The following is a 99361-nucleotide window of genomic DNA, read 5'->3' on the forward strand; positions in this document are numbered from 1 at the left end:
CGCTCCAGCACCGCGCGGATCACCGTCGCGCCCAGCTCGGGCGCCGCAATCTTCGCAAGCGAGCCGCCGAATTTGCCAACCGCGGTCCGCGCGGCCGATACGATCACTACGTCCGTCATGTTCAGTTCCTGCATCGAAATCAAGTTGTCGTTCTGGCGCCGGCACGGGCCGGCTGCAATTGGCGATGGCGCACGTCGGGCCGTTCGGCGCGATAAAGGTTGCACGCCGCCGCGCCACGAGCAGCGTCCGGTCGCACCGGCGGCACACCGGCACGGCCCGCACCTGCATCGGCGCCTTGCGGCAAACCGGAGGGCCGCCGGACACCGCGCAACACACGCGGTGCGCGGCGCCATCCGACGCCGATCAATCGCGTCGCGCCTGCGCGCGACACGCGCTCACGCCCGCGGTTACAGCCGCGGTTGCGTCGTTACGCGGCCGATTCGCGCGCAGCCGCTGCCGCGTCCTTGCGTGCGGCGGCAGCCGTCTGCTTGGCGCCACGCGTGGCCGTTTCGCTGACCGCATCGAAGCCGCTCTGTGCGGCTTCGATCGCCTGACCCGTCGCTGCGCGCACGGAGTCGGCCGCTGCCGTCGCCGCGGACAGCGCCGAATTCAGCGCGGCCACCACCGGCGCCGAGCCGGCCGGCGCATGCTTCGACAGTTCACCGATCACGTCCTTCAGGCGCTTGTCGTTCTGTTCGTATTGCGCCTGCGCGACCTTCGCCCATTCCGATTGCGTCGACACCGCGATGTCGAACAGATGGCGGCCGTACGACACGACCTTGCCGGCCGCTTCCTGCGGTACGGCTGCCTGCTGCGCGAAACCCGCGGCCGGATTGCTGCTGTTGAAGGCGTTCTTCAGCTTGTCTTCGTATTCCTCGAGCGCCGTCCGGGCCGCTTGCAGGTTGAGTTCGACGACAGCCTCGAAACCCTTGATCGCCGGACGGGCGATCGCGAACCATGCGGCGATACCGGATTGATAATCGGCGGCGAATTTTTCGGGGGCAAATACGGACATCGGGCACGCTCCTGTTGGAAATGCGAGAGACGACGTAAAGAAAAATAGAAGCCAGATCGAAAGCCGGCTTGCTTATTGACAACTCCCCACTCATTTGAGCACGAGAAGTTGGAGGAAGCCATTCTAGATCGATTAATTGTCAATAAAATGGCATTAATGATAAGTGTAAACCCTCATTTCATTTCGAGCGACTGCCTGAGCCCGCGACGTGCCGGCATCGCAGAGAAAAAAATACCGCGGCACTCTGTCCCGTATTGCCTTTTTACAGCATAGCGCATCATGACGCTGCACAACATTTACCAATTCACTATTCCGTTTATTAGAAAACCGGCGCTCATTGAAAATGAAGCAGTCACTTATGTAATCGATTTTTCGGGATTTATTATGAAATCGTTTCCGGGATTATTAATGACAAAATCAATGATCGGATGAATTGCGGGTCGCAATGGAAAAACCTGGCGCGGCCGTATGAAACGGCCGCGGCCGGCGCCGGCGTGCGGGCGATCAGCCGGCCAGTTCGCGATGCAGTGCGCGGAATTCCTGTGCGAGCTTATGCCCGGGTTCGAGATGGATCACCGGCTTGGACTGCTGATGCGACTCGCGGATCTTCACCGACGCCGACAGCCTCGACGCGAGCACCGGCAGCCCTTCGTCGACGAGTTCGTCGACCAGCCGTTGCGGCAGGCTCGCGCGCGGCTGGAACTGGTTGATGACGATTCCTTCCACCTCGAGCGCCGCGTTGTGGTCCTGCTGGATTTCCTTCACGTTCTCGAGCAGCGTGTACAGCGCGCGGCGCGAGAAGTCGTCGCAGTCGAACGGGATCAGGCAGCGCTCGACCGCGATCAGCGCCGAGCGCGTATAGAAATTCAGCGCGGGCGGCGTGTCGATGTACACGGCGTCGTAGGTGTCGAGTTCGTTCAGCGCGTCGCGCAGCTTGTAGATCTTGTAGCGCGATTCGAGCTTGCCGTGCAGCGCGTCGAGGTCCGGATGCGCGGGCATCACGTCGAGCCCTTCGAACGGGGTCGGATGAATGAACGACGCGACGTCGACCGGACGGAAGTTGAAGGTCAGCGCGGTTTCGAAGAATCCGGCCACACCCGGTTGCACGTCGGCCGCGGCGTCGCCGAGCAGGTAGCGCGTGGAGTTCGCCTGCGCATCGAGATCGATGACGAGCGTGCGCAGCCCTTCGCTCGCGCTGATCGCCGCCAGGTTGCAGACGATCGTCGATTTGCCCACGCCGCCCTTCTGGTTGAATACGACCCGCCGCATGGTGTCTCCTCGATCGAAACGTCGAAAGGATCAGCTTAGCCGGTCAATAATGGCGGCTGCGTGACGCAGATCGAATTACGTGCGATTGTGCGCGGCACGCATCAGGTGCGCGGCAGCGCCCCCGATACATGGCGATTGCCGGGCACGCTCCATCGCCACGGGAAATCCTTGCCGACGCGAATGCCGATGCGCGGCCCGCCCGCCAGATCGGTGGGCGGCGCCATGCCGTCGTCCACGACCGCGAACCCTTCGCGCGCGCCGACCAGATCGACGCCATCCTGGGCGCCGCCGATCCCCATCGCCTGGGTCAGCCGCGCCGGCCCGCGGCACAGGTCGCGATCGCGCGTCAGCGGCGGCCGTGCCGCATGCATCTGTTCGAGCCCGTGCAGCGGTTCCAGCGCACGGATCAGCACGCCTGTTCCCATGCCGTCCGGGCCGCACACGCAATTGCAGCACCAGTGCATGCCGTACGTGAAATAGACGTACAGGTGCCCGGGCGGCCCGAACATCGTCGCATTGCGCGGCGTCTTGCCACGATAGGTATGCGCCGCCGGGTCGATCGCGCCGGCATAGGCCTCCACTTCGACGATGCGGCCGGCCCGGCCGTCGGCTGCCGCGAGGATCTTGTTGAGCAGTTGCGGCGCGACGTCGGTGGCCGTGCGATCGAAGAACGCCCGCGGCAACACGGTGCCCGGCCATGGGGATGCCGTCTTACTGCGTCGCATCCGGCTGCTCCTCCGGCTGACGACCGGAAGCGGTCCTCGCGTGCAGATAAAGCTGACGGTACGCATCGACCAGATCGTCGAGGCCGAACGCAAGATTTCTCCCGCTGGGATTGGGCAGCACCCAGACGCTCGCGTGCTGCAAGCGCGCCGGCTGCAATCCCCACGCGACCTCGCGTTGCCCCGAAAGCGCCGAGTACGCCGCCTTGCCGAGAAAGGCGACAAAGCGCGGCCCATAACGCGCTACCTTCTGCTCGAACTCCGCCGCCGCGGCGATGAATTCCGCGCGCGAAAGCTGATCGGCACTCGCGGTCGGCCGCTTCACCACCGCCGTCAGGCCGCAGCCGTACCGGAGTATCGCGCGATCGTCCTGCGGAGGAATTTCCGTTGGCGTGAAACCCGCGAGATGAATCACGCGCCAGAAGCGATTGCTTCTCCCCGCGAAGTGATGCCCGGTTGCGGCGGCGATCATGCCGGGGTTGATCCCGCAGAACAACACGTCGAGATGCGCAGCGATGAGGTCGGGGAGTTCGTCAGCCACGGTTCGCCTGGAATGCGACGTACAAGGACGTAAACGAAGCAAGGCCCGAAGACCCGGGCCAAGCAACCGGCTTGACTCGGACATTCGGGCCCATCGTGATGCGGGATGCCGACTTGCCGATCAGAACGGGATATCGTCGTCCATCTCGTCGAAGCCGCCGCCTGCCGGTGCGCTCGGACGGCTCTGCGCGCCGCCGCCAGCACCGCCACGCGCCGCACCGCCGGCACGACCGCCGCCACCACCGGCGCGTTCCGTCTGCTCGCCGCGGCCGCCACCACCGCCACCGTAGCCACCGCCGTAACCGCCTTCGTCACCGCCGCCGCCGCCACCGCCCGCACCGCCGCGGCCACCGAGCATCTGCATCTGGTCCGCGACGATTTCGGTCGAATAACGATCCTGGCCGTCCTGGCCTTGCCACTTGCGCGTGCGGATGCGGCCCTCGATATAGACCGACGAACCCTTCTTCAGGTATTCGCTGACGATTTCCGCCAGACGGCCGAAGAACGCGACGCGATGCCACTCGGTCATTTCCTTGAAATCGCCGCTTGCCTTGTCCTTGTAGCGGTCGGTCGTCGCGAGACGGATGTTCGCAACCGCGTCGCCGCTCGGCAGGTAACGGACTTCAGGATCGGCGCCGAGATTGCCGACGAGGATGACCTTGTTGACGGATGCCATGTGTTTCTCCAGTAAATTCGATGCCGGGCCGCCCGCGCATGCGTCGGAGCGGCTCGCCGGGCAAGCCGGCGAACGCCGCCGGTGCCTGCCCGAAAATTGGGTTCAGGCCTTGCGCGGCGGCGCTTTCATGCTGGCCGCGATTATAAGCCACGCGGCAACGAGCCCCGAACACGCGTAGAACACGGTGTTCGCGCCGCCGTGCTTCAGCAGCCAGCCGCCCATGATGCCGCCGAGCGCGAGCCCGATCGACTGCGTGGTGTTGTACACGCCCGTGGCCGCGCCCTTGCGCGAACCCGGCGCGAGCTTCGACACGAGCGACGGCTGCGACGCTTCCAGGATGTTGAACCCCAGGAAGTAGACGAACAGGATCGCCGCCACAATCAGGATGGTATGCGGCGCGCTGCCCAGCAGCAATTGGCCGATCAGGATAGCCAGAATGCCGCCGAGCAGCACCGGCTTCATCTTGCCCCGCTTTTCCGCGACGATGATCGCCGGGACCATCATCACGAACGCGAGCCCCATCACCGGCAGGTAGACCTTCCAGTGCGCGGCGACCGGCAGCCCGCCGTCGACGAGCAGACGCGGCACGACGAGAAACAGCGCCGTCTGCGTCGCGTGCAGCACCAGCACGCCGAAGTTCAGGCGCAGCAGCTCGACGTTGTGCAGCACCTCGGCGAACGGCGCGGGCACGTGCACGGGCTTCGCCGCGTCGGGCACGATCCACAGCACGACGCCGATCGCGAGGATCGACAGCACGCCGACGATCGTGAACAGCCCGCTCATCCCGACCCAGTGGAACACGATCGGCGCGCCGACGATCGCGACCGCGAACGACACGCCGATCGAGCCGCCGACCATCGCCATCGCCTTGGTACGGTTCTGCTCGGAAGTCAGGTCGGCGATGAACGCGAGCACCGCGGACGATACGGCGCCCATCCCCTGGATCACGCGGCCGACGATGATCCACGTGATGTCGTGCGCGAACGCGGCGACGAAGCTGCCGAGCGCGAAGATCACGAGGCCCGCGGCGATCACCGGCTTGCGGCCGAACTTGTCGGACGCCCAGCCGTAGAAAATGTAGAACAGCGACTGCGTGACGCCGTAGGCCCCGAGCGCGATGCCGACGAGCAGCACGTTGTCGCCGCCCGGGATGGTTTTCGCGTAGACCGAGAACACCGGCATGATCATGAACAGGCCGAGCATGCGCAGCGCGAAGATCGCCGCGAGCGACGTGGTCGCGCGCAATTCGGGCGCAGTCATGCGGGAAGACGTGGCGGACGGATTGGACATCGGGAATGAATTTCGAATGATCGGAATGTCCGCCCGGTAGCGGGCGGCGGAAGATCAGGACCGGCGGCCCGGGAGGCCTGACGGGCGACACGTCGGGGCAGGATGCTGGCAGCCCGCAGGCCGCCGGAACCGCACGGCGCGACCGCTTTCCCCGGCGCAGGCGCCGCCTTGCTGCCACCTGCTGTAAAGGCTGGGGACCCCAAACGACGGTCTCGAAAAGCCGTTATAGTAGCAGGTTTGGTTCCCTCCATTTTCGCCAGGTTCATGGAACAGATCCGTATCCGTGGGGCACGAACCCACAACCTGAAAAACGTCAATCTCGACCTGCCGCGCCACAAGCTGATCGTGATTACCGGGTTGTCAGGGTCGGGCAAGTCGTCGCTTGCGTTCGACACCCTTTATGCCGAGGGCCAGCGCCGCTACGTCGAAAGCCTGTCCGCCTATGCCCGCCAGTTCCTGCAGTTGATGGAGAAACCGGACGTCGACCTGATCGAGGGCCTGTCGCCCGCGATCTCGATCGAGCAGAAGGCGACGTCCCACAACCCGCGTTCGACCGTCGGCACGGTCACGGAAATCCACGACTACCTGCGACTTTTGTACGCACGTGTCGGCACGCCGTACTGCCCCGACCACGACATCCCGCTCGAGGCGCAGAGCGTGTCGCAGATGGTCGACGCCGCGCTCGCGCTGCCCGAGGAAACCAAGCTGATGATCCTCGCGCCCGTCGTCGCGAACCGCAAGGGCGAGCACGTCGAGCTGTTCGAGGAGATGCAGGCGCAGGGCTTCGTGCGCTTTCGCGTGCGCTCGGGCGGCGGCACCGCGAACGAAGGCGTCGCGAAGATCTACGAGGTCGAGTCGCTGCCGAAGCTCAAGAAGAACGACAAGCACACGATCGACGTCGTCGTCGATCGCCTGAAGGTGCGCCCGGACATGAAGCAGCGCCTCGCCGAATCGTTCGAGACGGCGCTGCGCCTCGCCGACGGCCGCGCGATCGCGCTCGAGATGGATACCGACCACGAGCACCTGTTCAGCTCGAAGTTCGCGTGCCCGATCTGCTCGTACTCGCTGCAGGAGCTGGAGCCGCGCCTGTTCTCGTTCAACAACCCGATGGGCGCGTGCCCGGAGTGCGACGGCCTCGGCCAGATCACGTTCTTCGACCCGAAGCGGGTCGTCGCGCACCCGTCGCTGTCGCTCGCCGCGGGCGCCGTGAAGGGCTGGGACCGCCGCAACCAGTTCTACTTCCAGATGCTGCAGAGCCTCGCGGCGTTCTACGAATTCGACATCGACGCCGCGTTCGAGGATCTGCCGGAAAAGATCAGGAAGGTGCTGCTGTTCGGCTCGGGCAAGCAGACGATCCCGTTCTCGTACATCAACGAGCGCGGCCGCACGACGATCCGCGAGCACGTGTTCGAAGGGATCATCCCGAACCTCGAGCGCCGCTACCGCGAAACCGATTCGGTCGCGGTGCGCGAAGAACTGTCGAAGTACCAGAACAACCAGCCGTGCCCGTCGTGCGAAGGCACGCGCCTGCGTCGCGAGGCGCGCCACGTGCGGATCGGCACGGGCGACTACGCGCGCGGCATCTATGAAATCAGCGGCTGGCCGCTGCGCGATGCGCTCGGCTATTTCGACGGGCTGACGCTCGAAGGCGCGAAGCGCGAGATCGCCGACAAGGTGATCAAGGAAATCGTCGCGCGCCTGACGTTCCTGAACAACGTCGGCCTCGACTACCTGTCGCTCGAGCGCAGCGCCGAGACGCTGTCGGGCGGTGAGGCGCAGCGGATCCGGCTCGCGTCGCAGATCGGCTCGGGCCTCACGGGCGTGATGTACGTGCTCGACGAGCCGTCGATCGGCCTGCACCAGCGCGACAACGACCGCCTGATCGGCACGCTCAAGCACCTGCGCGACCTCGGCAACTCGGTGATCGTCGTCGAGCACGACGAGGACATGATCCGCACGGCCGACTACGTCGTCGACATGGGCCCCGGCGCGGGCGAACACGGCGGCGTGGTGGTGGCCGAAGGCACGCCGAAGCAGGTGCAGTCGAACCCGCAGTCGCTGACGGGCCAGTACCTGCTCGGCAAGCGCACGATCGAGTATCCGGACGAGCGGATCGCACCCGACGCCGAGCGGATGCTGCGCATCGTCGACGCGCACGGCAACAACCTGAAGCACGTCGATCTCGAGCTGCCGGTCGGCCTGCTGACCTGCATCACCGGCGTGTCGGGCTCCGGCAAGTCGACGCTGATCAACGACACGCTGTACCACGCGGTCGCGCGCCATCTGTACGGCTCGTCGGCCGAGCCGGCGCCGCACGAGGCGATCGAGGGCCTCGAGCACTTCGACAAGGTGATCAACGTCGACCAGTCGCCGATCGGCCGCACGCCGCGCTCGAACCCGGCCACGTATACGGGCCTGTTCACGCCGATCCGCGAGCTGTTCTCGGGCGTGCCGACCTCGAAGGAGCGCGGCTACGATCCGGGCCGCTTCTCGTTCAACGTGAAGGGCGGCCGCTGCGAATCGTGTCAGGGCGACGGCGTGCTGAAGGTCGAGATGCACTTCCTGCCGGACGTCTACGTGCCGTGCGACGTGTGCCACGGCAAGCGCTACAACCGCGAAACGCTCGAAGTGCAGTACAAGGGCAAGAACATCAGCGAAGTGCTCGACATGACGGTCGAGCATGCGTACGAGTTCTTCAGCGCGGTGCCGGTCATCGCGCGCAAGCTGAAGACGCTGCTCGACGTCGGCCTCGGCTACATCCGCCTCGGCCAGTCGGCCACGACGCTGTCGGGCGGCGAGGCGCAGCGCGTGAAGCTGTCGCTGGAGCTGTCGAAGCGCGACACGGGCCGCACGCTGTACATCCTCGACGAGCCGACCACCGGCCTGCACTTCCACGACATCGCGCTGCTGCTCGAGGTGATCCACCGGCTGCGCGACCAGGGCAACACGGTCGTGATCATCGAGCACAACCTCGACGTGATCAAGACGGCCGACTGGGTAATCGATCTCGGCCCCGAAGGCGGCGCCGGCGGCGGCCAGATCATCGCGCAGGGCACGCCCGAACAGGTCGCGAAGACGAAGGCGAGCTTCACCGGCAAGTACCTCGCGCCGCTGCTCAAGCGTCCGACCCGCAAAGTCGCGGCCGGCTGACGCTCTTTCGGCCCTCCCGGCCCTTCCCGCGCGCGGCCGCCCGGCCGCGCGCGTCCTTCCGCGGCGCGCAGCTCCCCTCGTTTTCCCTTCTGCGTTTACACCACGCGCCAAACGGCCCGTTTGCGGACCATAATGGCAGCTATACTTTACGGTCGTAAGGTTCGCCTTCCGCACCAATCCGGTGCGACGCCGGCCGAACCCGGCTCTGCCGCGCGCTGTGCGGCATGACACACGAACGACAGGAATCCACGATGGAGAAGCAACAAGAGTCGCGCGATGCGCAGAGCCGCGAGCCGCACCTGCGCAGCGTGCGGCTGACGAGCGACTTCAGCCTGCCGAAGCTGTCGGCACTCGAGATCGGCAGCTATTTCCTCACGATCGTCATGATGTGGCTCGTTCTCGAGCTCAAGCTGCTCGGCGGGCTGCTGGCCGGCCTGCTCGTCTACCAGCTGATCCACACGATCGCGCCCGTGATCGAACGCCACACGACGAGCATGCGCGCGCGCTGGGTCGCCGTCGTGCTGCTGGCGATCGTGATCGTCGGCGGGCTCACGGGCCTGACGATCGGCATCATCGAGCATTTCGAGCACACGGTGCCGAACCTGCAGAGCCTGCTCGGCCAGTTGATGCAGATCGTCGAGCAAACCCGCGCGCGAACGCCCGCGTGGATCGCGAACCTGCTGCCGGTCGACGTCGAGCAGATGAAGACCAAGGCGGCCTTGCTGATGCACTCGCACATGGACCAGCTCCAGCAGAGCGGCAAAAGTGTCGCGCGCGGCTTCGGCCACGTGCTGTTCGGGATGATCATCGGCGCGATGATCGCGATCGGCGTCGAGCACGGCAAGGTGCGCCGGCCGCTGTCGACCGCGCTCGTCACGCGCGTGTCGCGCTTCTCCGACGCGTTCCGCCGGATCGTGTTCGCGCAGATCAAGATCTCGGCGATCAACGCGACGTTCACGGGCATCTACCTGCTCGTCGCGCTGCCGATCTTCCACGAGCGGCTGCCGCTGTCGAAGACGCTCGTGCTCGTCACGTTCATCGTCGGCCTGCTGCCGGTGATCGGCAACCTGATCTCGAACACGCTGATCGTCGCCGTATCGCTATCGGTCAGCATGGGCACCGCGATCGCGTCGCTCGTGTTCCTCGTCGTCATCCACAAGCTCGAATACTTCCTGAACGCGAAGATCATCGGCGGCCAGATCGAGTCGCGCGCGTGGGAGCTGCTGCTCGCGATGCTGATCATGGAGGCCGCGTTCGGGCTGCCGGGCGTGATCGCCGCGCCGATCTTCTATGCGTACCTGAAACGCGAGCTGTACCTGCTGCGGCTGATCTGAAACCCGCGTCTCAGGCGACAAAAAAACGCCGCGCCCCGTAAAGGAGGCGCGGCGTTTTTGTTTCCGGGGGCTGCCGATCGGCGGCCGGCGCTCCGGCGGCCGGCCAACCGGGGGCGGCCGATTCAGATCAGCGGAACACGACCGTCTTCGTCCCGTTCAGCACGATCCGGTGCTCGACGTGCCACTTCACCGCGCGCGCGAGCGTCACGCACTCGACGTCGCGGCCGATCGCGGTCAACTGGTCGGGCGTCATGCTGTGGTCGACGCGCTCGACTTCCTGCTCGATGATCGGGCCTTCGTCGAGATCGGTCGTCACGTAGTGCGCGGTCGCGCCGATCAGCTTCACGCCGCGGTCGAACGCCTGGTAGTACGGCTTCGCGCCCTTGAAGCTCGGCAGGAACGAGTGGTGGATGTTGATCGCGCGCCCGGCGAGCTGCTGGCACATGTTCGGCGACAGGATCTGCATGTAGCGCGCAAGCACGACGAGATCGGCCTGGTGCTCGTCGATCACTTCCAGCACGCGCGCTTCCTGCGCGGCCTTCGCCGCATCGGACGAACCGCCGATCAGCGGGAAGTGATGGAACGGGATGTTGTAGCTCGCGGCGAGCTGGTAGAACTCCTTGTGGTTCGACACGATCGCCGGGATCTCGATCGGCAGCTGGCCGGTGCGATAGCGGAACAGCAGGTCGTTCAGGCAGTGGCCGATCTTCGATACCATGATCACGACGCGCGGCTTCACGGCCGCATCGTGCAGTTCCCAGCGCATCGAGAACTGCTCGGCGAGCGGCGCGAACTCCTTGCGAAGCGTGTCGAGCGCCGACGCGGCATCCGTGCCGTTGCCGTCCTGCTCGAAGTGCACGCGCATGAAGAATTCGCTGGTGCGGCTGTCGCCGAACTGCGCCGAATCGAGGATGTTGTTGCTGCGCTCGAACAGGAAGCCCGAGACCGCGTGGACGATGCCGTGCCGGTCGGGGCACGACAGTTTCAAGATAAAGCTGTGATCGGTCGGCATGACCGCTACTCCCTTTGTTTCCGTATTCGTCAAATTGCCCGTTCGCGCCGCCGGACTGCGCGTCGCGGCGCGCGTCACGCGGCCGGTGCGAACAGCGCGTCGATGCCTGCCGCCTCTTGCGCCGTCAGCCAGCGATGGCGCAGCAGCGTGTCGAGCGTCGCGAGGCTCGCGTCCATCGTCGCGCGGCCTTCGCGCAGCCAGCCGATCACCTCGGGTACGCCGGCCAGCAGATGCTCGGCCACTTCGCCGTCCTGGTTGCGCGGCGCGAAGTCGTGCGGCAGCGGCAGGTCGTACACGAAGATCAGTTCGGACTGCGTGCCTTCCGGCAACGAGCACAGCACCTGCACCGCGCGGCCCGCGATCGCGCGCGCCGCGAGTTCGGCCGGAATGCCGGCTTCTTCCCAGCACTCTTTCGCAAGCGTCTCGTGAACGCCCAGGCCCCAGCCGATGCCGCCCGCGACGACGTTGTCGAGCATGCCGGGGTCGGTTGCCTTGGTCGCGCTGCGGCGGCCGAGCCACATCTGCGGCACGGCCGCGGCTGGCGCAGCCGCATATTCTACGATGCCGTTCAGATGCACCGCATAAGTCTGCGTCCCGAAAAACCGCGACGCGGCGCGCTCGATATACGCCAGCGGCGCATCGTCGAAGCGATTGCGGATCGCGTAGATCTCGTCGCGCCAGCCGGGAATCGCGCCTTCGGCCGCGAGCGCGCCGATCGCGCTCGCCAGCGCCATGCTGCGCGCGTCGACCGAGTCGTAGCGCGCCGACAGCACGACGCGCTCGCCGGTCAGTTCGAACACGTCGGGCCAGCGCGCAAGCTTCGCGACATCCTGGCGGCGCACCCAGCCGACCGCCTGGCCGGCGATCTCGAAGCGCAGGTGCGCGGCCGGATCGAAGCGGCGCGCGGCCGCGATGCACGGAAACGTCATTGCCGTCAGTCCTTCAGCGCGACGCGGATGCCGATCGCGATGAACGTCGCGCCGGCGATCCGGTCGAGCCACACGCCGGCCTTCGGGCGGCGCTTCAGCCATGCGCCGATCATCCCGGCGCCGACGCCGAACAGCGAGAAGATCGCGGCCGTCTGCAGCATGAACAGCGCGCCGAGCTCGAACATCTGCAGCGTCACGCCCTGCGCGCCGTGCGGATCGACGAACTGCGGCAGGAACACGACGAAGAACAGCGTGACCTTCGGGTTCATCAGGTTGCCGATCACGCTCTGCCGGAAGATCGTGCCGAGCGGCTGCGGCGGGCGCGCGTGCGCGTTCGCGAGGCCCTGGCTGCGCAGCGCCTTGATGCCGATCCACACGAGGTACGCGGCGCCCGCGAGCTTCAGGATCTCGAACGCGACCGGCGACGAACGCAGCACGGCCGCGACGCCGAGCGCCGCGAGCGTCGTGTGGAACAGGATCCCGGCCGTGAAGCCGAGCGCGGCGACGAAGCCGGCCGCGCGGCCCTGCGAGATGCCGCGCGCGAGCACCTGCAGGTTGTCGGGCCCCGGCGCGAACGTGATCGCGATCGACGTGGCGAGAAACAGCATGAAGTTGGGCATCGTGACCTCGCGGTGTAAGCCGGCGTTCAGTGGCCGGCGAATTCGGTAACGGTATAGACGGGCAGTCCCGCGTTGCGCAGCAGCGCCGAGCCGCCGAGATCGGGCAGGTCGATGATCGCCGCGCCCTCGACGACCACCGCGCCGAGCCGCTGCAGCAGGTTGCGCCCCGCCATCATCGTGCCGCCGGTCGCGATCAGGTCGTCCATGATGATCACGCGGTCGCCGGGGCGGCACGCATCCTCGTGGATCTCGACCGTCGCGCTGCCGTATTCGAGGTCGTACGATTCCGAGCGCGTCTTGTACGGCAGCTTGCCGACCTTGCGGATCGGCACGAAGCCGACGCTCAGCTCGTACGCGACGATCGGCGCGATGATGAAGCCGCGCGCATCGAGGCCCGCGACGTAGTCGAGCTTCGCATCGACATAGCGCTCGACGAACAGGTCGACGAGGATGCGCAGCGCCTTCGGGCTCTGCAGCAGCGTCGTGATGTCGCGGAACATCACGCCCGGCTGCGGCCAGTCGGGCACCGTGCGGATCTGGCTGTGGATGAAGGCGACCGGATCGAGCGGCGCGCCCGACGACGAATGCGGCATGAAACTCTCCGAAAAAAACGGTGCGCGAAGATCGGGCACCGTTTCGAAAAATACGGGTCAGGTTATTGAAGCGGCGCTCACGCGGCCGCGGCCGGCGGATCGCGCCGATGGCGCGACAGCCGCTCCTCCGCGAGCGCGAGCGCCTCGGGCAGCCCGCGCAGCACGACGATGTCGCTCGCGCGCAGCTTGGTCTGCGGATCGGGTTCGACGCCGCGGATGCCGTGCCGGCGGATCGCCGTGACTTCCAGCCCGAGCGCATACAGCCCGAGTTCCTCCAGCGAGCGCCCGACCGCGTCCGCGCGCGCATCGACCGGCACCGATTGTAGCCGCACCTGCTCGTGGTCGTCGTCGTCCGCGTCGTCCGCGCCGCGGAAATAGCCGCGCAGCAGGCTGTAGCGCTCGTCGCGCATTTCCTCGACGCGCCGCACGACCTTGCGCATCGGCACGCCGACCAGCACCAGCGTATGCGACGCGAGCATCAGGCTGCCCTCGACGATCTCCGGAATCACCTCGGTCGCGCCGGCCGCGAGCAGCTTCTCGAGATCGGCATCGTCGACGGTGCGCACGATCGCGGGCAGCGTCGGCTCGAGCTCGTGCACGTGGTGCAGCACGCGCAGCGCGGACGGCGTGTTCGCATAGGTGATCGCCACCGCCGCCGCTCGGTGGATACCGGCCGCGAGCAGCGACTCGCGGCGCGCCGCGTCGCCGAACACGACCGATTCGCCGGCTGCCGCGGCCGCGCTCACGCGATCCGGATCGAGGTCGAGCGCGACATACGAAATGCCTTCCTGTTCGAGCATGCGCGCCAGGTTCTGGCCCGCGCGGCCGTAGCCGCAGATGATCACGTGGCCGCGCTGCTTCAGGCTTTGCGTCGCGATCCGCGTCATCTGCAGCGACTGCTGCATCCATTCGGTCGACGACAGCCGCATCACGATCCGGTCGGCGTTCTGGATCAGGAACGGCGCGGCGAGCATCGACAGCAGCATCGACGCAAGGATCGCCTGCAGCAGCGTCGAATCGACCAGATGCCGGTCGAGGATCAGGTTCAGCAGCACGAAGCCGAATTCGCCGGCCTGCGCGAGGCCGATGCCCGTGCGCATCGCGACGCCGGGCGTCGCGCCGAACAACCGCGCAAGCCCGGCGATCATCGTCCCCTTGAACAGGATCTGCCCGACGAAGAAGCCGAGCACGAGCAACGGATGCTCCCAGATCACGCGCGGATCGAGCAGCATCCCGGTCGTCACGAAGAACAGGCCGAGCAGCACGTCGCGGAACGGCTTGATGTCCTCCTCCACCTGATGGCGGAACGGCGTCTCGGAGATCAGCATCCCCGCGATGAACGCGCCCAGCGCGAGCGACAGGCCGAACTTGTCGGTGATGAACGCGGCGCCGAGCGTGACGAGCAGCAGGTTCAGCACGAACAGCTCCTGCGAGCGGCGCCGCGCGACGACGTTGAGCCAGCGCGTCATGAAGCGCTGGCCGATGACCAGCAGCAGCGTGAGCGCGATCACGATCTTGACCGCCGCGAAGCCGAGCGTCAGCGCGAGATCCTTCGACGATTCGGCGCCGAACGCGGCGATCACGATCAGCAGCGGCACGACCGCAAGATCCTGGAACAGCAGCACGCCGAAGATGTTGCGGCCGTGCTCGGTCTCGATCTCGAGACGTTCGGCAAGCATCTTCGACACGATCGCCGTCGACGACATCGCGAGCGCGCCGCCGAGCGCGACGGCGCCCTGCCACGTGATGTGCACCCAGCGCTCGAACAGCGCGCCGAGCAGCAGCGCGAGCAAAAGCGTCGCGACGACCTGCAGCAGCCCGAGGCCGAACACGAGCCGCTGCATCGACCTCAGTTTCGCGAGCGAGAATTCGAGGCCGATCGAGAACATCAGGAACACCACGCCGAATTCCGCGAGATGCTCGGCGCGCTCGAGATCCGCCGCGATCCCGAGCGCGTGCGGGCCAACCAGGATGCCGACGGTCAGGTAGCCGAGCATCGGCGGGAGGTTCAGCGAGCGGAATACGACGACGCCCACCACCGAAGCCAGCAGCAGCATGAGCGTCATTTCGAGCGGGGAAATCACGGGCGAAGCGTCCTCGTTCGTCGGGGCCACCGCGAAGCGGGCGCGATGGCGTAGCGTGGGATAGGCGACATCGGACGAGTCCGAAGGCCCGGCGCGGCGAACAAACGCCTTTGCTATACTCCGCGCATGATAGCGAAAATCAATGATGATCGGGCGCTCGCGCTCGCCCGCGACGTGCTCGACATCGAGGCGGACGCCGTGCGCGCGCTGCGCGACCAGCTCGACGGCGACTTCGTCCAGGCCGTCGCGCTGCTGCTCGGCTGCCGCGGCCGCGTGGTGGTGTCCGGTATCGGCAAATCGGGGCATATTGCCCGCAAGATCGCGGCAACGCTGGCCAGCACCGGCACGCCGGCCTTCTTCGTCCATCCTGCCGAGGCCAGCCACGGCGACCTCGGGATGGTCACCTCCGACGACGTCTTCATCGGCATCTCCTATTCCGGCGAATCGGAAGAACTCGTCGCGATCCTGCCGCTCGTCAAGCGGATCGGCGCGAAGCTGATCGCGATCACGGGCCGCGCGGAGTCGAGCCTCGGCACGCTCGCCGACGTGAACCTGAACGCCGCGGTCTCGAAGGAAGCATGCCCGCTGAACCTCGCGCCCACCGCGAGCACGACCGCCGCGCTCGCGCTCGGCGACGCGCTCGCCGTCGCGGTGCTCGACGCGCGCGGCTTCGGTTCGGAAGATTTCGCGCGCTCGCACCCGGGCGGCGCGCTCGGCCGGCGCCTGCTCACCTACGTGCGCGACGTGATGCGCTCGGGCGACGACGTCCCGTCCGTCGGGCTCGACGCGACGCTGTCGGACGCGCTGTTCCAGATCACCGCGAAGCGCCTGGGCATGACGGCCGTGGTCGACGCCGACGGCAAGGTCGCGGGCATCTTCACGGACGGCGACCTGCGCCGCGTGCTCGCGCGCGACGGCGACTTCCGCACGCTGCCGATCACCGACGTGATGACGCGCAACCCGCGCACGATCGGGCCGGATCACCTGGCGGTCGAGGCCGTGGAACTGATGGAGCGCCACCGGATCAACCAGATGCTGGTGGTCGATGCCGACGGCGCGCTGATCGGCGCGCTGAACATGCACGACCTGTTTTCGAAGAAGGTGATCTGATGAGCGCAGCGCTGACTGCGGCCGAACGCGCGAGCCGCGTGAAGCTGATGATTTTCGACGTCGACGGCGTGCTGACCGACGGCGGCCTGCTGTTTACCGCGGCCGGCGACGCGATGAAGTCGTTCAACTCGCTCGACGGCCACGGCGTGAAGCTGCTCGGCGAAGCCGGCATCGCGACCGCGATCATCACGGGCCGCCGCTCGGAGATCGTCGCGGCGCGCGCGAAGGAAATGAAGATCGCGCACCTGTTCCAGGGCGTCGAGAACAAGCTCGCGGTGTTCGCCGACCTGATCGCATCGCTCGGCCTCACCGCCGACGCGTGCGGCTACATGGGCGACGACTGGCCCGACCTGCCGGTGATGCTGCGCTGCGGCTTCGCGACCGCGCCCGCGAACGCGCACCCCGACGTGATCGCCCGCGCGCACTGGGTGGCCGAGGCCCGCGGCGGCCACGGCGCCGTGCGCGAAGTCTGCGACGCGATCCTGCGCGCTCAGCGCCGCTATGACGCGCTGCTCGCAGCCGCCTGCGGAGCCTGACGGATGAATACGCATTTCCGCTGGACCCAGCTGCTGCCGCTCGCCGCGGTCGCCGCGCTCGCAGGCATCACGTGGTGGCTGCTGCAGGCGACGCTGCCGCCGCCCGGCGAGGGCACCGCGCAGCCGAAGCGCCATACGCCCGACTATTTCGCGGACAACTTCTCGGTCACCGAGCTCGACCAGTCCGGCACGACGCAGTACCGGCTGACGGCCGCGAAGCTGGTCCATTACGAAGACACCGAAAACAGCGACCTGGCCGATCCGGCCATGCGCGCATTCCAGCCCGGCAAGCCGGTCGTGACGACCACCGCGAAGCGCGGCACCGTCAACGGCGACGTGTCGATCGTCGATTTGTACGACGACGCGCGCATCCTGCGCGCGGCCGGCGGCGGCGATCCGCAAATGCAGGCCGATTCCCAGCATTTCCGGATCTTCGTCAATGACGATGTGATCCAGACCGAAAAGCCGGTTAAACTTCAGCGCGGCCTGTCGCTCGTCAACGCGACCGACGGCATGAAGTACAACAACGTCACCCGGGTCATCGAGCTTTACGGCAACGTGCGCGGCACGATCGCCGCGGCGGACACGTCCGGCGGCTCGAAAGGTCAACCCAAGTGACGCTTCCCTCACGTGACTGCATGAACGAACCGTTCCCTCGACAGATTTCCGGCGGCGCTGCGCGCGCCGTCCGCGCCGCGCTCGCCGCGACGCTCGTGGCGCTCCCGTTGATCGGGCTGGCGCCGCTCGCCCATGCCGAGAAGGCCGACCAGAACAAACCGATCAACGTCGAGGCCGACAACCTGACCTATGACGACCTGAAGCAGGTCACGGTCGCGACCGGCAACGTCGTGATCACGAAGGGCACGATCATCATCAAGGGCGATCGCGTCGAAGTGCGCCAGGATCCGGAAGGCTATCAGTACGCGACGTCGTTCGGCAGCGGCAAGAAGCACGCGACGTTCCGCCAGAAGCGCGAAGGCCTCGACGAATACATCGACGGCGACGCCGAGCGCATCGACTACGACGGCAAACAGGACCTGACCACGCTGACGACCGCCGCGACCGTACGCCGCCTGCAGGGCACGTCGACCGTCGCGGACACCGTGCACGGCAGCGTGATCACGTACGACGGCCAGCGCGACTTCTACACCGCGAAGGGCGGCAAGGACGTCGCCGCGCCCGGCAACCCGAACGGCCGCGTGCGCGCGATGCTGTCGCCGAAGAACGGCGGCCCCGCGCCGCTGACCGGCGCGCCGGCGAAGCTGTCGCCGTCGACCACGATCCAGGGAGCGCCGGGCCAATGAACGCGCTACCGAACCGCCAGCCGGCCGGCACCACGAGTTCGCTCGTCGTCCGCAACCTGAAGAAGCGCTACGGCTCGCGCACGGTCGTCAAGGACGTGTCGCTCGACGTGAAGAGCGGCGAAGTCGTCGGCCTGCTCGGCCCGAACGGCGCCGGCAAGACCACGTCGTTCTACATGATCGTCGGCCTCGTGCCGCTCGACGCTGGCGAGATCTCGCTGAACGGCAGCTCGATCAGCCTGCTGCCGATCCACAAGCGCGCGTCGCTCGGCCTGTCGTACCTGCCGCAGGAAGCGTCCGTGTTCCGCAAGCTGACCGTCGAGGAAAACATCCGCGCGGTGCTCGAGCTGCAATACGGCGAAGACGGCAAGCGGCTGTCGAAGGACGCGATCTCGTCGCGCAGCGAAGCACTGCTCGACGAGCTGCAGATCGGCCACCTGCGCGAGAACCCGGCGCTGTCGCTGTCGGGCGGCGAACGACGCCGGGTCGAAATCGCGCGCGCGCTCGCGACCAACCCGAACTTCATCCTGCTCGACGAACCGTTCGCCGGCGTCGACCCGATCGCGGTGCTCGAGATCCAGAAGATCGTCAAGTTCCTGAAGCAGCGCAACATCGGCGTGCTGATTACCGATCACAACGTCCGCGAAACGCTCGGCATCTGCGACCACGCCTATATCATCAGCGACGGCTCGGTGCTCGCCGCCGGCGCGCCGAGCGACATCATCGAAAACGAAAGCGTGCGCCGCGTGTATCTCGGCGAACACTTCCGCATGTAACTTCCTCCTCGTGGCTGGCTGCACCCCGCCCGGCATCGCCGCGCGGGGCCGCGCCCCGCTTCGCGGCCATGCCCGCGGCCGGGCGGCGCGCCGCGCGTAATCGCGGATGGCTCAACGCGCCTGGGTCGTGGCAAACTGCCGGTATGACTCCCTCCTTGCCATGAAAGCCAGCCTTCAACTCCGCCTGTCGCAACATCTGGCGCTGACGCCGCAGCTACAGCAGTCGATCCGGCTCCTGCAGTTGTCGACGCTCGAATTGCAGCAGGAAGTCGCGATGGCAGTCGCGCAGAATCCGTTGCTCGAGAACGACGACGACTGGATCGTGAGTCCGCTGCGCGTCGCGGCGGACGGATCGCTGATCGCGCAGACACCTTCCGGCCAGAACACCGAGCCGGCCCCGGCAAACAGCAGCAGCAGCACGTCGGGCGATCGCGCGGAGCGCGACGAACCGGCCGGCGCGGACGAATACGACGGCTACGCGTCCGGTGACGGCAACGACGGCCCGCAATGGAATCTCGACGAATTCGGCCGCTCGAGCGGCGCGTCCGACGACGACGACCTCCCGCCGCTGCAGGTGCAGGAAGCCGCGACGTCGCTGCGCGACCACCTGTCCGCACAGTTGCGCGTCACGCAGGCCGGCCCGCGCGATCGCGCGCTCGTGATGTTCCTGATCGAGTCGCTCGACGACGACGGCTACCTGACCGCCACGCTCGACGAAGTGCTCGCCGACCTGCCGCCCGAGCTGGAGATCGACTGCGACGAACTGAACGCGGCGCTCGCGCTGCTGCACAGCTTCGACCCGGCCGGGGTCGGCGCCCGCTCGGCATCCGAATGCCTGAAGCTGCAGCTGCTGCGCCTCGATCCGTCCCCGACGCGCACCCTCGCGCTCGAGATCGTGTCGCAGCATCTGGAGCTGCTCGCCGCACGCGACTTCACGCGATTGCGCAAGCACCTGAAGGCGAGCGACGACGCGCTGCGCGACGCGCACGCACTGATCCGCTCGCTCGAGCCGTTCCCCGGCGCCGCGTACGGCAAGGCCGAGGCCGACTACGTCGTGCCCGACATCATCGTGAAGAAGGCCGGCCAGGGATGGCTCGCGGAGCTCAATCCGGAGGTCGTGCCGCGCCTGCGGATCAACAACCTCTACGCGAACATCCTGCGCAACAGCCGCGGCGATCCGTCGACCGGTTCGCTGAAACAGCAGCTTCAGGAAGCACGCTGGCTGATCAAAAACATCCAGCAGCGTTTCGACACGATCCTGCGTGTCGCACAGGCTATTGTCGAGCGTCAGAAGAATTTCTTTGCGCACGGTGAAATTGCCATGCGCCCCTTGGTTTTGCGGGAAATAGCTGATACGCTGGGCCTACACGAGTCGACTGTCAGCCGTGTGACAACCGGGAAGTACATGCTGACCCCGTTCGGGACGCTTGAATTTAAGTACTTCTTCGGATCTCACGTTTCGACCGACACCGGTGGCGCCGCCTCGTCGACAGCCATCCGAGCCCTCATCAAGCAACTGATAGGAGCTGAAGACCCAAAATCGCCACTTTCGGACAGCCGCATTGCCGAGCTGCTGGCAGAACAGGGTTTCGTGGTCGCGCGCCGCACGGTTGCCAAATATCGCGAAGCCCTCAAGATCCCGGCAGTGAATCTGCGCAAGTCTCTTTAGGCCTGCTGCCTGCCCGGCGGCAGGCGTGTTCCGGCCACCGCGCACACGGGGAACAGGCCGGGCGACCTGTCCGCGATAGACCGCCTCCGTGCGGCACGGGCAAGTCGGCCGGAGCGCCGCCTCGATGCGGCCGGGTGGTCACTCGCTTGGAGAAGCACTATGAACCTGAAGATCAGTGGACATCATCTCGAAGTCACGCCTGCAATTCGCGAATACGTGATCACCAAGCTGGACAGGGTGCTACGGCATAGCGATCAGGTGATCGATGGCACTGTGATCCTCTCGGTCGACAACCACAAGGAAAAGGACAAGCAGCAGCGCGCGGAAATCAATCTGCACCTGAAGGGCAAGGACATCTTCGTCGAAAGCGCGAACGGCAACCTGTACGCCGCGATCGATCTGCTGATCGACAAGCTGGATCGCCAGGTCGTCAAGCACATGGAGCGCCTGCAAACGCACGCGCACGACCCGATCAAGCTTCAACCGTCGATCGACCAGATCGAACTGCCGCCGCAATAACCGTCACCGCAACACGCACGCCGCCCGGTTCGCCGGGCGTTTTTTTTGCGACTCCGCGCCCGTGGTGCGACCGGTCCGTCCATGCTGCGCCACGCACGCGGCTGTGCTCTATAATGTCCCGGTTATCGCCGGGGGGCGTTGGGTGCGGTAGCTGCGTTGCAGGTTGCCGATACCAGATGCCTTGATATCGCCGAACATGGAAAATCAGTCTGCCGCCGCAAGGAGACCCCAGGCCGCCCAATCGCCTGCCAACATGAATCGCCTAGCCAAAATCCTGCCCATAGAGAACGTCGTCATCGACCTCTCGGTCACCAGCAAGAAACGCGTGTTCGAACAAGCCGGGCTGATGTTCGAGAATCAGAACGGCATCGCCCGCAGCACCGTCACGGACAACCTGTTCGCGCGCGAGCGCCTCGGCTCGACCGGGCTCGGCGAAGGCGTCGCGATTCCGCACGGGCGCATCAAGGGTCTCAAGCACCCGCTCGCCGCGTTCGTCCGGCTCGCCGATGCGATCCCGTTCGAAGCGCCCGACGGCCAGCCGGTCGGCCTCCTGATTTTCCTGCTCGTCCCCGAGCAAGCCACCCAGCAGCATCTCGAAATCCTGTCGGAAATCGCGCAACTGCTGTCCGATCGCGACGCGCGTGAGCGTCTGCACAACGAAACGGATATCGCCGAGTTGCATCGCCTGCTCACTCAGTGGCAACCTTGAGTTGATCCGGGCGGAATATTTTCCCGTACGAGGCGGCACGCGCCGCCGTCCAGGGCCGCCCGGCGCCGGCCCGGCATGGCGACGTCCGTCGCCGCGCGCATGCACCGGCCCATTGGAGTGACGAGAGTCATGGATACGTCCAGCATCAACGCCCAGAGCATCTTCGACGACAACGCGGCCACGCTGAAACTGAGCTGGCTGACGGGGCATGAAGGCTGGGAACGCGGCTTTTCGGCCGACACGGTCGGCAACGCGACGTCGAGCGCCGACCTCGTCGGCCACCTGAACCTGATCCACCCGAACCGGATCCAGGTGCTGGGCGAAGCCGAAATCGACTATTACCAGCGCCAGACCGACGAAGACCGCTCGCGCCACATGGCCGAGCTGATCGCGCTCGAACCGCCGTTCCTCGTCGTCGCCGGCGGCGCCGCGGCGCCGCCCGAACTCGTGCTGCGCTGCACGCGCTCGTCGACCCCGCTGTTCACGACGCCGATGTCGGCCGCCGCGGTGATCGACAGCCTGCGGCTCTACATGTCCCGCATCCTCGCGCCGCGCGCGACGCTGCACGGCGTATTCCTCGACATCCTCGGGATGGGCGTGCTGCTGACCGGCGATTCGGGCCTCGGCAAAAGCGAGCTCGGCCTCGAACTGATCAGCCGCGGCCACGGCCTCGTCGCCGACGACGCGGTCGACTTCGTCCGTCTTGGCCCCGATTTCGTCGAAGGGCGCTGCCCGCCGCTGCTGCAAAACCTGCTCGAAGTGCGCGGCCTCGGCCTGCTCGACATCAAGACGATCTTCGGCGAAACCGCCGTGCGGCGGAAAATGAAGCTGAAGCTGATCGTCCAGCTCGTGCGGCGCCCCGACGGCGAATTCCAGCGCCTGCCGCTCGAAAGCCAGACCGTCGACGTGCTCGGTTTGCCGATCAGCAAGGTCACGATCCAGGTTGCGGCCGGCCGCAACCTTGCGGTGCTCGTCGAGGCCGCCGTCCGGAACACGATCCTGCAGTTGCGCGGAATCGACACGTTGCGCGATTTCATGGATCGGCAACGACTCGCGATGCAAGATCCCGACAGTCAGTTCCCCGGCAAACTGGTGTAACCCGCACGCGCCGGCTGCGCAACGCCGACGCGTCGAGCCAGTGCTATGATGAAACGTCAGGATTCTCTGCTTCCCATGCGCATCGTCCTTATCACCGGCATCTCCGGCTCAGGCAAATCCGTCGCGCTGAACGCGCTCGAAGACGCAGGCTATTACTGCGTCGACAACCTGCCGCCGCATGTGCTCCCCGAACTCGCCCGCTACCTCGCCCAGGACGGCCAGCGCCGGCTCGCGGTTGCGATCGACGCGCGCTCGAGCGCATCGCTCGACGAAATGCCCGGCCTGATCCGCGAGCTGTCGCGCGATCACGACGTGCGCGTGCTGTTCCTCAACGCAAGCACCCAGGCGCTGATCCAGCGCTTCTCCGAAACGCGCCGCCGCCATCCGCTCTCCGGCTCGCTGTCGCACGATGCAGACGTCGGCCTGCTGTCGTCGCTCGAGGAAGCGATCGAGCGCGAACGCGACCTCGTCGCGCCGCTCGCCGAGTTCGGCCACCAGATCGATACGAGCACGCTGCGCGCGAACGTGCTGCGCACGTGGGTCAAGCGCTTCATCGAGCAGAAGAACAACGACCTGATGGTGATGTTCGAGTCGTTCGGCTTCAAGCGCGGCGTACCGCTCGACGCCGACCTGATGTTCGACGTGCGCGCGCTGCCGAATCCGTACTACGACCACGAGTTGCGCCCGCTCACCGGGCTCGACCAGCCGGTCATCGCCTTTCTCGACGCACTGCCGATCGTCCACCAGATGATCGACGACATCCATGCGTTCCTGTTGAAATGGCTGCCGCACTTCCGCGATGACAACCGCAGCTACCTGACCGTCGCCATCGGCTGCACCGGCGGCCAGCATCGCTCGGTGTTCATCGCGGAAACGCTCGCCGCGCGCCTCGCGCACGAGGCGAACGTGATCGTGCGGCATCGTGACGCGCCAGTGGATGTCGACGCGTCGTCGCGGCTCGTCTCCGAGGTCGACCGACCCTAGCGACACCCGCCCCAACGCCCGCGCGCCATGTCCTCCCTATCGACCACCCTGATCGACCTGCCGCTGTTTCCGCTGCACACGGTGCTGTTTCCGGGAGGCTTGCTCCCGCTCAAGGTGTTCGAGGCACGCTACCTCGACATGTCCCGCGCGTGCCTGCGCGACGACGCACCGTTCGGCGTGTGCCTGCTGAAGAGCGGGCCCGAAGTCGCACAGGACGGCGCCGTGTCGGTGCCCGAAACCATCGGCTGCATGGCGCGCATCACCGAGTGCGATACCGGCGAATTCGGGATGCTGTATCTGCAGGCGGTCGGCACGCAGCGTTTCGAACTGCTGTCGTATCGCGTCGAAGGCAACGGGCTGCTGGTCGGCATCGCGGAGCCGCTGCCCGACGACATCCCGCTCGAAGGCGAGCAGGCGCTCGCGCAGTTCGGCTCGTGCGCCGAGGTGCTGGAGCGCATCATCGATGCGCTGAAGAAATCCGAGCCGGGCAAGCTGCCGTTCGGCGAACCGTTCCGCCTCGACGATCCGAGCTGGGTGTCGAACCGCCTCGCGGAACTGCTGCCGCTCGACCTGCGCGCGCGGCAAAAGCTGATGGAATTTCCGGACGTCGGCGCACGCATCGACGCCGTGCACCACGTGCTCGACCGGCACGGCTGGCTGTAGGCGCCTCCGGACGGGACTTCCTTCGGTGCGGAAAACCCGGGGCGGCCCGGCGTTTTCTCGAGCGCGCGGCCCGCGCCCGTTCCCCTTCGTTACAGCAGCGGCCCGCTCAGTGCATCGAGCAGCTTGCGCACGGGCGCCGGCACGCCGTACGCATCGAGCCGGCTCAGCGGCACCCACGCGGTCTCCGCGTCCCGTGCCTGCGACGGCAGGCCGCGGCCGTCGGCCATGTCGCTCAGCCGCGGCTCGATCTCGAGCCGGAAATGCGTGAACGTATGCGTGAACGGCGCAAGCGGCACCGGGCCGCCGCCGCCGAAGCCCTGCGCAAGTTCCGCGAGCGCCGCATCGCCGTCGGCTTGCGGCAGGCTCCACAAGCCGCCCCAGATGCCGGCCGGCGGCCGCCGCTCGAGCAGCACGGCGTCGCCGTCGCGCAGCACGAGCATCCAGGTCTTGCGCGTCGGCACGGCCTTCTTCGGCCGCGCGGCCGGCAGTTCGCGCTGCCGGCCCGTCGATTGCGCGACGCAGTCGCCCGCGAACGGGCAACGCGCGCAATCGGGCTTGCCGCGCACGCACAGCGTCGCGCCGAGATCCATCAGCCCCTGCGTATAGGCGCTTACGTCCGCCGCGTTCGCGGCGTCGGGCAACAACGATTCGGCGAGCGCCCACATGTCGTTCTCGACGCGCTTCTCGCCCGGAAAACCCTCGACGCCGAATACCCGCGCGAGCACGCGCTTCACGTTGCCGTCGAGGATCGTCGCGCGCGCGCCGTACGCGAACGACGCGATCGCCGCGGCCGTCGAGCGGCCGATGCCCGGCAGTTCGGCCAGCGCGTCGGGCGTCGCCGGAAACGCGCCGCCGTGCTCGGCGACGACGGCCTGCGCGCAGCGGTGCAGGTTGCGCGCGCGCGAGTAGTAGCCGAGCCCCGCCCACAGCGCCATCACGTCGTCGACCGGCGCGGCCGCGAGCGCGGCGACGTCGGGGCAGCGTTCGAGAAAGCGCGCGTAATACGGGATGACGGTCGACACCTGGGTCTGCTGCAGCATGATTTCCGACAGCCAGATTCGGTACGGATCGCGGGTGTTCTGCCACGGCAGGTCGTGGCGGCCATGCTCGCGCTGCCACGCGATCAGGCGCGTGGCGAACGTGCGGTGCAGCGGTGTGACGGGGAACGGAGCGGGGGCGATGCGGGGCGGCTTCAAGTTATCTAATCGCGGAAAAAGGTTTCAACGCTGGCAGGTCGCACAGAAATAGGTCGACCGCTGGCCCTGCACGATCTGGCGGATCGGCGTGCCGCATACGCGGCAAGGCTGGCCGGCACGGTCGTAGACGAAGCAGTCGAGCTGGAAATAGCCGCTTTCGCCGTTGCTGCCGACAAAATCGCGCAGCGTACTGCCGCCGCGCTCGATCGCATCGGCGAGCGTCGCACGCACCGCGTCGGCCAGCCGCTCGTAGCGCGGCAGCGACACCTTGCCGGCGGCCGTCGTCGGCCGGATGCCGGCGCGAAACAGGCTCTCCGACGCATAGATGTTGCCGACGCCGACGACCATGTCGCCCGCGAGCAGCGCCTGCTTGACCGACACCGTGCGGCCGCGCGTGCGCGCATGCAGCAGCGCGCCGGTGAACGCCGGCGAGAACGGCTCGACGCCGAGGCTCGCGAGAAGCGGATGCGCGTGCACGTCGCCCGCTTCGCGCGGGTGCCACAGCACGGCGCCGAAGCGGCGCGGATCGCGGAACCGCAGTACGAATTCGTCGAAGATCCAGTCGATGTGGTCGTGCTTCGCGGCAACGGGCACGCCGGCCGCGGGCAGCACGCGCAGCGTGCCCGTCATGCCGAGATGGACGATGAACCAGCCCGCGTCGACCTCGAACAGCAGGTATTTGCCGCGACGTTCGACCGCGAGCACCTCGCGCGCGCGCAACTGCTCGGCGAGCCCCGCCGGCACGGGCCAGCGCAGCATCGCGGTACGGACGTCGACACGCTCGACGCGGCGGCCCGCGACAAAGGGCTCGATGCCCCGGCGCGTGACTTCGACTTCTGGCAACTCTGGCATGTTATACGGGTCTGAGGCTGGATTCACGATCGTGCGTGTATTGTAGCGAGCGCGTTACAATCGGTTGAAACATCGAACGGATTTCCATGACTCTGCCCTCGAAGCTGCTTCAGAAGCGCCCCGCCGCCGCGCGCGGCGCGCGCGCCTTCCCGGTCCGTCGTGCACTCGGCGCCGCGCTGTTTGCCGCCTGGACCCTCACCGCCTTCCCGGCTCACGCGCAGGATCCGGCATCGGACGACGCGGAGCCGCAGGGCGCGTTCGAGCATGTGATGCCGGATGAGCAGAAGAATCTCCCCGGTGTCCCGCTGACGAGCCAGATCGTCTACCAGGTGCTCGCCGCCGAAGTCGCGCTCCAGCGCAACCAGCCGGCGCCGGCGTACCAGACCTACCTCGCGCTCGCCCGCGACACGCGCGATCCGCGCATGGCGCAGCGTGCGACCGAGATCGCGCTCGGTGCACAGAGCCCGGCCGACGCGCTGTCCGCCGCGAACCTGTGGCGCCAGTACGCACCGGATTCGAATCGGGCGTCGCAGGTCGACGCCGCGCTGCTGGTGCTCGCCGGCAAGCCGGCCGACGCGCAGCCGATGCTCGCGCGCGAGCTGGCCCGCGCAACCGGCGAGACGCGCGGGCCCGCGATCCTCGCGCTGCAGGCGCTGCTCGTGCGCGGCTCCGATCGCGTCGGCGGCCTCGCGGTGCTGAAGGACATGCTGAAGAACGACATGAACCGGCCCGAGGCGCAGCTCGCGATCGCGCGGCAGCAGCTCGCCGTCGACGACAAGGACGGCGCCGCGCAATCGCTGAAGCGGGCGCTGCAGCTCCGCCCCGACTACCTGCCGGCGGCCCTGATGCTGTCGCAGATGGGGCCGGCGGAACGCGCGGCGGGCATCGCGTCGTTCGAGAAATATGTTCAGCAGAATCCGAAGTCGCGCGACGCGCGGCTTGCGCTGTCGCAGCTCTATCTCGCCGACGATCGCCTCGACGACGCGCAGAAGCAGTTCGAGACGATGCGCAAGCTCGACTCGAAGGATCCGACGCCGCTGATGGCGCTCGCGCTGATCAAGATTCAGCAGAAGAAACTCGACGAAGCGACCGCCTACCTGAAGCAGTACGTGCAGCTCGGCGACAAGCAGTCGAACCTCGACGTCGGCCAGGGCTACATCTACCTCGCGCAGATCGCGATCGACCAGAACAACGATGCGCAGGCGTCGCAATGGCTCGACAAGGTCGACCAGACGAGCCAGCACTATCTCCCCGCGCAGATCACGCGCGCGCAGCTGCTGCAGAAACAGGGCAAGACCGACGAGGCGCGCAAGGTGCTCGACGACCTGCCGATCACGGATCCGCGCGACGCGGCCGTGGTCGCGCGCACCGACGCGTCGATCCTGTTCACCGCGAAGCGCTATCCGGAAGCCGAGGCACGGCTCGGGCAGGCGGTCCAGGACTTCCCGGACGATCCCGACCTGCGCTACGACTACGCGATGGCGGCCGAAAAGACCGGCCACTACGCGACGATGGAAAAGCAACTGCGCGAGCTGATCCGCACGCAGCCCGACAACCCGCAGGCGTACAACGCGCTCGGCTATTCGCTTGCCGACCGCAACCAGCGCCTGCCCGAAGCCAGCAAGCTGATCGACAAGGCGATGACGCTCGCGCCGAACGATGCCTACATCATGGACAGCCTCGGCTGGGTGAAGTATCGGATGGGCGACACGGCCGGCGCTACGAAGGTCCTGCGGCATGCGTACGAACTGCAGCCGAACGCCGAAATCGGCGCGCACCTCGGCGAAGTGCTGTGGAAGAGCGGCGCGCAGGACGACGCGCGTTCCGCGTGGCGTGCCGCGCAGAAGCTCGAGCCCGACAACGAAACGCTCGTGCAGACGCTGAAGCGCCTGCAGATCAACGGCCTCTGATGCAGATGTTCCCGATGCTTTCCCTGTCCTCCCGCGCGCAGCGTACGTTGGCCGCAGCCGGCGCGGCGCTCGCGCTCGCCGGCTGCGCGAGCACGCCGCCGTCGGCAAGCGCGCCGACGGGCGCGGCGCTGCAGACCGCCGCGACGCACGCTTACCATGGCCGCTTCGCCGTGCAGTACGACGACCGTCTCGGCAAGCAGCAGAACGTGTACGGCAACTTCGACTGGCAGGAGCACGGCAACGACGTGTCGCTCGAGCTGCGCAGCCCGCTCGGCCAGACGCTCGCGGTCGTGAAATCGACGCCGCAGGCGGCGTCGCTCGAGCTGCCGAACCGTCCGACGCAATATGCGGCCGACGTCGGCGACCTGATGCAGCGAACGCTCGGCTTCGCGCTGCCGCTCGCGGGCCTGCGCTACTGGCTGCTGCCGACGCCCGCGCCCGCGACGCCGGCGGAGACGGTACGCGATCCGGCCGACGACTCGCACGTCAAGCAGATCCGCCAGGACGGCTGGACGATCGACTACCTTGCCTACGCGGACGCCCCGGCCACGGGCGTCAAACGCGTCAACCTCGTGCGCGCGACGCCGCCGCTCGACATCAAGCTCGTGCTCGATCAGTGAGTACGCGCGCCTAGCCCAACAAACGCATGACCGATTCGACCCGCTCGCTGCGCAACTGCCTTGCGCCCGCGAAACTCAACCTGTTCCTGCACATCACCGGCCGCCGCCCGAACGGCTATCACGATCTGCAGAGCGTGTTCCAGCTGCTGAACTGGGGCGACACGCTGCACTTCACGCTGCGCGACGACGGCCGCGTCGCGCGTGTCACCGACGTGCCCGGCGTGCCCGAGGAAAGCGATCTCGTCGTGCGCGCAGCCAACCTGCTGAAGGCGCACACCGGCACCGCGTCAGGCGTCGACATCGAGATCGACAAGTGCCTGCCGATGGGTGCCGGCCTCGGCGGCGGCAGCTCCGACGCGGCGACGACGCTGCTGGCGCTGAACCGCCTGTGGCAACTCGACCTGCCGCGCACGGAGCTTCAGTCGCTCGCGGTGAAACTCGGCGCAGACGTCCCGTTTTTTATTTTTGGAAAAAATGCGTTCGCAGAGGGTATCGGAGAAGAATTAGCTGAGGTAGAATTGCCGACTCGCTGGTTCTTGGTTGTGACGCCACGCGTTCATGTCCCGACCGCTGAAATATTTTCAGATGAGTTGTTGACAAGAGATTCGAAGCCCGTCACAATTGCTGACTTTCTTGCACAGCAAAACAGCGATGCGGGATGGCCAGACAGCTTCGGCCGGAACGATATGCAGCAAGTTGTGACAAGTAAGTACGCGGAAGTTGCGCAGGTGGTCAAATGGTTGTATGATGTGACCCCCGCGAGGATGACCGGCTCCGGAGCAAGCGTGTTTGCAGCGTTTCGCAGCAAACACGAGGCAGAAGCGGCGAAAGCCAAGCTGCCCGCCAGTTGGAACGGCGCAGTTGCCGAGAGCCTGAACGAGCATCCGCTCTTCGCTTTCGCGTCATGAAGTTTTACTTTGCCGGATGGCCTACACGAGTCCGGTGAAGTTATCAGTTAAGTGTAGGGGAGTCGCCAAGTTGGTCAAGGCACCGGATTTTGATTCCGGCATGCGAGGGTTCGAGTCCTTCCTCCCCTGCCAAAAATTTTCCCGCATTTCCCGCCTAAGCCTGAAGCAGGTGCACGATGAGCAGCCATGACGGCCTGATGGTTTTTACTGGCAACGCGAATCCCGCGCTCGCCCAGGAAGTCGTCAACATTCTTGGAATTCCCCTCGGCAAAGCAATGGTCAGCCGTTTCTCCGACGGCGAGATCCAGGTCGAGATCCAGGAAAACGTGCGTGGCAAGGACGTCTTCGTCCTGCAATCCACGTGCGCGCCGGCGAACGACAACCTGATGGAACTGATGATCATGGTCGACGCGCTCAAGCGCGCATCGGCCGGCCGGATCACCGCAGCCATCCCCTACTTCGGCTACGCCCGTCAGGATCGCCGCCCGCGTTCGGCGCGCGTCGCGATCTCGGCGAAGGTCGTCGCGAACATGCTGGAAATCGCCGGCGTCGAGCGGATCATCACGATGGATCTGCACGCCGACCAGATTCAAGGCTTCTTCGACATCCCGGTCGACAACATCTACGCAACGCCGATCCTGCTGGGCGACCTGCGCAAGCAGAACTACTCGGATCTGCTCGTCGTGTCGCCGGACGTCGGCGGCGTGGTGCGTGCCCGGGCACTCGCGAAGCAGCTCAACTGCGATCTCGCGATCATCGACAAGCGTCGTCCGAAGGCGAACGTCGCCGAAGTGATGAACATCATCGGTGAAGTCGAAGGCCGCACCTGCGTGATCATGGACGACATGGTCGATACGGCCGGCACGCTCTGCAAGGCCGCGCAAGTGCTGAAGGACCGCGGTGCGAAGCAGGTGTTCGCGTACGCGACGCACCCCGTGCTGTCGGGCGGCGCCGCCGACCGCATCGCCGCATCGGCACTCGACGAGCTGGTCGTCACCGATACGATCCCGCTGTCGGCCGAATCGCTGGCATGCTCGAAGATCCGCTCGCTGACGAGCGCGAGCCTGCTGGCCGAGACGTTCTCTCGGATCCGCCGCGGCGATTCGGTGATGTCGCTGTTCGCGGAATCCTGATCGCGAGTCGACACAACAAAGCATGCGCAGAAAGCGAAGCGGCAACGCTTCGCTTTTTGCACAATCGGACGGGATAGACGAAACCCCGCCGTTTCATCGGGGGCCGCCGTTTGACGGCCCCGTTTTACTGCCTGGTCGCGGGCAGCCATTGGAGAATCACATGAAAGTCGTCGCTTTCGAGCGCCAACAGCAAGGTACGGGTGCGAGCCGCCGCCTGCGCAACGCCGGTAAGACCACGGGTATCGTTTACGGTGGCGAAGCAGCCCCGCAAAAGATCGAACTCGATCACAACGCCCTGTGGCACGCCCTGAAGAAGGAAGCCTTCCACTCGTCGATCCTCGACCTCGAAGTGGCCGGCCAGTCGCAGCAGGTTCTGCTGCGCGACGTGCAATACCACCCGTTCAAGCAACTGGTGCTGCACGTGGACTTCCAGCGCGTTGACGCGAAGAAGAAGCTGCACACGAAGGTGCCGCTGCACTTCCTGAACGCCGAAGTCAGCCCGGCCGTGAAGCTGTCGAGCGCGGTCGTTTCGCACGTCGCGACGGAAATCGAAGTCGAGTGCCTGCCGGCTGCCCTGCCGGAGTTCCTCGAAGTCGACCTGTCGAAGATCGAAGCCGGTCAGTCGCTGCACGCGAAGGACATCGCGCTGCCGAAGGGCGTCGCGCTGGTCGCGCACATCGATGCGGAAAACCCGGTTGTCGCATCGGCGACGGTCCCGGCTGGTGCCGTGTCGGACGCAGCAGGCGAAGGCGAAACGCCGGCTGCCTAAGCGGCTGCCTACGCGCCCGATCGATCCGTTTCACGAAACGGTCGACGCAACCCGCCGCGGCTTGCCCGGCGGGTTTTTCTTTTTCTGCGCCCTAGCGGCAGCCGCCGCCTTCGAAACGTCATGATCAAACTGATCGTCGGCCTCGGCAATCCCGGGGCGGAATACACCGCGACGCGCCACAACGCCGGCTTCTGGCTGATCGACCAGCTCGCCCGCGAGACAGGCACGACGCTGCGCGACGAGCGCCGCTTCCACGGCTTCTACGCGAAAGCGCGCCTGCACGGCGAGGAAGTGCACCTGCTCGAGCCGCAGACCTACATGAACCGCTCTGGCCAGTCGGTCGTCGCGCTCGCGCAATTCTTCAAGATCCTGCCCGACCAGATTCTCGTCGCGCACGACGAGCTCGACCTGCCGCCCGGCACCGTGAAGCTGAAGCTCGGCGGCGGCAGCGGCGGCCACAACGGCCTCAAGGACATCTCCGCGCACCTGTCGACGCAGCATTACTGGCGGCTGCGGATCGGCATCGGCCATCCGCGCGACCTGATTCCGGAAAGCGCGCGCGCCGGCGCGAAGCCCGACGTCGCGAACTTCGTGCTGAAGCCGCCGCGCCGCGAGGAACAGGATGTGATCGACGCGTCGATCGAACGCGCGCTCGCCGTGATGCCGATGGTCGTCAAGGGCGAACTCGACCGCGCGACGATGCAGCTGCATCGCAACTGACCGCGCATCGCACCGGCCCGGTGCATCGGGCTGTCCGGCATCGCCGGGCGGCACCGCCCTCCCCACCTTGACGCGCACATGCGGTAATCTCGTCGTTTTGCCCGACAGGAGCCAAGCGGTGAGCCGTTACTGGAGCGACGTCGTTCAGCAACTCGTGCCTTATGTGCCGGGCGAACAGCCCGCGCTCGCGCACCCCGTCAAGCTGAACACCAACGAGAATCCCTATCCGCCGTCGCCGCGCGTCGTCGCGGCGATCGCACGCGAACTCGGCGAGACCGGCGACACGCTGCGCCGCTATCCGGATCCGGTCGCGCGTGCGCTGCGCGAGACGGTCGCGGCCCATCATCGCATCAAGCCCGAACAGGTGTTCGTCGGCAACGGCTCCGACGAGGTGCTCGCGCACACGTTCCAGGCGCTGCTGAAGCACGACCGGCCGCTGCGGTTTCCCGACATCACGTACAGCTTCTATCCGACCTACGCTCGCCTGTACGGCGTACAGACCACGATCGTGCCGCTCGCGGACGACTTCTCGATCCGCGTCGACGACTATATCGACGACGCCGGCGGCGTGCTGTTTCCGAACCCGAATGCGCCGACCGGGCGCGCGCTGCCGCTCGCGGATGTCGAGCGGATCGCGGCCGCGAATCCGTCGTCGGTCGTCGTGATCGACGAGGCCTATGTCGATTTCGGCGCGCAGTCCGCGATTACGCTGATCGACCGCCATCCGAACCTGCTTGTCGTGCACACGACGTCGAAGGCGCGCTCGCTCGCGGGCATGCGCGTCGGCTTCGCGTTCGGCGACGCGGCACTGATCGACGCGCTGAACCGCGTGAAGGACAGCTTCAACTCCTATCCGCTCGACCGGCTCGCGCAGGTTGCCGCGCAGGCCGCGTACGAGGACACCGACTATTTCGACGCGACCTGCCGGCGCGTGATCGACAGCCGGACGCGGCTCACACACGCGCTCGACGCGCTCGGCTTCGACGTCGTGCCGTCGGCCGCGAACTTCGTGTTCGCGCGCCATCCCGCGCACGATGCGGGCGCGATCGCGGCAAAGCTGAAGGAACGGGAAATTTTCGTGCGGCACTTCCGGCTGCCGCGAATCGACCAGCATCTGCGCATCACCGTCGGCACCGACGCCGAATGCGATGCGCTCGTCGCGGCGCTGCGCGAGCTGCTTGCCTAAGGAAGAACCGGCGCCGGACGGCGCCGCTCGGGATGCGTGACGCGTGCGCCGATAAACCAAAGCGCGCGCGTCACCGCAGGGTCACGACGCGTCGTCTCCCTTCCCGGCGATCAACGCGTGATACTTCTCCATCAATTGCGCGTGCGATTCGTCATGCTGCGGATCGCGCGGAATGCATTCGACCGGACACACCTGCTGGCACTGCGGTTCGTCGAAATGGCCGACGCACTCGGTGCACTTGTTCGGGTCGATCACGTAGATATCCGGGCCCATCGAAATCGCGCCGTTCGGGCACTCGGGCTCGCACACGTCGCAATTGATGCACTCGTCGGTAATCATCAAAGCCATACTGATCTCACTTCTTCAGGCCGGCGGTCGGATTCGCAACGAAACCGGCCGGCGCCGCGTTACGCGGCAGGGCCTCCCATCGCGGCGACTTTCTCGGTCAGCCACTTCTCGACGGACGGAAACACGAACTTGCTGACATCGCCGCCCAACTGCGCGATTTCGCGCACGATCGTTCCCGAGATGAACTGGTACTGATCGGACGGCGTCATGAACATCGTCTCGACGTCGGGCAGCAGATAGCGGTTCATCCCCGCCATCTGGAACTCATATTCGAAATCGGACACGGCGCGCAGGCCGCGCACGATCACGCGCGCGTTGTTGGTGCGGACAAAGTCCTTCAGGAGACCGGTGAAACTCATCACCTTCACGTTCGGATAATGGCCGAGCACCTCGTTCGCAATCGTCAGACGTTCTTCGAGCGAGAAGAACGGCTTTTTCGCGCGACTGTCGGCGACACCAACCACCAGCGTATCAAAAATGCTCGACGCACGCCGCACGAGGTCTTCGTGCCCGCGCGTCAGCGGATCGAACGTACCGGGATACACGGCGACTACCATGTCGCTCCTCCTGTCATCACGCAAACGGGATGGCAGCGGTGCGATGCGCACGCCACTGCCGAGATGGGCATGCGTCGCCTTTGCGGCGCGCCGCCTCGTATCGAACGCGCATTATTCATCATTTTCGCGCCGCAGCAAATGATAGTGAACCGCACCGGCCTTGCCGTGCTTCACGACCTGCCAGCCCGCGAGCACGTCGTGCGCGGCCGGATCGAGTTCCGCCCCCGTCTCGACGTACAGCGCACCGTCCGCCGCGACAAGCGGCGCCGACAGCGCGATCGCGCGCTCGAGCACAGCGGAATCGCCGAACGGCGGATCGAGAAACACGACGTCGAACGCACCCGGCGCGAGCCCGGCCGCGAGCCGCAGCGCATCGGCTTCGGCGACTTCGACCGTGCGGGCGCCGAGCTTGTCCTTGATCGCACGCAGTTGCTGCGCGGCGCGCGGATGGCGTTCGACCATCACGACGCTCGCCGCGCCGCGCGACGCGGCCTCGAAGCCGAGCGCGCCGGTGCCCGCGAACAGGTCGAGGCAGCGCCGGCCTTCGAGATCCTGACCGAGCCAGTTGAACAGCGTCTCGCGCACGCGATCGGGCGTCGGCCGCAGGCCGTCGAGATCGAGCACCGCGAGCGGGGTACGTTTCCAGTCGCCGCCTATGATGCGGATCGTGTGCGGCTTGCCGCGGCCAGGAGGGGCCGCCGGGCGGCCGGGAGAGGAACGGGACATACGGAATATAGGCAACGGAGGGACCGGGCGCGCGCCAAGGCGCACCGCCAAACAGGCGCACGTTACCACAGCGGCGTCGCGCACTGACGCGAGCGCCACGCCGCACTGATAAAATGCACGGTTTCGGCCGCCGTGCGCCGCGCCCGCGCGAACGCAGAACGGCCCGTCCGGCGCCCCGCTCCTGGCGGCGGCCCCCCTCTTCCCGACGTCAGACCATGTTCAGCTTCTTCAAACGATTCAAGAAAACGCAGGAGCCCGATCCCGCGGAATCGCAATCGGCCGACGCGCAGCAAACGGACGAGCCGTCCGATGCGCCCGCGCTCGAGGCTCCGCCCGCGGCCGACGTGCCGCAGGCGCCCGTGCAACCGGCCGCGCCGGCCGTCGTGATGACGGTCACGCCGACCAACGACGGCCGCGACGAAGTCGTCGAGACGGTCGAGATCGTCCCGCCGCCGCTGCAGGACGCATCCGCGAAGCAATCGTGGCTTGCGCGCCTGAAAACGGGGCTCGCGAAAACGGGCAACAGCATCACCGGCGTATTCGTCAACACGAAGATCGACGAGGATCTGTACGAGGAACTCGAAACCGCGCTGCTGATGTCCGACGCGGGCGTCGACGCGACCGAGTACCTGCTCGACGCGCTGCGCGAAAAGGTGCGCACCGGCCGGCTGACCGACCCGCAGCAGGTGAAGAGTGCGCTGCACGACCTGCTCGTCGAGCTGCTGAAGCCGCTCGAGAAATCGCTGATGCTCGGCCGCGCACAGCCGCTCGTGATGATGATCACCGGCGTGAACGGCGCGGGCAAGACCACCAGCATCGGCAAGCTCGCGAAGCATCTGCAGAGCTTCGACCAGTCGGTGCTGCTGGCCGCGGGCGACACGTTCCGCGCGGCGGCGCGCGAACAGCTGGCGGTCTGGGGCGAGCGCAACAACGTGACGGTCGTGCAGCAGGAAAGCGGCGATCCGGCCGCGGTGATCTTCGACGCGGTCAGCGCCGCGCGCGCACGCAAGATCGACGTGATGATGGCCGACACGGCCGGCCGCCTGCCGACGCAGCTCCACCTGATGGAAGAGCTGAAGAAGGTGAAGCGCGTGATCTCGAAGGCGCACGACGGCTCGCCGCACGAAGTGCTGCTGGTGATCGACGCGAACACCGGCCAGAACGCGCTCACGCAAGTGAAGGCATTCGACGACGCGCTCGGCCTCACGGGACTCATCGTCACGAAGCTCGACGGCACTGCGAAGGGCGGGATTCTCGCCGCGATCGCGCGGCAGCGCCCGGTGCCCGTCTACTTCATCGGCGTCGGCGAGAAGGTCGAGGACCTGCAGCCGTTCAGCGCCGTGGAATTCGCGGACGCGCTGCTCGGCTGAACGCCGCCGGCCCGCATCGCCCAGGGCGCCTTCGGGCGCCCTTTTTCATGCGCGCCCGAGGGGCGCCGCGCTCATTCGGCGTCGGGTTGCGCGCCGGGCTCGGCGGCCTTGAACGCGTCGAGCGTCGATGCATGGTCGACGATCCGTTGAATCGTCGGATAACGCGTCGTGTCGATCGAGAAGCGGTTCGCGTTGAACACCTGCGGCACGAGGCACAGGTCGGCGAGCGTCGGCGTGTCGCCGAAGCACAGCTTGCCGGTGCGCGGATCGTTCGCGAGGCGCGTCTCGAGCGTTTCGAAGCCCGCCTCGATCCAGTGCCGGTACCACGCGTTCTTCGCCTCCTCGGGTACCTGCAGCGTGTGCTTCAGGTACTTCAGCACGCGCAGGTTGTTGAGCGGATGGATTTCGCACGCGATCTGCAGCGCGACCGCGCGCACGTACGCGCGGTCGACCGGCTGCTTCGGCAGCAACGCGGGCTCCGGATGGGTTTCTTCGAGATATTCGATGATCGCGAGCGACTGCTGCAGCGTCGCGTCGCCGTCGGTCAGCGTCGGCACGACCGCGTCCGGATTCAGTGCACGGTACTCGTCCTTCAGTTGCTCGCCACCGTTGCGCAGCATGTGCACGGGGACATAGTCGAACGGCAGCTGCTTCAGGTTCAGGGCGATCCGCACGCGGTACGACGCAGAACTGCGGAAATAGCTGTAGAGCTTCATGGGATGTCTCTCGTAGTCGTATTCGGCCGGCAACGGCACAGGCGCGGCGCAGCCGGCGCGCCCACCGCCGGTAACCAGAGTGTAGCGCGGCGCGATGCGCGGCCGCGCTTGCGCCGGCCGCACCCGTGCGATACTCGGGGCATTCCTTACGCTCACCTCGCGGCCCGATGCCGGCCGCCCGCCCCACGTCCCGATGACCGCTTCCCACGATCCCGCCGCCGTTCCGTTCCGTTGCGCCCGCTTCATCAAGGAGATCGGCCGCGGCCCGCACGGCGCGCGCGCACTGTCCGCCGAGGACACGTTCGAGCTCTATCGCGCGATGCTCGACGCGCGTGTGTCGGACGTCGAACTCGGCGCGATCCTGATCGCCTATCGGCTGAAGGGCGAAACGTCCGACGAGCTGGCTGCGATGCTCGCCGCCGCGCAGGCGTCGTTCGAGCCCGTGCACGTGCAGGACGCCGCGTTCCGCCCCGTGTCGATCCCGAGCTACAACGGCGCGCGCAAGCAGCCGAACCTCGTGCCGCTGCTCGCGCTGCTGCTCGCGCGCGAAGGCGTGCCGGTGCTCGTGCACGGCGTCGAGCGCGACCCGGGCCGCGTGACGAGCGCGGAGATTTTCTCGGCGCTGTCGCTCGCGCCGTCGACGTCGCACGATGCGATCGAGGACATGCTCGCCGAGCGCCGCGTCGCGTTCGCGCCGATCGAAGCGCTGGCGCCGCGCATCGCGCACCTGCTGTCGATGCGCAGCGTGCTCGGCGTGCGCAACTCGACGCATACGCTCGTGAAGATCCTGCAGCCGTTCGCGCCGGCCGGCCTGCGGCTCGTCAACTACACGCATCCGCCGTACCGCGACAGCCTCGCGCAATTGTTCCGCGACCATCCGGACGCCGCGCTCGGCGGCGCGCTGCTCGCGCGCGGCACCGAGGGCGAGGCCGTCGCCGATACGCGGCGCCAGGTGCAGGTCGACTGGCTGCATGACGGCGTATGCGACACGCTGATCGAGGCCGAACGTTCGTCGACCGATACGCCGCCCGTCGCGCTGCCCGAATCGCGCGATGCGGCGACGACGGCCGCGTGGACGGACGCCGTGTTGCGCGGCGAGGTGCCGGTGCCCGACACGGTCGCGCGGCAGGTCGCGACGATCGTGCAGATCACCCGCATCGCGCGCTGACGGCGCGGCAACGACCCGCCCCGCGCCCCCGACCATTTGACACGCGAGCGCATCCTGGCATAGAGTTGCCGTCATGCGTTCCTTTCCGAACACCCTCCGAATTACCTCCGGCCGCCTAGCGCGGCCGCTATCGCTACGACTAGCCTAAGGCTGTCGTAGCGCCGTGTGCTGTCCGCACGGTCCCTCCCAGCAGTTCCTCGCCGTACCCCTCTCGCAGTTTTTACAACCCGAAGTCGTCAGCATTCGTCCGTCTATCCGTCGGTCGATTCGCGAAGATCATCCGCATCCGCAGCGCGATCGCGCGCCGCGGTGCGAGGCAGCGCCAACCGTCGCCCCTGCCGCCCGTCTTCGCTCGCGACTTGAGACCCGAGGTCCAGAAGATGAAGCGCAATCCGCAAGACAAGTACCGTCCGTTCGAGCCCGTCCGCATCAATGGCCGCCGCTGGCCGACCCGCACCATCGAGCGCGCGCCCGTCTGGATGAGCACCGACCTGCGCGACGGCAACCAGTCGCTGATCGAGCCGATGAGCATCGAGCAGAAGCTCGAGTTCTTCGAGATGCTGGTCGCGATCGGTTTCAAGGAGATCGAAGTCGGTTTTCCGTCGGCGTCGCAAACCGACTTCGATTTCGTCCGCAAGCTGATCGACGACAAGCGGATTCCCGACGACGTGACGATCGAGGTGCTCGTGCAGTCGCGCGAAGACCTGATCGCCCGCACGTTCGACGCGCTCGAAGGCGTGCCGCGCGCGATCGTGCACCTGTACAACGCGGTCTGTCCGTCGTTCCGCCGCATCGTGTTCGGGATGTCGAAGAACGACGTGAAGGCGCTCGCGGTCGACGGCACGCGCATCATCAAGGAACACGCCGCCGCGCGCCCCGACACGCACTGGACCTTCCAGTACTCGCCGGAAACCTTCAGCATGACCGAGCTGACGTTCGCGCGCGAGATCTGCGACGCGGTCGCGCAAACCTGGCGGCCGACCCGCGACCACAAGATGATCGTCAACCTGCCGGCCACCGTCGAGGCCGCGAGCCCGAACGTGTTCGCCGACCAGATCGAATGGATGGACCGCAACCTCGCATATCGCGACAGCATCGTGCTGTCCGTGCATCCGCACAACGATCGCGGCACCGCGGTCGCGGCGGCCGAACTCGCGCTGCTCGCGGGCGCCGACCGCATCGAGGGCTGCCTGTTCGGCAACGGCGAGCGCACCGGCAACGTCGATCTCGTCACGCTCGCACTGAACCTCTACACGCAAGGCATCGACCCGGGCCTCGACTTCTCCGACATCGACGCGGTGCGCCGCGTCGTCGAACGCTGCAACCAGATTCCCGTGCATCCGCGCCATCCGTACGCGGGCGACCTCGTGTTCACCGCGTTCTCGGGCTCGCACCAGGACGCGATCCGCAAGGGTTTCGCGCAGCAGCGCCCCGACGCGGTCTGGGAAGTGCCGTACCTGCCGATCGACCCGGCCGACCTCGGCCGCAGCTACGACGCGGTGATCCGCGTGAACAGCCAGTCCGGCAAGGGTGGCGCGACGTTCCTGCTCGAACGCGGGATGGGCTTCACACCGACGCGCCGCGTGCAGATCGAATTCAGCCATGCGGTGCAGACGCTCGCCGACGCGTCCGGCGAGGAAGTGACGGGCGACGCGATCTGCGCGCTGTTCGCCCGCGAATTCTTCGAGACCGACGGCCCGGCCGCGCGGCATGGCAGCGGTGCGCGCTGGCAGAGCCGCGAGATCGCGGCAGCGCCGGCAGCGGCCGACGCGACACCCGAAGACGCCGTGCGACATTTCGCCGCGGCATTCGCGGCGGCCGCCGGCGCTGCGATCGACATCGCGTCGTACGAACATGCGCGCACGACGGACGGCCGGATCGCGGTATCGGTCGGCTGCCGGGTCGGCGATGCGCCGCTGCGGCACGGGGTCGGCCTGCACGCCGATGCGGCAAGCGCCGCGCTCGATGCAATCGTCAGCGCAATCAACCGTTCGGCATGGCATTGCACGGATCGCCGCGCGGCGGCCTGACGCTCAGGGTTCGACAGTCAGCGAGCAGGGCGTGACCGCCCGTGCGCCGCGCGATCCGCGCCGCACGGGCCAGCAAAAAGCGGCCCATAAGGCCGCTTCGGTGGGGACATGAAAAGGAGCGCCACGCGCGCTCATGTCTCGGTCGCGCACCGCGTCGCCTGCCATGCGAGCAGGCACCAGCGGCCCTGCTCCTCGGTGTGGACGGACGTATAGGCAATCGGGAAGACCAGGCCGCCGTTGTTCGTTTCCATCTCGATCAAAGCGCGCCCGGTGACGACGCAGGTTTCGCCGCCGACGGGCAACACGTCCTGCGACTGGATTTCGATCTGACGATAGCGGCGGCGGCCGGCGACGATGGCGTCGATGAACTGCTGCTTGGTTTCACGTTTGCCGTTGGTGTGCACGAAGAACACCTTGTCCGACAGCAGCGCGTCGAGCGCCTCGCCGTCCCCGTCCACCATCGCCCGGAACCGATCGCGCTCGAGCGCGCGGATCGCATCGACCACCTTCGCCATCGCCTGACTCCTCGGCAACGCGCACGCCGTGCGCGGGCATGCGGATCAGAAGTTGTACTGCACGTAGAACTGGTGGAAATTTATACCAGGATTCGGCTCTTTGATACCCGCGTTAGACACATGTTGAAAACGGTAACCGACCTGATACTGTTGCCGTTCTCCGAACTGTGCGCCGACGCCGACGACATCCACGAACTGGAACGACGTCGCGAGCGAAAGATTGTTGGAGATCGTCGGGGAAGTCAGGAACCGGATACCGGCGCCGGCCTCGACGAACGGGCGCACCTGGCCCGCACTCTTGATGAAGCGGAACATCGGCGTCCCGCCGAATTCGCCGATGCTGCCGTGGACATTGCCGCCCGTGTGCCAGTAGCCGACGTGGCCTTCCATCACGAACGCGAAGTGCCAGCCGCCGATTTCCCACCAGTTCCAGCCCGGATCCCACACCACGCCGAGATCGGCCTTGTCGATCCCGTGACGATCCGAAAACCCGCCGCCCGCCTGGATACCCCATCGATCCGCGAACGCCGCACCCGATCCGCCCAGAAGTGACGCCGCCAGCATCGCATGCAGCGCAAGCCGGCTGCGGGGCCGGCGATTCTTCTTATTGTTCATCTGACACTCCAACTTTGTGGGTTGAATGGAGCCTGCCGCGACGGCCTGGCCCGAGCGAACTGAATGGTATGGTAAAGGACTTTTCGGATCGGCATCACGAAGCGAAATGGCTTCCTTCCAAAACGACAAAAATCGAAATCGTCTACTGATTCCTATCAGAAACAAGGGTTTACGGAACTTCGATCGGCCGCCTCGGTCGCAATTTAGACTATCGCCTCGACTATCTCGATAGAAAAATCGGGAACTCAGATGCCCACGCCCTCTCTAAGGAATTAGCACTCGGTTTGCGGGAGTGCTAAGATTGGCCCCGGAATCTCATCCGAGACCCGGGGTTTGTCCCTGATTCCAAAGGAGTTTTTAGTGAGCAACGCCCTGACCCTTCCGAATATCCTGAGCCCGACGCCGGCCAAGGCCGAATCGGCAGGCTCGCTGGCGCTCGCAGCTCAATCGATGTTGCCGGGCCAGCTTGGCAACATCGACGCGTATATCCAGGCCGTCAATCGCATTCCTCTGCTGACGGCCGAAGAGGAACGCCAGTACGCAACCGAATTCCGCGAAAACAACAACCTCGACTCGGCGCGCCGCCTCGTGCTGTCGCACCTGCGTCTCGTCGTGTCGATCGCGCGCAACTATCTCGGCTACGGCCTGCCGCACGGCGACCTGATCCAGGAAGGCAACATCGGCCTGATGAAGGCCGTGAAGCGCTTCGATCCGGCCCAGAACGTGCGCCTCGTGTCGTACGCGATCCACTGGATCAAGGCCGAGATCCACGAGTACATCCTGCGCAACTGGCGCATGGTGAAGGTCGCGACGACGAAGGCGCAGCGCAAGCTGTTCTTCAACCTGCGCAGCCACAAGAAGAGCATGCAGGCGATGACGCCCGAGGAAATCGACGGCCTCGCGCAGGAGCTCAACGTCAAGCGCGAAGACGTGACCGAGATGGAAACGCGCCTGTCGGGCGGCGACATCGCACTCGAAGGGCAGGTGGAAGACGGCGAGGAGTCGTACGCGCCGATCGCCTACCTGGCCGACTCGCACAACGAGCCGACCGCCGTGCTTGCAGCGCGTCAGCGCGACACGCTGCAGACGGACGGCATCGCGCAGGCGCTCGACGCGCTCGACGCGCGCAGCCGTCGCATCATCGAGGCGCGCTGGCTGCACGTCGACGACGACGGCTCGGGCGGCTCGACGCTGCACGATCTCGCCGCCGAGTTCGGCGTGTCCGCGGAACGCATCCGCCAGATCGAAGCGAGCGCAATGAAAAAGATGCGCACCGCCCTCGCCGAATACGCATAAATCCGGCGATTCAGAGCGCTTCATCGAAAACCGCTGCCCGACCGGCAGCGGTTTTTTTTCGTCTGCTTTTTCCTGCTGCTTTTCCGCTTTTCCCGCTGCGTTTCATCCGCTTTACCGCCCGTTTCTTCGCCGATCAATTGACCTGATTCATCAGGCATTAGGCCGTTTTCGGGTCCCTTCCGCACAACCTTGATCTGCCTCAAGTTTCAGCCCGCAGTTAGCGACGGTCTGCCGCAGCGCAGCACTCGGCATCGGAAAGCCGCCATCTTAAAATTGGCATGTCAGGCGCAAAAGGATTAAAACAGCTTTCACGGCCGTCATAAATCCGACGTAAAGTCGCCCCCAATCCGACCTAAATCGATTCAGGATAATCGCCTTGATCTCGATCAATAAAGAGCCTGCGCCGCCTCCCCAGCGGCCGGCCGGCACGATCGGCTGGCGTGCGCGCATCGCCGCGTGGGCTCGCGGACCGACCCTCACCCGCGACATCACCCTGGTGCTGATCGTCAAGCTGATCCTCCTGATGTCGCTCAAATACGCATTCTTCAATCATCCGCAGGCCGAGCACATGTCGCTTCCGCCTGCCGCCGTCGCCGAGAAGCTGCTCTCGGTACCGGCGCCTGCACCCACCGAGGGAGACCACCATGATAAGTAGTGAAGTCGTCGATCTATCACGCCTGCAGTTCGGCATCACGGCGCTCTACCACTTCCTGTTCGTGCCGCTGACGCTCGGCCTGTCCTGGCTGCTCGTCATCATGGAGGCCGTCTACGTGATGACCGGCAAGCAGGTCTACAAGGACATGACCCAGTTCTGGGGCAAGCTGTTCGGCATCAACTTCGCGATGGGCGTGACGACCGGCATCACGCTCGAATTCCAGTTCGGCACGAACTGGTCGTACTACTCGCACTATGTCGGCGACATCTTCGGCGTGCCGCTCGCGGTCGAAGGCCTGATGGCGTTCTTCCTCGAATCGACGTTCGTCGGCCTGTTCTTCTTCGGCTGGAACCGCCTGTCGAAGGTCAAGCACCTGATGGTCACGTTCCTTGTCGCGCTGGGCTCGAACCTGTCCGCACTGTGGATCCTCGTCGCGAACGGCTGGATGAACAACCCGGTCGGCGCCGAGTTCAACTACCAGACGATGCGGATGGAGATGACGAACCTGTTCGACGTGCTGTTCAACCCGGTCGCGCAGGTGAAGTTCGTGCACACGGTGTCGGCCGGCTACGTGTCGGCCGCGATGTTCGTGCTCGGCGTGTCGTCGTGGTACCTGCTGAAGAAGCGCGACATCGACTTCGCGCTGCGCTCGTTCGCGGTCGCGGCCGGCTTCGGCCTCGCGGCGACGCTCTGCGTGATCGTGCTCGGCGACGAATCGGGCTATACGACCGGCGAAGTGCAGAAGATGAAGCTCGCCGCGATCGAATCCGAATGGGAAACGCAGCCGGCGCCCGCATCGTTCACGCTGATCGGCATTCCGAACCAGGAAGAACAGCGTACCGACTACGCGATCAAGATCCCGTATGCGCTCGGCCTGATCGCGACGCGCTCGATCGACGAACCGGTGATCGGCCTGCGCGATCTCGCGAAGCGCAGCGAGGAGCACATCCACAGCGGGATGATCGCGTACGGCGCGCTGCAGAAGATCAAGCAGGGCGATACGAGCGCCGCGACGCGCGAACTGTTCGACCAGCACAAGCAGTATCTCGGCTACGGGCTGATGCTCAAGCAGTTCACGCCGAACGTGACCGACGCGACGCCCGAGCAGATCAAGGCCGCCGCGAAGAAGACGATCCCGCCAGTCGCGCCCGTGTTCTTCTCGTTCCGGATCATGGTGGCCCTCGGCTTCCTGTTCGTCGCGACATTCGTTGCCGCGTTCTGGTTCTGCGCGCGCCGCGAACTGCTGCAGGACAACCGCCGCTGGTTCCTGCGCTATGCGGTGTGGGCGATCCCGCTGCCGTGGATCGCGATCGAATTCGGCTGGATCGTCGCCGAGCTCGGCCGCCAGCCGTGGACGATCGCGGGCGTGCTGCCGACGCACCTGTCCGCGTCGAGCCTGACACCGACCGACCTGTACCTGAGTCTCGCGGGCTTCATCCTGTTCTACACCGCGCTGTTCGTCATCGAGATCAAGCTGATGTTCAAGTACGCGCGCCTCGGCCCGTCGTCGCTGCATACCGGCCGCTATCACCACGAACTCGCGGCCGCCAGCGAGCGCGCCCCGGCCTGAGCACGCACCCGAAACGGAACAAGGAATCGCTATGGACTATGCAACTCTCAAGCTGATCTGGTGGCTGCTCGTCGGCGTGCTGCTGATCGGCTTCGCCGTCACCGACGGCTTCGACATGGGCGCGACCGCGCTGCTGCCGTTCCTCGGCAAGACCGACGAGGAGCGCCGCATCATCGTCAACACGGTCGGCGCGACGTGGGAAGGCAACCAGGTGTGGCTGATCACGGCCGGCGGCGCGATGTTCGCGGCCTGGCCGCTCGTCTATGCCGCGTCGTTCTCCGGCTTCTACTTCGCGATGCTGCTCGTGCTGTTCGCGCTGTTCTTCCGGCCGGTGGGCTTCGACTACCGCAGCAAGCGGCCGGACCCGCGCTGGCGCGCGGGCTGGGACTGGGGCCTGTTCGCCGGCGGCTTCGTGCCGGCGCTCGTGTTCGGCGTCGCGTTCGGCAACCTGCTGCAGGGCGTGCCGTTCAAGTTCGACAGCGACCTGCGCGTGACCTATTACGGCAGCTTCTGGGCGCTGCTGAACCCGTTCGCGCTGCTGTGCGGGCTCGTCAGCCTCACGATGCTCGTCGCGCACGGCGCCGCGTTCATCAAGATGAAGACCGACGGCGTGATCGCGCGCCGCGCATCGATCGCGCTGCGTGTGGCGTCGTTCCTCGCGGTCGTGCTGTTCGTGCTGGCCGGCGTGCTGATCGCGTCGTATATCGGCGGCTTCCACATCACGAACGCCGCGCCGACCGACACGGTCGCGAACCCGCTGCTCAAGGACGTCGCCGCCGGCTCGGGCCTGTGGCTCGCGAACTACGGCGAGTATCCGTGGATGATCGCGGCGCCGGTCGTCGGGATCGCGGGCGGCCTGCTGGCGCTGCTGCTCGCCGGCTCGAAGCAGGAGAAGACGGCGTTCTTCTGCACGGGCCTGATGATCGTCGGCGTGATCCTGACCGCCGGCTTCTCGATGTTCCCGTTCATCATGCCGTCGTCGCTCGATCCGCGCAGCAGCCTGACCGTGTGGGATTCGACGTCGAGCCACAAGACGCTGCAGGTGATGCTGTTCGCGGTGATCGTGTTCCTGCCGATCGTCCTGATCTACACGGGCTGGGTGTATCGCGTGATGCGCGGCAAGGTCACGCGCCAGACGCTCGAAGAGAACAATCACTCGATGTATTGAACCGGGCCGGGGCGCGCAGGCGCCCCCGTCCACCGTTTCGCAAGGAGTCGGATCATGTGGTATTTCAGCTGGATTCTCGGTATCGGCGTCGCGCTGTCGTTCGGCATCGTCAATGCGATGTGGCTCGAAGCACGGCAGAAGACGCAGGAAGCGCCCGCGCGCGTGCGCCGCGACTGACGCGTGACATGCTGCGCGGCGGATCGCGCCGCCGCCGTCCGGAACGAACCTCGCTTCGCGCGAGGTTTTTTTTCGTCTCTGCCGTCCGGACAGGCACCGCACGCCGATGCCAATTTAGCGCCAGATTGATACCACTTGAATACCAATAAAAGGTTTCATAAGATCGTTGGACACGGCCGCTGACAAGCCGAATCCTTCTGGGTGGGGGAGACATGCGAATCCCGTTTATGGCGCGCGCCTGCGCGTCGTGTCGCCGGGCGGCGGCCGGTTGCCGTTCGGCGGCGCCTGTCGTCGCCAGCGTGCGCGGCCGGACGAACATAGCCGACCGCGGCCGCTTCGCCATTGCGGCCGTTGCCGCGCGCCGCCGATGAACGCGCGTACGCCGCCCCGCCGATCCGATCGGCACGCCTGCCCGCGTCCCGTTCCGTAACGCACGCCCCCGCGTGCCGAATGCGCGCGGTGCGGCCTCATCGTCCCGCGCGCTGGCATCTCCCGCAGCTCCACTGAAAGACCCGATCGCAGCGACGTCACCCCACGACGCCGCTACGCCCCCTTTTTTCTCAGGAGTTCGAATGAAGCACACCTTGTCGTCCCTCTTTGCCGGCGCGCTGATCGCAGCGCTGTCGCCGGCCGCGATCGGCGCCCAGCCGGCGTCGACCGCGGCCGGCGCAACCGCAGGCATCGCGCAGCCCACCGCGCAAGCGGCCAGTCTCGCGACGCTGCTGTCGAACGGCCTCGCGTTGCGCGTCGCCGTCGACAACAACCACGCAGCCGCGGCCGGCGTGCCGTGCGCCGATCTCGGCGCCGACGGCGCGGCCTGCGCGACGGGCCGCCTGATCCTGCAGAACCGCGGCCACCAGGCGATCGCCGACGGCGGCTGGAAGCTCTACCTGCACAGCATCCGCCGCCTGCTGCGGATCGATCGTCCGGGCTTCGCGCTGCGGCGGCTCACGGGCGACCTGTACGAGCTGACGCCGCAGCCGGGCTCGGTGCGGCTTGCGCCGGGCGAGCGCATCGAGCTGCCGTTCGTCGCCGAATACTGGCTGCTGCGCTACAGCGACGTGATTCCGCGCCCGTACGTCGTCGTCGACGGCGCGCCGCCCGCCGTGCTGCGCTACAACGACACCGACGACGAGCTACGCTACGTCGAATCGCTGCCGGCCGACGCGCAGAACAACTCGACCGGCAATGCGCCGCCGGTAGCCGCCCGGCCCGACGCGAGCCGGGCGCTGCCGAGCGTGAAGCGCGAGCAGCCGCTGCCCGGCACGCTCGACCTGCGCGGCGTCGAGTTCGCGTTGCCGAACCTGCCGGACGCGCAGGTCGCGGCGCTGCGCGAGCGCGCGACGACGCTCGGCCTCGACGGCGCACGCGTGCCCGTGTGGGGTGCCGTCGCGCCGCGCCGGCTGCCGGCCGACATCGCGACGCCGGGCGGCTACCGGCTCGCGATCGGGCCGCGCGGCGTGTTCATCGAAGCCTACGATCGCGCGGGCCTCTACTACGGCGTGCAGACGCTCTTCTCGCTCGCGCCGGCCGGCGGCGGCCCGATCCCGGCGATGCTCGTCGAGGATGCGCCGCGCTTCACGCATCGCGGGATGCACGTCGACCTCGCGCGCAACTTCAAGCACCCGGCGACGCTGCGCCGCCTGATCGACCAGATGAGCGCATACAAGCTCAACCGCCTGCACCTGCATCTGTCCGACGACGAAGGCTGGCGCATCGAGATCCCCGGCCTGCCCGAGCTGACCGAGATCGGCTCGCGCCGCTGCCACGACCCGAGCGAGACGCGCTGCCTGCTGCCGCAGCTCGGCTCCGGCCCGGACAACCGCTCGGGCGGCGGCTACCTGACGCGCGACGACTACGTGGCGCTCGTGCGCTACGCGGCCGCGCGTTTCGTCGAGATCATTCCGGAGATCGACATGCCCGCGCACGCGCGCGCGGCCGTCGTGACGATGGAGGCGCGCTACCGCCGGCTGCATGCGGCCGGCCGCGAGCAGGAAGCGAACGCATACCGGCTGCTCGATCCGCAGGACACGTCGAACCTGCTGACGGTGCAGTTCTACGACCGCCGCAGCGACCTGAACCCGTGCGTGCCGGGCGCGCTCAATTTCGCGTCGAAGGTGATCCGCGAGATCGCGGCGATGCATGCGGACGCGCAGGCGCCGCTGCACACCTGGCACTATGGCGGCGACGAGGCGAAGAACATCCTGCTCGGCGCGGGCTTCCAGCCGCTGAACGGCACCGACCCGAACAAGGGCCGCATCGATCTCGCCGCGCAGGACAAGCCGTGGGCGCGTTCGCCCGCATGCACGGCGCTGCTCCAGCGCGGCGAGATCAAGTCGATCGACGAACTGCCGACGCGTTTCGCGCAACAGGTGAGCGCGGCCGTCAACGCGAACGGGATCGACACGATGGCCGCGTGGCAGGACGGCATCAAGCATGCGAACGGGCCGCAGGACTTCGGCACGCGCCACGTGATGGTGTCGCTGTGGGACACGATCTTCTGGGGCGCGTCGGACAGCGCGCGCGACCTGAGCGGCAAGGGCTACCTGACGGTGCTGGCGCTGCCCGACTACCTGTACTTCGACTTCCCGTACACGCTCAACCCGCGCGAGCGCGGCTACTACTGGGGCTCGCACGCGACGGACGAGTACAAGGTGTTCTCGCTCGCGCCGGAGAACCTGCCGCAGAACGCCGAGGTGATGGGCGACCGTGGCGGCAACGCGTTCGAGGTAACGGGCTCGGGCCCCGCGCCGCGTGTCGAAGGCATGCAGGGGCAGGCGTGGGGCGAGGTGATGCGCAACGACACCTTCCTCGAATACATGGCCTACCCGCGGCTGCTCGCGCTCGCCGAGCGCGCGTGGCACCGGGCCGACTGGGAGCTGCCGTACGCGGCCGGCGTGCGCTACAAGCGCGGCGATACGCATCACGTCGACACGGCCGCGCTGCAGCGCGACTGGGCCGGCTTCGCGACGCTGCTCACGCAACGCGAATTGCCGAAGCTCGACCGCGCGGGCATCGGCTACCGGAAGCCGACCTTCACGCTGACGAATCCGTGAACGGTTGAGCGGTTGAGCGATTCGGACGAACGCATCGCTCAATCGCCCCACCAAAGCAAAACGGCTTGCGACGCATCGCAAGCCGTTTTCGTTTCTGCCGACCGGCCCGAACCCGCAGCGCGGGTCCTGCCGGCCTTATTGCGTCATGCCGGTTGCGCTGCCGCCCCGCCTGCCGCCGGCGGCAGGCGGGCGCCGAGCTGTTCGGCATAGCGTGCCGCCGCGTTGCCGCAGACGATGTGGAACGTGTCGAGCGACACCCACGCGACGTCGAGCGCGCCGAGACGATCGCGATCGACCGCCGACGGATCGCGCACGACGACGCGCAGGCGCGTGGTCGCGACCGCGTCGAGCGACGCGACGTTGGTCGCCCCGCCGAATACCGCGAGCCAGCGTGCCGGCTCCGGATCGAGCGGGCCGGCGGCCGCGCCCGTGACGGGCTGCGCCGCGGCGGCCGTCGCCGTCGACGCCGCGCCGGTCGCACCGCTGCCGATCGCGGTACGCATCTCGTCGGCAATGAGGTCGGCCTCGGGCCCGATGATCACCTGCACGCTGTTGCCGCCGCGCTTGAGCACGCCGCGCGCGCCGATCGACTTCAGTTCCGGCTCCGATACCTGCTCCGGATCGACGACGGTCAGGCGCAGGCGCGTCGTGCATGCGTCGACGACCGTCAGGTTGCCCGCCCCGCCGAGCGCGGCGATGTAGCGCTGCGCGCGCGGTGCAGCCGATGCGGCGCCCGCGGCCGGCGCGACGAAGCCGCCCGATGCGTACGATTCCGCCGCCGCGTCGGCCGATGCCGGCTCACGGCCCGGCGTCGCCATGCTGAACTTGCGGATGAAGAAGCGGAACAGCCCGTAGTACGCGGCGCCGTATGCGATGCCGAGCGGAATCGCGATCCAGCCCTTCGTCGACAGCCCGTAGTTCAGCACGTAGTCGATCGCACCGGCCGAGAACGTGAAGCCGAGCTTCACGCCGAGGATCTGGCAGATCGCGAGCGACAGCCCCGTCAGCACCGCGTGGATCACGTACAGCACCGGCGCGAGGAACATGAAGCTGAACTCGATCGGCTCGGTCACGCCGGTCAGGAACGACGTCAGCGCCATCGAGAACAGCAGGCCGCCGACCATCGCGCGGCGCTCCTTGGGCGCTTCGTGCAGCATGGCCAGACACGCAGCCGGCAGGCCGAACATCATGATCGGGAAGAAGCCGGCCATGAAGGTGCCCGCGGTCGGGTCGCCCGCGAAGAAGCGGTGCAGGTCGCCGTGCACGATGTCGCCGCCGGCGGGCGGCGTGAAGTTGCCGAACACGAACCACGCGAGCGAGTTGATGATGTGGTGCAGGCCCGTGACGAGCAGCAGGCGGTTCAGGAAGCCGAACACGAACGCACCGATCGCGCCCGCCGTCGTCAGCCACTGGCCGGCCGCGTCGATCGCATGCTGGACCGGCTGCCACACGTACCCGAACACGATGCCGAGTATCACGCAGACCAGCCCCGTGATGATCGGCACGAACCGTTTGCCGCCGAAGAACGCGAGGTAGTCCGGCAGCTTGATGTCCTTGAAGCGGTTGTACAGCAAGCCCGCGACCACACCCGCGATGATCCCGGACAGCACGCCCATGTTCAGCTTGGGATCGATGTCCTTCATGATCGCGGTTTCGATCAGGTAGCCGATCGCACCCGCAAGCGCAGCGACGCCGTTGTTGTCCTTCGCAAAGCCGACCGCCACGCCGATCGCGAACAGCAGCGGCAGGTTGTCGAAGATCGCACCGCCGGCGTCGGCGATCATCTTGATGTTGAACACGTCCGGCTGGCCGAGCCGCAGCAGGATGCCGGCGACCGGCAATACCGCGATCGGCAGCATCAGCGCCCGGCCCAGGCCCTGTATTTTCAGAAACGGATTCCCGTTCATTCAGTCCTCCAATCCTTGTCTCGTCATGAATCGTCGTTGACCTAATTGCTTTCGTAGTGAAACGGGTCGCGAGCCTGCCTTCGACGTTCAGTCGAGCGGCCAGACCTCGCGGCTTGCTGCCCTTACCGCCTGTGCCGAATCGAGCGCGAGCAGATCCTGCGCGCGCTGACGGCACAACTGGTAATCGAGACGGCGCACACACGCCTTGATGCCCGGCACCGCTACCGGGTCGACCGACAGTTCGGTCACGCCGAGGCCGACCAGAATCGGCACCGCGAGCGGATCGCCGCCGAGCGCGCCGCACACGCCGACCCACTTGCCGTGCTTCGCGGCGCCGCGCACCGCGATGTCGATCAGGCGCAGCACGGCCGGATGCAGGCCGTCGGACTGCGCGGCCAGATCGGCCTGGCAGCGGTCCATCGCGAGCGTGTACTGCGTCAGGTCGTTGGTGCCGATCGACAGGAAATCCGCGTGTTGCGCGAGCTGGTCGGCCAGCAGTGCGGCCGACGGCACCTCGATCATCACGCCGACCTCGATCGGCTCGGTGCGGCCCTGCGCGCGCGCGAACTCGTCGATGCGCTTTCTGAGCCGCACGATCTCGCCCGCGTCGGTGACCATCGGCAGCAGGATGCGCACCGCGCCGAACGGCTTCACCGCGAGCAGGCCCTGCAACTGATCGTCGAGCAGATCCGGGCGCACCTGCGCGAGGCGGATGCCGCGCAGGCCGAGCGCCGGGTTCGGCTCGGGCGGCAGCGTCAGGTAGTCGACTTCCTTGTCGGCGCCGACGTCGAGCGTGCGGATGATCGCCGTGCGGCCCTGCAGTGCGTCGACGATCGACTGGTAGCTCTGCTGGTGTTCGACGACCGTCGGCGCGGCCTGGCGATGGATGAACATCAGTTCGGTGCGCAGCAGGCCGACCGCGTCCGCGCCGTTGTCGACCGCGGTGTTCGCGTCGTCGAGCGTCGCGATGTTCGCGGCCACCTCGATCGCGCGGCCGTCGGCCGTCACGGCGGCAACGCCTGCCAGCTGCCGGTTCGCTTCGCGCACGCCGTCCAGGCGCTGGCGCTCGTGCCGCGCGCGTTCGACGTCGAGCGCGGTCGGCGCGTGTTCGAGACGGCCCGCGCTCGCATCGACGACGACCTGCGTGCCGTCCGGAATCGCATACAGCGCATCGCCGACCGCGACCAGCGCCGGGATGCCGAGCTGCCGCGCGATGATCGCCGCGTGCGACGTCGCACCGCCGCGCGCCATCACGAGCGCGGTCACGCGCTGGCGATCGAGCGACGACAGGTCCGACGGCGTGAATTCCTCGGCCGCGAGCACGGCCTCGTCGGGCAGCGCACGCGCCGCGCCGTTCGTGTGGCCGAGCGCGCGCAGCACGCGCTTCTCGATGTCGCGCAGGTCGGCTGCGCGTTCGGCGAGCAGCGCGTCGTCGAGCTTCGACAGCGTGTCGATCTGCGTGCGGATCGTCGCGCGCCATGCGAAGCCCGCGCCCTTGCCGAGGCTGATCAGGTCGCGTGCCGCGTCGATCAGCGTCGGATCCTCCAGCAGCACGCGATGCACCGCGAAGATGCCCGCTTCGCCGACCGCGCCGCGCGCCGATGCGCTGCGCACCGTTTCGTCGAGTTCGGCATCGACTGCCTTCAGTGCCTGGTCGAGCTGGCGGCTTTCCGTGGCCGGCGTGCCGGCTGCCTGCTCGGGCGGCACGATTTCCGCATCGTCGAGACGCACCAGCGTGCCGACCGCGATGCCGGGGGCCGCACACACGCCCGCGAGCGAGTTCGGGTCAATCGGCGCGCCGACGTTGCGCGCGACCGTCTGCGGCGCGGGCGACCTCAGCCGTGCCGGCTTTTCCTCGACCTCGCCGTGCGCTTCGCGCAGCAGTTCGTGCTCGACCGCATCAACGGCCTGCTGTGCGTGCGCGCCGCGGCCGACCAGTTCGACCGTCGCGCCTTCGCCGGCGCCGAGGCCGAGCAGGCCGACGACGCTCGCGATCGAAGCCTTGCGGCCGTCGAACAGCACGTCGACGGTCGCGTCGAGCCCGCGCACGGCTTCACGCGCACGCGCGGCCGGCCGCGCATGCAGGCCGCCCGGCTGCGCCAGCACGATTTCGCGGCGCACTTCGTTGTGCGCCGCCGCGCCGGCCTGCGCCGCCTGCGCGGCGGCTTCGCCCTTGCCGCGCAGCGTGAGCAGCGGCGTCTCGCCGGCCGTCGCGAAACCGCTCGCACGGTCGACGACCTCGAACGCGTCGGAGTTCGCGATCGCGATCACCGACACGAGCGAATGCGCGCTGCGCGCGACCGCGTCCTGGTCGAACTCGATCAGCAGATCGCCCGCCTCGACGCGCGCGCCGGCCTCGACGTGCGCGGCGAAGCCCTGCCCGTTCAGCTCGACGGTGTCGATGCCGATGTGCAGCAGCACTTCCGCGCCTTGCGGCGTCGTGATCGTCACCGCGTGGCCCGTGCGCGCGAGATGCGACACGATGCCCGCGCACGGCGCGACGAGCCTGCCCGCGAGCGGGTCGATGCCGATGCCGTCGCCGAACATCCCGCCGGAGAACACCGGATCGGGCACGTCGGCCAGCGGAACGATCGGCCCCGTCAGCGGGGCAAGCAGGACGATCTGATCGTGGGTGGGACTCTTCAACTGGGACTCCTCGGCGCGTCTCATCGGCGGTCTCGGCTATCAGTGCGTTTCGGTGACTTTGTTCAGGTGGCGCGGCGTGTCGGGATTGCGGCCGCGCGCGACGGCAAGATCCGCCGCCATCACGTAGAACGAAAGAATGGCGGCGATCGGGTCGAGCGCCGGATGGGCGGATTGCGCGAGCGGCAGCACCGTGCCCGATACGCCGGGCGTGCCGGCGGGCGCCGCGAGCAGCACGGCGGCACCGCGTGCACGCATGTCTTGCGCGAGCTGCAGCAGGCCGGCCTGTTCGGGCCCCGGCGGCGCGAACACGAGCAGCGGATAGTCGCGGTCGATCAGCTCCATCGGGCCGTGACGGACTTCGGCGCTCGAGAACGCCTCGGCCTGGATGCCGGACGTTTCCTTCAGCTTCAGCGCGGCTTCCTGCGCGATCGCGAGACCGAGGCCGCGGCCGATGACGATCATCCGCTCGACGCCCGCGAGCGCGGCAACGGCCTGCGACCAGTCGAGCCGGCCGGCCTGCGCGAGCACGTCGGGCAGGCCGCGCAGCGCGGTCATCAGCGCGGCGTCGCGCTGCCAGTAAGCGACGATCTGCGCGGACAGCGACAGCATCGCGATATAGCTCTTCGTCGCGGCGACCGACAATTCGGGGCCGGCGAGCAGCGGCAATTGATGCTCGCACGCATCGGCGAGCGGCGACGGCAGCACGTTCACGGCGGCGACGGTGCGCGCGCCGGCTTCGCGCAGCGCGGCCATCGTGTTGACGAGGTCGGGGCTCTTGCCCGACTGGGAGAATGCGATCGCGAGTTGATCCTGCACCTTCAGCGGCGCCTGCTGCAGCGTCGCGACCGACATCGGCAGCGACGCGACCGGCACGCCGAGGCGGCTCATCGTCAGGCTCGCGAAATAGCTCGCGGCGTGATCCGAGCTGCCGCGCGCGACCGTCAGCGCGACGGCCGGCGGGTGATCGAGCAATTGGCCGGCGAGCGCTTCGACGCGCGTGGTGTCGGCGATTTGCGCGGCGACGACCTGGGCGGACTCGCGCGCTTCCTTAAGCATATTCGACAATCGATTCTCCTTCGACATAGGTCGCGGTGAGGTTCAGGTCTCGATCGAACACCGCGAGGTCGGCCCATGCGCCGCGCTCGAGGCGGCCGCGATCGGCGACGCCGAGGTAGTCGGCCGCATAGCGCGACATCCGGTTCGACACGTCGGCGATCGGCAGGCCGAGCGACACGAGGTTGCGCAGCGCCTGGTCCATCGTCAGCGTGCTGCCGGCGAGCGTGCCGTCGGCGAGCCGCACGCCGCCGAGGCACTTCGTCACGTGCTGGCTGCCGAGCCGGTATTCGCCGTCGGGCATGCCGGTTGCGGACGTGCTGTCGGTCACGACGTACAGGCGCGGGATCGCGCGCAGCGCAGCACGAATCGCGCCCGGGTGCACGTGCAGCAGGTCGGGAATGATTTCCGCGTATTCGGCATGCGCAAGCGCCGCGCCCACCAGGCCCGGGTTGCGGTGATGCAGCGGCGACATCGCGTTGAACAGGTGCGTGAAGCCGCATGCGCCGTGCTTGAGCGCGGCGACGGCATCGTCGTAGGTCGCGAGCGAGTGGCCGAGCTGCACGCGCACGCCGCGCGCGGCCATCTCGCCGATGATCTCGATGTGGCCGGCGATTTCCGGCGCGAGCGTGACGACGCGGATCGGCGCGATCGACAGGTACTTCAGCACTTCGTCGAGCACGGCCGACACGGCCGCGTCGGGCTGCGCGCCGAGCTTGCCGGGGTTGATGTACGGCCCTTCGAGGTGCACGCCGAGCACGCGCGCGCCGCCCGGCGTGCGGGTGCGCGCGACGCTGCCGAGATTGCCGACGACCTTCATCAGTTCGTCGCGCGGCGCGGTCATCGTCGTCGCGAGCAGGCTCGTCGTGCCGAATTGCGCGTGCGTGCGGGCGATCGTCTCGATCGCGTCGCCGCCTTCCATCACGTCGGCGCCGCCGCCGCCGTGCACGTGCAGGTCGATGAAGCCGGGCAGGATGTACGGCGCGTCGTTCTTCGCGGGATCGGCGGGCGTGCCGTCGAGCGTGGTGATGCGGCCGTTCTCGCTATCGAGCGAACCGTGAATCCAGCCGGCGGGGGTGAGGATGTTTCCAGTCAGCATGACGTTCTCTTGATGATCTGGTGACGCGGGCATCCGCGTCGTGATTTGCAAATCCGTGTCGTTGCTTCGCGCATGTCGCGTGCGGGCAATCTCGCGCGTCAGCGTTTCAGTTCGGCGACGAAGTCGTAGTAGTCGTCGCGGCAATACGATTCGGTCACTTCGATCGCGCGCTGGTCGGCACCGTAGCCGATGCGCGTGATCACGAGCAGCGCCGCGCCCGGCTTCACCGCCATCCATTTCGCGATCTCGCGCGTCGCGTTCACCGCGCGAAAGTGCTGCAGTGCGCGCACGACGACCATGCCGCGCGCTTCGAGGTATTCGTACAGCGACGCGCCGAGCGCCTGCGGATCGGGCACCACCGCGGCCGGCAGCGTCGAATGCTCGACGGCCATCACGATGCCGTCCGCGCGGCGCAGCCGTTCGAGCCGAGCAACCGTCGCGCCCGGCGCGAGGCCGAGATGCACGATCTCGTCGCGGCTCGCGGCGCGCAGCCTGCGCGACAGCCACACCGAATCGGGCATGAAGCCGCGCTGCTGCATCTTCGCGGTGAAGCCGACGAGACGCGACAGCGGATCGGCGACGCGCGGCGTGATGAAGCTGCCCGCACCGCGCGCCCGCGTGATCAGCCCCTGTTCGACCAGCAGCGCGAGTGCGCGGCGGGCCGTGATCCGCGATACGCCGACCGACACCGACAGCAGCCGCTCCGACGGCAGCGCCTCGCCGGCCCGCCACGCGCCGCCGTGAATCGCGCTCGCCAGGTTGCGGGCGAGCTGCAGGTAGAGCGGCGTGTCGCTGAGGGGATCGGGCGCCAGTTCGGACCAGCCGGTTTCCATGTGCCTCCGGGTGTCGGACGACAGCCTCGGGCCGTCGAAAGTGAACGCATTATATAACCACCATAATACCAGTCAACGAACTGGTATTAGCGGCGTGAAAATCGCCGAAAGCCTTGCCGCGCAAGCGTTTTAGTGCCGGGAAAGCCTTTGTTTACAACGCTATACGGGATAGGGATTTACCCGATGTGGTATGCAAGGGGACAGTTCCAGCGCCCGGTTCAGCCAGGTTTCGGGTGCGAATATGAGACCGGGATAGAACCAGTTGAGCCGACTGGTATGCATCGTGGGGCGAAGCGCCGCGCAGGCCGGCGGCACGCGTCGGGGGAGTCAGTGGAATTCGCGGCTCGACGTGCGCAGGCCGCCGAGCAGCGGCGTCAGATCCTCGAAATGCTGCGCGACGAGGTGCCTCACGTCGCTCACGACCTGCCACACGCCGGACGCTGCGAGCAGCCGCGAATCGAGGGTTTCGCGGCGCTGCCGCGCGAGCAGTTCGGGCCGGACGATCACGTTCACGCAACCCGTTTCGTCCTCGAGCGTCATGAACATCACGCCTTTCGCGGTGCCTGGCATCTGCCGCGCGGTCACGAGCCCGCACGCGCGTGCGAGCCGGCCGTCGGGGCGGTCGCGCAGTTCGGCCGCGGACGACAGCCGCTGCGCGCGCAGCGCGGGCCGCAGCAGCGCGACCGGATGGCGGTTCAGCGTGAGGCCGGTGGTGTGATAGTCGGCGAGGATGTCGTCGGCCTCCGACGGCGCGCCGAGCACGGGCTTCTCCGCTTCGTCGATCGGCGCGGCGGCGAGCAGGTCGCGCTCCGGCGCCGCGGCGACGGCCTGCCACAGTGCATCGCGGCGATGGCCGGCGAGCGTCGCGAGCGCGTTCGCGGCGGCGAGCGCTTCGAGGTCGCGGCGTTCGAGCTGCGCGCGACGCGCAAGGGTGTCGACGTTCTCGAACGGACCCGCCGCGCGTGCGGCTTCGATGCGGCGCGCGGTGGCTTCGCCGAGGCCGCGCACGAGCGACAGGCCGAGCCGCACGGCAGGCTGGCCGTGCGGCGGCGGCGGCTGGCCGGGCAGCGCTTCGAGCGATGCTTCCCAGTCGCTTTGCGTGACATCGACCGGCAGGACCTGCACGCCGTGGCGCTTCGCGTCCTGCACGAGTTGCGACGGCGGGTAGAAACCCATTGGCTGGCTGTTCAGCAATGCGGCGAGAAAGATCGCCGGTTCGTGGCATTTGAGCCAGCTACTGGCGTAGGCGAGCTTCGCGAAGCTCGCCGCGTGGCTTTCGGGGAAACCGTAATCGCCGAAGCCCTTGATCTGCTCGAAGATCTGTTCGGCGAATTCGGGCGGATAGTCGCGCTCGCGCATCCCGTCGACGATCTTGCGGTGATATTGCTCCAGATTGCCCTTGCGCTTCCACGCGGCCATCGCGCGACGCAACTGGTCGGCTTCGCCGGGCGTGAAGCCGGCCGCGATCATCGCGACCTGCATCACCTGCTCCTGGAAGATCGGCACACCCTGCGTGCGTTCGAGCGCGGGCTTCAGATCTTCCTTCGGGTAACTGACCTTTTCGATGCCCTGCCGCCGCTTCAGATAGGGATGCACCGCTCCGCCCTGAATCGGCCCCGGCCGCACGATCGCCACCTCGATCACCAGATCGTAATAATTGCGCGGCCGCAGGCGCGGCAGCATCGACATCTGCGCGCGCGATTCGATCTGGAACACGCCGACCGTGTCGGCGCGGCAGATCATGTCGTAGGTCGCTTCATCATCCTGCGGAATGTGTTTCAGCGTGAATGGCTCGCCGCCCGGCTCCGGCGGCCCGCGCCACGCGGTGCGCATGTCGAATGCGCGATGCAGCGCCGACAGCATGCCGAGTGCCAGCACGTCGACCTTCATCAGTCCGAGCGCCTCGAGATCGTCTTTATCCCACTGGATCACGCGCCGCCCGTCCATCGCCGCGTTCTCGACCGGCACGAGCCGCGTGAGCTTGCCGCGGCTGATCACGAAGCCGCCGGAGTGCTGCGACAGGTGGCGCGGGAAATTGAGCAATCGCCCCGCCAGTTCGGCCCATGCGCGAATCAGCGGCGTTTCGGGATCGAGCCCGGTCGTCGCGAACTTCTGCAGCAGATCGCGGCTGCCGTCGAACCAGCGGTGCCCTTTCGCAACGCGATCGACCAGCATCGGATCGACGCCGAGCGCCTTGCCGGTTTCGCGCAGCACGCCGCGCGGGCGATACGTCGATACGGCGGCGGCGAGCGCGGCGCGATCGTGTCCGTATTTTTCGTAGATATGCTGGATCACTTCTTCCCGACGCTGATGCTCGAAGTCGACGTCGATGTCGGGCGGCTCGCCGCGTTCCTCGCTGATGAAACGCTCGAACAGCATCGTGCTCTGATCGGGATTCACTTCGGTGATGCCGAGGCAGTAACAGACGACCGAGTTCGCGGCCGAGCCCCGGCCCTGGCACAGGATGTTCTGGCTGCGCGCGTATTTGACGATGTCGTAGACGGTCAGGAAGAACGGTTCGTAGTTCAGCTTCGCGATCAGGTCGAGTTCATACCGGATCTGCTTCGCCACTTTCTCCGGAATACCCTGCGGATAGCGCCCGGCCGCCCCTGCCCTGGTTTCCTGCTCCAGATAGCTCGTCGGCGTGAGCCCCTTCGGCACGATCTCGTCGGGATACTCGTAGCGCAGCGAATCGAGTTCGAAATGACACGCATCGAGAATCGCGCACGTCTGCGCGATCTCGTCCGGCGAGAACAGTTCTGCGATTCGCTGTCGCCTGCGCAGATGCTGCTCCGCGTTCGGCGCGAGCGCATAGCCGCATTCCGAGACCGGCATCCCGATCCGGATCGCCGTCATCACGTCCTGCAGCGGCTTGCATGACCGCCGGTGCATCGTCACGTCGCCAAGCGCAACGATGCGCACCCCACGCCGCGCGCCGGCCGCACGAATCTCCTCGCGTTGCGCACCGTCCAGCGCGCGCTGCAACTGCACGAGCCCCAGCCGCGCACGCTCGCCGAATGTCGCGCGAAACCATGCGACCTGCGCATCGAGTACGTCCGCACGCACCGGATACGCGGGCACGAGAATCGCGAAGCAGTCGGGCATTCCGCGCAAGTGCGCAAACGCCTCGGGCGGCACCGACAGCATCCTCGACGTCAGTCGATACGTGCCCTTCGGCGATGCCATCCGCCGCCACGAAATCAGCTCGGACAGGTTGCCGTAACCCTCGCGGTTCTGCGCGAGCAGCACGAGTCCGAACGCGCCGGGGCCCGGATCGTGGCCAGGTGCGACTTCATCCGGTGTGACTTCGAAATACGAACCGATGACGAGCGGCAGCCCTTTCGCCTTCGCCTCGACATGCATGCGCGGCGCGCCTGCGAGCGAGCATTCGTCGGTGATCGCGATCCCGCGATAACCGAGCTCGAACGCACGCTCGACCAGTTCCTCCGCATGCGACGCGCCATGCAGGAACGAAAAGTTCGAGCGGCAGAACAACTCCGCGTAGTCGGGAAGAAACTGGTATTGCGCAGCCATCACCGCTCACCCGAACAGGCCGTGCAGAAACCAGTGCGGAGCCGACCGACTGCTCGTCCGCTCCCTGAATACCCAGTAGCACGCCCCCTCTTCGCCCTGCGCAACGTAGTAATCGCGCGCGGCCAATTGACCATCGAACCACCCGGCCTCGATCCGTTCCGCCGACGACATCATCCTGAGCGGCGTATGAAATACCGGCCGCTCCCCGCGCATCAGCAACGGCAGCGGCTCGGCCAGCAGCCACGCGGGACGCGGCGGCACGGCCGGCGGACCAGCGGCCGGCTTGCCGGCCTGCGCATCGAGCGGCAGCCAGCGGTTCGCGGCTTCGGGCCGGTGATCGGCGACGGGCGCCGCGCGCAGCACGTTCTCCGCGCCGAGCCGCGCGACCAGCAACTCGAACAGCCGCGCGCGCGTCTCGCGCGTGCCGCCCGGCTCGGGAAACAGATCGTCGGCCGGCGGCGCGACCGATTCGACGCGCGTGGCCTTCAGGCGCACCGCGATCACCGCGGCCGGCAACTCGACGCGCGCGAGCCGCTCGCCGAGCAGCCGCATGAAGTGCGCCTCGTCGCGTACGGGCGCGGCGAACGCGAGTTCGAGCGGCGTCGGCGGCACGGCCTGGCGGCCGCGCTCGTGCTCGAGATCGAATGTCATCGCGGCCAGCGACAGTTGCCGCGCGGCCAGCCAGCCGCAGAGCTGCACGACGAGCCGCCGCGCGGCGAACAGCACGGCTTCCGCGTATTCGACGCGCTCCGGCAATTCGAGCCGCACGTCGAACACGGGCGGCACCGCCATCCACGCAAGCGGCTCGACCGCTTCGCCGTATGCACGATCGAGCGCGGCCAGCAGCGCGGGACCGCAGCGGCGCTGCAGCCCCGCGCGCGGCAGGCGGCGCAGATCGGCGAGCGTGCGGCAACCGAGGCCGTCGAACCAGCCCGCATACGGGCGCGCATCGGGCAGCAGCACACAGGGCAGCCCGTCGAGCGAGCGGACGAGCGACGCGTGGCCGGCGACGCGGCGCCGGATGCGCGCGCGCGCCGACGTGCGCGCGAGCAGCCACGCGCCGCGCCCGGTCGGCGCGGCGGACAGGCGCGCCGCATAACCGAGCGCCGCGAGCGTCGCGCGCACCTGGCGGCACAGCGACGGCAGGCCGCCGAACAGGCGCAGGCTCGGGCCGACGTCGACGATCAGCGTGGCTTCGTCGTCGAGCGCGACGCACGGCGAGAAGCGCAGCAACGCGAGCGCGACCGCGCGCTGCGCATCGGCCTCGCGCGCGGGATCGCGTTCGACGAGCTGCGTCTCGGGCGCGAGCGTCAGCACGCCGCCGCGCTTCATGCCCGCGCGCACGCCTTGCCGGCGCGCGGCCGCATCGGCGATCAGCACGACGCCCTGCTCGAGCACCGCGCAGCCGGCACCGCCGGCCGCTGCGTCAGACGGCTGCGGGGCGCACACGTCGAGCGGCAGGCGCGGCAGATGGATGCCGAGCAAGACGCGCATAACGACTCTCCACGATGGGCGACGGCAGGTCGAGCACGAGCGGCTCGCCGCGCGCGGGCCCGCGACGCTTGACGATATCGAGCGACACGCCGCCCGGCACGGGATGCAGCGCGACGCGCAGCACAGCCGGCGACGGCTGCCGCGCGGCCGACAGCGGGCGCAGCATCACGAACAGCGTGTCGCCCGTGCGCGCGGCCGCGAGATGCAGGCGCCGCAGCGCATCGGGCCGCGCGTCCTGCCAGAGCAGCAGCGCGCCGCAACAGCCGGTCCTGAGCGCCTGCTCGGCGGCCCACAATGCATCCGTGCGGCTGCCGGCGCGCAGCCACAGCAGCGCGTCGGCCGGCACGCCGAGACTGGCGAGCGCGGTCGCATGCGGCGATTGCGGCGGCGCGACGAGCGCGAGCGGACGCCGGGCGCTGACGGTGCGTGCGAGCGCGGGCGCGAGCAGCCGCATCTCGCCGCAGCCCGGCTGTGCGGCCAGCAGTTCGACGAGCCCGCCGACCGGCCAGCCGCCGCCCGGCAGCTCGGCCGACAGCGGCGCGAAGCCGGTATCGATCGTGCGCGGGCCGCCGCGCGCAAGCTGCGAGCCGCGCCAGAGCGTTATTCCCCCCGAGCCGGAATGCATACTTGCGTCGAGCAACGTATCGATGGACCGAGCCCGTTCGTCAGCGGGCCGGATCTGGCTGGGATGGAGAAGAACGGTAGTCACGATCGATCGCTCACCAATACTGTATATATATACAGTATTCTAGCTGAAAATCTCCAAAGCGCGAGAGAGGCGACGATAGGAATTCAGGGCGATATCCAGAGCGTCCTGGCTCGCCGAGCGTGCGCGCTCGGGCAGATCTGACGTCAATAGTCAGCTCTAAGCCACGGGCGCGCCGATGAAGGTCGCACGGCGCTGCCGCCACGCCAATATCACTTGGCAGTCGTGCCGTCTACCCACGTATAGCCGAGATTCGTAATGCCGGTGATCAGGCTCTGGAAGTCCTGGTAGGCCGGCAATCCAAGATCGGGTTCAAGCCAGTACGGATGGAAGAAGAAGGACGCGAAACCGTCCCGCACCGCCAAACCGTATTGAGCATTGGTGACGAGCTGCTGCCATGGATACGAGATACACGAGAACGGGTCGGTATTGCAGATGTTGTACTGGATACTGCCCAGGTTCTCCGGGATGATCCGCTGCCCGTAGTAATCGGCGTTGATGATGTACGGAAAGAACTGCCCGGCCGAAAAATCCTGGTTGGCTGCCCCCGTTCCGAGTTGCGGATTGGTCGCGGTGTAGTAGACGGCCCGCTGGAACGTCGTCGGGAACGTGAGGGCAGTGGCCGCCGCCGCATTCGGCGACATCTGGTACTGCGGCGCGGCCCAGCCGACGACCTTGTAGCCGTTGGCCGTGAACTCGAGTATGCCCTCGGCCATCCTGCCTTCCGCCCATTGAACGGAGTCCTCATCGACGGGACGGTTCTGGACCGCATACCAGAACTCATAGTCGCTGCCGCTGACCGCGGTGAGAAGATTCGGCGTCGAATCGTACTGATGCGTAAGGCCGTGCATCACGATCGAGCCGCCGTGCGCTATCGCGTAGTTCAGCGAACTCTTGAGACCCGTTGCCTGCGCAAGATGGATCGTCTCCGGGACGCCGCCGGTGTAATAGCCGTTCGGATCCGTATACACGGGAATGGTGGCCATCGTGAACGGAATCTGCTTCGAATACAGGTAATTCGTCAGCGTTGTCATCGAACTCGTCGTCGTATACGCGTCGAGGTCCTCCAGACGGACGAGCGCACGGTGATTCACCGGTGCATTGGTCTGCAGGATGTCGTGCAGGATGTCGCATATCACCAGGTATCGATCCGTCGGACCGATGAAGGAAAATGGCACATCCGCGAAATACCAGAGCTTGCCCGAGCGCATGACGTATGGCGTGGTTGCCCCACTCTTGCTGTTCTTGATGGTGACGAGTGCTTGCGCCTTGGTGGCATCGACGATCTGGGTCAACCCGACATCCGGGTCCGCGTTGATGGCGCCGGTTGACGCGTTATACGCGTAGTACTTGACCATCGGCAGATTCTTGTACGTGACCGTGTCGTAGAAGCCGGGATTCGGATTGCTTGACGAAGGCGGCGCGTTCAACCCGGCAATGCCGAGAAAGCTGAACCCGAAGGTCTGGTTGAAGGTATAGGCCGTGTTCCATGCCAGTTGCCACAAGTTGTATTTGAACCAGACCACGGTCTTCGTGGCGGTCATCACATCGCTCATGAACGCCGTCGGAATCGGATTGTTGTAGTAGTCGCCGATGTAGAAAGTGACGTCGTGGTTCGCGACCATTCCGGCCGTGTAGTTCTGTATCGGAACCAGATCGACCGTCGCGTTGAAATGGCCAAGCAGGTTCCTCAACATGATGCTGTATATCAGGCCGAGCTTCGAATACGGGTCGTTGGCCGGATTGTCGTACAGCACGAGCGTACGTGCCGTGGTGACCTGCGCGTGCGCCGTGCTCGGCAACGTCATTTGCGCGAGTCCGGCAAGCAGGGCGATGACAAGCAGGATCTTTTTCATGGCCGTTTCTCTCTAGTCGCGTTGCACGTTGCCACCGGCTTTCTTGACGGACTTCAAGTTGAACTTGGGGCGCCCCGTCTCCTTGTATGCCTTCTCCCATTCCTCGTCGGACATACCTGGCTTCACCTTGACCCGGGCGGAACCGTTGGGTAACGGAGGCGGCTTGATCTTTACGGCAGACGAATTGCCCTTCTCCTGCGCATTCGTATCCTGAACAGCGACGGCGAAGGCGAGCGCGGAGATTAATGTGACGAGTGATCCAACAGTGCTCAATCCGTTCCGAAAATATCGATTGCGATGAGAAAGCATGATTTTCATCCTTCGACATGCGAAATAGTTTCCACTCGTTATGGAAACGAGCACGATGATGTGCCAGTCATAATCGGGGCGTTATGTCGTTATTTGTTGCGTGCTTGATACCGGATAAAAATCCGGAATCGGATAGTTTTGCTTTCAAGCTAGAACCGTACCATCGGTCGCAAATGGGCACGGGATCAGGGCGCCGAAATCGGCACGCCATGGCAATCCAAAATTGTTTGGAAAAAACGTTTCAGGTGTGCAACGTATCCGCTGTCGCTGCCGTCATCCATCGCGCGTGCGTGTAGCGTGAGCGCGGCCCATGTGCGATCACCGAACACGCGCGCAATCCATTCGACCTGGGGCTCGAGCTCTGCGCGTTGGCCGGGAAGTCTGGCGACAGGATCGCGATGCAATCGGGCAGGCCACGCAGGCGCTAAGGGGGCTTTCGGATGCTCGTGATCGAGCTGCGCTAGGCATGCGTGCCGAGCGAAACCAATTCGCAGAGGTTGCCGTAACCGTCGCGGCTCATCGCAAGCGCGGCGAATGCGATCCTCGTAACCATCCGGCCCGCTGCGACGCACACGCGCCGAATCACCCGGCCGGATCGGCACTCAAACCGGCACGATGCAGCACCGCGCACCGCGCCGGGCCCGCCTGCCGCGCGTCAGCCCAACAACAACGCGTCGTCGTCGAGCTGCTCGTGCCGCACCTTCTCGAACATCTGCAGCAGGTCCGGCACGTCGAGCCCCTTGCGCGCGTCGCCCGACACGTCGAGCACGACCTGCCCCTGGTGCAGCATCACCGTGCGGTCGCCGTAGTCGAGCGCCTGCCGCATGCTGTGCGTGACCATCATCGTCGTCAGCCGGCTCTCGGCGACGATGCGCGCGGTCAGTTCCAGCACGAACGCGGCCGTCTTCGGGTCGAGTGCGGCCGTGTGCTCGTCGAGCAGCAGGATCCGCGACGGCCGCAGCGACGCCATCAGCAGGCTCACGGCCTGCCGCTGGCCGCCCGACAGCAGCCCGATCCGGTCGGTCAGCCGGTTCTCGAGACCGAGGTTCAGCAGCCGCAGCTTGTCGCGGAACAGCTCGCGCGACGGACGGTCGAGCGCGGCCCGGAAGCCGCGCCGCACGCCGCGCGCCGTCGCGAGCGCCATGTTCTCCTCGATCGTCAGCGCCTCGCAGGTGCCGGCCATCGGATCCTGGAACACGCGCGCGACGAGGTGCGCGCGGTCCCACGCGGGCTGGCGCGTGACGTCCGCGCCGTCGATCGAGATGCGCCCCGCATCGACTCGCTGGTCGCCGCTGACCGCATTGAGGAAGGTCGACTTGCCGGCGCCGTTCGAGCCGATCACCGCGACGAACTGGCCGTCGGGAATCTCGAGCGACAGCCCGCGCAGCGCGCGCGTCTCGATCGGCGTGCCGGGATTGAACGTGAGTGTCAGGTCTTGTGCGGACAACATGTCATGCCCCTCCGTTCTTGCGCGCGAACAGCTTCTTGCGCGTCGCCGGCAGCACCAGCGCGATCGTGACGAGCGCGGCCGTCACGAGGTTCAGGTCCTGCGCCTTCAGGCCGATGAATTCGCTGTTCAGCGCGAGCGCGATGAAGAAGCGGTAGACGATCGCGCCGAGCACGACGGCGAGCGTCGTCAGCACCAGCCGGCGCGCGGGCAGCAGCGTCTCGCCGATGATCACCGCGGCCAGCCCGATCACGATCGTGCCGATCCCCATCGAGATGTCCGCGCCGCCCTGCGTCTGCGCGAACAAGGCGCCTGCGAGCGCGACGAGCGCGTTCGACAGCGCCATCCCGGCAAGCGTCGCGCGGCCGGTCGCAATGCCCTGGGCACGCGCCATCCGCGGGTTCGCGCCGGTCGCGCGCATCGCGAGGCCGAGCTGCGACGAGAAGAACCAGTCGAGGCCGAGCTTCGCGACCACGACGACGATCGCGAGCAGCGCCGGACGCAGCACGTAGTCGGGCATCCAGTCGGGCTGCAGCACGGTGAACAGCGTCGGCTCGGTGATCAGCGGCACGTTCGGCCGGCCCATGATCCGCAGATTCACCGAATACAGCGCGATCATCATCAGGATGCTGGCGAGCAGATCCATGATCTTCAGGCGCACGTTGAGCCAGCCCGTGATGAAGCCGGCCGCCGCGCCCGCGACGATTGCGAGCACCGTCGCGGAGAACGGGTCGTGGCCGGCCGAGATCAGCGTCGCGGCGACGGCGCCGCCGAGCGGAAAACTGCCGTCGACGGTGAGATCGGGGAAGTTGAGGATGCGAAACGAGATCAGCACCCCGAGGGCGACGAGACTGAAGATCAGGCCGATCTCCAGCGCGCCCAGAAACGAGAACAGAGACATGATGGGGAAATCCTGTTGCTTCCCGGCCGGACGTGTACGGCCGGGGCGAAGCGAACGGGCGGCCCCGGGTGGGAGCCGCCCGTCCGGCGGTGTCGTTCGGGCCCGGATCGGGCCCGCAAGCGCGGCGGTCGGCCGGCCGCGGCTTACTTGATGACCGTCTTCGCGTCCTTCAAGAGATCCGGCGACAGCGTGACGCCCTGCTTCGCGGCCGCGCCCGTGTTCGCGAACAGCTCGAGGTTGCTGCTCGTCTCCGACGCGATCGCGCCCGGCTTCTCGCCCTTCAGGATGCGCGCGACGACCTTGCCCGTCTGGCGGCCGAGGTCGCCGTAGTTGATGCCGAGCGCCGCGAGGCCGCCGCGCTTCACGCTGTCGGTGTCGCCGGCGACGAGCGGGATCTTCGCTTCGTTCGCGACCTTCACGAGCGCTTCGTACGCGGACACGACGTTGTTGTCGGTGTTCGTGTAGATCACGTCGACCTTGCCGATCAGGCTCTTCGCGGCCGGGCCGATGTCGACGGTACGCGGTGCGGCCGCTTCCTTCAGCGTCATCCCCTGCTTCGCGAGGATCTCCTTGAGCGCCTTCACGACGACGACCGAATTCGCCTCGCCCGGGTTGTAGACCATGCCGACCGTCTTCGCATTCGGCACGACGCGCTTGATCAGCGCGACCTGGCGATCGAGCGGCAGCTTGTCGGACACGCCCGTCACGTTGGTGCCCGACGGGCCCCAGCCCTTCACGAGCTGCGCGGCGACCGGATCGGTCACGCCCGAATAGACGACCGGCACGCTCTTCGTCGCCGCGACGACCGACTGCGCGGCCGGCGTCGCGATCGCGACGATCACGTCGGGCTTGTCGCCGACGAACTTGCGCGCGATCTGCGCGGCCGTGCCCGTGTTGCCCTGCGCGCTCTGGTATTCCCACTTGAGCTTGTCGTCGCCGTAGCCTTCCGCCTTCAGTTCGGCGCGCACGCCGTCGCGGATCGCGTCGAGCGCCGGATGGTCGACGATCGACAGCACCTTGACGGTCTGCGCGTGCGCGGCGCCTGCCAGCGCGAATGCGGCCACGCCGGCCGCGATCGAACGGATCGCGAAAGTCTTGAATCGCTTCATGAGTGAGTCTCCCCCGTATTGTGTCGGTTCTGGATGATGGATTCCCGCCGCCGTCAGGCGGGCGCCGCCGCGCGTAAAACTCGGCGGCGGCCGGCCCGCGCGCACCCCGGGAAGGCGCGCGGCGGCGAACGCACGAGGATACCATTTCCGCAGACCACCGCCTGACTCCGCGCTTTCGCCCGGCGCGCCGGATTGCGCTGCCCGCCGGTGCCCGCAACCGCGCGCGAAGCCCGGCCGGCGGCGGCTCCCGCCGGCATCGGCGCAACGCGTCAGCCGCGTTGACGGCTTTACGTTATGCTGTCGGCCGACCCAGGCGACACCATCGGAGGGGCACATGAAACGGGGAGTCCATGCAATCGCATTCGCGGCCGTCGCGCTGGCGCTGCCGGGCGCGGCATTCGCGCTGACCGACGACTATGCGCAATACGACGAGTGCATGCTCGGCGCGCTGCGCGAAAGCCGCAACGGCGCGGCGGCCCAGCTGATCCAGCGCTCCTGCGACGCGCTGTACCGCAACAACGCGATGCTGCTGCCGCGCGAGCGGCGCTTTCACGAGTGCGTCGTGCAGTCGCTGCCGGGCGTGCGCGACAACTATGCGATCCAGCAGATCATGGCGATCTGCTCGCGGCGCGGCGACATGTAATCCGGCGTTGAACGCGGCGCACCGCGCGGCCGTCCACCGGCCGCGCCAATGAAAAAGGGCCTGCGCGCGACGCAGGCCCTTTTCGTTCAGCGGTCCGACCGGTGTGCGGCGTTCAGAACGACGCGACCATCGAGCCCTTGAACTGCTTCTTGATGAATTCCCGCACTTCCGGCGACTGGTACGCCTTGACCAGCTTCTTCACCCACGGCTGATCCTTGTCCTTCGCGCGCACGGCGATCAGGTTCGCGTACGGGCTCGTCAGCGCTTCGAGCGCGATCGCGTCCTTGGTCGGCTGCAGGTTCGCAGCCAGCGCGTAGTTCGTGTTGATCACGGCCGCGTCGACGTCCGACAGCACGCGCGGCAGTTGCGCGGCGTCGAGCTCGGAGATCTTCAGCTTCTTCGGGTTCTCGGCGATGTCGAGCACCGTCGCGTTGTTGCCGCCCGTGCCGGCGCCCGACTTCAGCTTGATCACGCCTTGCGTCTGCAGCAGCAGCAGCGCGCGGTTCTCGTTCGACGGATCGTTCGGCACCGCGAGCTTCGCGCCTTGCGGCAGGTCCTTCAGCGACTTGAACTTCTTCGAATACACGCCGATCGGCGAGATGTAGGTCAGGCCCGCGCTGACGATCTTGTAGCCGCGCTGCTTCACCTGGCTGTCGAGGTAGGGCTGGTGCTGGAAGCTGTTCGCGTCGAGGTCGCCCGAGTCGAGCGCCGCGTTCGGCTGCACGTAGTCGTTGAACTCGATGACCTTCACGTTCAGGCCTTCCTTCTCCTTCGCGACCTTCTGCACGAGCTGCCACACTTCCGCATCCGGGCCGGCGACCGTGCCGACCTTGATCACCTTGTCCTCGGCGTGCGCGCCCGCCGACAGCGTCAGCGCTGCACCGGCGGCCAGCACGGAAAATACCTTCAGGAGACTGCGACGCTTCATCTGTTTCTCGCTTTCTTGCTTACTGGAAATGGGGCGCGATACGGGTATCCCCCGACTCGCTGGAAGGGGCAAATGGTGTCACAGGATCGGCGGGAAGTGAAATACATCCCGCTCATATGGGTATGCACCGCAGCGGTGCTGGCGGCGGATGCGCGACTTGGCCGTTAGTTGCGTTTCGCCTATCGCGCATCGGCCTCGGCCGTACGCGTCACGCCACCACGGCGGCGTCGGCCGCCTTCGTGCCGAACGCGGGTTCGACCGCCCGCTCGCCGGCCCGCCGCGACGCTATGCCGCCTGCATCGCCGACCCGGAACGCGCCGACCGCGTCGCGCAGCCGCGCGGCCTGCTCCTGCAGCGACGCGGCGGCGGCCGCAGCCTCCTCGACGAGCGCCGCGTTCTGCTGCGTCACCTGGTCCATCTGCGTGACCGCGCGCCCGACCTGCGTGATGCCGCTCGCCTGCTCCTCGGACGCGGCCGCGATCTCGCCCATGATGTCGGTCACGCGCGCGACGGCCTGCAGGATCTCGCCCATCGTCGTGCCGGCCTGGCCGACCAGCGTCGAACCGTTGCGCACGCGCTCGACCGAGTCGACGATCAGCGCGCGGATCTCCTTCGCGGCCGTCGCGCTGCGCTGCGCGAGCGAGCGCACCTCGCCCGCGACCACCGCGAAGCCCCGGCCCTGCTCGCCCGCACGCGCGGCCTCGACCGCCGCGTTCAGCGCGAGGATGTTGGTCTGGAATGCGATGCCCTCGATCACGCCGATGATGTCGGCGATCTTGCGCGAGCTGTCGTCGATCTCGCCCATCGTGCCGATCACGCGGTTCACGACGTCGCTCCCCGTGCGCGCGATGTCCGACGCGTTGTTCGCGAGCCCGCTCGCCTGCCGCGCGTTGTCGGCGTTCTGCTTCACCGTCGCGGTCAGCTGCTCCATGCTCGCGGCCGTTTCCTCCAGCGACGCGGCCTGCTCCTCGGTGCGCTGCGACAGGTCGTCGTTGCCGGCCGAGATCTCCCGGCTCGCCGACGCGATCGATTCGGCCGACAGGCGAATCCCGCCGATCGTCGCCTGCAGCCGTGCCTGCATGTCGCGCATCGCGGCCATCATGCTCGTGCGGTCGCCCTCGCGCACGGGCACCGGCTGCGTCAGGTCGCCTTGCGCGATGCGCGTCGCGAGCGCGGCCGCTTCGTCGGGCTCGCCGCCGAGGCTGGCGCGCACGTTGCGGATGATCACCAGCATCGCCGTGCTGATCACGAAGCCGATCACGAACACGACCGCGAGGTGGCCGAGCAGCGTGCGGTAGTAGATGGTGTCGATGTCCTTCAGGAACACGCCGCTCGAGATGTTCCAGTCCCACGGCGCGAACCGCGTGACGTAGCTGATCTTCGGCACGGCGGTTTCGCTGTGCGGCAGCCGCCCGCGATATTCGGCGAAGCCGCTGCCGGTCGCCTTCGCGGCGTTCAGGATCGTGACGAACAGCGGCTTGCCGTCCGGATCGAGATAGTCGCCGACCTGCGTGCCGACCAGCTTCGGCAGCGTCGGATGCATCAGCACGACCGGTTTCGAGTCCATCACGAACACGTAGCCCGAATCGCCGTAGCGCATCGCGGCAAGGCTCGCGAGCGCGTCGCGCTTCGCGTCGGCCTCGGGCAGCGTGCCGCTCCGCGCGAGCGCGTGATACGCCGTCACGATGCCGGCCGCCGAGTCGACGAGATTCGCGATGCCGGCCTTGCGTTCGGCGAGCATCGTCGCGCGCGTCTCGTAGGCGCTCCAGGCGCCGACGCCCAGCAGACCGATCCATACCAGCGCAAGCGCGAGCCACAGCTTGCGGTTCAAACTCATTCTGCTCATCTGCGTGCCTTTATCGATGTCGGTGCACACGATGCGCACGAACGGCCCGCCGCGCGCAAACGGTTGCCCTTGCATTTACGGCAACGAGGCTTACAACTTGAATACGCGCCGATGCGGAACGGACGGCCCCGGCGCGACAGCCCGCATCCGCTGTGCTACAAAGACCGGCTGGCCGGCGCGCGACGCGCCGGCGCCATTCCGGGGCCATCCATGTACGTCATCGACATCCACTACACCGCATCGCTCGAGCGCATCGACGACGCGCTCGAACGCCACCGTGCGTATCTGCAGCCGCTGTTCGACAAGGGCATCTTCATCGCGGCGGGGCCGAAGGTGCCGCGCGAAGGCGGCGTGATCCTCGCGGCCCGCATCGATCGCGACGAACTCGACGCGATCCTGAAGACCGACCCGTTCGTCACCGAGGGGCTCGCGACGTATCGCGTGACGGAATTCCGGATCACGCGCGCCGCATCCGGCTTCAACGTGCCGGCGCTGCCGTAACGCGGCACCTGCGCGGCACGCGCGCGCGCCGACGCGCCGCGCGGCGGGCGGCACATGCAAACGACAACGGGAAGAGAGAAAGCGTGACGGCGCGAAACGCGCCGTCACGCGACACGCCGGGCCGGGCGCCCGGCGAATGCCGGTCAGTCGACCAGCAGCTTCAGGTCGTGGACCCACGGGCCGGGGCCCTGGCCGTCGCGCACGAACAGGCGGAGCTTGCCGTCGCGATCGAACACGTAGCTCGCGGCGGTGTGATCCATCGTGTAGCTGCCGGGCGTCTTGCCGGGCACTTTCGCGTAGTACACGCGGAAATCCTTCGTGACCTTCTTCAGCGCCGCTTCGTCGGCCGGCCGCAGGCCGATGAACGACGGATCGAACGCAGGCACGTACTGGCCGAGCAGCGCCGGCGTGTCGCGTTCCGGATCGATGGTGACGAACAGCACCTGCACGCGCTTCGCGGCATCGGGCCCGAGCTGCTTCAGCGCCTCGGACAGTTCGGCCATCGTCGTCGGGCACACGTCCGGGCAGTGCGTATAGCCGAAGAACATCACGACCGCACGGCCCTTGAAGTCGGCGAGCGTGCGCACCTTGCCGGCCGTATCGGGCAGCGAGAAGTCGTTGCCGAACTGCGTGTTGCCGGTGATGTCGAGATTCTGGAATTTCGGCGCGTTGTCGCATCCGGCGAGCAGCAGCGCTGCCGTGAATGCGCACGCGAGCATCCAGCCTTGGCGCGCGCGGCGCCCGAACCGTGATTGGAGCATTGCGTTCAAACCGTGCGGTTACACGCCGAGCAGCGGGCGTGCATAGTGATCGACGAGCAGCGCGGCGAACAGCAGCGACAGATAGACGATCGAATAGCGGAAGGCCTTGCGGGCGAGTGCGTCCGAATAGTCGCGGTAGATCTTCCACGCATACGCGAGGAACACCGCGCCGAGCAGCACCGCGCTCGTCAGGTAGACAGCCCCGCTCATCCCGGAGATGAACGGCATCAGCGTGACGGCAAACAGGATCACCGTGTACAGCAGGATGTGCAGCCGCGTGAACTTCTCGCCGTGCGTGACGGGCAGCATCGGCAGCCCCGCGCTCTCGTAATCCTTGCGGCGATAGAGCGCGAGCACCCAGAAATGCGGCGGCGTCCACACGAAGATGATCAGCACGAGGATCCACGCGTCGCCGGGCACCGCGCCGGTGACCGCGGCCCACCCGAGCGCTGGCGGCATCGCGCCCGACGCGCCGCCGATCACGATGTTCTGCGGCGTCATCGGCTTGAGCAGCAGCGTGTAGATCACCGCATAGCCGACGAACGTCGCGATCGTCAGCCACATCGTCAGCGGGTTCGTGAACGTATAGAGCGTCCACGCACCGGCGCTGCCGAGCACGGCCGAGAACACCAGGATCTGCGGCGTCGTGATCTCGCCGCGCGCGGACGGGCGCCATGCGGTACGGCGCATCATCGCGTCGATCTTCTGTTCGACGAGGCAGTTGATCGCGAATGCGGCGCCGGCCAGCAGCCAGATGCCGACCGTGCCGCCGATCAGCACATGCCACGGCACCATGCCCGGCGTCGCGAGGAACATGCCGATCACCGCGCAGAACACCGCGAGCTGCGTGACACGCGGCTTCGTCAGCGCCATGTACTGGGAAAAGCGGCTACCGGGCGATTGGGAGAGGGTGCTTTGCATGGGGGCGGTCACGCCGGGGCGGCGTCGCGCGCAGGCTGCGCGACACGGCCGGGGCGGCTTGAAAGGGTACGAAAGTTTAACATGACGACGAGCAGCAGCAGGATCGCGGCACCGCCGTTGTGCGCGACGGCGACCGGCAGCGGCCACTGCAGCACGATGTTGGTCAGGCCCGTCACGAACTGCAGCAGGACGACCAGCAGCACGCCGTTCGCGGGCCGCCGCAGCGATTCGAAGCGGCGCATCTTCAGCGCGAACGCGATCAGGTACGCGACCACGACGAACGCGAACGTGCGGTGCGTCCAGTGGATCGCGACCAGCGCGTCCTGCGTGATCGCGTCGCCGTCCTTCGTCATCCCGAGCGCGCGCCACAGGTGGAAGCCGTGCCCGAAGTCCATCGGCGGAATCCACTGGCCGTTGCAGGTCGGGAAATCGGTACACGCGAGCACCGCGTAGTTGGTGCTCACCCAGCCGCCGAGCGCGATCTGCACGACCAGCAGCACGAGCGCCACGAGCGCGGCCGCGCGATAGCGCCCGGCCTCCGGGTCGTGAGACGGCAGCGGCGTCTGCCGCGCCGCGAGCCAGCCGAGCGTGCCGAGCAGCGTGAGGCCGAGCAGCAGGTGGATCGTGACGATCACGGGCTGCAGCTTCATCGTGACCGTCCATGCGCCGAACACGCCCTGCACGACGATCAGCAGCAGCAGGCTCGTCGGCCACCACGGCGACACGTGCAGCGGACGGCGACGCAGCCGCGCGGCCCATGCGATCACGACCTGCGCGATGATCAACACGCCGATCGCCATCGCGAAATAGCGGTGGATCATCTCGATCCACGCCTTCGTCATGCTGACGGGGCCCGTCGGCATCGCCTGATGCGCGGCCGTGATCGCGGCATGCGCGATGAACGGCGACGACGTGCCGTAACAGCCGGGCCAGTCGGGGCAGCCGAGCCCCGAATCGGTCAGCCGCGTGAAGCCGCCGAACATCACCAGGTCGAGGGTCAGGAACGTGGTGATCCACACGAGCTTGCGGAACTTGTTGTCGTCGGCCTTCACCCACACGTACGACAGCGGCAGCAGCGCGATGCAGAAGCCGATCAGGCCGAGTTGCAGTAGATACGACATCGGAATGGTGCCTCGCTCTCTCGCCTTAGCCGATGCTCGACCACTTCAGCAGCTTCGTCACGTCCGACTTGATCTTGCTGGGATTCGGGTCTTTCGGGAAACGCATCATCAGGTTGCCGTTCGGGTCGACCATGTAGATGTGGTCGCTGTCCTTCGTGCCGGCGTCGGCCGGCAGCCACGCGGCCACCGCGGCCGGATCGGCGACGAGCCGGCGCGTGTCCGGATAGGCTTCCAGCACCTTCTGCGGCATCGCGCCCGCATCGCTGCGCAGCCACACCATCGTGAGCCGGTGCCGTTCGCCGGCCTGCGTGACGCGGATCTGGCGCATGAAATAGAGCTTCTTCGCGCACGCGTCGTCGCACGCGCTGCGGTCCGTCATCACGAACAGCCACACGCCGCGCAGCGACGACAGCGGCACCGTCTTGCCGGTTTCGTCGGTGACCTGCAGATCGGCCGGGATCGGCCGCTGCGGCTCGATCAGCGTGCCGTAGTTGGTCGAACCGCCCTTCGGCTTGATCACGTAATAAGTGAAGTACGACGCGAGCATCGGCGCCGCGCACACGAGACCCAGCAGCGCGAGCATCCAGCGGCCGCGCTTGCGGGCCGCCTGCGAGATCGGCGCAGCGGCCGGACCCTGACGGGAAGATTGCATGGACAAATCAGACCTCTCGAAACGAACCCGCGGCGCGTGCGCCGCGTCCTGGCATGGCGCTCACGCGCCGGCCGACTTCTTCGCCGCACGCCGCGCGGCATACAGGCCGAAGCCGAGCGCGGCCGCCGCCATGGCCCACCACTGAAACATGTAACCGTAATTGCGCTCGACGCCGGTCGTCGCCGCCGGCCAGTCGCGCACGAGCTTGTCGCCGCCGTCGCTCGTCTGCTGGATCACGAACGGCTGCAGCGGCAGCCCCGTTTCCTTCGCATACGCGGCGACGTCCAGGTTCTGCCGGATCTTCTGGTGCGCCGCCGACCCGCCTTCGCCGAGCTCGAACGCACGCGACGCGTCGGCGCGCGCGATACCCACGATCTCGACGTCGCCCGCGGGCGTCTCGAACGACTCGATCGCCGTGCGATCGGCGATGTTGCGCGGCAGCCAGCCGCGGTTGACGAGCACGACACCGCCGTCCGTGAGTTTAAACGGCATCACGACGTAAAAACCCGGCTGGTCGTTATACGGCCGATTGTCGAGAAACACCGCTTGCTCGGGCAGGAAGCGGCCCTTCGCACGCACGCGATGAAATTCGATCGACGCGAGCGGAATCGGCTGCGCGCCGACATCGACCGGCGCTGCATGCTCGTAGCGCACGATGCTCGCCTGCAGCGCTTCCTTCTGATGCGCGCGGTCGCGCTGCCAGAAACCGAGACGGATCGTGACGGCGACGACGACGAGAATCAGCAGCGCAGGCAGCCAGCGAATCTTCATCGTGCAACCCGCCGGGCACATTCGCGAAAGCGAAATGCGATAATTATCCCCTTCCTTTCGAATTGCCGTCGTCCGGTTCGCGTCATGCACATACTCGTTCCCATCGCCTTCGTCCTCATCATCGCCAGCATGGGCTCGGCGCTCTACTTCATGATGCACGACCGCGGCCACACGAAACGCATGGTCTGGTCGCTCGCCACCCGCGTCGGGCTGTCGGTCTCGCTGTTCCTGTTCATCCTGCTCGCGAACTGGATGGGCTGGATCCATTCGACCGGCCTGCCGATCGGGCGTTGACCATTTGCCGCCGCGGCCCGCTGCAACCGCTGCGACACGCTGTGACATTTAGCCGCACGGCCGCGCCACCAAGCAAAAGCGCCGCCTGACTGAGTCGCGGCGGCGCCAGGGTGGTGTCGGCTCGCAACTGCCGGGCCGACACCAATGAAAACGGCCCGCGCATTGCTGCGCGGGCCGTTTTTCCATTTACAGCCAGTAGACGACGACGTACAGGCCGAGCCAGACGACGTCGACGAAGTGCCAGTACCACGCGGCGCCTTCGAATGCGAAGTGGTGATCGGGCTTGAAGTGGCCGCGGATCATCCGCACCAGCACCACCGCGAGCATCGTGCCGCCGAGGAACACGTGGAAGCCGTGGAAGCCGGTCAGCAGGAAGAACGTCGAACCGTACACGCCCGAGTTCAGCGTCAGGTTCAGTTCGTTGTACGCGTGGAAATACTCGAAACCCTGCAGGAACAGGAAGCAGATACCGAACGCGAGCGTCGCGGCCAGCCATGCGATCGCCTTCTTGCGATGATCGTCGCGCAGCGCGTGGTGCGAGATCGTCAGCGTCACGCCCGACGACAGCAGGAACGCCGTGTTGATCGTCGGGACCGGCCACGGGCCCATCGTCTTGAAGTGGCCGGCGAGCGCGGCGGGGCCTTCGTTCGGCCACACGGCGGAGAAGTCCGGCCAGATCAGCTTGTAGTCGAGGCTGCCGAGCTGGTGCAGCGCGATTTCGCGCGCATAGAACAGCGCGCCGAAGAACGCGCCGAAGAACATGACTTCGGAGAAGATGAACCAGCTCATGCTCCAGCGGTACGACTTGTCGACGTTCTTGCCGTAATGACCGCCTTCCGATTCGGCGATCGCGTCGCCGAACCAGTGATACAGCGTGAAGAGCAACCACAGCAGGCCGAGCAGCGCCGTAAACGGCGCCCAGTCGTGACCGTTGATCCACAGCGCCACCGATCCGAGCATGACCAGCAGGCCGACGGCCGCGCTGATCGGATGCTGCGACGGATGCGGCACGAAATAGTACGGGGTCTGGTTTTGACCGCTCATGCTTGATTCTCCACTTCAGTCCAATTTGTGTACCGGAAACCGCTCCGGCTTTATTTCTTGCGCGGCGCGACCGCCACCGCTCTTTCCTGCACGCAGCGCCGCGGCGCTGCGCACTGCATTCTTTCGTGGCCGCGGGCCTCAGCCCACGACGGCACGCACGATCAGGATCAGCACGCCGATGAACACGCCGGCCGCGATCAACGCGACGATCAGCACGTGCAGCGGATTGAGCTGCGTCGCGTCGGCCTCCAGGTCGCGCCGCTTGCGCACCCCGAAGAACGACCACAGCACCGCTTTCACCGCCTGGCCGAACGACCCGCCCCGCTTGCCCTCCGTCATCGCCCCGTCTCCGTCGTCACGCATCCGGCTTCGCCGCGCCCTGCGCCGCGGTACTGCGCGTCGCCGGCGCCGGCGCGGCCGGCGTATTCAGTTCGAAGAACGTGTACGACAGCGTGATCGTCTTCACGTCCTTCGGCAGTTTCGGATCGATCACGAACACCACCGGCATCTTGCGCGACTCGTTCGCGGCCAGCGTCTGCTGCGTGAAGCAAAAGCATTCGATCTTCTTGAAGAACTCCGTCGCCTGCTTCGGCGCGTAGCTCGGAATCGCCTGCGCAACGACCGGCCGGCCCTGCCCGTTCGTCACGTCGTACACGATCGTCGTCAGCTCGCCCGGATGCACGTCGAGGCTGTTGTGCTCCGGCTTGAAACCGAGCGGGCCGCGCGCGTTCGCATCGAACTCGACCGACACCGTGCGGCTGGTGTCGACCTGCGAGTTCTTCACCTCGCGCTCGCTGACGTCGCGCTGCACCAGGTTGTTGATGCCGGTGATCTGGCAGATCGCCCGATACATCGGGATCAGCGCGAAGCCGAAACCGAACATCAGCCCGGCCACGACGAAGAGCTTCACCAGCATCGAACGATTGAACGCGCGATCGACGGCGCCCTCTTCCGGCTTCGACATACGACAACTTCCTCGCTACTGCGTCAGTTACTGCATCAGTGAGTGGACAGCCACCACTGCTTGATCACGACACCCACAAAAAAAACGGCGGCGATGACGAGCAGGATGAGGCCGAGCCGCTTGTTGCCCGCGCGAATCTGCTCGGGCGTTCGTCTTTCTTGTGGATTCCGGTTCATCTGAAACTTCGCTGAAACTTCGATTCGGCGCCCGCCGCGCCTGCCTGCGCGGCAGGCAGCGGCGGAGCGCACTGTGAATCTTATTCGACGTGCGGCGGTTGCTCGAACGTATGGAACGGAGCCGGGCTCGGCACCGTCCACTCGAGGCCCGTCGCGCCGTCCCACGGCTTGTCCGACGCCTTTTCCAGGTCGCCGCCGCCACGGTAGGCCGGCAGCGCGACCGCGAACAGGAAGTACACCTGTGCGAGGCCGAAGCCGAATGCGCCGATCGTCGCCACCTGGTTGAAGTCCGTGAACTGCGCCGGGTAGTCCGCATAGCGGCGCGGCATGCCCGCGAGGCCGACGAAGTGCATCGGGAAGAACGTCAGGTTGAAGAAGATCATCGACGCCCAGAAGTGGATCTTGCCGCGCGTCTCGTTGTACATCCAGCCCGTCCACTTCGGCGCCCAGTAGTACCAGCCCGAGAACAGCGCGAACAGCGAGCCGGCCACCAGCACGTAGTGGAAGTGCGCCACCACGAAGTAGGTGCCGTGATACTGGATGTCGAGCGGCGCCATCGCGAGCATCAGGCCCGTCAGGCCGCCGAACGTGAACACGAACAGGAAGCCGATCGCGAACAGCATCGGGGTTTCGAAGGTCATCGAGCCGCGCCACATCGTCGCGAGCCAGTTGAACACCTTCACGCCCGTCGGCACCGCGATCAGCATCGTCGCGTACATGAAGAACAGCTGGCCGGTGACCGGCATGCCCGTGGCGAACATGTGGTGCGCCCAGACCATGAACGACAGGATCGCGATCGAAGCCGTCGCGTACACCATCGAGCTATAGCCGAACAGCGTCTTGCGTGCGAACGCCGGGATCACCTGCGACACGATCCCGAACGCCGGCAGAATCATGATGTACACCTCGGGGTGGCCGAAGAACCAGAAGATGTGCTGGTACATCACCGGGTCGCCGCCGCCTGCCGCGTTGAAGAACGACGTGCCGAAGTGACGGTCGAACAGCACCATCGTGATCGCGCCTGCCAGAACCGGCATCACGGCGATCAGCAGGTAGGCCGTGATCAGCCACGTCCACGCGAACATCGGCATCTTCATCAGCGTCATGCCCGGCGCGCGCATGTTCAGGATCGTCACGACGATGTTGATCCCGCCCATGATCGACGACGCGCCCATGATGTGGACCGCGAAGATCGCGAAGTCCATGCCCGGGCCCATCTGCGTCGACAGCGGCGCGTACAGCGTCCAGCCGGCGGCCGTCGCGCCGCCCGGCGCGAAGAACGAGCCGACCAGCAGCACTGCCGCGACCGGCAGCAGCCAGAAGCTGAAGTTGTTCATCCGCGCGAACGCCATGTCGGACGCGCCGATCTGCAGCGGAATCATCCAGTTCGCAAAGCCGACGAACGCCGGCATGATCGCGCCGAACACCATGATCAGGCCGTGCATCGTCGTGAGTTCGTTGAAGAACTCCGGACGCATGATCTGCAGGCCCGGCTCGAACAGTTCGGCACGAATGCCGAGCGCCATCACGCCGCCCGACAGGAACATGATGAACGAGAACAGCAGGTACAGCGTACCGATGTCCTTGTGGTTGGTGGCGAACAGCCAGCGCCGCCAGCCATGCGGGGTTTCGTGCGCGTGGTCGTCGTGCGCGTGGTCCGCGGCTACGTCGTGCCCGATGCTAGACATGAGAATCTCCTAATGCGAATACGTCGACTAACTCAGCGACACGTCAAGCCGCCGGACCGATCTCGACACGCCGGGCTTCCTTAGCGTCAGCCCCGCCCGTGATCGTTTCCGGCTTTTTCATGATGATGTGGTCTTCCGCCACGCCTGCTGCCTTCAGCGCGTCGCGCACGGCTTGTGCGCGGTGCTTCGCCAGTTCGGCGTTCGCGTCGGCCGAGCCCGTCTTGTCGGTGAAACCCGACAGCGCGAGCTTCGCGTCCGGATGTGCCTTCGCATAGTCGGCCGCGGCGGCGATCGCCGCTTTCGCGTCGGCCGGCAGCACGCTCTTGCCCGTCTCGAAGTAGATCGTCGACAACGCGGCCGATGCCGCTGCCGACGCTGCCGCCGGTTGCTCGGCTGCGCCCGACGCGGCTTGCGCCGGTGCCGAAGCCGCTTCGGCCGGCGCCGCTGCGCCTGCCGTGTCTTCCGGCATCTTGCCGTTGCGCGCGTCAGCCACTTGCTTCGGCTGCAGCAGGTCGTTCTTGTGGTTGCCCCACGAATTACGCTCGTACGTGACGACCGATGCGATGTCGAGGTCCGACAGCGACGCCCACGACGGCATCGCGCCCTTGCCCAGCAGCACGCGCTCGACGTGGCCGGCGATCGGGCCGTTCACGATCGGGCTGCCGTCCATCGCCGGGAATGCGCCGAGGCCCTTGCCGCTCACCTGGTGGCAGGCCGCGCAGTTCGCCTTGTAGACTTCCTCGCCGTGCGCGACGAGTTCGGCCATCGTGTAGACCTTGTTCGGATCGACCGCCGCGCCGGCCAGCTTGGCCTTCTGCGCGGTGACCCACTTCGCGTAGTCGTCTTCCGACAGAACTTCGACCACGACCGGCATGTACGCGTGTTCCTTGCCGCACAGCTCGGTACAGAAACCGCGGAAGGTACCGACCTTGTCGGCCTTGAACCACGTGTCGCGCACGAAGCCGGGAATCGCATCCTGCTTCACGCCGAACGCGGGCACGTACCACGAGTGGACGACGTCGTTCGCGGTCGTGATGATGCGGATCTTCTTGTTGACCGGCACGACGAGCGGGTTGTCGACTTCCTGCAGATAGGTGTCGGTGATCGGCTTCTTGCCCATCACTTCGTCGCGCGGGGTGGTCAGCGTCGACAGGAAGCCGATGCCCTCGCCCGGGCCCTTCACGTAGTCGTAGCCCCACTTCCACTGGTAGCCGGTGACCTTGATCGTGAGATCGGCGTTGGTCGTGTCCTTCATCGCGACGACGGCCTTCGTCGCCGGCAGCGCCATCAGCACGACGATGACGAACGGCACGATCGTCCAGATGATCTCGACGGTCGTGCTTTCATGGAAATTGGCGGCCTTGTGGCCTTTGGATTTGCGGTGCGCGAAGATCGAATAGAACATCACGCCGAACACGCCGACGAAGATCACCGTACACAGGATCAGCATCATCGTGTGGAGATCGTAGAGCTCCTCGGCGATTTTCGTGACCGGCGGCTGAAAGTTGATCTCGTTGACGCGGGGGCCGCCCGGGCTATCACCGACCGCCAGGGCGGCACCGGCAAAGAGCAATCCGCTGCATGCCAGCACGCCCGTGAGGGCTCGCTTGATTGTTTTCATAGCATCCTTACCCAAAATTTCCATTCAAACCCTCCCCCGTCGCAAGCCGCCGGCCTGTTCCCGGCCGGTGCCCGCGCCTCGTCAGCCGCAGCGCCTGAGCGACATGCGCAGTTCGTCGGCGAACTGCGCACGCTTGTACTGCGCGAGATGCTGCCCGATTACGACGGTCTGCCCGCGCGATACCAGCCGAATCGGATCGCGTGGCGTCGCGCCCGGCTCGACCCGCACCCAGCGCGGGTTGAATTCGATCTGCGTGAGCCGCTCCGCATCCATCCGCTCGATCACGAGCCGGTGCGGGAACAGCCTGATGCGTTCGTAATCGACCGCATGGCGAGCATAGATCGCGAATGCGACACCCACAGCCAGCAACTCGATTCCGGTGAAGGGCATGACGAGCCAAGCCCCCCGCCACATCAGCAACGTCGCGATCACCAGCGAGAAGCCCGCGAGCGACGCGTAAAACAGCACGAACTGGCGCGGCGACGCCGAACAGTTGCGTTTCATGAGCCAGTCTTCGAGGACCGGCTCGCCGTTCGTCGTCTCCGCCAAAACCCTCGCTGCTTCCATCGCCGCCTCACGCGAATGGCATGCGATGCATGCCTGCATCGGACTCGTCGCCCCGTATTGCGGGGACCCCGGGACGACAAGCTGACGCATTATAGGCGGGTTCAATGGCATCCACAAGCAAGCGCCTATCGCCCGCCAAGCCAAGCGCGACAAGCTTTCCGGCCATTTTGGGCGCCAATTCGACCCCGCTTTGCACCGCTAATTTCGGACATAACAAAACCCCTCTTTACCGCTTTACCGATTCTTCGGACGCCCCTTTCCGATGTCCTCGATGCGCACGATCCCGTGCCCTTCGGCGGTCGTGCGCGGCACGGCCTTCCATGCGTGGCCGTAGATCACCTCGAAGGTCAGCGCAATCGTACCGTCCGCGCGCCGGCGCGCTTCCAGCGCGTCGCCGAGCGCCGCGCGAAAGCGTCGCGTCGCACGCTGCGGCGCCGCCCGCTCGAACGGATAGGCGCCCCAGCGGCGCACGTCGGCCAGCAGGGAATCGGGGGATTTGTACGTGACGGTCAGCACTTCCTGGTCCATCACGGGAATCTCGAAGCCGCTCTCGACGAGCATGTCGCCGAGGTCGTGCATGTCGACGAAATCGATCACGCGCGCGGCGGGCTGTGCGATGCCGAGCGCCGCTTCGGCATCCGTGCAGGCTGCGCGCAGCTCGCGCAGCGTGTCGGGGCCGAGCGTGCTGAACATCAGCAGCCCGTTCACGCGCAGCACGCGCTGCCATTCGGGCAGCACGGCGTCGGGGCGCGAATGCCAGTGGAGCGCGAGATTCGACCAGATCAGGTCGAACGCGCCGCCCGGGAACGGCAGCGCGGCGAAGTCGGCCTGCGCGACGCGCGGGCCGCGCTGGCCCAGCGCCCGGCCGAGCGAGGCCGGCAGCCAGCGGCGCCAGCTCGTCTGTTCGACCTCGCGCTGACCGGCCCGCGCAAGCATCGCGCCGGACAGGTCGACGCCGAATACGGGCGCTTCAGGAAAGCGCGCGCGCAGCGCCGGCAGATCGTCGCCCGGGCCGCAGCCCGCATCGAGCACGGCCGTGGGGCTCACCTTGATGTATTCGAGACGCTCGTTCATCCGCTGCGCGATCTCGCGCGGCAGGAACGCGACCGCGTCGAACGTGGCGGCACGGCGATCGAAGATCCGCCGCAGGCGCCTGGCGTCATTGGCCGGACGGCCTGTTGAAGTCGAAGCTGGGGACATGTCGGGCACACTGGCGAAGAGCCCGAAGTATACTCGCTCGCCCCGCAGGCTTCATCGAGACGGGGCCGCCAGGAGTGTTCGCAATGATCCGCAGTTCCGCTCCGCGCACGATGCGCGTCGTTTTGTCGCAGGTTCGCGCGCTGGCTGCGCGCGTCGCCGCGGTCGCGCTGCCGAATCGCTGCGCACTGTGCGGCAATTTGTCACATACCGTGATTTGCATTGCTTGCGACGCCGCGTACTGGAATGAAGCGCGGCTGCGCTGCGACGTCTGCGCGCTGCCGCTGGGCGTCGGCCAACCGCGTTCGCGCCCGCTCCGTGGCGGGCACAGCGGCGCCGGCCGCACGACCGCGTACCGGTGCGACGCGTGCCGCACCGCGATGCCGCCGTTCGATGCGACGCTAGCGCTCGCGGATTACCGTGCGCCGCTCGACGGGCTCGCGCGCGGCCTGAAGTTTCATGCGCGGCTCGCGCTCGGCGCCGAATTCGCGGCCCGGCTCGCCCGGCTCGTCGACGATACGCGCGGCACCGGCGGCTTCGACCTGGTCGCGCCGGTGCCGCTGTCGCACCGGCGGCTCGTCGCGCGCGGCTACAACCAGGCATGGGCGATCGCGCGGCCGCTCGCGCGGCGGCTCGGCGTGCCCGCGGATGCGGCGCTGCTCGCGCGCGTCGCCGACACCGCGCCGCAGTCGCGGCTCGCCCTGCGCGCGCGGCGCGACAACGTGATGTCGGCATTCGCGGTGGCCGGCGACGTCGCGGGCCGCCACGTCGCGCTCGTCGACGACGTGATGACGTCCGGCGCGACGTTCGCGGCCGCCGCGCACGCATTGAAGGCGGCAGGCGCCGCGCGCGTGACGAATCTGGTTGCGCTGCGCACCGCCAGGGATTAATTAAATAGAGAGGCCGGCCGCCTGCACGCGGCCGCGGCCGTCACGAACCGGCCGGCCGGGAACGAGCGCGCGTTGCTCCGCCCCGGCCGGCCCAGCCAAACCGAAACATGTTCAACGTCGTCCTCGTCGCTCCCGAAATTCCGCCGAACACCGGCAACGTGATCCGCCTGTGCGCCAACACCGGCGCGCACCTGCACCTGATCGAGCCGCTCGGCTTCCCGCTCGACGACGCACGGATGCGCCGCGCCGGCCTCGACTATCACGAATATGCGCAGATGCGCGTGCACCGCGACTGGGACGCCTTCGTCGCGGCCGAATCGCCCGATCCCGCGCGAATGTTCGCGTTCACGACACGCGGCTCGGGCCGCTTCCACGATCATGCGTTCCTGCCGGGCGACTGGTTCGTGTTCGGCTCGGAGACACGCGGCCTGCCCGCCGCGCTGCTCGAACGCTTCCCGAACGAACAGCGCGTGCGCCTGCCGATGCGGCCGGACAACCGCAGCCTGAACCTGTCGAACACGGTCGCGGTGGTCGTGTTCGAGGCGTGGCGCCAGGCCGGCTTCGAAGGCGGCGCATGACGCATGCGCGGCGCGGGCCGCGTCAGGCCCGCGCGAGCCGCGCGCAATACAGGTCGTGGATGTCGGGGGAAAAGCACGCGAACACCACGCGTGCGAGGCTCGGCGCCTGCGGCAGCATTTCGACGACGGTGCCGACTGCAATGTCGACGGCCTCGCCGGCCGGATAACGGTAGATGCCGCAACTGATCGCCGGAAACGCGATCGACGTCGCGGCCACCTCTTCGGCCAGCTCGATCGCGCGCCGATAGCACGATGCGAGCAGGTCGGGCTCGCCGCGATCGCCGCCGTGCCACACCGGCCCGACCGCATGGATCACGTAGCGCGCCGGCAGCCCGTGGCCGCGCGTGAGCTTCGCGTCGCCCGTCTCGCAGCCGCCGAGCGTGCGGCACTCGGCGAGCAGGCCGGGGCCGGCCGCGCGGTGGATCGCGCCGTCGACGCCGCCCCCGCCGAGCAGCGAGCCGTTCGCCGCGTTGACGATCACGTCGACATCGAGCGTCGTGATGTCGACGAGTTGCGCATCGAGCGTGGTGGAATGGATCTGCAGCATGACAACCTCCCGAAACGCCGGAGACTTGTTCAAGCGTAGTGCGCTTTGGCGCCGCGCGCTTGGCGCGACCGCGCCGGGCGGCGCCCGGCCGTGCTACTCGGCGCGCGCGTCGCGCCGCAACAGGCCGCTGACGGCGTCGCGCGGCGCGATGCCGTCGAACAGCACGCCGCACACGGCTTCGGTGATCGGCATCTCGATCGACTGCGCGTGCGCGATCGCCAGCACGGCCTGCGCGCAGCGCACGCCTTCGGCCACGTGGCCGAGCGCACCGAGGATGTCGTTCAGCGTGCGGCCGGCCGCCAGTTGCAGGCCGACCGTGCGGTTGCGCGACAGGTCGCCCGTCGCGGTGAGGATCAGGTCGCCGAGGCCCGTGAGGCCCGTGAAGGTTTCCGCACGGCCGCCGAGCGCGACGCCGAGCCGCGACATTTCGGCGAGGCCGCGCGTGATCAGCGCGGCGCGCGCGTTCAGCCCGAGGCCGAGGCCGTCGGAAATGCCGGTTGCGATCGCGAGCACGTTCTTCACCGCGCCGCCGACCTCGACGCCGACCACGTCGTCGCCCGTATAGATCCGCATCGCGCCGTGATGGAACGCGGCGAGCGTGCGCTCGCGGCATTCGGCGGACGCGCTCGCCACCGTCAGCGCGACGGGCAGCGACTGCCCGACCTCGCGCGCAAAGCTCGGCCCCGACAGCACGCCGTTGCTGCGCTGTTCGGGCAGCTCGGCCGCGATCACCTGATGCGGCAGCAGATGCGTGTCGGCCTCGAAGCCCTTGCAGACCCAGACGATGTGCGCAGGCACGCAGCCTGCGTCGTGCATCGCGTGGCACAGCGTGCGCAGGCCGGCCACAGGCGCGGCGATCACGCACAGCGCGTCGTCCGCTGCGCCATGCGCGAGCGCGGCGCCGAGATCGGCGTCGTAGCGCAATGCGTCAGGCAGCGCGATGCCGTCCAGATAGCGGGAATTTTCGTGCCGGGCCTGCAGCCCGGCGATGAGCGCGGCGTCGCGCGCCCACAGAAGCGTATCGTGCCGCGCGGCCAGATGGCCCGCGAGCGCGGTGCCCCAGGCACCGGCGCCGAGAACGGCTACTTTCATACCCAGCACCGGTCCGTGTGAAACGTCAGTTCAGCGTCGTGCCGTTCGGCGCGCCTGCGGCGCCGGCCTGCTGCTGAAGCTGCGCGAGACGCTGCTCGTACAGCGCCTGGAAGTTGATTTCCGCCAGGTGGATCGGCGGGAAGCCCGCGCGCGTGATCGCGTCGGCGATGTTCGAGCGCAGGTACGGGAACAGGATCGTCGGGCAAGCGATGCCGACCAGCGGGTCGAGCTGTTCGTCCGGAATGTTGCGAATGTCGAAAATGCCGGCCTGCTTCGCTTCGATCAGGAACGCGACCTTGTCCTTCACCTTCGCGGTGACGGTACCCGACACGACGACTTCGAACACGCTTTCCGCGAGGCGGTCGGCCTTGACGTCGACTTCGACTTCAACCGACGGCATGTCCTGCTCGAGGAAGATAGCCGGCGAATTCGGCTGCTCGAGCGACATATCCTTCAGGTAGACGCGCTGGATGTTGAAGAACGGTTGGTTTTCGACGTCGGACATGGTGTTTCCCTAAAAGTGGTGACGGAGCGGCCCGGCTTCTCGCCGGCCGCCACGGATGAATCCTGCGCGCCCGAGCCGCGGCGCAGCCGGCGGCCATTCTGCCCTAATCAGGCCGCTTGCAGAAGCGGCGCGAGCCCGCCTTCGCGGTCGAGCTTCGACAGATCGTCGTAGCCGCCGACGTGCGTGTCGCCGATATAGATCTGCGGCACCGTGCGGCGCCCCGTGCGCGTCATCATTTCCTCGCGGCGCGCCGGATCGCGGTCGATCAGCACCTTTTCGATCTGCTCGACACCGCGCAGCTTCAGCAGGCGCTCGGCCTGCATGCAATACGGACACACCTGCGTGCTGTACATCAGAACCTTGTTCACTTCGCTACTCCTTGTTTGACGACCGGCATCCCGGCCTGCTGCCAGGCAGCCACGCCGCCTTCGAGCACATGCACCTCGGCGTAGCCCGCCGCCTCGACCTCGCGCGCCGCCTTCTGCGACTGCTGGCCATTCTGGCAGACGAGCAGCACCGGCGTGCTCTTGTTCTTCGCGACCTGCGCGATCTTCGCGCCGATCTCGCCCGCCGCGACCTGACGCGCCGACGGCAGGTGGCCGGCGGCGAAATCGGACGCGGCGCGCACGTCGATCACGACCGCATTGCGGCGGTTGATGAGCTGGGTGGCCTCCGCGGCCGACAGGCCGCCGCGGCCGCGGCGCAGGGCGGGCCACGCCAGCAGGCCGCCGGATACCAGCAGGATCGCGATGAGGGCCAGGTTCGTGTAATCGGTAAAGAACGTCACGGAATTCCGCCGGAAAAAGAGAAATCGGATGAGGACAATCCCGCCATTATAAAATAACCGCCTTGCGCGATGGCGGGCCCGGGTCGGGTGCCGCGCGACGCGCACCGCTTCCTTCACTACCGACCGCAAGATCCATGTACAAACTCGTTCTCATCCGCCACGGCGAATCGACGTGGAACAAGGAAAACCGCTTCACCGGCTGGGTCGACGTCGACCTGACCGAACAGGGTCGCAACGAGGCCTACCAGGCCGGCGAATTGCTCAAGGAGGCCGGCTACACGTTCGACATCGCGTACACGTCGGTGCTCAAGCGCGCGATCCGCACGCTGTGGCACGTGCAGGACCGGATGGACCTCATGTACCTGCCGGTCGTCCACTCGTGGCGCCTGAACGAGCGCCACTACGGCGCACTGTCGGGGCTGAACAAGGCGGAAACGGCCGCGAAGTTCGGCGACGACCAGGTGCTCGTCTGGCGCCGCAGCTACGACACGCCGCCGCCCGCGCTCGAGCCGACCGACGAGCGCGCGCCGTTCAACGATCCGCGCTATGCGAAGGTGCCGCGCGAGCAACTGCCGCTCACCGAGTGCCTGAAGGACACGGTCGCGCGGGTGCTGCCGCTGTGGAACGAGTCGATCGCGCCCGCGGTCCGCGCCGGCAAGCAGGTGCTGATCGCCGCGCACGGCAACTCGCTGCGCGCGCTGATCAAGTACCTCGACGGCATCTCGGACAGCGACATCGTCGGCCTGAACATCCCGAACGGCGTGCCGCTCGTGTACGAACTCGACGAGGACCTGAAGCCGATCCAGCACTATTACCTCGGCGACCAGGACGCGATCGCGCAGGCGCAGGCCGCCGTCGCGAAGCAGGGCAAGGCGGGCTGACGCCCGTCGCGCCGGGCGTGCCGCATCCGGCGCGGCACGCCGCGCGAACCTTCGCGGCCCCGCTGCGGTCGAACCCGCTTTCGAACCCGCAGCGCGCCCGGCGGCGCCCCGCCGGGCCTGCTCCGGGCCCGGCTCATGGCACCTGTTCGCCGCTTTTCGCTGCGTTCCACTGAGTTATCGGACGAACAGTTATACTTGTCCGCTACATCCCCGCTACCGCCACGCGCTTCCCGACCGCACCAGACTCTCTATGCGAATGAAATTGAAGAACATCGGCCTGATTGCCGCGGGCCTCGCCACGGGCGTGTTCGCCACGCTGCAGATTTCCGCGTCGGCCGAGCAGACCGCCACGGCGCCGCTTCCCCTCGACCAGCTCCGCCTGTTCGCGGAAGTATTCGGCCAGATCAAGCGCGAGTACGTCGAACCGGTCGACGACAAGAAGCTGCTGACGGCGGCAATCAAGGGCATGGTGTCGAGCCTCGATCCGCACTCGTCGTTCCTCGACAAGACCGACTATGACGAGCTGCAGGAGCAGACGAAGGGCCGCTTCGCGGGTCTCGGCATCGAGATCTCGCAGGAAGACGGCCTCGTCAAGGTGATCTCGCCGATCGAGGACACCCCCGCATTCCGCGCCGGCATCCGTCCGGGCGACCTGATCACGCGCATCAACGACAAGCCGGTGCGCGGCATGACGCTCGACAAGGCCGTCAAGCAGATGCGCGGCGAGCCGGGCACCAAGGTCACGCTGACGATCTTCCGCAAGAGCGACGACCGCACGTTCCCGGTCACGGTCACGCGCGCGATCATCAGGGTCCAGAGCGTGAAGATGAAGATGCTCGACCCGGGCTACGCATATATCCGCATCACGAGCTTCCAGGAGCGCACGACGCCCGATCTCGCCGCGAAGCTGCAGGACATCGCGCGCCAGCAGCCGAACCTGAAGGGCCTGGTCCTCGACCTGCGCAACAACGGCGGCGGCCTGCTGCAGAGCGCGGTCGGCGTTGCCGGCGCGTTCCTGCCGCCCGACTCCGTCGTCGTGTCGACCAACGGCCAGATCCCCGATTCGAAGCAGGTCTACCGCGATACGTACGACAACTATCGCCTGCCGTCCTTCGACGGCGATCCGCTGAAGAACCTGCCGCCGGTCTTCAAGACCGTGCCGATGATCGTGCTGACGAACGCGTATTCGGCGTCCGCGTCGGAAATCGTCGCCGGCGCGCTGCAGGATTCGAAGCGCGCGCAGATCATGGGCAAGACGACGTTCGGCAAGGGCTCGGTGCAGACGGTCCGCCCGATGACGGCCGACACCGCGCTGCGCCTGACGACCGCGTATTACTACACGCCGAGCGGCCGCTCGATCCAGAACAAGGGCATCGCGCCCGACGTGCCGGTCGATCAGTACGCGGACGGCGATCCGGACGACGTGCTCGTGACGCGCGAGGTCGACTACACGAACCACCTCGCGAACACGCAGGACCCGAACGAGAAGAAGGAACAGGAAGAGCGCGAGCAGCGCCGGATGGATCAACTGCGCGTCCTCGAAGAGCAGAACGACAAGAAGACGCCGGAGCAACGCCAGAAGGATCGCGATCGCAAGCCGATCGAGTTCGGCAGCGCCGACGACTTCATGATGCAGCAGGCGCTCAACAAGCTCGAGGGCAAGACCGTCCAGGAATCGAAGTCGCTGCTCGCCGAGAGCACGACGAAGAGCCCGGCCGGCAAGGCTGCCGCGGTCTCGAAGGCATCGGGCGCGGGCGCGAAGCCGGCCGCACCGAAGCCCGCGTCGGCGCCGAAGTAAGCGCCGGCCGGCATCCGACGGGCCATCGCGGGAAGACCGCGATGGCCCGTTTTTCATGTGCGCCTAGAATACGCAGATACGCCCGCGCCACCGGCGGCGGCATGCTTCGCCCGATCTCCCCATGAACGACGATCAACTCCTTCGCTACTCCCGCCACATCCTCGTCGATGAAATCGGCATCGAGGCGCAGCAGCGCTTTCTCGACGCGCACGCGATCGTCGTCGGCGCGGGCGGCCTCGGCTCGCCTGCCGCGATGTACCTCGCGGCATCGGGAGTCGGCACGATCACGCTCGTCGACGCCGATACCGTCGACCTCACGAACCTGCAGCGGCAGATCCTGCACGTGACGGCATCGGTCGGCCGCGCCAAGGTCGAATCGGGGCGCGACGCGCTCGCGCAACTGAACCCCGAGGTGAAGGTGAACGCGGTCGCGGAGCGCGTCGACGACGCGTGGCTCGACGCGCACGTGCCGGCCGCGACCGTCGTGCTCGACTGCACCGACAACTTCGCGACGCGGCATGCGATCAACCGCGCGTGCGTCGCGCACGGCGTGCCGCTCGTGTCGGGCGCCGCGCTGCGCTTCGACGGCCAGATCAGCACGTTCGATTTCCGTGATGCAACTGCACCCTGCTATGCGTGCGTGTTTCCGGAAGACCAGCCGTTCGAGGAAGTCGCGTGCGCGACGATGGGCGTGTTCGCGCCGACGGTCGGGATCATCGGCGCGATGCAGGCCGCCGAAGCGCTGCGCGTGATCGGCGAAATCGGCACGACGCTCAACGGGCGGCTGATGATGCTCGATTCGCTGCGGATGGAATGGACGACGATGAAAATCGCGCGCCAGGCCGACTGCCCCGTGTGCGGGGGCCGGCACTGACGCGCGTCGGACGCATGCGCCGGCCGGCGCATGCACGACACTTCACGGCAGTTAGCGGCGACGCGGGCGCCTGAGCGGCATAAGCGACCTAAGCGACCTAAGCGGCCGCATCCGCGCGCGGCTCGGCGACCGACAGCCGCTTCAGCGCCGCCTGCACTTCCTCCGGCTCGAATGCGGCAAGCACGTCGGCCGTCGGTTTCTCGAGCGCCTTCAGGTGCGCGCGCAGGATCTCCTGCTTCACGACGAGCAGCTGGCTCGGGTGCATGGAGAACTCGGTGAGCCCCATCCCGAGCAACAGGCGCGTGAGCGCCGGATCGCCCGCCATCTCGCCGCACACCGACACGGACACGCCCGCGCGCTTCGCTTCGCGCAACGTATAGGAGATCAGGTGCAGCACGGCCGGATGCAGCGGGTCGTACAGGTGCGCGACTGCGTTGTCCGCGCGGTCGATCGCGAGCGTGTACTGGATCAGGTCGTTCGTGCCGATCGACAGGAAATCGAACCGCTTCAGGAACAGCGGCAACGCGATCGCCGCGGCCGGAATCTCGATCATCGCGCCGATGCGCACGTTCGGATCGTACGCGAGCCCCGCGTCGTCGAGCTGGCGCTTCGCCTCGCGGATCAGGTCGAGCGTCTGGTCGATCTCCTGCGCGTGCGCGAGCATCGGGATCAGGATCTTTACCTGGCCGAACGCAGACGCGCGCAGGATCGCGCGCAACTGCGTGAGGAACATCTGCGGCTCGGACAGGCTCCAGCGGATCGCGCGCAGGCCGAGCGCCGGGTTCGGCGCCGTCTCGTAGCCCTCGTCGAGCGCCTCGAGCGGCTTGTCCGCGCCGACGTCGATCGTGCGGATCGTCACCGGCATGCCCTTCATCCACTCGACGGCCCGCTTGTATGCGGCGAACTGCTCCTCCTCCTCCGGCATCTCCTTCTGATGCATGAACAGGAACTCGGAGCGGAACAGGCCGACGCCGACCGCGCCGGCCTCGACGGCCGCCTTCGCGTCGTCGGGCAGCTCGATGTTCGCGTACAGGTCGATCTTGGTGCCGCACAACGTTTGCGTCGGCGAGAATTTCAGGCGCTGCAGCTTGCGTTGCTCGAGCAGCTTCTCGGACTGGCGGTACGAATATTCCTCGAGGACGATCGGCGCGGGATCGACGATCACGATGCCCTGGTCGCCGTCGACGATGATCAGGTCGTCCTGGCGGATCAGCGCGCTCGCATGCTGCACGCCGACCGCGGCCGGAATGCCGAGGCTGCGCGCGACGATCGCCGTGTGCGACGTGCGCCCGCCGAGGTCGGTGACGAACGCCTGGAACGACTGCGTCTTGAACTGCATCATGTCGGCCGGCGCGATGTCGTGCGCGACGACGATCATCTCGTTGGTGCCGTTCGCAGCCGCGCGGTCGAGCGCCTGCGACGCGGACGGCGCACCGGCGAGCGCCTTCAGCACGCGCTCGACCACCTGCTCGATGTCGGCCTTGCGCTCGCGCAGGTATTCGTCCTCGATGTCGTCGAAGTGGCGCGTGAGCAGCTCGAGCTGCTCGGTCAGCGCCCACTCGACGTTGTAGCGGCGGGTGCGGATCAGGTCGATGGTTTCCTGCACGAGCATCGCGTCGCTCAGGATCATCATGTGGACGTCGATGAATGCGCCCACTTCGCTCGGCGTGTCGTCGGTCAGGTCGGCGCGCAGCGCTTCGAGTTCGTGATGCACGACGTCGAGCGCCGTGCGGAAACGCTCGACCTCGGCGTCGATCTGGTTCGCCTCGATCAGGTAATGGGCGACGTCGAGCGCCGCCGGCGCGATCAGATACGCTCGCCCGATCGCGATACCTCGTGAGACGGGAATGCCTTGCAGCGTGAAGGACACGCGCACCTCCTCTGTACAAGTAAAGCCGCGGCACACTGCTGCGATGCGCTTATGACCCCGGTTAGCGATTATAAATTCCGCGACTCCCCGCTGACTGCATGCACTGCAGCATTGCGCATTCCACATCAATGCTTCCGACGAAAAAAATGCCGCGAAATCCGCGGCATTCTGGCTGGAAACGGCAACGATCCCGCGCGATGGTTACTGGCCTTCGCCGAACTTGTCGGCGATCAGCTTCAGCAGCGCGTCCATCGCTTCCCGCTCGTCGGCCCCTTCGGTCTCGATCGTCACGGTGCTGCCGATGCCCGCCGCCAGCATCATCACGCCCATGATGCTCTTCGCATTGATCTTGCGCCCGTTGCGTGTCATCCAGACTTCCGACTGGAAGTTGCCGGCCAGTTGCGTAAGCTTGGCCGATGCGCGCGCATGGAGCCCCAATTTATTGACGATGGTGGTTTCTTGTTGAAGCATGATTCTCGGTCGGGTCGGTCGGGACCGCCGGCGTCGCGCGTCGGCGGTGCTGTCTAAAACGGAAAACGGATGATCAGTGCGATTCGGTGCGCGGTTGCGGTTCGGGCGGAATCGGCGCGCACTGGCCGCAGCCGGCTTCCGTCGGCGGCGGCGGCGTGCCGGCCGCCACTTCGTGGACGCCCTTCGCGCCGCCGGACAGCGCCTTGTCGACGAGCTTGTCGAGCGGCACGGTGCGATAGCAGACGGCCCGCACGAGCATCGGCAGGTTCACGCCCGCCAGCACGCGCACGTTGTCGATCTTCGCGAGCTGGCCCGCGATGTTCGCGGGCGTCGCGCCGTACATGTCGGTCAGCACGACCACGCCGTTCTCTTCCTTGAGCCGCGCGAGTTCCGCGTGCGCGAACGCCATCACCTGGGTCGGATCGCTGTCCGCCATCACGTCGATACAGCCGATGCGCGCGGGCACGCCGCCGTAGATGTGCGCGATGCAGTCCCGCAGCGCGGTGGCGAGCGGTGCGTGCGCGATGATCAGGATCCCGGCCATGTCAGATCGCTCCCGGCCGCCCCTGGCGGGCCGATACCCCGCGGCGGGGCAATGAGCGTAGCGAGTGTGGGAAACGTTTCATGTTCAGCCTTGCAACAGTGTCGGCCCGACCGCCGGGCCTTCGGTGCGCCGATCACGGCACCGGGCGAGCGGGCATTGTAGCAGGCCGGTCAAGCTGCTCCGGCGACGGGGGACCTGCGCGGGCCGCCGCCGGGGTTGCGCGGGAAAACGGCCTACGCGGCCGCACGCTCCAGCGCGTCGATGAACATCGCGGCGACGTCGAAGCCCGTCTGCTCCATGATCTCGCGGAAGCACGTCGGACTCGTGACGTTCACCTCGGTCAGCCAGTCGCCGATCGCATCGAGGCCGACCAGCAGCAGCCCGCGCGACGCGAGCACGGACCCGAGCGTCCCGGCGATCTCGCGATCGCGGGCAGTCAGCGGCTGCGCGACGCCGAGCCCGCCCGCGGCGAGATTGCCGCGTACCTCGCTGCCCTGCGGAATCCGCGCGAGCGAATACGGCACGGGCTCGCCCGCGATCAGCAGGATCCGCTTGTCGCCGGCCTTGATCTCGGGAATGAACTTCTGAATCATCAGCGAACGCGTGCCGTCGTGGCCGAGCATCTCGATGATCGCGCCGAGATTCATCCCGTCGGCCTTCACGCGGAACACGCCCATCCCGCCCATCCCGTCGAGCGGCTTCACGATCACGTCGCCGTGCTCGGCGTGGAACGCGCGCAACCGCGCGGCATCGCGCGTGACCAGCGTCGGCGCGACGAATTGCGGAAACTCGCCGATCGCCAGCTTCTCCGAATGGTCGCGGATCGACTGCGGCTTGTTGAACACCCGCGCGCCCGCGCGCTCGGCGAGTTCGAGCATCCACGTGGCCGTCACGTACTCCATGTCGAACGGCGGATCCTTGCGCATCAGCACCGCGCCGAACGACGTCATTTGACGGGATTCATGCGCGGCCGCCTCATACCACGGATGACGATGCAGGTCGGCCGTATCGCCGACGATCGTCACGCGCTGCACGTCCGCCTCGACGCCCGACCCGGTCCACGCAAGCTGGTGCGGCTCGCACGTGTAGATCACGTGCCCGCGCCGCGCGGCCTCCGCCATCATCGCGTAGGTCGAATCCTTGTAGATCTTGAAGCGCTCGAGCGGGTCGGCGATAAAGAGAATGTCCATGCGGGTCCTGTACGTAGCGAAGGTCCGTTACACCTGGATGGCTTCGGGATCGGTCTTTTCCAGTTCGATCGACGACGCGATCAGCGACAGCCGCGCGACGACGCCGTACATGTAGAAACGGTTCGGCGGCGCGGCGCCCGGCTTGGCGCCGGCATCCGGCAGCGCGGTGTGCTCGAAGCCGAGCGGCACGTAGTGCATGCCGGGCGCGTTCAGGTTCTGGTCGCGCTCGCGGCCGCCGTGCGTGCGGTAGAAACCGCCGACCACATAGCGGTCGATCATGTACACGACGGGCTCGGCCACTTCGTCGCCGACGCGCTCGAACGTATAGACGCCTTCCTGCACGATCACGTCGCGCACCGCGAGGCCAGCCTTCGACTCGGCCATCTGCGCGCGCTCGGCCTTCGACATGCGGCCGATCTCGGCCGCGTCGTGCACGGTCATCACGCCGCGCCCCGCCGTGCCCGCGTCGGCCTTCACGACGACGTACGGCTTCTCGCTGATCCCGTATTCGCGGTACTTGCGCGCGATCTTCTTCAGCACGCCGTCGATCGCGTCGGCAAGCGCCTGCTCGCCTTCATGCGCCTGCCAGTCGACCCCCTCGACGTGTGCGAAATACGGATTCACCATCCACGGATCGACGCCGACCATCTTCGCGAACTTCTTCGCGACGTCGTCGTAGCACGAGAAGTGCGTCGACTTGCGGCGCACGGCCCAGCCCGCGTGCAGCGGCGGCAGCAGGTACTGCTCGTGCAGGTTTTCCAGCACGGCCGGGATGCCGGCCGACAGGTCGTTGTTCAGCAGGATCGAGCACGGATCGAAATTCTTCAGGCCGAGGCGGCGCTGCGAACGCTCGAGCGGTTCGAGCACGATCTTCTGGCCGTCGGCCAGCGTGATCGGCGTCATGTCGGTGATGCTCGGGTCGAGCGAGCCGAAGCGCACGTTCAGGCCGGCCTGGCGCATGATCGTCGCGAGCCGCGCGACGTTTTCCAGGTAGAACGCGTTGCGGGTCGGCAGCTCGGGAATCACGAGCAGGTTCTTCGCGTCCGGGCAGATCTTCTCGATCGCGGCCATCGCGGCCTGCACGGCGAGCGGCAGCACTTCGGACGGCAGATTGTTGAACGCGCCGGGGAACAGGTTCGCGTCGACGGGCGCCAGCTTGAAGCCGGCGTTGCGCAGGTCCACCGAACAATAGAACGGCGGGGTATGTTCCTGCCATTCGAGCCTGAACCAGCGTTCGATCGCAGGCGTCGCGTCGAGGATCTTCCGCTCGAGTTCGAGCAGCGGACCGTTCAACGCGGTAACGAGGTGGGGAACCATGAATCACTCGCGAGCGGGAGAATGAAGATTGTAGAGCAATTGCCCTGTCCATTTGGGGATTGTTCCCGGCTTCGCAAGGGTTTGGGGGAAGTTTTCGGCTATTGACCCGATAGCGCGAAGGGTTATGCGCTACGGCAGCACGCGGCAGGAGAAAAAAAGCCCGCCGGGTGGGCGGGCCGAAGTCGCTGCGCTCATTCGTGGCGGGCGCCGTCTCCGCGGCGGCCCGCCGTGCGTCCTTACGACTTATTCGACATGCTCGCCGTGCAGGATCACGTCGAGGCCTTCGCGCTCTTCCTCTTCGGACACGCGCAAGCCCATCGTCAGGTCGATCAGCTTCAGCAGCACGAAGCTCAGCACGCCGCTGTAGACCAGCGTGATCAGCACGCCCTTCGCCTGCAGCAGCAGGCTGCCGTCGGCGCCGCCGATGTCCTTGACCGCGAACACGCCCGTCAGCAGCGCGCCGAGAACCCCGCCCACGCCGTGCACGCCGAACGCGTCGAGCGAATCGTCGTAGCCGAGCTTCGACTTGAGCCACGTGGCCGACCAGAAGCAGATCACGCCCGCCGCGATGCCGATCACGAGCGCGCCCGCCACGCCGACGAAGCCGGCGGCCGGCGTGATCGCCACGAGACCCGCGACCGCGCCCGACACGATACCGAGCACCGACGGCTTGCCCTTCGCGATCCATTCGGCAAACATCCAGCCGAGCGCCGCGCAGGCCGTCGCCACTTGCGTGGTCAGCATCGCGAAGCCGGCACGGCCGTCGGCCGCGACCGCGGAGCCCGCGTTGAAGCCGAACCAGCCGACCCACAGCATCGAGCCGCCGATCATCGTCAGCACGAGGTTGTGCGGCGCCATCGATTCGCGACCGTAGCCGACGCGCTTGCCGAGCACCAGGCACGACACGAGGCCCGCGATACCGGCGTTGATGTGCACCACCGTGCCGCCCGCGAAGTCGAGCACGCCGTCGGCCGACAGCCAGCCGGTCGGCTCCCACACCATGTGCGCGATCGGCACATAGACGATCAGCGACCAGAGCGTCATGAACACGAGCATCGCCGAGAACTTCATCCGGTCGGCGAACGCACCGCAGATCAGCGCCGGCGTGATAATCGCGAACGTCATCTGGTAGACGAAGTAGACCGACTCCGGAATCGTCGTCGCCAGGTGGCTGACGGTCAGCGTCGTCGCCTTGTCGCCCTTGATGTAGTTCATCCCGTGCAGGAACACGCGCGACAGGCCGCCGATGAAGCCGTTGCCCGGCGTGAACGCGAGGCTGTAGCCGACCACCGTCCACAGCACCGTGATCACCGCGGTGATCGCGAAGCTCTGCATCACGGTCGCGAGCACGTTCTTCTTGCGGACCATGCCGGCGTAGAACAGCGCGAGACCGGGGATCGTCATGAACAGCACGAGCGCGGTGGAGGTCAGCATCCACGCGGTGTCGCCGGCGCTGATCTTCGACGAATCGACGGAGAACGGTGCGGTCGGCGCGGCGGGTGCGGCCGGCGCGGACGCTGCGGCGGCGGCCGATGCGTCGGCGGCGGCGCCCGAAGCCGGTGCGGCGG

Annotated in this window: 97 protein-coding genes, 1 tRNA gene and 1 pseudogene; 38 read left to right on the forward strand and 61 right to left on the reverse strand. The window is 67.0% G+C overall.

Going from position 1 to position 99361, the window contains the following annotated elements; translation table 11 throughout:
* The 7 genes from AC3WLY_RS32850 to AC3WLY_RS32880 form a co-directional block, all read right to left on the reverse strand.
* On the reverse strand, positions 1–119 hold a 119-nt coding region (locus AC3WLY_RS32850), incomplete at its 3' end, for a thiolase family protein (protein WP_457766415.1).
* Between the two features lie 308 nt (positions 120–427).
* The gene (phaP, locus tag AC3WLY_RS32855; protein ID WP_175963662.1) at positions 428–1015 is read right to left on the reverse strand and encodes a TIGR01841 family phasin; all 588 of its coding nucleotides are present in this window, start codon (positions 1013–1015) and stop codon (positions 428–430) included.
* Positions 1016–1519: 504 nt separating this feature from the next.
* Positions 1520–2284 (reverse strand): ParA family protein, encoded by a 765-nt coding sequence (locus AC3WLY_RS32860; RefSeq protein ID WP_425131933.1) that lies wholly within the window; start codon positions 2282–2284, stop codon positions 1520–1522.
* Between the two features lie 101 nt (positions 2285–2385).
* Complete coding sequence (locus AC3WLY_RS32865; RefSeq protein WP_492309254.1) at positions 2386–3009, reverse strand: DNA-3-methyladenine glycosylase; 624 nt, start codon at positions 3007–3009, stop codon at positions 2386–2388.
* Positions 2996–3547, reverse strand: a complete 552-nt coding sequence (gene mug / locus AC3WLY_RS32870; RefSeq protein ID WP_492309253.1) for a G/U mismatch-specific DNA glycosylase — start codon at positions 3545–3547, stop codon at positions 2996–2998. Before mug ends, AC3WLY_RS32865 begins: the two co-directional genes overlap by 14 nt.
* A 120-nt stretch (positions 3548–3667) precedes the next feature.
* Positions 3668–4222 carry a single-stranded DNA-binding protein gene (locus AC3WLY_RS32875; RefSeq protein WP_034179047.1) on the reverse strand — a complete coding sequence of 185 codons (555 nt, stop codon included), beginning with the start codon at positions 4220–4222 and terminating at the stop codon, positions 3668–3670.
* Between the two features lie 102 nt (positions 4223–4324).
* Positions 4325–5512, reverse strand: a complete 1188-nt coding sequence (locus AC3WLY_RS32880; protein WP_175963658.1) for an MFS transporter — start codon at positions 5510–5512, stop codon at positions 4325–4327.
* Positions 5513–5776: 264 nt separating this feature from the next.
* Between AC3WLY_RS32880 and uvrA the strand changes: the two genes are divergently transcribed.
* Positions 5777–8662 carry an excinuclease ABC subunit UvrA gene (gene uvrA / locus AC3WLY_RS32885; protein ID WP_072444665.1) on the forward strand — a complete coding sequence of 962 codons (2886 nt, stop codon included), beginning with the start codon at positions 5777–5779 and terminating at the stop codon, positions 8660–8662.
* A 251-nt stretch (positions 8663–8913) separates the two neighbouring features.
* Positions 8914–9996, forward strand: coding sequence for an AI-2E family transporter (locus AC3WLY_RS32890; protein WP_175963657.1), 1083 nt, complete (start codon positions 8914–8916; stop codon positions 9994–9996).
* A 127-nt stretch (positions 9997–10123) separates the two neighbouring features.
* Here the strand turns inward: AC3WLY_RS32890 and purU are convergent, their stop codons facing one another.
* The 5 genes from purU to AC3WLY_RS32915 form a co-directional block, all read right to left on the reverse strand.
* Positions 10124–11008 (reverse strand): formyltetrahydrofolate deformylase, encoded by an 885-nt coding sequence (gene purU / locus AC3WLY_RS32895; RefSeq protein WP_034179051.1) that lies wholly within the window; start codon positions 11006–11008, stop codon positions 10124–10126.
* A gap of 74 nt (positions 11009–11082) precedes the next feature.
* Positions 11083–11937 (reverse strand): NUDIX hydrolase, encoded by an 855-nt coding sequence (locus AC3WLY_RS32900; RefSeq protein WP_175963656.1) that lies wholly within the window; start codon positions 11935–11937, stop codon positions 11083–11085.
* A 5-nt stretch (positions 11938–11942) separates the two neighbouring features.
* The gene (locus AC3WLY_RS32905) at positions 11943–12557 is read right to left on the reverse strand and encodes a LysE family translocator (RefSeq protein WP_175963655.1); all 615 of its coding nucleotides are present in this window, start codon (positions 12555–12557) and stop codon (positions 11943–11945) included.
* 26 nt (positions 12558–12583) lie between these two features.
* Positions 12584–13150, reverse strand: coding sequence for an adenine phosphoribosyltransferase (locus tag AC3WLY_RS32910; protein ID WP_040141994.1), 567 nt, complete (start codon positions 13148–13150; stop codon positions 12584–12586).
* A gap of 77 nt (positions 13151–13227) precedes the next feature.
* Positions 13228–15234: a monovalent cation:proton antiporter family protein gene (locus AC3WLY_RS32915; RefSeq protein ID WP_111017820.1), complete on the reverse strand. Its 2007-nt coding sequence runs from the start codon at positions 15232–15234 to the stop codon at positions 13228–13230.
* A gap of 126 nt (positions 15235–15360) precedes the next feature.
* Here AC3WLY_RS32915 and kdsD point away from each other — a divergent pair, with 126 nt between their 5' ends.
* The 11 genes from kdsD (at position 15361) to AC3WLY_RS32970 (ending at position 24599) form a co-directional block, all read left to right on the forward strand.
* Complete coding sequence (gene kdsD, locus AC3WLY_RS32920) at positions 15361–16344, forward strand: arabinose 5-phosphate isomerase KdsD (RefSeq protein ID WP_175963653.1); 984 nt, start codon at positions 15361–15363, stop codon at positions 16342–16344.
* Entirely contained in the window at positions 16344–16880 is a 537-nt protein-coding gene (locus tag AC3WLY_RS32925) for a KdsC family phosphatase (RefSeq protein ID WP_072444673.1), read from the forward strand. The genes kdsD and AC3WLY_RS32925 overlap by 1 nt, the downstream gene beginning before the upstream one ends.
* Positions 16881–16883: 3 nt before the next feature.
* Positions 16884–17498: an LPS export ABC transporter periplasmic protein LptC gene (gene lptC / locus AC3WLY_RS32930; RefSeq protein WP_492309252.1), complete on the forward strand. Its 615-nt coding sequence runs from the start codon at positions 16884–16886 to the stop codon at positions 17496–17498.
* Positions 17499–17518: 20 nt separating this feature from the next.
* Positions 17519–18184 carry a lipopolysaccharide transport periplasmic protein LptA gene (gene lptA, locus AC3WLY_RS32935; protein ID WP_111016082.1) on the forward strand — a complete coding sequence of 222 codons (666 nt, stop codon included), beginning with the start codon at positions 17519–17521 and terminating at the stop codon, positions 18182–18184.
* Positions 18181–18957, forward strand: a complete 777-nt coding sequence (gene lptB, locus AC3WLY_RS32940) for an LPS export ABC transporter ATP-binding protein (protein WP_034179059.1) — start codon at positions 18181–18183, stop codon at positions 18955–18957. Before lptA ends, lptB begins: the two co-directional genes overlap by 4 nt.
* Positions 18958–19117: 160 nt before the next feature.
* Positions 19118–20626: an RNA polymerase factor sigma-54 gene (locus AC3WLY_RS32945; RefSeq protein WP_175963651.1), complete on the forward strand. Its 1509-nt coding sequence runs from the start codon at positions 19118–19120 to the stop codon at positions 20624–20626.
* Between the two features lie 159 nt (positions 20627–20785).
* Entirely contained in the window at positions 20786–21145 is a 360-nt protein-coding gene (gene hpf, locus AC3WLY_RS32950; RefSeq protein WP_006477786.1) for a ribosome hibernation-promoting factor, HPF/YfiA family, read from the forward strand.
* 196 nt (positions 21146–21341) lie between these two features.
* Positions 21342–21854, forward strand: coding sequence for a PTS sugar transporter subunit IIA (locus tag AC3WLY_RS32955; RefSeq protein ID WP_034195643.1), 513 nt, complete (start codon positions 21342–21344; stop codon positions 21852–21854).
* Between the two features lie 129 nt (positions 21855–21983).
* Entirely contained in the window at positions 21984–22952 is a 969-nt protein-coding gene (gene hprK / locus AC3WLY_RS32960) for an HPr(Ser) kinase/phosphatase (RefSeq protein WP_006483133.1), read from the forward strand.
* A gap of 75 nt (positions 22953–23027) precedes the next feature.
* Complete coding sequence (gene rapZ, locus AC3WLY_RS32965) at positions 23028–23936, forward strand: RNase adapter RapZ (RefSeq protein WP_034179062.1); 909 nt, start codon at positions 23028–23030, stop codon at positions 23934–23936.
* A 27-nt stretch (positions 23937–23963) separates the two neighbouring features.
* A complete protein-coding gene (locus tag AC3WLY_RS32970) occupies positions 23964–24599 on the forward strand; it encodes an LON peptidase substrate-binding domain-containing protein (RefSeq protein WP_111016078.1) in 636 nt (211 codons plus the stop codon).
* Positions 24600–24688: 89 nt separating this feature from the next.
* Here AC3WLY_RS32970 and mutY read toward each other — a convergent pair whose 3' ends face one another.
* On the reverse strand, positions 24689–25795 hold the full coding sequence (gene mutY / locus AC3WLY_RS32975; protein WP_425131924.1) for an A/G-specific adenine glycosylase: 1107 nt from the start codon (positions 25793–25795) through the stop codon (positions 24689–24691).
* A gap of 24 nt (positions 25796–25819) precedes the next feature.
* Positions 25820–26647, reverse strand: a complete 828-nt coding sequence (mutM, locus tag AC3WLY_RS32980) for a bifunctional DNA-formamidopyrimidine glycosylase/DNA-(apurinic or apyrimidinic site) lyase (RefSeq protein WP_034179065.1) — start codon at positions 26645–26647, stop codon at positions 25820–25822.
* Positions 26648–26733: 86 nt separating this feature from the next.
* Here mutM and AC3WLY_RS32985 point away from each other — a divergent pair, with 86 nt between their 5' ends.
* The 8 genes from AC3WLY_RS32985 to hisC all read left to right on the forward strand — a co-directional run bounded on the left by AC3WLY_RS32985 (position 26734) and on the right by hisC (position 33893).
* A complete protein-coding gene (locus AC3WLY_RS32985; protein ID WP_310135223.1) occupies positions 26734–28557 on the forward strand; it encodes a tetratricopeptide repeat protein in 1824 nt (607 codons plus the stop codon).
* Positions 28557–29177 carry a lipoprotein insertase outer membrane protein LolB gene (gene lolB / locus AC3WLY_RS32990; RefSeq protein ID WP_204424577.1) on the forward strand — a complete coding sequence of 207 codons (621 nt, stop codon included), beginning with the start codon at positions 28557–28559 and terminating at the stop codon, positions 29175–29177. The genes AC3WLY_RS32985 and lolB overlap by 1 nt, the downstream gene beginning before the upstream one ends.
* 26 nt (positions 29178–29203) lie before the next feature.
* A complete protein-coding gene (ispE, locus tag AC3WLY_RS32995; protein WP_034179068.1) occupies positions 29204–30085 on the forward strand; it encodes a 4-(cytidine 5'-diphospho)-2-C-methyl-D-erythritol kinase in 882 nt (293 codons plus the stop codon).
* 55 nt (positions 30086–30140) lie between these two features.
* A tRNA-Gln gene (locus AC3WLY_RS33000) sits at positions 30141–30217 on the forward strand.
* A gap of 44 nt (positions 30218–30261) precedes the next feature.
* Positions 30262–31218, forward strand: coding sequence for a ribose-phosphate pyrophosphokinase (locus AC3WLY_RS33005; protein ID WP_034179069.1), 957 nt, complete (start codon positions 30262–30264; stop codon positions 31216–31218).
* A gap of 160 nt (positions 31219–31378) precedes the next feature.
* Positions 31379–31987 carry a 50S ribosomal protein L25/general stress protein Ctc gene (locus tag AC3WLY_RS33010; protein ID WP_175963647.1) on the forward strand — a complete coding sequence of 203 codons (609 nt, stop codon included), beginning with the start codon at positions 31379–31381 and terminating at the stop codon, positions 31985–31987.
* Positions 31988–32107: 120 nt separating this feature from the next.
* Positions 32108–32707: an aminoacyl-tRNA hydrolase gene (pth, locus tag AC3WLY_RS33015; RefSeq protein WP_175963646.1), complete on the forward strand. Its 600-nt coding sequence runs from the start codon at positions 32108–32110 to the stop codon at positions 32705–32707.
* Between the two features lie 118 nt (positions 32708–32825).
* Positions 32826–33893 (forward strand): histidinol-phosphate transaminase, encoded by a 1068-nt coding sequence (gene hisC / locus AC3WLY_RS33020; protein WP_492309251.1) that lies wholly within the window; start codon positions 32826–32828, stop codon positions 33891–33893.
* Positions 33894–33974: 81 nt separating this feature from the next.
* Here the strand turns inward: hisC and AC3WLY_RS33025 are convergent, their stop codons facing one another.
* The 3 genes from AC3WLY_RS33025 to rsmD all read right to left on the reverse strand — a co-directional run bounded on the left by AC3WLY_RS33025 (position 33975) and on the right by rsmD (position 35524).
* Positions 33975–34241 carry a YfhL family 4Fe-4S dicluster ferredoxin gene (locus tag AC3WLY_RS33025; RefSeq protein ID WP_034179073.1) on the reverse strand — a complete coding sequence of 89 codons (267 nt, stop codon included), beginning with the start codon at positions 34239–34241 and terminating at the stop codon, positions 33975–33977.
* Between the two features lie 59 nt (positions 34242–34300).
* Positions 34301–34798: a pantetheine-phosphate adenylyltransferase gene (gene coaD, locus AC3WLY_RS33030; protein ID WP_031403077.1), complete on the reverse strand. Its 498-nt coding sequence runs from the start codon at positions 34796–34798 to the stop codon at positions 34301–34303.
* 111 nt (positions 34799–34909) lie between these two features.
* Positions 34910–35524 (reverse strand): 16S rRNA (guanine(966)-N(2))-methyltransferase RsmD, encoded by a 615-nt coding sequence (gene rsmD / locus AC3WLY_RS33035; RefSeq protein ID WP_175963644.1) that lies wholly within the window; start codon positions 35522–35524, stop codon positions 34910–34912.
* 215 nt (positions 35525–35739) lie between these two features.
* Here rsmD and ftsY point away from each other — a divergent pair, with 215 nt between their 5' ends.
* The gene (gene ftsY / locus AC3WLY_RS33040) at positions 35740–36894 is read left to right on the forward strand and encodes a signal recognition particle-docking protein FtsY (protein ID WP_492309250.1); all 1155 of its coding nucleotides are present in this window, start codon (positions 35740–35742) and stop codon (positions 36892–36894) included.
* Between the two features lie 71 nt (positions 36895–36965).
* On the opposite strand, the gene maiA is transcribed toward ftsY, so the two are convergent.
* Entirely contained in the window at positions 36966–37610 is a 645-nt protein-coding gene (gene maiA / locus AC3WLY_RS33045) for a maleylacetoacetate isomerase (RefSeq protein ID WP_072444701.1), read from the reverse strand.
* A gap of 193 nt (positions 37611–37803) precedes the next feature.
* Here maiA and ybiB point away from each other — a divergent pair, with 193 nt between their 5' ends.
* Positions 37804–38778 (forward strand): DNA-binding protein YbiB, encoded by a 975-nt coding sequence (gene ybiB, locus AC3WLY_RS33050; RefSeq protein WP_175963642.1) that lies wholly within the window; start codon positions 37804–37806, stop codon positions 38776–38778.
* Between the two features lie 380 nt (positions 38779–39158).
* Positions 39159–40808 carry a 2-isopropylmalate synthase gene (leuA, locus tag AC3WLY_RS33055; RefSeq protein ID WP_492309249.1) on the forward strand — a complete coding sequence of 550 codons (1650 nt, stop codon included), beginning with the start codon at positions 39159–39161 and terminating at the stop codon, positions 40806–40808.
* A 131-nt stretch (positions 40809–40939) separates the two neighbouring features.
* On the opposite strand, the gene AC3WLY_RS33060 is transcribed toward leuA, so the two are convergent.
* Together AC3WLY_RS33060 and AC3WLY_RS33065 are read right to left on the reverse strand one after the other, a co-directional pair.
* On the reverse strand, positions 40940–41323 hold the full coding sequence (locus AC3WLY_RS33060; protein ID WP_034179077.1) for a nuclear transport factor 2 family protein: 384 nt from the start codon (positions 41321–41323) through the stop codon (positions 40940–40942).
* A gap of 45 nt (positions 41324–41368) precedes the next feature.
* A complete protein-coding gene (locus AC3WLY_RS33065) occupies positions 41369–41938 on the reverse strand; it encodes an acyloxyacyl hydrolase (RefSeq protein ID WP_072444709.1) in 570 nt (189 codons plus the stop codon).
* 360 nt (positions 41939–42298) lie between these two features.
* Between AC3WLY_RS33065 and rpoH the strand changes: the two genes are divergently transcribed.
* Positions 42299–43234, forward strand: a complete 936-nt coding sequence (rpoH, locus tag AC3WLY_RS33070; protein WP_175963640.1) for an RNA polymerase sigma factor RpoH — start codon at positions 42299–42301, stop codon at positions 43232–43234.
* Positions 43235–43254: 20 nt separating this feature from the next.
* Here the strand turns inward: rpoH and AC3WLY_RS33075 are convergent, their stop codons facing one another.
* Positions 43255–43392 (reverse strand): hypothetical protein, encoded by a 138-nt coding sequence (locus AC3WLY_RS33075; RefSeq protein ID WP_175963639.1) that lies wholly within the window; start codon positions 43390–43392, stop codon positions 43255–43257.
* Positions 43393–43610: 218 nt separating this feature from the next.
* On the opposite strand from AC3WLY_RS33075, the gene cydP reads away from it, so the two are divergent.
* The 5 genes from cydP to AC3WLY_RS33100 all read left to right on the forward strand — a co-directional run bounded on the left by cydP (position 43611) and on the right by AC3WLY_RS33100 (position 49860).
* Positions 43611–43889, forward strand: coding sequence for a cytochrome oxidase putative small subunit CydP (gene cydP, locus AC3WLY_RS33080; RefSeq protein ID WP_425131920.1), 279 nt, complete (start codon positions 43611–43613; stop codon positions 43887–43889).
* A complete protein-coding gene (locus tag AC3WLY_RS33085) occupies positions 43879–45459 on the forward strand; it encodes a cytochrome ubiquinol oxidase subunit I (protein WP_492309248.1) in 1581 nt (526 codons plus the stop codon). The genes cydP and AC3WLY_RS33085 overlap by 11 nt, the downstream gene beginning before the upstream one ends.
* A gap of 31 nt (positions 45460–45490) precedes the next feature.
* Complete coding sequence (gene cydB, locus AC3WLY_RS33090; RefSeq protein ID WP_492309247.1) at positions 45491–46627, forward strand: cytochrome d ubiquinol oxidase subunit II; 1137 nt, start codon at positions 45491–45493, stop codon at positions 46625–46627.
* A gap of 54 nt (positions 46628–46681) precedes the next feature.
* Complete coding sequence (cydX, locus tag AC3WLY_RS33095; protein WP_034179083.1) at positions 46682–46804, forward strand: cytochrome bd-I oxidase subunit CydX; 123 nt, start codon at positions 46682–46684, stop codon at positions 46802–46804.
* A gap of 572 nt (positions 46805–47376) precedes the next feature.
* Positions 47377–49860: a beta-N-acetylhexosaminidase gene (locus AC3WLY_RS33100; protein ID WP_175963636.1), complete on the forward strand. Its 2484-nt coding sequence runs from the start codon at positions 47377–47379 to the stop codon at positions 49858–49860.
* A gap of 143 nt (positions 49861–50003) precedes the next feature.
* On the opposite strand, the gene nagE is transcribed toward AC3WLY_RS33100, so the two are convergent.
* The 14 genes and pseudogenes from nagE to AC3WLY_RS33170 form a co-directional block, all read right to left on the reverse strand.
* On the reverse strand, positions 50004–51767 hold the full coding sequence (nagE, locus tag AC3WLY_RS33105) for an N-acetylglucosamine-specific PTS transporter subunit IIBC (protein ID WP_175963635.1): 1764 nt from the start codon (positions 51765–51767) through the stop codon (positions 50004–50006).
* An 87-nt stretch (positions 51768–51854) separates the two neighbouring features.
* Positions 51855–54437 carry a phosphoenolpyruvate--protein phosphotransferase gene (gene ptsP / locus AC3WLY_RS33110; protein WP_175963634.1) on the reverse strand — a complete coding sequence of 861 codons (2583 nt, stop codon included), beginning with the start codon at positions 54435–54437 and terminating at the stop codon, positions 51855–51857.
* Between the two features lie 15 nt (positions 54438–54452).
* On the reverse strand, positions 54453–55469 hold the full coding sequence (locus AC3WLY_RS33115; RefSeq protein ID WP_175963664.1) for an SIS domain-containing protein: 1017 nt from the start codon (positions 55467–55469) through the stop codon (positions 54453–54455).
* Complete coding sequence (gene nagA, locus AC3WLY_RS33120; RefSeq protein ID WP_175963633.1) at positions 55462–56565, reverse strand: N-acetylglucosamine-6-phosphate deacetylase; 1104 nt, start codon at positions 56563–56565, stop codon at positions 55462–55464. The genes AC3WLY_RS33115 and nagA overlap by 8 nt, the downstream gene beginning before the upstream one ends.
* 98 nt (positions 56566–56663) lie before the next feature.
* Positions 56664–57398, reverse strand: a complete 735-nt coding sequence (locus AC3WLY_RS33125; protein WP_175963632.1) for a GntR family transcriptional regulator — start codon at positions 57396–57398, stop codon at positions 56664–56666.
* Positions 57399–57725: 327 nt separating this feature from the next.
* On the reverse strand, positions 57726–60932 hold the full coding sequence (locus AC3WLY_RS33130) for an error-prone DNA polymerase (protein WP_492309245.1): 3207 nt from the start codon (positions 60930–60932) through the stop codon (positions 57726–57728).
* A 6-nt stretch (positions 60933–60938) separates the two neighbouring features.
* Complete coding sequence (locus AC3WLY_RS33135; RefSeq protein WP_492309244.1) at positions 60939–62426, reverse strand: Y-family DNA polymerase; 1488 nt, start codon at positions 62424–62426, stop codon at positions 60939–60941.
* Positions 62359–63051: a translesion DNA synthesis-associated protein ImuA gene (imuA, locus tag AC3WLY_RS33140; RefSeq protein ID WP_110281348.1), complete on the reverse strand. Its 693-nt coding sequence runs from the start codon at positions 63049–63051 to the stop codon at positions 62359–62361. The genes AC3WLY_RS33135 and imuA overlap by 68 nt, the downstream gene beginning before the upstream one ends.
* 293 nt (positions 63052–63344) lie before the next feature.
* On the reverse strand, positions 63345–64988 hold the full coding sequence (locus tag AC3WLY_RS33145; protein ID WP_492309243.1) for a DUF2334 domain-containing protein: 1644 nt from the start codon (positions 64986–64988) through the stop codon (positions 63345–63347).
* 12 nt (positions 64989–65000) lie between these two features.
* Complete coding sequence (locus tag AC3WLY_RS33150) at positions 65001–65297, reverse strand: hypothetical protein (protein WP_310135253.1); 297 nt, start codon at positions 65295–65297, stop codon at positions 65001–65003.
* A 191-nt stretch (positions 65298–65488) separates the two neighbouring features.
* Positions 65489–65838 (reverse strand): annotated as a pseudogene (locus AC3WLY_RS33155) (error-prone DNA polymerase); the annotation flags it as partial.
* 114 nt (positions 65839–65952) lie between these two features.
* Positions 65953–66747, reverse strand: a complete 795-nt coding sequence (locus AC3WLY_RS33160) for an ABC transporter ATP-binding protein (RefSeq protein ID WP_425133090.1) — start codon at positions 66745–66747, stop codon at positions 65953–65955.
* A gap of 1 nt (position 66748) precedes the next feature.
* Complete coding sequence (locus tag AC3WLY_RS33165) at positions 66749–67645, reverse strand: ABC transporter permease subunit (protein WP_310135257.1); 897 nt, start codon at positions 67643–67645, stop codon at positions 66749–66751.
* A 143-nt stretch (positions 67646–67788) separates the two neighbouring features.
* Positions 67789–68754, reverse strand: a complete 966-nt coding sequence (locus AC3WLY_RS33170) for an ABC transporter substrate-binding protein (RefSeq protein ID WP_492309241.1) — start codon at positions 68752–68754, stop codon at positions 67789–67791.
* Positions 68755–69088: 334 nt separating this feature from the next.
* On the opposite strand from AC3WLY_RS33170, the gene AC3WLY_RS33175 reads away from it, so the two are divergent.
* On the forward strand, positions 69089–69397 hold the full coding sequence (locus tag AC3WLY_RS33175; RefSeq protein WP_310135259.1) for a VF_A0006 family four-cysteine protein: 309 nt from the start codon (positions 69089–69091) through the stop codon (positions 69395–69397).
* Positions 69398–69509: 112 nt separating this feature from the next.
* On the opposite strand, the gene AC3WLY_RS33180 is transcribed toward AC3WLY_RS33175, so the two are convergent.
* Both AC3WLY_RS33180 and AC3WLY_RS33185 read right to left on the reverse strand, forming a co-directional pair.
* A complete protein-coding gene (locus AC3WLY_RS33180) occupies positions 69510–70325 on the reverse strand; it encodes a MetQ/NlpA family ABC transporter substrate-binding protein (protein ID WP_034179096.1) in 816 nt (271 codons plus the stop codon).
* A gap of 208 nt (positions 70326–70533) precedes the next feature.
* On the reverse strand, positions 70534–72171 hold the full coding sequence (locus tag AC3WLY_RS33185; RefSeq protein ID WP_492309240.1) for a methyl-accepting chemotaxis protein: 1638 nt from the start codon (positions 72169–72171) through the stop codon (positions 70534–70536).
* Between the two features lie 210 nt (positions 72172–72381).
* On the opposite strand from AC3WLY_RS33185, the gene AC3WLY_RS33190 reads away from it, so the two are divergent.
* Positions 72382–72672: a YciI family protein gene (locus AC3WLY_RS33190; protein WP_034179097.1), complete on the forward strand. Its 291-nt coding sequence runs from the start codon at positions 72382–72384 to the stop codon at positions 72670–72672.
* 143 nt (positions 72673–72815) lie between these two features.
* On the opposite strand, the gene AC3WLY_RS33195 is transcribed toward AC3WLY_RS33190, so the two are convergent.
* Genes AC3WLY_RS33195 through AC3WLY_RS33215 form a run of 5 tightly spaced genes read right to left on the reverse strand, consistent with a single transcriptional unit; the run spans position 72816 to position 76898 of the window.
* Complete coding sequence (locus tag AC3WLY_RS33195; RefSeq protein WP_175963622.1) at positions 72816–73433, reverse strand: SCO family protein; 618 nt, start codon at positions 73431–73433, stop codon at positions 72816–72818.
* A gap of 18 nt (positions 73434–73451) precedes the next feature.
* A complete protein-coding gene (cyoE, locus tag AC3WLY_RS33200) occupies positions 73452–74354 on the reverse strand; it encodes a heme o synthase (RefSeq protein ID WP_072437272.1) in 903 nt (300 codons plus the stop codon).
* An 8-nt stretch (positions 74355–74362) separates the two neighbouring features.
* Positions 74363–75475: a COX15/CtaA family protein gene (locus AC3WLY_RS33205; protein WP_492309239.1), complete on the reverse strand. Its 1113-nt coding sequence runs from the start codon at positions 75473–75475 to the stop codon at positions 74363–74365.
* A gap of 25 nt (positions 75476–75500) precedes the next feature.
* On the reverse strand, positions 75501–76127 hold the full coding sequence (locus tag AC3WLY_RS33210) for an SCO family protein (RefSeq protein ID WP_175963620.1): 627 nt from the start codon (positions 76125–76127) through the stop codon (positions 75501–75503).
* A 60-nt stretch (positions 76128–76187) separates the two neighbouring features.
* The gene (locus AC3WLY_RS33215; protein ID WP_244137429.1) at positions 76188–76898 is read right to left on the reverse strand and encodes an SURF1 family protein; all 711 of its coding nucleotides are present in this window, start codon (positions 76896–76898) and stop codon (positions 76188–76190) included.
* A gap of 84 nt (positions 76899–76982) precedes the next feature.
* On the opposite strand from AC3WLY_RS33215, the gene AC3WLY_RS33220 reads away from it, so the two are divergent.
* Positions 76983–77192: a twin transmembrane helix small protein gene (locus tag AC3WLY_RS33220; protein WP_034179103.1), complete on the forward strand. Its 210-nt coding sequence runs from the start codon at positions 76983–76985 to the stop codon at positions 77190–77192.
* A gap of 186 nt (positions 77193–77378) precedes the next feature.
* Here AC3WLY_RS33220 and AC3WLY_RS33225 read toward each other — a convergent pair whose 3' ends face one another.
* The 8 genes from AC3WLY_RS33225 to AC3WLY_RS33260 form a co-directional block, all read right to left on the reverse strand.
* A complete protein-coding gene (locus AC3WLY_RS33225) occupies positions 77379–78236 on the reverse strand; it encodes a cytochrome c oxidase subunit 3 (protein ID WP_072437276.1) in 858 nt (285 codons plus the stop codon).
* A gap of 138 nt (positions 78237–78374) precedes the next feature.
* Positions 78375–78575 carry a DUF2970 domain-containing protein gene (locus AC3WLY_RS33230; protein ID WP_047899090.1) on the reverse strand — a complete coding sequence of 67 codons (201 nt, stop codon included), beginning with the start codon at positions 78573–78575 and terminating at the stop codon, positions 78375–78377.
* A gap of 16 nt (positions 78576–78591) precedes the next feature.
* Positions 78592–79200 (reverse strand): cytochrome c oxidase assembly protein, encoded by a 609-nt coding sequence (locus AC3WLY_RS33235; RefSeq protein ID WP_072437278.1) that lies wholly within the window; start codon positions 79198–79200, stop codon positions 78592–78594.
* A gap of 35 nt (positions 79201–79235) precedes the next feature.
* Entirely contained in the window at positions 79236–79376 is a 141-nt protein-coding gene (locus AC3WLY_RS33240; RefSeq protein WP_006760728.1) for a cytochrome oxidase small assembly protein, read from the reverse strand.
* A gap of 80 nt (positions 79377–79456) precedes the next feature.
* A complete protein-coding gene (gene ctaD, locus AC3WLY_RS33245) occupies positions 79457–81064 on the reverse strand; it encodes a cytochrome c oxidase subunit I (protein ID WP_072437279.1) in 1608 nt (535 codons plus the stop codon).
* Between the two features lie 43 nt (positions 81065–81107).
* A complete protein-coding gene (gene coxB / locus AC3WLY_RS33250) occupies positions 81108–82709 on the reverse strand; it encodes a cytochrome c oxidase subunit II (RefSeq protein ID WP_175963618.1) in 1602 nt (533 codons plus the stop codon).
* A gap of 57 nt (positions 82710–82766) precedes the next feature.
* Positions 82767–83291 carry a DUF2244 domain-containing protein gene (locus AC3WLY_RS33255; RefSeq protein ID WP_051983603.1) on the reverse strand — a complete coding sequence of 175 codons (525 nt, stop codon included), beginning with the start codon at positions 83289–83291 and terminating at the stop codon, positions 82767–82769.
* Positions 83292–83486: 195 nt separating this feature from the next.
* Positions 83487–84452, reverse strand: coding sequence for a methyltransferase domain-containing protein (locus AC3WLY_RS33260; protein ID WP_072437281.1), 966 nt, complete (start codon positions 84450–84452; stop codon positions 83487–83489).
* Between the two features lie 83 nt (positions 84453–84535).
* Between AC3WLY_RS33260 and AC3WLY_RS33265 the strand changes: the two genes are divergently transcribed.
* Positions 84536–85339 (forward strand): ComF family protein, encoded by an 804-nt coding sequence (locus AC3WLY_RS33265; RefSeq protein ID WP_492332749.1) that lies wholly within the window; start codon positions 84536–84538, stop codon positions 85337–85339.
* Between the two features lie 107 nt (positions 85340–85446).
* Positions 85447–85917, forward strand: a complete 471-nt coding sequence (gene trmL / locus AC3WLY_RS33270) for a tRNA (uridine(34)/cytosine(34)/5-carboxymethylaminomethyluridine(34)-2'-O)-methyltransferase TrmL (protein ID WP_034179112.1) — start codon at positions 85447–85449, stop codon at positions 85915–85917.
* 22 nt (positions 85918–85939) lie between these two features.
* On the opposite strand, the gene AC3WLY_RS33275 is transcribed toward trmL, so the two are convergent.
* The 5 genes from AC3WLY_RS33275 to AC3WLY_RS33295 all read right to left on the reverse strand — a co-directional run bounded on the left by AC3WLY_RS33275 (position 85940) and on the right by AC3WLY_RS33295 (position 88848).
* The gene (locus tag AC3WLY_RS33275) at positions 85940–86464 is read right to left on the reverse strand and encodes an O-acetyl-ADP-ribose deacetylase (protein WP_175963616.1); all 525 of its coding nucleotides are present in this window, start codon (positions 86462–86464) and stop codon (positions 85940–85942) included.
* A 93-nt stretch (positions 86465–86557) separates the two neighbouring features.
* On the reverse strand, positions 86558–87556 hold the full coding sequence (locus AC3WLY_RS33280) for an NAD(P)H-dependent glycerol-3-phosphate dehydrogenase (RefSeq protein ID WP_152862606.1): 999 nt from the start codon (positions 87554–87556) through the stop codon (positions 86558–86560).
* Positions 87557–87581: 25 nt separating this feature from the next.
* Positions 87582–88061, reverse strand: coding sequence for a protein-export chaperone SecB (gene secB, locus AC3WLY_RS33285; RefSeq protein ID WP_034179115.1), 480 nt, complete (start codon positions 88059–88061; stop codon positions 87582–87584).
* Positions 88062–88168: 107 nt separating this feature from the next.
* On the reverse strand, positions 88169–88429 hold the full coding sequence (gene grxC, locus AC3WLY_RS33290; RefSeq protein ID WP_034179116.1) for a glutaredoxin 3: 261 nt from the start codon (positions 88427–88429) through the stop codon (positions 88169–88171).
* Positions 88426–88848, reverse strand: coding sequence for a rhodanese-like domain-containing protein (locus AC3WLY_RS33295; RefSeq protein ID WP_034179117.1), 423 nt, complete (start codon positions 88846–88848; stop codon positions 88426–88428). Before AC3WLY_RS33295 ends, grxC begins: the two co-directional genes overlap by 4 nt.
* A 134-nt stretch (positions 88849–88982) precedes the next feature.
* On the opposite strand from AC3WLY_RS33295, the gene gpmA reads away from it, so the two are divergent.
* From gpmA to AC3WLY_RS33310, 3 genes are all read left to right on the forward strand, one after another.
* A complete protein-coding gene (gene gpmA / locus AC3WLY_RS33300) occupies positions 88983–89729 on the forward strand; it encodes a 2,3-diphosphoglycerate-dependent phosphoglycerate mutase (protein WP_175963615.1) in 747 nt (248 codons plus the stop codon).
* A gap of 250 nt (positions 89730–89979) precedes the next feature.
* Complete coding sequence (locus AC3WLY_RS33305) at positions 89980–91527, forward strand: S41 family peptidase (RefSeq protein ID WP_492310872.1); 1548 nt, start codon at positions 89980–89982, stop codon at positions 91525–91527.
* A 121-nt stretch (positions 91528–91648) separates the two neighbouring features.
* A complete protein-coding gene (locus AC3WLY_RS33310; RefSeq protein ID WP_072437288.1) occupies positions 91649–92401 on the forward strand; it encodes a HesA/MoeB/ThiF family protein in 753 nt (250 codons plus the stop codon).
* 97 nt (positions 92402–92498) lie between these two features.
* Here AC3WLY_RS33310 and ptsP (AC3WLY_RS33315) read toward each other — a convergent pair whose 3' ends face one another.
* From ptsP (AC3WLY_RS33315) to AC3WLY_RS33340, 6 genes are all read right to left on the reverse strand, one after another.
* A complete protein-coding gene (gene ptsP / locus AC3WLY_RS33315) occupies positions 92499–94271 on the reverse strand; it encodes a phosphoenolpyruvate--protein phosphotransferase (protein ID WP_131949220.1) in 1773 nt (590 codons plus the stop codon).
* Between the two features lie 201 nt (positions 94272–94472).
* A complete protein-coding gene (locus AC3WLY_RS33320; RefSeq protein ID WP_072437289.1) occupies positions 94473–94742 on the reverse strand; it encodes an HPr family phosphocarrier protein in 270 nt (89 codons plus the stop codon).
* Between the two features lie 73 nt (positions 94743–94815).
* Positions 94816–95286, reverse strand: a complete 471-nt coding sequence (locus tag AC3WLY_RS33325) for a PTS sugar transporter subunit IIA (RefSeq protein ID WP_034179121.1) — start codon at positions 95284–95286, stop codon at positions 94816–94818.
* 233 nt (positions 95287–95519) lie between these two features.
* Positions 95520–96476 carry a glutathione synthase gene (gene gshB / locus AC3WLY_RS33330; RefSeq protein WP_175963613.1) on the reverse strand — a complete coding sequence of 319 codons (957 nt, stop codon included), beginning with the start codon at positions 96474–96476 and terminating at the stop codon, positions 95520–95522.
* 27 nt (positions 96477–96503) lie between these two features.
* Positions 96504–97793: a glutamate--cysteine ligase gene (gshA, locus tag AC3WLY_RS33335; RefSeq protein WP_034179123.1), complete on the reverse strand. Its 1290-nt coding sequence runs from the start codon at positions 97791–97793 to the stop codon at positions 96504–96506.
* A gap of 243 nt (positions 97794–98036) precedes the next feature.
* A partial coding sequence (locus AC3WLY_RS33340; RefSeq protein ID WP_492332750.1) for an ammonium transporter occupies positions 98037–99361 on the reverse strand: 1325 nt, incomplete at its 5' end.

It is taken from the genome of Burkholderia sp. FW306-1C-G01B, assembly GCF_058781685.1.

What these genes read in the sequence shown, in the direction of transcription:
- secB (WP_034179115.1), bottom strand. Translation starts at nt 88,061, where the DNA reads ATGTCCGACGTCGAAAACCAACCGTTCTTCAACATCCAGCGCGTCTAC.
- AC3WLY_RS33135 (WP_492309244.1), bottom strand. Translation starts at nt 62,426, where the DNA reads ATGCGCGTCTTGCTCGGCATCCATCTGCCGCGCCTGCCGCTCGACGTG.
- AC3WLY_RS32955 (WP_034195643.1), top strand. Translation starts at nt 21,342, where the DNA reads ATGGAAAATCAGTCTGCCGCCGCAAGGAGACCCCAGGCCGCCCAATCG.
- AC3WLY_RS33195 (WP_175963622.1), bottom strand. Translation starts at nt 73,433, where the DNA reads ATGCTCCAATCACGGTTCGGGCGCCGCGCGCGCCAAGGCTGGATGCTC.
- lptA (WP_111016082.1), top strand. Translation starts at nt 17,519, where the DNA reads ATGAACGAACCGTTCCCTCGACAGATTTCCGGCGGCGCTGCGCGCGCC.
- ctaD (WP_072437279.1), bottom strand. Translation starts at nt 81,064, where the DNA reads ATGTCTAGCATCGGGCACGACGTAGCCGCGGACCACGCGCACGACGAC.
- AC3WLY_RS32985 (WP_310135223.1), top strand. Translation starts at nt 26,734, where the DNA reads ATGACTCTGCCCTCGAAGCTGCTTCAGAAGCGCCCCGCCGCCGCGCGC.
- uvrA (WP_072444665.1), top strand. Translation starts at nt 5,777, where the DNA reads ATGGAACAGATCCGTATCCGTGGGGCACGAACCCACAACCTGAAAAAC.
- AC3WLY_RS33060 (WP_034179077.1), bottom strand. Translation starts at nt 41,323, where the DNA reads ATGGCGAAGGTGGTCGATGCGATCCGCGCGCTCGAGCGCGATCGGTTC.
- AC3WLY_RS33065 (WP_072444709.1), bottom strand. Translation starts at nt 41,938, where the DNA reads ATGAACAATAAGAAGAATCGCCGGCCCCGCAGCCGGCTTGCGCTGCAT.
- coxB (WP_175963618.1), bottom strand. Translation starts at nt 82,709, where the DNA reads ATGGAAATTTTGGGTAAGGATGCTATGAAAACAATCAAGCGAGCCCTC.
- AC3WLY_RS33210 (WP_175963620.1), bottom strand. Translation starts at nt 76,127, where the DNA reads ATGCAATCTTCCCGTCAGGGTCCGGCCGCTGCGCCGATCTCGCAGGCG.
- AC3WLY_RS32880 (WP_175963658.1), bottom strand. Translation starts at nt 5,512, where the DNA reads ATGTCCAATCCGTCCGCCACGTCTTCCCGCATGACTGCGCCCGAATTG.
- pth (WP_175963646.1), top strand. Translation starts at nt 32,108, where the DNA reads ATGATCAAACTGATCGTCGGCCTCGGCAATCCCGGGGCGGAATACACC.
- AC3WLY_RS33115 (WP_175963664.1), bottom strand. Translation starts at nt 55,469, where the DNA reads ATGCTTAAGGAAGCGCGCGAGTCCGCCCAGGTCGTCGCCGCGCAAATC.
- ptsP (WP_175963634.1), bottom strand. Translation starts at nt 54,437, where the DNA reads ATGAGACGCGCCGAGGAGTCCCAGTTGAAGAGTCCCACCCACGATCAG.
- phaP (WP_175963662.1), bottom strand. Translation starts at nt 1,015, where the DNA reads ATGTCCGTATTTGCCCCCGAAAAATTCGCCGCCGATTATCAATCCGGT.
- AC3WLY_RS33225 (WP_072437276.1), bottom strand. Translation starts at nt 78,236, where the DNA reads ATGAGCGGTCAAAACCAGACCCCGTACTATTTCGTGCCGCATCCGTCG.
- gpmA (WP_175963615.1), top strand. Translation starts at nt 88,983, where the DNA reads ATGTACAAACTCGTTCTCATCCGCCACGGCGAATCGACGTGGAACAAG.
- AC3WLY_RS33005 (WP_034179069.1), top strand. Translation starts at nt 30,262, where the DNA reads ATGAGCAGCCATGACGGCCTGATGGTTTTTACTGGCAACGCGAATCCC.
- AC3WLY_RS33145 (WP_492309243.1), bottom strand. Translation starts at nt 64,988, where the DNA reads ATGAAAAAGATCCTGCTTGTCATCGCCCTGCTTGCCGGACTCGCGCAA.
- AC3WLY_RS32890 (WP_175963657.1), top strand. Translation starts at nt 8,914, where the DNA reads ATGGAGAAGCAACAAGAGTCGCGCGATGCGCAGAGCCGCGAGCCGCAC.
- AC3WLY_RS32945 (WP_175963651.1), top strand. Translation starts at nt 19,118, where the DNA reads ATGAAAGCCAGCCTTCAACTCCGCCTGTCGCAACATCTGGCGCTGACG.
- AC3WLY_RS32875 (WP_034179047.1), bottom strand. Translation starts at nt 4,222, where the DNA reads ATGGCATCCGTCAACAAGGTCATCCTCGTCGGCAATCTCGGCGCCGAT.
- leuA (WP_492309249.1), top strand. Translation starts at nt 39,159, where the DNA reads ATGAAGCGCAATCCGCAAGACAAGTACCGTCCGTTCGAGCCCGTCCGC.
- mutM (WP_034179065.1), bottom strand. Translation starts at nt 26,647, where the DNA reads ATGCCAGAGTTGCCAGAAGTCGAAGTCACGCGCCGGGGCATCGAGCCC.
- AC3WLY_RS33240 (WP_006760728.1), bottom strand. Translation starts at nt 79,376, where the DNA reads ATGAACCGGAATCCACAAGAAAGACGAACGCCCGAGCAGATTCGCGCG.
- AC3WLY_RS33085 (WP_492309248.1), top strand. Translation starts at nt 43,879, where the DNA reads ATGATAAGTAGTGAAGTCGTCGATCTATCACGCCTGCAGTTCGGCATC.
- AC3WLY_RS33185 (WP_492309240.1), bottom strand. Translation starts at nt 72,171, where the DNA reads ATGAGCAGAATGAGTTTGAACCGCAAGCTGTGGCTCGCGCTTGCGCTG.
- AC3WLY_RS32970 (WP_111016078.1), top strand. Translation starts at nt 23,964, where the DNA reads ATGTCCTCCCTATCGACCACCCTGATCGACCTGCCGCTGTTTCCGCTG.
- AC3WLY_RS33280 (WP_152862606.1), bottom strand. Translation starts at nt 87,556, where the DNA reads ATGAAAGTAGCCGTTCTCGGCGCCGGTGCCTGGGGCACCGCGCTCGCG.
- AC3WLY_RS33260 (WP_072437281.1), bottom strand. Translation starts at nt 84,452, where the DNA reads ATGTCCCCAGCTTCGACTTCAACAGGCCGTCCGGCCAATGACGCCAGG.
- cydX (WP_034179083.1), top strand. Translation starts at nt 46,682, where the DNA reads ATGTGGTATTTCAGCTGGATTCTCGGTATCGGCGTCGCGCTGTCGTTC.
- lolB (WP_204424577.1), top strand. Translation starts at nt 28,557, where the DNA reads ATGCAGATGTTCCCGATGCTTTCCCTGTCCTCCCGCGCGCAGCGTACG.
- AC3WLY_RS32900 (WP_175963656.1), bottom strand. Translation starts at nt 11,937, where the DNA reads ATGACGTTTCCGTGCATCGCGGCCGCGCGCCGCTTCGATCCGGCCGCG.
- AC3WLY_RS33235 (WP_072437278.1), bottom strand. Translation starts at nt 79,200, where the DNA reads ATGTCGAAGCCGGAAGAGGGCGCCGTCGATCGCGCGTTCAATCGTTCG.
- AC3WLY_RS33125 (WP_175963632.1), bottom strand. Translation starts at nt 57,398, where the DNA reads ATGGAAACCGGCTGGTCCGAACTGGCGCCCGATCCCCTCAGCGACACG.
- AC3WLY_RS32865 (WP_492309254.1), bottom strand. Translation starts at nt 3,009, where the DNA reads ATGCGACGCAGTAAGACGGCATCCCCATGGCCGGGCACCGTGTTGCCG.
- AC3WLY_RS33305 (WP_492310872.1), top strand. Translation starts at nt 89,980, where the DNA reads ATGCGAATGAAATTGAAGAACATCGGCCTGATTGCCGCGGGCCTCGCC.
- AC3WLY_RS33130 (WP_492309245.1), bottom strand. Translation starts at nt 60,932, where the DNA reads ATGGCTGCGCAATACCAGTTTCTTCCCGACTACGCGGAGTTGTTCTGC.
- hprK (WP_006483133.1), top strand. Translation starts at nt 21,984, where the DNA reads ATGGATACGTCCAGCATCAACGCCCAGAGCATCTTCGACGACAACGCG.
- imuA (WP_110281348.1), bottom strand. Translation starts at nt 63,051, where the DNA reads ATGCATTCCGGCTCGGGGGGAATAACGCTCTGGCGCGGCTCGCAGCTT.
- maiA (WP_072444701.1), bottom strand. Translation starts at nt 37,610, where the DNA reads ATGAAGCTCTACAGCTATTTCCGCAGTTCTGCGTCGTACCGCGTGCGG.
- AC3WLY_RS33175 (WP_310135259.1), top strand. Translation starts at nt 69,089, where the DNA reads ATGAAACGGGGAGTCCATGCAATCGCATTCGCGGCCGTCGCGCTGGCG.
- rapZ (WP_034179062.1), top strand. Translation starts at nt 23,028, where the DNA reads ATGCGCATCGTCCTTATCACCGGCATCTCCGGCTCAGGCAAATCCGTC.
- AC3WLY_RS32925 (WP_072444673.1), top strand. Translation starts at nt 16,344, where the DNA reads ATGAGCGCAGCGCTGACTGCGGCCGAACGCGCGAGCCGCGTGAAGCTG.
- AC3WLY_RS33255 (WP_051983603.1), bottom strand. Translation starts at nt 83,291, where the DNA reads ATGCAGGCATGCATCGCATGCCATTCGCGTGAGGCGGCGATGGAAGCA.
- lptB (WP_034179059.1), top strand. Translation starts at nt 18,181, where the DNA reads ATGAACGCGCTACCGAACCGCCAGCCGGCCGGCACCACGAGTTCGCTC.
- nagE (WP_175963635.1), bottom strand. Translation starts at nt 51,767, where the DNA reads ATGAACGGGAATCCGTTTCTGAAAATACAGGGCCTGGGCCGGGCGCTG.
- AC3WLY_RS33320 (WP_072437289.1), bottom strand. Translation starts at nt 94,742, where the DNA reads ATGCTTCAACAAGAAACCACCATCGTCAATAAATTGGGGCTCCATGCG.
- lptC (WP_492309252.1), top strand. Translation starts at nt 16,884, where the DNA reads ATGAATACGCATTTCCGCTGGACCCAGCTGCTGCCGCTCGCCGCGGTC.
- AC3WLY_RS32910 (WP_040141994.1), bottom strand. Translation starts at nt 13,150, where the DNA reads ATGCCGCATTCGTCGTCGGGCGCGCCGCTCGATCCGGTCGCCTTCATC.
- gshB (WP_175963613.1), bottom strand. Translation starts at nt 96,476, where the DNA reads ATGGACATTCTCTTTATCGCCGACCCGCTCGAGCGCTTCAAGATCTAC.
- AC3WLY_RS33100 (WP_175963636.1), top strand. Translation starts at nt 47,377, where the DNA reads ATGAAGCACACCTTGTCGTCCCTCTTTGCCGGCGCGCTGATCGCAGCG.
- ispE (WP_034179068.1), top strand. Translation starts at nt 29,204, where the DNA reads ATGACCGATTCGACCCGCTCGCTGCGCAACTGCCTTGCGCCCGCGAAA.
- hpf (WP_006477786.1), top strand. Translation starts at nt 20,786, where the DNA reads ATGAACCTGAAGATCAGTGGACATCATCTCGAAGTCACGCCTGCAATT.
- ybiB (WP_175963642.1), top strand. Translation starts at nt 37,804, where the DNA reads ATGACCGCTTCCCACGATCCCGCCGCCGTTCCGTTCCGTTGCGCCCGC.
- AC3WLY_RS33170 (WP_492309241.1), bottom strand. Translation starts at nt 68,754, where the DNA reads ATGAAGCGATTCAAGACTTTCGCGATCCGTTCGATCGCGGCCGGCGTG.
- AC3WLY_RS33025 (WP_034179073.1), bottom strand. Translation starts at nt 34,241, where the DNA reads ATGGCTTTGATGATTACCGACGAGTGCATCAATTGCGACGTGTGCGAG.
- AC3WLY_RS33190 (WP_034179097.1), top strand. Translation starts at nt 72,382, where the DNA reads ATGTACGTCATCGACATCCACTACACCGCATCGCTCGAGCGCATCGAC.
- AC3WLY_RS33265 (WP_492332749.1), top strand. Translation starts at nt 84,536, where the DNA reads ATGATCCGCAGTTCCGCTCCGCGCACGATGCGCGTCGTTTTGTCGCAG.
- kdsD (WP_175963653.1), top strand. Translation starts at nt 15,361, where the DNA reads ATGATAGCGAAAATCAATGATGATCGGGCGCTCGCGCTCGCCCGCGAC.
- AC3WLY_RS33215 (WP_244137429.1), bottom strand. Translation starts at nt 76,898, where the DNA reads ATGAAGATTCGCTGGCTGCCTGCGCTGCTGATTCTCGTCGTCGTCGCC.
- AC3WLY_RS33230 (WP_047899090.1), bottom strand. Translation starts at nt 78,575, where the DNA reads ATGACGGAGGGCAAGCGGGGCGGGTCGTTCGGCCAGGCGGTGAAAGCG.
- coaD (WP_031403077.1), bottom strand. Translation starts at nt 34,798, where the DNA reads ATGGTAGTCGCCGTGTATCCCGGTACGTTCGATCCGCTGACGCGCGGG.
- AC3WLY_RS33220 (WP_034179103.1), top strand. Translation starts at nt 76,983, where the DNA reads ATGCACATACTCGTTCCCATCGCCTTCGTCCTCATCATCGCCAGCATG.
- gshA (WP_034179123.1), bottom strand. Translation starts at nt 97,793, where the DNA reads ATGGTTCCCCACCTCGTTACCGCGTTGAACGGTCCGCTGCTCGAACTC.
- rsmD (WP_175963644.1), bottom strand. Translation starts at nt 35,524, where the DNA reads ATGTCCCGTTCCTCTCCCGGCCGCCCGGCGGCCCCTCCTGGCCGCGGC.
- AC3WLY_RS33010 (WP_175963647.1), top strand. Translation starts at nt 31,379, where the DNA reads ATGAAAGTCGTCGCTTTCGAGCGCCAACAGCAAGGTACGGGTGCGAGC.
- cydB (WP_492309247.1), top strand. Translation starts at nt 45,491, where the DNA reads ATGGACTATGCAACTCTCAAGCTGATCTGGTGGCTGCTCGTCGGCGTG.
- ftsY (WP_492309250.1), top strand. Translation starts at nt 35,740, where the DNA reads ATGTTCAGCTTCTTCAAACGATTCAAGAAAACGCAGGAGCCCGATCCC.
- AC3WLY_RS33310 (WP_072437288.1), top strand. Translation starts at nt 91,649, where the DNA reads ATGAACGACGATCAACTCCTTCGCTACTCCCGCCACATCCTCGTCGAT.
- trmL (WP_034179112.1), top strand. Translation starts at nt 85,447, where the DNA reads ATGTTCAACGTCGTCCTCGTCGCTCCCGAAATTCCGCCGAACACCGGC.
- AC3WLY_RS33205 (WP_492309239.1), bottom strand. Translation starts at nt 75,475, where the DNA reads ATGTCGTATCTACTGCAACTCGGCCTGATCGGCTTCTGCATCGCGCTG.
- AC3WLY_RS33165 (WP_310135257.1), bottom strand. Translation starts at nt 67,645, where the DNA reads ATGTCTCTGTTCTCGTTTCTGGGCGCGCTGGAGATCGGCCTGATCTTC.
- AC3WLY_RS33075 (WP_175963639.1), bottom strand. Translation starts at nt 43,392, where the DNA reads ATGCCTGATGAATCAGGTCAATTGATCGGCGAAGAAACGGGCGGTAAA.
- AC3WLY_RS32905 (WP_175963655.1), bottom strand. Translation starts at nt 12,557, where the DNA reads ATGCCCAACTTCATGCTGTTTCTCGCCACGTCGATCGCGATCACGTTC.
- AC3WLY_RS33180 (WP_034179096.1), bottom strand. Translation starts at nt 70,325, where the DNA reads ATGAAGCGTCGCAGTCTCCTGAAGGTATTTTCCGTGCTGGCCGCCGGT.
- purU (WP_034179051.1), bottom strand. Translation starts at nt 11,008, where the DNA reads ATGCCGACCGATCACAGCTTTATCTTGAAACTGTCGTGCCCCGACCGG.
- AC3WLY_RS33160 (WP_425133090.1), bottom strand. Translation starts at nt 66,747, where the DNA reads ATGTTGTCCGCACAAGACCTGACACTCACGTTCAATCCCGGCACGCCG.
- AC3WLY_RS33325 (WP_034179121.1), bottom strand. Translation starts at nt 95,286, where the DNA reads ATGGCCGGGATCCTGATCATCGCGCACGCACCGCTCGCCACCGCGCTG.
- AC3WLY_RS33275 (WP_175963616.1), bottom strand. Translation starts at nt 86,464, where the DNA reads ATGCTGCAGATCCATTCCACCACGCTCGATGCGCAACTCGTCGACATC.
- nagA (WP_175963633.1), bottom strand. Translation starts at nt 56,565, where the DNA reads ATGCTGACTGGAAACATCCTCACCCCCGCCGGCTGGATTCACGGTTCG.
- AC3WLY_RS32860 (WP_425131933.1), bottom strand. Translation starts at nt 2,284, where the DNA reads ATGCGGCGGGTCGTATTCAACCAGAAGGGCGGCGTGGGCAAATCGACG.
- AC3WLY_RS33150 (WP_310135253.1), bottom strand. Translation starts at nt 65,297, where the DNA reads ATGCTTTCTCATCGCAATCGATATTTTCGGAACGGATTGAGCACTGTT.
- cyoE (WP_072437272.1), bottom strand. Translation starts at nt 74,354, where the DNA reads ATGCAAAGCACCCTCTCCCAATCGCCCGGTAGCCGCTTTTCCCAGTAC.